Source organism: Frankia umida (genome assembly GCF_023242945.1).
GTDB classification, from domain to species: domain Bacteria; phylum Actinomycetota; class Actinomycetes; order Frankiales; family Frankiaceae; genus Frankia; species Frankia umida.
The window spans coordinates 65,315-180,657 of sequence record NZ_JALKFT010000004.1 but is presented as its reverse complement, the minus strand read 5'-3'; the positions used below and the strand labels follow the sequence as shown (position 1 = coordinate 180,657).

Genomic DNA, 115,343 nt, shown 5'->3' with positions numbered 1-115,343 from the left:
TAGTGCGTGGCCAGCCAGACCGCCCGGCGCACGGCCGTCGCCGCGGTGGCCGGGACATGGTCCAGATCGGCGCGGGGGCGGGGAGCGGCCGCGATCAGGCCGTGCATGGTGGTGATCAGGGCGCTGTGTCGGCGGACCTCGGCGGCCAGCGGGTCCACCGGGGCGGACGCACGCAGTTCCGCGTAGCGGATCAGGGAGCGGTAGCGGTCGACCGTCGGGGCGCGCAGCACCAGCCGGCCGTCGGCGGCGGTGTGCAGGTCCCCGTCGAGTGTCCGCAGGATGATCTCCACCGAGCGGCGGGGCAGCCCGGAGCCCTGCACCAGCCCACGCAGCGTCTGGGGCTGCTCGGTCAGCGCCGCCACCACCCGGCGCGGCGCCAGCGCGTGCACCCCGTAGCCGTGCAGCAACGTCGCCAGCGACTCACCCGCCGCCGCGGCCGCAGGCTGGTCGGAGGTCGCCCCGGCCACCGGCGAATCGGACGTCGCGGCCTCCAGCGGCGCGGCCTCCAGCGGCGCGGCCTCCAGCGGCGCGGCCTCCAGCGGCGCGGCGTCCGGCCGGGCGACCTGCGGTGGCATGGCGTGCGGTGGGGCGGTGTGCGCTGGGGCGGCGGAGGGCTGGGGATCGGTCACCGTCCCAGCGTGTCACCCCACGCCGGTACGTGATTTCACCGGTCGCGGGTTCGGCGGCTACCCTCGGGAGGTGCTCAGAAGGCTGGATCTGCGTGGCTCGACCCTCACCGGGGCGCAGGTGCGGCGTCTGCTGCCCCGCGCCGCCCTCGACGTGGACGTCGCCGTCGAGGCCGTGCGGCCGGTATGCGCGGACGTCCGTGACCGTGGTGACGCCGCTGTTCTCGACGCGGCCGAGCGGTTCGACGGGGTCCGTCCCCCCCAGTTGCGGGTGTCCGCCGCGCAGCTCGCGGCCGCCGCCGAACGCCTCGATCCGGAGGTGCGCGACGCGCTGGCCGAGGCGATCCGGCGCTGCCGGCTGGTCCATGGGGCGCAGCGGCGCGCACCGGTGACCGTGGACGTCGCCCCGGGCCTCGCGGTGACCGAGCGCTGGGTGCCGGTCGAACGGGTCGGGCTGTACGTGCCGGGCGGGCGGGTCGCCTACCCGAGCAGCGTCGTCATGAACGTCGTCCCCGCCCAGGAGGCCGGGGTGAGCTCGCTCGCGGTGTTCTCCCCGCCGCAGAAGGACAACGGCGGCCTGCCGCATCCGGTCGTCCTCGGCGCGTGCGCGCTGCTCGGCATCGACGAGGTGTACGCCGCCGGCGGCGCCCAGGCGATCGCGATGGCCGCCTACGGCACCGAGAGCTGCCCGCCGGTCGATGTGATCACCGGGCCGGGCAACGTCTACGTGACGGCGGCCAAACGGCTGGTGCGCGGCGTCGTCGGGGTGGACGCGGAGGCCGGTCCGACCGAGGTCGCGATCCTCGCCGACGACACGGCCGACCCGGCGCACGTCGCCGCCGACCTGATCGCCCAGGCCGAGCACGACCCGATGGCCGCCTGCCTGCTCGTCACCACGTCGGCGGAGCTCGCCGACGCCGTCGACGTCGAACTCGGCAAGCGGGTGCCCGCCACCCGCCACCGCGAGCGGGTCGAGCAGGCCCTCGCCGGCCAGGGGGCGATCGCACTCGTCGCCGACCTCGACGCCGGGCTCGCCGTCGCCGACGGCTGGGCCGCCGAGCACCTGCAGATCCAGACCGCGGACGCCGCCGCCGTGGCCGCCCGGGTCCGCCACGCCGGGGCGGTGTTCGTCGGGGCGTACGCCCCGGTGCCGCTCGGTGACTACCTGGCCGGCTCCAACCACGTCCTGCCCACCGGCGCGACCGCGCGCCACTCCGGGGGCCTGTCCGTCGCCACCTTCCAGCGGCAGGTCCACGTCGTCGAGAGCACCCGGGACGCGCTGCACGCCGTCTCCGGGCGTCTCGGCGCACTCGCCGGAGCCGAGGACCTCACCGCACACCGTGACGCCGTGGAGGTTCGATTCCGATGACCCCGTCGACGACCGGCCAGCCGTCGTTCGCCGGCTTCGCCGAGGCCGGTTCGGCCTCCGACGACCGGCCCTGGCAGCCCCTGGGGCTCGACGAGCTGCCCCTGCGCGACAGCCTGCGCGGGATGTCCCCGTACGGCGCCCCGCAGCTCGACGTCCCGGTGCGCCTGAACACCAACGAGAATCCGCATCCGCCGTCGATCGGCCTGGTGGACGCGCTCGGCAAGGCCGCGACCCTGGCCGCGACCGAGGCGAACCGCTACCCGGACCGCGACGCCGAGGCATTGCGCGCCGACCTCGCCTACTACCTGACCTCCGACGCCGGCTTCGGTGTGCACACCGCCCAGGTGTGGGCGGCCAACGGGTCCAACGAGATCCTGCAGCAGCTGTGCCAGGCGTTCGGCGGCCCGGGCCGGATCGCCATCGGGTTCGAACCGTCCTACTCGATGCACCGGCTGATCGCGCTGGCCACCGCCACCGAATGGGTCGCCGAGCAGCGCGCGGACGACTTCACACTGTCCGCCGAGCAGGTGACGGCCGCGATCGAACGGCACCGCCCGGCGCTGGTGTTCCTGTGCTCGCCGAACAACCCGACCGGCACCGCGCTGCCACCGGAGGTCATCACCGCCGCCGCCGCGGCGATGGCGGCCGTCGGCAGCGGGATCGTCGTCGTCGACGAGGCGTACGCGGAGTTCCGCCGCGCCGGGGTGCCCAGCGCCGTCACCCTGCTGCCGGCCAACCCGCGGCTGGTGGTCACCCGCACGATGAGCAAGGCGTTCGCGCTCGCCGGCGCGCGGGTCGGCTACCTCGCCGCCCATCCCGCCGTCGTCGACGCGCTGGCGCTGGTCCGGCTGCCCTACCACCTGTCGACCTTCACCCAGGCGGTGGCGCGCACCGCGCTCGCCCACGCCGACGAGCTGCTCAGCACGGTCGAGGCGGTCAAGGCGCAGCGGGACCGGATCGTGCGGGAACTGCCCGGCCTCGGCCTGGCGCTGGCCCCCAGCGACGCCAACTTCGTGTACTTCGGCCGGTTCGCCGACGAGCAGGACGTCTGGCGTCGCCTGCTGGAACGCGGAGTGCTCGTGCGCGACGTCGGCCCCGACGGCTGGCTGCGGGTCACCGCCGGCCTGCCCGGCGAGATCGACGCCTTCCTCGCCGCCCTCTCCCAGGTGCTCGTCGACGCGCGCACCGACGAGACCGGTCTGATCACGCTCACCTCCCGCTGAGAACCTTCGCGAAAGACACCGAGGACAGTCCCGATGGCCCGCACCGCTCGTATCGCCCGCAAGACCCTGGAGTCGGACGTCCTCGTCGAGCTCGACCTCGACGGCACGGGGGTGGCCACCGTCGACACCGGTGTGCCGTTCTATGACCACATGCTGTCCCAGATCGGCAAGCACGCCGGCTTCGACCTGAACGTGCGCACCCGCGGTGACCTGCACATCGACGCCCACCACACGGTCGAGGACACCTCGATCGCGTTCGGCACGGCGCTGCGCGAGGCCCTCGGCGACAAGGTCGGCATCCGCCGGTTCGGCGATGCCACCGTCCCGCTGGACGAGGCGCTCGCCCTGGCCGTCGTCGACCTGTCCGGCCGGCCGTACTGCGTGCACGTCGAACCGGACCTCGTCGGTCTGATCGGCACCTACGACACGACCCTCACCCGGCACATCTTCGAGTCGATCACCAGCTCGGCCCGGATCGCCCTGCACGTGCGGGTGCTGTCCGGGCGCAACGCCCACCATGTGGTCGAGGCCCAGTTCAAGGCGGTCGCCCGGGCCCTGCGCGACGCGGTCGCACTCGACGCCCGGGTCGCCGGCATCCCGTCCACCAAGGGCGTGCTGTGAGCCGGGTGGTCGTGCTCGACTACGGGTCGGGCAACCTGCGTTCGGCCGAGCGGGCCCTGGTCCGGGTCGGCGCGGACGTCACCGTGACCGCCGATCTCACCGCCGCCCGCGACGCCGACGGCCTGGTCGTCCCCGGGGTCGGCGCCTACGCGGCGTGCATGGCCGGGATCGACGCGCTCGGAGCCGGCGACGTCGTGCGCGCGCGGGTCGCCGCCGGACGCCCGGTGCTCGGCATCTGCGTCGGCATGCAGGTGCTGTACGAACTCGGCGAGGAGCACGGCGTGCGGACGCCGGGTATCGGAGTGCTGGCCGGCGAGGTGCGCCGCCTGGCCGCGCCGATCCTGCCGCACATGGGCTGGAACACGGTGCGCCCGCCGGCCGACTCGGTCCTGTTCGCGGGGCTTGCCGGTGACACCCGGTTCTACTTCGTCCACTCGTACGCGGCGAAGGCCGACCCGTCCGCCGGTGACACCGTCGGCGAGCACGGCGAACCGTTCGCCGCCGCCGTCGAACGCGGCGCGCTGGCCGCCACCCAGTTCCATCCGGAGAAGTCCGGCGACGCCGGCGCCCACCTGCTCACCAACTGGCTCGCCACCCTCTCCTGACGACCGGTCGGAGTTGCGCTCCCACCGGTCGGACAACCGTCGGCCCGCTGACCGATCCGTCCAGGTCGGGCAGCCCGTAGGGTGTCGGCATGGCTCTGACTCTGCTGCCCGCCGTCGATGTGGCCGACGGTCTCGCCGTGCGTCTCGTCCAGGGCGAGGCCGGTTCCGAGACGTCCTATGGTGACCCGCTGGAGGCGGCGCTCACCTGGCAGCGGGACGGCGCCGAGTGGATTCATCTGGTCGACCTGGACGCCGCGTTCGGCCGGGGTTCCAACCGTGAACTGATCGCCAAGGTCGTGCGTGCGGTGGACGTCGCCGTGGAGGTCTCCGGCGGTATCCGCGACGACGAGTCGCTCGACGCGGCGCTGGCGACCGGGGCGGCCCGGGTGAACATCGGCACCGCCGCGCTGGAGAACCCCGACTGGGTGCGCCGCGCGATCGCCCGGGTCGGCGACCGCATCGCCGTCGGCCTGGACGTGCGCGGCACCACCCTCGCCGCCCGCGGCTGGACACGCGAGGGCGGGGAGCTCTACGACGTCCTCGCCCGCCTCGACGCCGACGGCTGCGCCCGTTACGTGCTCACCGACGTCCGCCGGGACGGGACGCTGACCGGCCCGAACGTCGAACTGCTGCGCTCGGTGACCGCCGCGACGGACCGTCCGGTGGTGGCCAGCGGCGGCGTCTCCACGCTCGAGGACCTCACCGAGATCGCCGCGATCGCGGGTGTCGAGGGCGCCATCATCGGCAAGGCCCTCTACGCCGGCGCGTTCACCCTGCCGCAGGCGCTGGCCCTCACCGCGAGCCTCGCCGCCGGCAGCCCCACCCAGACCACCGGCGCACTAGGCCAGAACGCGGCCGGATCGGTCGGCGGCTCCGGCGGCGGGGCGGGGCAGTGAGCGTCGCCGTGCGGGTCATTCCCTGTCTGGACGTCGACGGCGGGCGGGTCGTCAAGGGCGTCAACTTCACGGACCTGCGTGACGCCGGCGACCCGGTGGAGATGGCCCGCCTCTACGACGCCGAAGGCGCCGACGAACTGACCTTCCTCGACATCACCGCGTCCTCCGGGGACCGCGAGACCACCTACGACATCGTGCGGCGCACCGCCGAGCAGGTCTTCATCCCGCTGACCGTCGGCGGCGGTGTGCGTGCCACCGAGGACGTCGACCGGCTGCTGCGCGCCGGCGCGGACAAGGTCGGCATCAACACCGCGGCCGTCGCCCGTCCGGAACTGGTCCGCGAGTGCGCGCACCGGTTCGGCAACCAGTGCATCGTGATCTCGATCGACGCCCGCCGCTGCCCCGACCCGGACGGCCCCCGCTTCGAGGTCACCACGCACGGCGGACGGCGCGGCACCGGCATCGACGCGGTCGCCTGGGCGGCACGGGTCACCGAACTCGGTTCCGGTGAGATCCTGCTGAACTCCATGGACGCCGACGGCACCCGCGACGGCTACGACCTCGAGATGCTCACCGCCGTGCGGGCCGAGGTCGACGTCCCGGTGATCGCCAGCGGCGGCGCCGGTGACCTGGCGCATTTCGCCCCGGCGGTGGCCGCGGGCGCCGACGCCGTGCTCGCCGCCAGCGTGTTCCACTTCGGGCAGCTACGCATCGGCGAGGTGAAGACCGCTCTGCGGGACGCCGCCGTCCCCGTCCGCTGATCGGCCGCCGATGACCGCATCCGACCCCGGGGACCGCGCCGACGACCGCGCCGACGACCGCGCCGACGACCGCGCCGGCGGCGGGCGGCGTTCGGGGATCATCGCGCGTGGCCTGGCGACGATGCGCCTCGGCGCGCGCCACGAACCACGGCAGTTCGCGTTGGCGACCCTCGGAGGCAGCCTGTTCACCCTCACCGGGGTGGCGAGCTCCCTCGTCCTCGGTGAGGCGACGGACCGGGTCGTGATCCCGGCGATCGACGATGGCCACGCGGACGCGTCCGCGCTCGCCGCCGTCGGCGTGGCGTTCGTGGCCGTCGGCTGCGTGCGGGCGTTCGGCATGTACCTGCGCCGGCTCGCCGGCGGCGCGGTGGTGTTCCGGCTCCAGGCCCGTTACCGCCATGAGGTCACCCGTCAGTACCTGCGGCTGCCGTTGTCCTGGCATCAGAGCCATTCGACCGGCGCCCTGCTGTCCAACGCCAACGCGGACGTCGAGGCGATGTGGTCGCCGCTGATGCCGTTGCCGTTCGCCCTCGGGGCCCTGATGATGCTGATGGCCGCGCTGGTGCTGCTCGTGCTCACCGATCCGGTGCTGGCGCTGATCGGACTCGCGGTCTTCCCGACCTTCGGTCTGCTCAACATCTGGTACGCCCGCCGGGCGTCGCCGTTGTACGCGCAGGCCCAGCAGCTGCGCGGCGAGGTGAGCGCGGTGGCCCACGAGTCGTTCGACGGCGCTCTCGTGGTGAAGGCCCTCGGCCGGGAGGAAGAGGAGACCGCCCGGTTCGCCGACCGGGCCGAACGGCTCCGGGACGCGATGATCAGCGCCGGTCGGCTACGTGGCATGTTCGACCCGCTGATGGAGGCACTGCCCAACCTCGGCATCCTGGTCGTGCTGCTCGTCGGCGCCGTGCGCATCCGCACCGGGGCGATCGACGTGGGGCAGCTCGTCCGGGTCGCCTACCTGTTCACGCTGCTGGCCTTCCCGCTGCGCGCGTTCGGCTGGGTGTTCGGCGAGCTCCCGCGTTCCGTCGTCGGCCGCCAGCGGGTGGACGCGGTCACCCAGGCCCGTTCGGACGAGCACCACGGCCCCCGCACGCTGAGCGCCACCGGCCCCGCGGCGCTGTCCCTGCACCAGGTCACCTACACCTACCCGCGCTCCGCACCCGACGGCGAGCCCGTACCGGTTGGCGCCCCCGACGCCGCCCCCGCCTCCGACGCCCCGGTCCCCGACGCCGTGGCCGCCCGGCCGACCCTGCTCGATGTGGGTGTCGAGGTGGCACCCGGCAGCGTCGTCGCGATCACCGGACGCACCGGCGCGGGCAAGTCGACCCTGGTGGGGCTGCTCGCCCGGCTCGTCGACCCGGATGACGGCGAGGTCCGAGTCGACGGGATCGACCTGCGGGACCTCGCCGTCGGCGAGGTGAGCCGGGCGGTGGCCGTCGTGGCGCAGCAGGCATTCCTGTTCGACGACAGCGTGCGCGCCAACATCACCCTGGGCCTGGCCGCCACCGACGACGCGGTGTGGACGGCGCTGCGTCGGGCGCAGGCCGACCGCTTCGTCGCCAGGCTCCCGGCCGGCCTCGACACCATGGTCGGCGAACGCGGCACCAGCCTGTCCGGTGGCCAACGCCAACGGATCTGCCTGGCCCGTGCCCTGCTGCGCGAGCCCCGCCTGCTCGTTCTCGACGACGCGACCGCCAGCGTCGACCCGCGGGTCGAGGCCGCGATCCTGGCCGATCTGCGGGCTCGCGCCGGCGCGGCCACGGTGGTGGTCGTCGCCCAACGCCGTTCCACGATCGCCCTGGCCGACGAGGTGGTGCACCTCGAGGGCGGCCAGGTGATCGGCCGTGGCAGCCACGAGCACCTGCTCGCGACCTCACCCCGCTACGCGGCTCTGCTCACCGCCTACGAGCAGGCCGCGCAGGCGGCGGCCCTCGACGCCGAGCCCACCGTCGACCTGGACCTGGACCTGGACGCGGAGCCGGAGTCGGAGTCGGAGCCAGCGCGATGACCACTCCCGCACGGAGCATCCCCGCCCAGACCCCGCCCGAGCGGCTCAGCCCGCCCAACCCCAACCCCAGCCCCGGTCCCAGCCCCGAGCCCGGTCCCGGGTCGGCTCGCGCGGACCTGCTGACGACGACGCTGCGGCGGCTGCGTGGCCTCGCCCCCGAGCTGACCCGGGGGCTGCTCGGCACCCTCGTCCTCGCGCTGGTCGCCACCGCGGGCAAGATCGCCATTCCGGTGACGGTCCAACAGATCCTTGACCGGGGACTGGCCGACGACCAGGTCGACCTGACGGTGATCGGCGTGGCCGTCGGGGTGGCGGCGGTGGTGATCCTGACGACCGCACTGGCCAACTACCGGATGAACCGGCGGCTGTACCGGCTGTCCGAGACGACGCTCGCCACGCTGCGGGTCAGGGCGTTTCGCCACATCCACGATCTGTCGGTGCTCAGCCAGTCCGCGCAGCGTCGTGGCTCGTTGACCTCCCGGGTCACCAGCGACATCGACCAGATGTCGCAGTTCCTGCAGTTCGGTGGCGTGATGCTGCTGGTCTCGACCGGCCAGATGCTGATCGCGACCGTGCTGATGGTCGTCTACTCGTGGCAGCTGACCCTGCTGGTCCACGGCTTCTACCTTCCGCTTTTCCTGATCACCCGGCGCACCCAGCGGCGCCTCGCCGGTCGCTACGCGCAGGTCCGTGAACGCATCGGTGAGCTGCTGGGTGCCGTCGCCGAGGCCGTTGTCGGCGCCTCGGTCGTGCGGGCCTACGGCGTGCAGGAACGCACCGCCCAGCGCATCGACACCTCGATCGACCGTCACCGCGGCGCCCAGTCCGCCGCCCAGAAGATGATCGCCGGCGTGTTCTCCCTGAGCGAGCTGGTCGCCGCCCTCGCCACGGCGGCGGCCGTCATCGTCGGGGTGCTGCTCGGCGTGGACGGCGCGCTCAGCACCGGTCGGCTGGTCGCCTTCCTGTTCCTGATGACCCTGTTCATCATGCCGATCCAGTCGATGACCGAGATCCTCAACGACGCGGCGAACGCCCTGGCCGGCCTGCGCCGGGTGCTTGACGTCCTCGACCTGCCCACCGACGTCCGCGACCCGGCGCTCACCGATGGCTCCGTTCCCCACCCCGCTGGTGCTCCCCACCCCGCGGAGGCGACCATCATGATCCCCGCCGGTTCGCCGCCGCCCTCGGCGCGCCCCGGCGGGCGGGAGCTTCCCGCGGGACCGCTGGGTGTGCGCTTCACCGGGGTCGGGTTCGCCTACCCGGACGGCCCGCCCGTGCTGCGCGACATCGACCTGGAGATCGCCGCGGGCAGCCGGATCGCCGTGGTCGGCGAGACCGGCTCCGGGAAGACCACCCTGGTCAAGCTGCTGACCCGGCTGATGGACCCGAGCTCGGGCGAGGTCCTGATCGGCGGGGTGCCCCTGGCCCAGGTGCGGTTCGCCTCGCTGCGCCGCCGGGTCCTGCTGGTGCCGCAGGAGGGGTTCCTGTTCGATCTGACGATCGCCGACAACGTGCGCTACGGCCGCCCGGGCGCCGACGACGCCGCGGTACACGCCGCCTTCGAGGCCCTTGGCCTCGGCGACTGGCTTGCCACCCACCCCGAGGGCCTCGCCACCCGGGTGGGTGAGAGCGGGTCGCGGCTGTCCGCGGGTGAACGTCAGCTGGTCGCGCTGGCTCGTGCCCGGCTGGCCGACCCCGACCTGCTCGTGCTCGACGAGGCCACCTCCGCGGTCGACCCCGAGACCGAGGTGCGCCTGGCCCAGGCCCTGGCCGAACTGATGCGGGAGCGGACCTCGGTGACCATCGCGCACCGGCTGTCCACCGCGGAGACCGCCGACGAGGTACTGGTCGTCGACGCCGGTCGGATCGCCCAGCGCGGCCGGCATCGTGATCTGGTCGCTGTGCCCGGGATCTACCAGCGCCTGCACCAGTCCTGGGTCGCCGGGGTCGGCTCGACCGGGCCCGCGCCCGCACGGCCACATCCACCGGCGCCGGCGTCGACCGCCCCCGACGAGCCGCGCCCCGCGTTCCTCGCCCCGCGGACGCCGGCCCCGCGCCCGGGTCGCGGGGGAGCAGAATGAAGCGGTGACCGATCGTCCCTCCGCTCTCGACCCTGACATCGCCCGGCGCCTGCGCCGTGACGGCGCCGGCCTCTTCCCGGCCATCGCCCAGCAGTACGACACCGGGGAGGTGCTGATGCTCGGGTGGATGGACGACGAGGCGCTGCATCGGACGCTGACCACCGGGCGGGCCACGTACTGGAGCCGCAGCCGCGGTGAGTACTGGGTGAAGGGCGACACCTCAGGCCACCAGCAGTGGGTCCGCTCGGTCGCGCTCGACTGCGACGGCGACGCGCTGCTCGTGCGGGTGGACCAGGTGGGTCCGGCCTGCCACACCGGCACCCACACCTGCTTCGAGGCCGGCGGCCCGCTGCCCGCCCGGGTGGGCGACCGGGACGCCGGCCCGGCGGCCGAGGCCAGCCGATGACCACCGGACGCATCGTTCCCGACCGCGCCGGCTTCCACGCGGCCGCGGCCCGCCACCAGGTGGTCGCGGTCACCCGCCGGCTGCTCGCCGACGGCGAGACCCCGGTCGGCATCTACCGCAAGCTCGCCGGCGGCCCGGGCACCTTCCTGCTGGAATCGGCCGAGCACGGCGGCGAATGGTCGCGCTACTCGTTCGTGGGAGTGCGGGCGGCGGCGACGCTCACCGAACGCGACGGCGAGGCGCTGTGGGTGGATGGCACGCCCCCGCCGGGGGTGCCCTCCGGTGGTGACCCGCTGGACATCCTGCGCGCGGTGGAACACGGCCTTCGTGCCGCCCACGAGGACGGCGCGCCGCCCCTGATGGGTGGGCTCGTCGGCTACCTCGGCTACGACATCGTCCGGCGGATCGAGCGGCTTCCCTCGCACGCCGTGGACGACCTGCGCCTGCCCGAACTGCGGATGCTGCTGGCCACCGATCTCGCCGTGCTCGACCACCGGGACGGCTCCTGCCTGCTCGTGGCCAACGCCTTCACCGCGCCCCCGGACCCCGATCCCGGCGAGGCCGGGGCCGCCCCGGCGCACCCGGCCGGCCGTGCCGCCGACGGCCGACGTGACCCCGCCGAACTCGACGCCCTCTACGACGAGGCGGTGGCCCGCCTGGACACGATGACCAGCGACCTGGCCAAGTGGAGCGAGCCGACGGTGGCCACCACGACCGGTGCGCTGACCGGCATCGACGACTTCGTCTCCGCCACGCCGCCCGGTGCCTACCAGAGCGCGGTCGAGCGGGCCATCGAGGAGATCCGCGCCGGGGAGTGCTTCCAGATCGTCGTCTCGCAGCGCTTCGAACGTGCCACGACCGCCGACCCGCTGGACGTCTACCGGGTGCTGCGCACCACGAACCCGAGCCCGTACATGTACCTGCTGCGTTTCGGTGACCACGACGTCGTCGGGTCGTCGCCGGAGGCACACGTGAAGGTCACCGGCCGGCGGGCCCTGCTGCATCCGATCGCCGGCTCCCGCCCGCGCGGGGCGACGCCCGAACAGGACGCCGAACTCGCCGCCGAGATGCTGGCCGATCCCAAGGAACGCGCCGAGCACGTGATGCTGGTCGACCTCGTGCGCAACGACCTCGGGCGGGTCTGCGTACCCGGCTCGGTGCGGGTCGTCGAGTTCGCGTCCGTCGAACGCTTCTCGCACATCATGCACATCGTCTCCACGGTGATCGGTGAGGTGGACGGGCAGCGCAGCGCCGTGGACGTGCTGAGGGCGACCTTCCCCGCCGGAACACTGTCCGGAGCGCCGAAGGTGCGCGCGATGGAGGTCATCGACGAGCTGGAACCGACCCGCCGCGGCGTCTACGGCGGAGTCGTCGGCTACCTGGACTTCGGCGGTGACCTGGATACCGCCATCGCCATCCGGACGGCGGTGATCCGCGACGGCGTCGCCTATGTGCAGGCCGGCGCCGGGATCGTCGCCGACTCCGATCCCGATGCCGAGGACCGCGAAAGCCGCACCAAGGCCGCGGCGGTCCTGCGGGCGATCGAGGTCGCCGAATCCCTGCGGCCGCCGGTATGACCTCCGCCCAGGGCCCCGCGCCCGCCGACGGCGCGCTTTCGGCCGACCCACCGCCCTCGGGGCCCGGTTCGTCGCCGGCCACGGCCGAGGCCGCCCGGGCCGGTCGGCGCGAACGCGGCCTGGCCGTGCTCGGCTGCCTGCTCGGCGCGGGCCTGGTGCTCGTGTGCGGGGCGGCCACCTGGGTGTCGGCCCGGGTCGGTGCGCCGCACGCCGAAAGCGACGGCGTCGCTGTGGCCGCGCCGCTGGCCACCCACTGGACCGGCTCGGCGCTCGCCCCGGCCGCGACCGCGCTCGCCCTGGTCGGGCTGGCCGCCGCCGTGGCCATCGTGGCGGCCCGCGGCATCGGGCGCACCATCGTCGGGCTGCTGGCCGTCGTGGCCGGGATCGGCGTCGTCTACGCGGCTCTGCGCGTCGGACTCGACCCGACGCCAGTCCTGCGCCGCACCGACAGCGTGCGTCAGCTCTCCATCGGCGGATCGGCGGAGATCACCGGCCTGCACCGCTCGGTGGCACCCTGGCTGGCCGTGTTCGGCGGCCTGCTGCTCACCGTCGCCGGCGCGCTCGCCGCCGTGCGCGGGCGCCGATGGCCGGCGATGTCGGGCCGCTACCAGACTCGCGACGCCCGGCCGGTCGACGCCTGGGATGCGATCGAGCGGGGCCACGACCCCACCTGATCACCGGAACTCGCCGCGGCCACCCGGAGGGCCACTCCACTCGCCGCGCCCGACCTGCGGGCCGCACCGGCGCGGGGGAGCGGTGAGCGAGGCAAGCAGATCCCGCTGCCGACGCAGATCGGCCTCCAGCAGGCAGACCAGCGCGTCCATCCGATCCAGGCAGCGGCGCAGCCGTTCGAGCGGTTCCTCCGGCTGACCACCGACGGCCTCGCCGTCGGCCGGCGAGCCGGCGGGCGCAGCCGCGGGCCGGCCCGGCACCCGTGAGCCCGAGGGCGCCCACCCCGACAGTGGCGGGATCAGAATCTGGTGAGTCTCCACGCGTCCTCCCTCGGCTCCGAACGTGTGTTCGACTATACGGGATCGAAGAGGTGTTCGGCCACTGTGGCGAGCCGCCGGCGTGGCGCGCGGTCGTCGTCACGTCGCCGGGGCGGCCCGGTCGGGTGACCTCCGCGTCCGGCGCGGACCGCCGGGAGGTGGGGGCGAGTGGTCGCGGCACGTAGCAAGGTGCGGGTGCCTCGGCCCTACCTCGGTGACCTGGCCTACCATCGGCGGCATGAGCGCGAAAGCCGCGAGCACGGGTCGATGAGCGTCCTCGACGACATCCTCGACGGGGTCCGGTCCGACCTTGCCGTGCGTGAGAAGCAGACCTCCCTCGACGACCTCAAACGGCGCGTCGAGCGCGTCCCCGACCCCCGGGACGCCCTGGCCGTCCTACGCGACTCACCGGTTTCGGTGATCGCCGAAGTCAAGCGCCGTTCGCCGTCCAAGGGCAGCCTGGCGGCGATCACCGACCCGGCTGCCCTCGCCGTCGACTACGAGGCGGGCGGTGCCGCGGCCATCAGCGTGCTCACCGAACAGCGCAGGTTCGGTGGCTCACTCGCGGATCTTGACGCCGTGCGCCGGGCGGTCGACGTCCCGTTGCTGCGCAAGGACTTCGTCGTCTCGCCCTACCAGGTGTTCGAGGCCCGTGCGCACGGGGCGGACATCGTCCTGCTCATCGTCGCCGCGCTCGACCAGCCCCGGCTGGTCGGCCTGCGCGAGCGCATCGAATCCCTCGGCATGACCGCCCTGGTCGAAGTGCATGACGAGGCCGAACTCGATCGCGCGCTGGAGGCCGATGCCCGCCTCCTCGGCGTCAACGCGCGCGATCTGCGTACCCTCGAGATCGACCGGGGCACCTTCGCCCGGCTGGCCCCGCGGATTCCGTCCGGGGTGCTGAAGGTCGCCGAGTCCGGTGTACGCGGGCCGCACGACCTGCTTGCCTACGCGGCGGCGGGGGCCGACGCGGTGCTGGTGGGCGAGGCCGCGGTCACCGGTGATCCCCGTCAGACGGTGGCCGACCTGGTCGCCGCCGGCGCGCATCCGGCCGCGCGCGTCGGGCGCTGACCCTCGCACGTCGCAGACCCGGTTCCCCGCGCCGAAGATCGAGACGCGAGTGCGGGGGAGTCGGGCTCCCCGGCGGGGGATGCCCAGGTCTGCCCCCTCGGGGCCGACGGGCACCCCCCGCGTCGGCGTCGGCCCCCGCGGCCGGTGGACGCGTTCTGTCGGAGCAGCCCGATACAGTCGGACCGTGTCCACGCGAACCGCTGTCCCAGCCGCCTCCGCCGATGCCGTGGGTGCGGCGCCGTCCCTTCTCACGGGTGTGCAGGCCGCGGCGGGCTGGCAGGCGTTTCCGGACGCCTCGGGTCACTTCGGCAGGTTCGGCGGGCGTTTCGTGCCCGAAGCGCTCATGGCGGCGCTTGACGGGCTGACCGAGGCCTACGCCCAGGCCCGGGTCGACGACACGTTCATCGCCGAACTCGACGACCTGCTCGCGAGCTACGCGGGCCGGCCCACCCCCCTGACCGACGCGCGCCGGCTCACCGAGCACGTCGGCGGCGCCCGCATCCTGCTCAAGCGTGAGGACCTGGCCCACACCGGCTCACACAAGATCAACAATGTGCTGGGGCAGGCCCTGCTGACCAGGCGGATGGGCAAGTCCAGGGTCATCGCCGAGACGGGCGCCGGTCAGCACGGGGTCGCCACCGCCACGGCCTGCGCCCTGCTCGGCCTGGACTGCGTTGTCTACATGGGCGAGGAGGACACCCGCCGCCAGGCCCTCAACGTCGCCCGGATGCGCATGCTCGGCGCCGAGGTCGTGCCGGTCACCTCCGGCAGCCGCACCCTCAAGGACGCCATCAACGAGGCGCTGCGCGACTGGGTCGCCACCGTGGAGGACACCCACTACTGCATCGGTTCGGTGATGGGTCCCCACCCGTTCCCGATGCTGGTGCGTGATTTCCAGCGGGTGATCGGCGTCGAGGCCCGGGCCCAGGTTCTCGAGCGCACCGGCCGGTTGCCGAACGCGGTGGTCGCCTGCGTCGGCGGCGGCTCCAACGCGATGGGCATCTTCCATCCGTTCATTCCCGACACCGAGGTCGCCCTGATCGGCTGCGAGGCCGGCGGCGACGGTGTGGCGACCGGTCGGCACGCGGCGGCGATCGCCGGCGGCGTCCCCGGCGTCCTGCACGGCATGCGCACCTACCTGCTGCAGGACGAGTGGGGCCAGACACAGGTCTCGCACTCGATCTCCGCGGGTCTGGACTATCCCGGTATCGGCCCCGAGCACGCCCTGCTGCACGAGACCGGCCGAGCGACCTACCGGGTGGTCGACGACACCGCCGCGATGGAGGCGCTCGCCCTCGTCGCCCGCACCGAGGGCATCCTGGTCGCGATCGAGAGCGCCCATGCCTTCGCGGCCGCGATCGAGGTGGCCCGTGAGCTGGGCCCGGAGGCGACCCTGCTGATCAACTGCTCCGGTCGGGGCGACAAGGACGTCGACACCGCCGCCCGCTGGTTCGGCCTGTTGGACGAGCCCGCCGACGCCGATCCCGCCGGCACCGCTGCCGCCGCGGGTATCGCGGAGGGTGGCGGGCAGCGATGACGACGACGAGCGGCGGCCTGGCCACACCGGATCAGCCATCGACGGCCCGCGGGCCCCAAGCGAACGGACGCACGATGCCCAGCCGGTTGGACGACTGCCTCGCCGCGGCGCGGGCCGAGGGCCGTGCCGCCCTCGTCGGCTACCTGCCCGCCGGCTATCCCACGGTGGACGGCGCCATCGCGGCGATGCGGGCCATGGTCGCCGCCGGGGTGGATGTCGTCGAGGTCGGCCTGCCCTACTCCGACCCGACGATGGACGGGCCGGTCATCCAGCAGGCCGCCGACGCGGCCCTGCGCGGTGGCCTCACCACCCGGGACGTGCTGCGCACCGTCGAGGCGGTCGCCGACACCGGTGCTCCGACGCTGGTGATGACCTACTGGAATCCGATCGAGCAGCATGGCGTCGCCGCCTTCGCCGCCGACCTCGCGGCGGCGGGCGGTGCCGGAACGATCACCCCGGACCTGCCGCCCGAGGAGGCCGCCCCCTGGCTCGAGGCCACCGCCGCGCACGGCCTGGACCCGGTGTTCGTGGTCGCCCCGAGCTCGTCGACCGAACGCCTGCGCCGCGTCGCGGACATCACCGGCGGTTTCGTCTACGCCGCCTCCCTGATGGGCGTCACCGGTGCACGGTCCCAGGTCGGCACCCAGGCCGAGGGCCTCGTCGCGCGGGTCCGCGCGGTCACGTCACTGCCGGTCGCCGTCGGTCTCGGGGTGGGCACCGCCGCCCAGGCCGCCCAGGTCGCGGCCTTCGCGGACGGCGTCATCGTCGGATCGGCGCTGGTCCGCGTGCTGCTCGACGCGCAGCGCCGTGGTGAGGGCGCCGAGGCCGCCCTCGCCGGCCTCGGCGCCCTCACCGCCGACCTCGCCCAGGGAGTGCGCGGCGCCCAGGCCAACGTCCCGGTCACCGCCTGATCCGCACACCCCGCACCACCGAACAGACAGCACCACCGAACAGACAGCACCAGCGAAGAGGGCAGCACCGCTGAAGAGGGCGGCACGTGGCCCGGCGGCGCCGGCATCGGACATCCTGGCATAGGGCGTGGCGATGATCGGGCTGCTGCCGGGCCGCGCGGCAGGTGAGGCGGGCGTGGCTGGCGTCGGGTTGGGCGCGGTGTCGGGATAGCCTGGCGACCGTGGTGTTCGCCGCTATTCCCAGTCCGTCCCGTGGTGTGGTGCATCTGGGGCCGGTGCCGCTGCGCGCCTACGCCCTGATGATCATTCTCGGGATCGTGGTCGCCGTCGTCGTCACTGGCCGTCGGTTGCGCGCCCGCGGCCTCGATCCCGAGATCGCGGGGGAGATCGCCTTCTGGGCGGTGCCCTTCGGGATCCTCGGCGCCCGGATCTACCATGTACTCAGCACGCCCGACCCGTACTTCGGCCACGACGGCAACCTCGGCGACGTGGTGAAGATCTGGAACGGTGGGCTTGGCATCTGGGGGGCGATCGCCGGCGGCGCGCTCGGCGCGTGGATCGCGGCGCGGCGCCTCGGGGTCAGTCTGGCCCTGTTCGCCGACGCCGCCGCGCCCGGGATCATCCTGGCGCAGGCCATCGGGCGCTGGGGTAACTGGTTCAACCAGGAGCTGTACGGCCGCGCCACCGACCTGCCCTGGGCGGTGCGCATCGACGCGGCCCACCGGATCGATCCGACCGTGGCCACCTACCAGCCGACGTTCCTGTACGAGTTCCTGTGGAACCTGGTGGTCGCCGGCATCCTGCTGTTCGTCGACCGTCGGCACCGGCTCGGTCGTGGCCGGCTGTTCGCCCTGTACGTGGCGCTGTACACGTTCGGCCGGCTGTGGATCGAGATGCTGCGCATCGATACCGCCGACAGGATTCTCGGGCTGCGGGTCAACATCTGGACGTCCGCCCTGGTCTGCGTCGCCGCCATCGTCGCGTTCGCGCTGACCCGTCGGCCGGTCGATCTGGACGTCTCACCCGAGGAACAGCGCGAGCTCGGCCTGGTGCGCGAACGCGGCCGTCGAGGGGTCGAGCCCGAGCGAGCCGCCTCCACCGACGGCACGGCCCCCCGCCCCGGCGGCGAGTCCGAGACCGGCGGCGAGTCCGAGACCGGCGGCGAATCCGGGCGCAGCAGCGGGACCGGCCTCAGGGGCGAGACCGAGACCGGCTCCGAGCCTGGCGGCGAGAGCGGCGGCGGGACCAGGGTCGAACGTGAGGCTGGCGTGGGCGCCGATGTCGGGGCGCAGACTGGCCGGGTAACGCCCGGCAGGGGAGAATCGGCGGGGCACGCGCCGGTCGAGGCGCCGCCGCGCTGAGCCGCACGGCCGCCGTCCACGGGCCTCGATCGAGGCCGGATCGCGCCGGAATTTCCCGAAAGGTGGTCGTCCACTACCGACTGGTGCGCCGTTCGTGTCAGGTTGTGTGACGTTATACGGCTGTGACCTGCCGGACATATATGATCAAGGCGTGTCGGCTCGGCGCATGGCACACTCGAGAGCAGGCACACGGGTCGCTGGGCCAGCGCCGTCGTGCCGCGGTTCACCTTCGGACAGCGTCGTCCGCCTCACCTTCAGCCCCTGAAGACGGACAGGACTTCGCCGGATGCCGAGCGCGCAAGGTCTTTACGACCCCACTTTCGAACACGACGCCTGCGGGGTCGGCTTCGTAGTCGACGTGCACGGTCGTCGTAGCCATGAACTGGTTGACCAGGGCCTCACCGTCCTGCGCAACCTGGATCACCGCGGCGCGTCGGGCAGCGACCCGGATACCGGCGACGGAGCCGGCATTCTCGTCCAGGTCCCCGATCAGTTCCTGCGTGATGTGGTGGACTTCGCCCTGCCAGCGCCCGGCCGGTACGCGGTCGGCATCGCCTTCCTGCCCCAGGTGGCGGGAGAGCGCGACGACGCGGTACGGGTGATCAGCCGGATCGTGCGCCAGGAGGGCCTGCGGGTACTGGGCTGGCGTGAGGTTCCCACGATCAGCCACATCGTCGGGCACGCGGCCCGCGAGGTGGAGCCCCGAATGCGCCAGCTGTTCGTGGCCCTGCCCGGCGATGCGCTGGGTGGCGTGGCGGGGGAGAAGGCCGAGGCGGCCTTCGACGTGGGTGAGCTGGAGCGCCGGGCGTTCTGCGCGCGCAAGCGCATCCGGCGCGAGACGGGCGTGTACGTCGCGTCGCTGTCGTCGCGCACGATCGTCTACAAGGGGATGCTGACCACCCACCAGCTTTCGGCGTACTTCCCGGATCTGGACGACCCGCGTTTCACCAGCGCCATCGCCCTGGTGCACAGCCGGTTCTCGACGAACACGTTCCCGAGCTGGCCGCTGGCCCATCCGTACCGGTTCGTCGCCCACAACGGCGAGATCAACACCGTTCGGGGCAACCGGAACTGGATGCGGGCCCGGGAGGCGCTGTTGGCCAGCGACCTGATCTCGGGGGACCTGGCGCGGCTGTTCCCGATCTGCGCGGACGGCGCGAGCGACTCGGCGAGTTTCGACGAGGTGCTCGAACTGCTCCACCTCGGCGGGCGCAGCCTGCCGCACGCGGTGCTGATGATGATCCCCGAGGCGTGGGAGAACCACGCCGAGATGGACCCGGCCCGCCGCGCGTTCTACGAGTTCCACTCGGCGCTGATGGAGCCATGGGACGGCCCGGCGGCGATCGCGTTCACCGACGGCACGGTGATCGGTGCGGTGCTCGACCGCAACGGGCTGCGTCCGGGGCGGTACTGGCAGACCGATGACGGGCTGGTCGTGATGGCCTCCGAGGTCGGTGTGCTCGACATCCCGCCGCACCGGGTGGTGCGCAAGGGGCGGCTCCAGCCGGGCCGGATGTTCCTCGTCGACACCGCGCAGGGGCGCATCATCGACGACGAGGAGATCAAGTCGGAGCTCGCCACCGCCGCGCCCTACGCGGAGTGGCTGCATGCCGGGCTCATCTCGCTCGACGATCTGCCCGAGCGTGAGATCGTCGTCTACGGGCACTCCTCGGTGCTGCGCCGCCAGCAGGTCTTCGGCTACACCGAGGAGGAGCTGCGCGTCCTGGTGGCGCCGATGGCCCGGGGCGGTGCCGAGCCGATCGGGTCGATGGGCACCGACACGCCGGTGGCCGTCCTGTCGTCGCGTCCCCGGTTGCTGTTCGACTACTTCACCCAGCTGTTCGCGCAGGTCACCAACCCGCCGTTGGATGCGATCCGGGAGGAGCTGGTCACCAGCCTCGGGCGGACCCTCGGCCCCGAGGGCAACCTGCTCGACCCGTCGCCGGCGTCCTGCCGGATGGTGCACCTGCCCTACCCGGTGATCAGCAGCGGCCAGCTCGCCAAGATCGTTGGTATCAACGACGATGGTGACATGCCGGGCTTCGCCTCGGTGACCGTCCGCGGGCTGTACGACGTCGACGGTGGTGGCGCGGCGCTCGCCGCCCGGCTGGACGAGATCTGCGCCGGGGTCAGCGAGGCCATCGCCGACGGGGCACGCATCGTCGTGCTCTCCGACCGTGACTCCGACGAGCGCAAGGCGCCGATCCCGTCGCTGCTGCTCACCGCGGCGGTGCATCACCACCTGATCCGCGAGCGCACCCGGACGAAGGTCGGCCTGATCGTCGAGTGCGGTGACGCCCGCGAGGTGCACCACATCGCCCTGCTCACCGGGTACGGCGCGGCCGCGGTCAACCCGTACCTGGCGTTCGAGTCGGCCGACACGCTGATCGACGAGGGCGAGATCACCGGTGTGAGCCGCGCCGAGGCCGAGAAGAACCTGATCAGGGCGCTGGGCAAGGGTGTGCTGAAGGTGATGTCCAAGATGGGCATCTCCACCGTCGCGAGCTACACCGGTGCGCAGGTCTTCGAGGCGATCGGGCTCGCCCAGGAGTTCGTCGACTCCTACTTCGTCGGCACCCCGTCCCGGTTGGACGGCGTGGGCCTGGAGATCATCGCCGCCGAGGTCGCCGCTCGGCACAGCCGCGCCCACCCGCGGGTCGCCTCCGAGTTGGCGCACCGCGGGCTGGAGGTCGGCGGGGAGTACCAGTGGCGCCGCGAGGGCGAACTGCACCTGTTCAACCCGGAGACCGTCTTCCTGCTCCAGCACGCCACCCGCACCCGCCAGTTCGACGTCTTCCAGGAGTACACCAGCAGGATCGACGGGCTGTCCCGGGAGAACGCGACGCTGCGCGGCCTGTTCGACCTGCGGGCCGGGGTGCGCCCACCGGTGCCGATCGAGGAGGTCGAACCGGTCTCCGAGATCGTCAAGCGGTTCGCGACCGGTGCGATGTCCTACGGCTCGATCAGCGCCGAGGCGCACGAGACGCTCGCGATCGCGATGAACCGGCTCGGCGGCAAGTCGAACACCGGTGAGGGCGGCGAGGACGCCGAGCGTTTCGTCCCCGACGCCAACGGCGACCTGCGCCGCAGCGCCGTCAAGCAGGTCGCGTCCGGCCGGTTCGGGGTGACCAGCGAGTACCTGGCCAACGCCGACGACATCCAGATCAAGATGGCCCAGGGCGCGAAGCCGGGGGAGGGCGGGCAGCTGCCCGGCCACAAGGTCTACCCGTGGATCGCGAAGACCCGCCACTCCACCCCGGGTGTCGGTCTGATCTCCCCGCCACCGCACCACGACATCTACTCGATCGAGGACCTCGCCCAGCTCATCCACGACCTGAAGAACGCGAACCCCAAGGCGCGGGTGCACGTGAAGCTGGTCGCCGAGGTCGGGGTCGGCACGGTCGCGGCCGGGGTGTCCAAGGCGCACGCCGACGTGGTGCTCGTCTCCGGGCACGACGGCGGCACCGGTGCCTCCCCGCTGACCTCGCTCAAGCACGCCGGGGCGCCGTGGGAGCTGGGGCTCGCCGAGACCCAGCAGACGCTGCTGCTCAACGGGCTGCGGGACCGGATCGTCGTGCAGGTCGACGGTCAGCTCAAGACCGGCCGCGACGTCATCGTCGGCGCGCTGCTGGGCGCCGAGGAGTTCGGTTTCGCCACCGCTCCGCTGGTCGTCGCCGGCTGCGTGATGATGCGCGTCTGTCACCTGGACACCTGCCCGGTCGGCGTGGCCACCCAGAACCCGCAGCTGCGGGCCCGGTTCACCGGCAAGCCCGAGTTCGTCGAGGCGTTCTTCACCTACATCGCCGAGGAGGTTCGCGCGCATCTGGCGGCGTTGGGCTTCCGCACGTTGCAGGAGGCCGTCGGCCGGGTCGACCTGTTGGACGCCCGCGCGGCGATCGAGCACTGGAAGGCCTCGGGGCTCGACATCACCCCGCTGCTGCACAGCCCCGAGCGGCCCTTCGGCGGTTCGCTGCACTGCACGTCCAGCCAGGACCACGGGTTGGACAAGGCGCTGGACAACTCGCTGATCCAGCTGTGCGAGGGCGCCCTCGACGAGGGCCGGCCGGTGTGGCTGGAGATGCCGATCCGCAACGTCAACCGCACGGTCGGCACGATGCTCGGCTACGAGGTGACGAAGCGCTACGGCGGCGCCGGTCTGCCGGACGACACCATCCAGCTGCGGTTCACCGGCTCCGCCGGGCAGAGCTTCGGCGCGTTCGCCCCGCGTGGGATGACCCTGACCCTCGAGGGCGACGCGAACGACTACACGGGCAAGGGCCTCTCCGGCGGCAAGATCTTCGTCTTCCCGCCGAAGGAGTCGCCGCTGCGCGCCGAGGAGAACATCGTCGCCGGTAACGTGCTGCTCTACGGCGCCACCGCCGGGGAGGCGTTTTTCCGCGGCATCGTCGGGGAGCGTTTCTGCGTGCGCAACTCCGGTGCCACCGCCGTCGTCGAGGGTGTCGGTGACCATGGCTGCGAGTACATGACCGGCGGCACCGTGCTCGTCCTCGGGCAGATCGGACGCAACTTCGCCGCCGGGATGAGCGGCGGCGTCGCCTACCTGCACGACCCGGTGGACGAGCGGATCAACCGGGAGATGGTCGACGTCGAGGACCTCGACGCCGGGGACGAGGCGACCGTACGTGACCTGCTGGTGCGTCACCGCCGGGAGACCGGTTCCACCGTGGCCGCCCGGCTGTACGCCGACTGGGAGAACGTCCGCGGATCGTTTCGCAAGGTGATGCCGCGCGACTACAAGCGGGTGCTCACCGCGATCCGTCGTGCGCAGGAGCAGGGCCTGGTCGCCGAAGAGGAGATCATGGCGGCCGGCCGTGGCTGAGCACCGCCACACCCCCCACACCCCCCAGAACACCCAGAACCGCCTACTGACCGGACAGGAGTGACATGGCCGACCCGACCGGCTTTCTCAAGCACAGCCGGGAGCTGCCGACACGCCGCCCGGTCGATGTGCGCATCCAGGACTGGCGCGAGGTCTACCAGGCGTTCCCGGAGGAGCACCTGCGCGAGCAGGCGGGCCGCTGCATGGACTGCGGCATCCCGTTCTGTCACAACGGCTGTCCGCTGGGGAACATCATCCCCGAGTGGAACGACCTGACCCGCCGGGGCGACTGGCCGGACGCGAGCGAGCGGCTGCACGCCACGAACAACTTCCCCGAGTTCACCGGACGGCTGTGCCCGGCGCCGTGCGAGGCGGCCTGCGTGCTCGGCATCGGCGACGACCCGGTGACGATCAAGCAGGTCGAGGTCAGCATCATCGACCGGGCCTGGGCGGACGGCACCGTCGTACCGGTGCCGCCGTCGGTGCGCACCGGGCGCCGGGTCGCCGTTGTCGGCTCGGGGCCCGCCGGACTCGCCGCCGCCCAGCAGCTCACCCGGGCCGGGCATGACGTCGTCGTCTACGAGCGGGCCGACCGCGTCGGCGGTCTGCTGCGCTACGGCATCCCCGAGTTCAAGATGGAGAAGGCGGTCCTGGACCGCCGGCTCGCCCAGATGGAAGCAGAGGGCACCTCGTTCGTCACCTCCTGCGATGTCGGCGTGGACATCACGGCCGACGAGCTGCGCTCGTCCTACGAGGCGGTGGTGCTCGCCGGCGGGTCGACGATCGGCCGGGATCTGCCCGTGCCCGGTCGGGAGTTCGCCGGCATCCACCTGGCGATGGAGTTCCTGGAGCCGGCGAACCGGGTCGTGCTCGGTGATCTGGCCGAGCCGCCGATCACCGCGGCGGGCAAGCGAGTGGTCATCATCGGCGGCGGTGACACCGGAGCCGACTGTCTGGGCACCTCGCACCGCCAGGGCGCGGCGTCCGTCCACCAGCTGGAGATCATGCCGCGGCCGCCGGAGCTGCGCGCACCGGCGAACCCGTGGCCGTCCTTCCCGATCCTCTACCGGGTCTCGAGCGCGCACGAGGAGGGCGGCGAGCGGGTGTTCGCCGTGTCCACCGAGTGCTTCCTCGGCGACGACACGGGCAACGTGCGGGCGCTGCGCATGCACGAGGTGCGTTTCACCGCGGGACGGTTCGAGAAGGTCGAGGGCACCGACGTCGAGCTGCCCTGCGAGCTGGTGCTGCTGGCGATGGGCTTCACCGGCCCGCAGCCCACCGGTCTGCTGGCCGACCTCGGCGTCGACCTCGACGCCCGGGGCAACGTGGCGCGCGACGCCGGTTGGGAGACGTCCGTGCCCGGGGTGTTCGTCGCCGGCGACATGGGCCGGGGCCAGTCCCTGATCGTCTGGGCGATCTCCGAGGGACGCTCCGCCGCCGCCGCGGTCGACCGTCGGCTGATGGGCCGCACCGACCTGCCGGACCCGATCACACCCACTCGCCGCTGAACCAGGTCGAACGGGTGGTCAGACACCAGCGGGGAGTGAGCCACGGTCGCGCGTCGCGTGACAAACGGGTGTGAGCTGGCTTGCTCCTCGCGGCGTCTGTCGTGCTTGACCAGGATTCACAGGAGTCGTCGGTAGGGGGTGTCAGCCCTGGTGGCGGTACCGTCCATGGGCATGAGGCTCGTGCTGCTGGGACCCCCCGGCTCCGGCAAGGGAACGCAGGGCGCGCGGATCAGCGCCCGCCATGGCATCCCGACGATCTCCACCGGCCAGCTGTTCGACCGGCAGATCTCCGCGGGCACTCCGCTGGGGCGCCGGGCCGAGCGGTATGTCCGCGCCGGTGAGCTCGTCCCCGACGAGATCGTGCTGGACATGGTCGCCGACCGCCTCGCCGTCAGCGTCGACTGCGCCGAGGGTTTCCTGTTCGACGGCTTTCCGCGCACCTACCCGCAGGCCGAGGCGCTGGACCGGATGCTCGCCGCCAGCTGCGGCCCGTTGGACGCGGTCATCGACCTCCAGGTGGACGTCGACGAGGTGCTGGCCCGCATCCGGCGCCGGGCCCACACCGAGGACCGGCTCGACGACACCGAGGACACCGCGCGGCGTCGGATGGCGGTCTTCGCCGCGGAGACCGCCCCGCTGCGCCGCTACTACGAGCAGGCCGGCGTGCTGCACACCATCGACGGCACGGGCGAGCCCGACGACGTGGCCACCCGCATCCACCAGACCCTGGCCGCCGTCGCCCACCCGCAGCTGCACCTGGGCTCGGGCGGCTGACCGGACCCCGGGCGCGGGGTACCCCCGGTGGGATCGGGCCCGGGTGTCAGCGCGATATCCTGACGGCGGTGGGCGGCGAGGCAGACGAGGGCGAGCCGGCGAAGCGCCGTCGCACGCGCCGAGGTCGCCTCGCCTACCTGGCGCTGGTGCTGGTGGTCGCGGTCGGCGCCGTGCCACTGGTGCTCATCCTCACCGCCAGCCGGACGGTGCTCAACCCGGCCTTCTACTCCCAGTCGCTGAACCGGGCGGACGCCTACGACCGGCTCTACACCGAGGTGCTGCCCGACCCGGCGGTGGGCGCCCTGCTCGCGGGCCTGCCGATCGACGGCTCGCTGATCACCGCGAACCTGCGCACCGTCCTGCCACCGGCCACCGTCGAGGCGATGACCGACGAGCAGATCACCCGGGTGGTCGACTACCTGCGCGGCCAGGCGAACGACGTGGAGCTCGCCGTCGACCTCGCGCCGATCTTCGACAACGTCTCGGGTCTGGCCAACCGCTACATCGCCGGTGAACTCGGGTCCGGCACCACCTACCCGGTGACGTCCGTGGCGGACTTCACCGAGGACGTGCTCAGCGCGATCAACGACATCGCCGCCGGACGTCCCCCGAGCTCGCTGCCCACGATCGAACTGACCGCCCAGGACACCGACCGGGTCCTGCCACTGGTGCTCGACCGGTTCGCCCCGGACGCCCGCGCCCGCCTCGAACCGCGGCTGCGCGCCCAGCTGCGCGCGGGTGACGTCGCCGGCGCCCTGGCCCTGCTCGGCCCGCAGCTGTTCCAGGGCGATGAGCTGGCCACCGCACGGCTGCGTGAGTCGCTGCACGGATCGACCCTCGACCTCGGGGTGCGCCTGTCCGACCTGCGCGACCAGCCGGCGATCAGCGCGATCGAGAAGCTGCATGACGTCACCGCGGCGCTGGGCTGGCTGTCGGTGGGCCTCGCGCTGCTGATCGCCGGGGCGCTGGTCGCCATCGTCGTGCTGGCCGGACGCCAGGGGGTCTCCCGGGTGCGCGCCGGCGCCGGCGCCGTGGTCGCCGCCGGGCTCGCCCTCGGTCTCGCCGGCCTCGCGCTGCGCCTGGCGCTGCCCAATCCGCTGCGACCGCTGGCCGGTCCGCACTCGCCGTTGCCGGCCGGCGCCAGCGCCGTGCTGGTGGACTTCTCCGAGCAGGCCTACCGGACGGTGGAGAGCGACTACCTGCGGGTTGTCGGCTGGTCGCTGGTGCTGGGCCTGGTCGTCGGCGCAGGGTCGCTGCTGGTGTCGCTGTCGGCCCGCTGGAGCGCGACCGGACGGCGCCGTCGCCTGGCCACCGCGCTGGTGCTCGCCGTCCCGGTGATGGTGAGTGTGACCTGGACGGCCTTCCCGGGCGCGGCGGCGGAGTCCCGCCGGCTGTGCGAATCCAGCCCGTCGCTGTGCGAGCGGCGCTACGACCAGGTCGCCTACCTCGCCACCCACAACGCGATGGCCAACAGCGAGGACCGCTTCCTCGGCCCGTCCCAGGACCCGACCCTCGTCCACCAGCTGGATCTGGGTGTGCGCACCCTGCTGCTCGACGTCCATCACTGGACGCCCGCCGAGCAGGTCGCCGCCTACCTCGCGACCCTGGCACCCACGACCCGGGCCGCGCTCGAACCGCTGACCCGGGGGGCCGTCTCGCGGCGTCCCGGCGTGTGGCTGTGCCACGACGTGTGCCAGCTTGGCGCGTTGGACCTCACCGCCACATTCGGTCAGCTCCGCGACTGGATGAACCGCAACCCCACCGAGGTGGTCACGCTGATCATCCAGGACAACGAGGTGCCGGCCAGCGAGATCGCCGGCGCGGTGGCCTCGGCGGGCCTCGCCGCGATGGTCGCGACGCCGCCGGAGGATCCCCATGGTCGCTGGCCCACGCTGGGCGCGATGGTCGACTCGGGTCGTCGCCTGGTGGTGTTCACCGAGCAGCAGGACCTGCCCGGCACGTTCCTGCGTGGCTTCTACCGCTATGCCACCGACACGCCGTTCGACGCGAAGAAGCCCGCTGACCTGGCCGGCTGCCCGCGTAACCGTGGCAGCGCCGGCGCGGACCTGCTTCTGATGAACAACTGGATCACCGCCGCGGCGCCGAGCCGGCACGCCGCGCTGGCCGCCAACGCCGCACCGGCCCTGACCCGGCGGGCCCAGCGCTGTCGCACCGAACAGGGCCGGACGCCGACCTACATCGCCGTCGACTTCTCGACGATCGGATCGGCCCAGGCCGCCGTCGACACACTCAACGGCGTGCCGACCGCCGCCGGCTCTCCCCCCGGTCGGTGACGGGGACCCGAACGTGGGCGGTCCGCGCACAGCGGTTCGGGGGCTCACGGGGATCGTGACCGGGGCACTGTGCGTTCACCCTGCTGAAGCCGCCTGTCGTCGGCGTCGTGCCGACGACTCCAGCCCTCCGGACGCCCGCCGCCCGGAGACACTCGTGCAAGGGAGCCGAGGTGCCCATCTGGAACCAGCTTCGCCAGTCGGCCCAGTCAATGCAGGGCCAGCTGAACGCGAAGAAGAACGACCTGAAAAGCGGCGCCTTCCGCGACGCCAGCATGGCGATCTGCGCGCTGGTCGCCGCCGCTGACGGCACGATCGATCCGGCCGAACGCCAGCGCGTCGCCTCCCTGATCATCTCCAACGACGTCCTGAACAACTTCCCGGCGGACGACCTGCAGCGCCGCTTCAACGACTACGTCGCCAAGCTGCAGGCCGACTTCGAGTTCGGCAAGGTGTCGGTGCTGCAGGACATCGGCAGGACCAAGAAGAAGCCGGCCGAGGCCCGGGCGGTCATCCAGATCGGCATCGTCATCGGCGGCGCCGACGGCACGTTCGACAAGACCGAGCAGGCCGTGGTGCGGGAGGCCTGCTTCGCTGTCGGGATCAACCCGGAGGAGTTCGACCTGTAACCGAACCGGCGTCGAGGGCGCCTGACAAGCGGGTCCGCCGGGTCGGGGCCCGCGCCGACCACGTCACATCCGCTTCCATGGTCGTCCGCCCGAGTTGGATGCTCGGCCCGTGCCTGCCCGTGGGCGGCGGGTGGACGAGGCGGCCGGGAGGCGGATCGGATGGGACCAGGTGATGCCCTGCTCGCCGCGGGAGCGGGGCTGCTCGCGGGTGCCGTCAACGCCATCGCCGGTGGCGGCACCCTCATCGCCTTCCCGGCGCTGCTGGCCACCGGGCTGCCGGCACTGACCGCGAACATCACCTGCTCGGTCGGTCTGGTCACCGGCTACGCCGGCGGGGCTGTGGGCTATCGGCGCGAACTCGCCGATCAGGTCGACCGGCTGCGGGCCCTCGGGCCGCCCGCGCTGCTCGGCGGCCTCACCGGGGCGGTGATCCTGCTGGCCACCCCGTCCTCGAGTTTCCGCGCCGTGGTGCCCTACCTGGTGCTGGCCTCCTGCCTGCTGCTGGCCGCGCAGACCCGACTGGCCGCCGTGGTGGCCCGCCGCCGCGCCCACACGGTCACCCCGGCTGCCAGCCCGGTCACCACCCCGGCTGTCCCCGCGGCCGGTGCGCAGCCGCCGACGGCGCGGACGGTCACCTGGCCGACCCGCTTCGGGGTGCTGATCGCCGGGGTCTACGGGTCGTACTTCGGGGCCGGGCTCGGCGTCCTGTTGCTCGGTGTGCTGGGCATCCTGCTGACCGACGATCTCCAACGCACCAACGGCCTCAAAACCCTGCTCGCATTCGGTGTGAACGCCGTCGGGGTAGTCGTGTTCCTCATCACAGCCAAGGTGGCCTGGGGTTACGCCGGGATTCTCGTGGTCGCCTCGCTGGCCGGCGGTCTGATCGGCGCCCGAATCGCACGCCGGATGCATCCGGCGCTGTTGCGTGCCGCGGTCATCACGCTTGGCGTGGTCGTCGCGATCGTTCTTCTCGTCCGCGGCTGATCGCCACGGTCAACCCTCACGTCGCTGTCAGGATCATGCGATGCGACCCACCCGGCCGAGGGCTAATCGGTGGCCACGCATAATCTGTACACGCAGTGTTCCTGAAGAACGCTGACGTAACGGCAGTTCTGTGGGCTCGGCGCAACATTATCGCCTCGTTGTGCGTCTGTCAGCACGTTGCTGTCCGGCGCAGGCCCACGGACGGATATCGGTTCTGTCGCGTCAGGGGTGACGCGGTATCGCGGCGCGGCAATGTGGATCGGCCTGGTGGTCGTACCCGCATGGCCGTACCGCCGGGAGGGGTTTCGTGGTCCACGAGGAGCCGGGCAACGGCGATCGGTCGGCCTTGGACGCTCTGAACTCCGCGGACGGCCACCGCGACGGCGAGGCCCTGGACGCTCGAGACGCTCTGGCCGACCGCGGCGCCGGGGCGGCTCCGAGCGGCGTTGGTCGCCGTAGGAACACCGTGAGAGCGGACACCGCCTGGGGCGATCGCCTGCTCACGCTGTGTGTTGCCGCTGGTCTGGTGGCGCTGTTCACCGTGCCGCGGACCTGGGCGCGCGCCACCCTGTCCGACCGGGGCGCGCATCTGTTGGTGGCGACCCGGTCCGGCTGGGATCTGGCGCCCACCGGGGCGCTGGTCGGGGCCGCCGCCGTGCTCGCGATCGTGCTCAGCCTGCTGGCGGGCTGGACAGGCCGGCGCGGGCTGGCCATCGCGGTGCTGGCCTGCGGGTTGGCGATCGTCGCGCTGGCCCTGGGTCGGTTGGATGCCGCGACACCGCTGGAGCACACGATCGGCCGGCTACGGATCGGCACCTTCCAGACCGACGAACCGGTCACCCACAGTGGTCCGGCAGTGTGGCTGTGGGTCGCGGTGACGTGCGGAGTCGTGATGGCCGCCGCCGCGGCGAGCAGCCTGGCGCTCGGTCGGCGGCGACCGCCCGTGAACCCCGCCGGGGGTCCAGGGGAAGGGAGTCAGCACCGTGGCGTATGACTACGCGTCGTTCTCGACGCTCGCCGGGCCCCTGCGGGAGCCGCCGGCTCAGGGCGTCTACCACGTCGCCTACCGCAAGATCATGGTGGGACGGCACCTCTACCAGGTCCTTCCGCAGCTGATCGCCACGGTGGGTCTGTCGTCGCTGTTCTTCGTGTGGTTGATCCAGCCTGAGCACTACCCGCAGGGCCGCTATCTGCCGACCGCGGTCCAGGTCGGCAACGCCGTGATGTTCTGGCTGATCGTGGTGACCGAGGGTATTCGCCTGGTCAATTCGATCACGTTGTGCTGGTCGGCGTTCATCATGCGTAATCCGGTTCCGGTGCGGCCTCCCACCGGGCTGCGGGTCGCCTTCACGACGACGATCGTGCCGTCCAAGGAGCCCATCGACGTCGTCCGCGACACCCTGATCGCGGCCCTGAACATCCGGCACGACTCGATGATCGACGTCTGGTTGCTGGACGAGGGCAATGACCCGGCGGTCCGCGCGATGTGCGCGGAACTGGGCGTCAACCACTTCTCCCGCAAAGGCGTGGAGCGCTACAACACCGGCCGTGGCCGCTTTCGAGCGAAGACGAAGCACGGCAACCACAACTCGTGGCTGGATGCCCACGGCGATGCCTACGACGTGGTTCTCTCGGTGGACCCGGACCACATTCCGCTGCCGAACTTCGGCGAACGCATGCTCGGGTACTTCCGCGATCCCAATGTCGCGTTCGTCGTCGGCCCCCAGGTGTACGGGAACTTCCGCCACTACCTGACCCGGGGCGCCGAGGCGCAGAACTACATGTTCCACTCGGTCGTCCAGCGGGCCGCCAACCGTTTCGCCTGTGGCATGTTCGTCGGTACGAACCACGCCTACCGGGTGGAGACCTGGCGGCAGATCGGCGGCTTCCAGGATTCGATCACCGAGGACCTGGCGACCTCCTTCGCCGTCCACGGTGCCCGCAACCCGGCCACGAAGCACCGCTGGACGTCGGTCTACACCCCGGACGTCATCGCCGTCGGCGAGGGCCCAGCGACCTGGACGGACTTCTTCAGCCAGCAGTTGCGCTGGGCCCGCGGGGCCAACGAGGTGCTGGTGACCGAGGCCGCCGGACGGATGCGCAAGCTGTCCTGGGGGCCGCGGCTGCACTACGCGACGCTGATGCTGCACTATCCGACGGTCGCGTTGACCTGGATTCTCGGCATGATCCTCACGACGACGTACATGGCGCTGGGTTCCACCGGCGTCGTCGTGCACGTCTCGGCCTGGTTCGCGCTCTATGTGGACGTGTTCGCCTCGCGACTGCTGCTGTACTTCTGGCTGCGCCGGTTCAACACCAGTCCGCATGAGGAACCCGGCACCGCGGGAATGTCCGGAATCTTCGTTTCCGTGCTGTGCACGCCGTTCTACTCGACCGCACTGGTCGGTGCGGTGTTCCGGCGCAAGCTGGGTTTCGTCGTCACTCCGAAGGGTGACCAGGCGAGCCCTGACGGACTGGCGACCTTCCGAAAACATCTTTTCTGGGCGGCCTGGTCGGCCGGATCGATCGCCGCCGCGGCGGCGCTCGGGCACCTGTATCCGGCGAACATGGTGTGGGTCTCGCTGTCGTTGGTGACCTGCCTGTTGCCCATCGGCCTGTGGCAACTGGAACCGATCCTCGCGCCGCGCCGGGCCAACGCCCCCAACCCGTTGCCAGCCGCGCATGTCCCGGCGCCGCGCCGGGCCGCCGAGGCGGCCTGGCCGATCGTCGCCCCCGTGCGTCTCCAGCCGGCGGACGATCCGGCGACCGAGGAGGTACCGGCGGTCGTGGCCGCCGCGTTCGCGGACCCGGTCACCGAGGAGGTGCCGGTCCCCGCGGCGTTCGACGCGCTGACCGGCGACACCGTCACCATCGTCGGCGCCCGTCCGCTGGGCCCGGTGCCCGCCGTACCCGGACGTGACCGGACCGCGCGGGACGACCGACGCCTGGCCGCGGCCAGTGCCAGCGCCGCCCCGGACACGCCCGGTGAGGCGAGGGCGAAGGACGGGGCCGCCGAGGCCGGCGCACCGGTCGGCGTCGGCATCGATGGGCCGACCATGCTCCTTTCGGCCGCCGGCGTCGCCGCCGCCCTCGCGCAGGCGTCGGCCATGGGGCCGGCCGCCGGTGACGGTGGCCGCGACGACACGGTCGTCACCCGCACGGTGCCTGATCCCAAGGACGTACCGGCCGCCGGGTCGGTCCCCGCGGTCTCGCGACCGGCGGCCAGCGGTGGATCCGGTGACGACGCCGGTGCCGATCGGCGCCGCCTCGACCCGTCCGTGCCGCCGGTCTACACCGAGCACGAGACGGTGATCACCGGTCGCCGGGAGGTGCTCGCCGGGGTTGGTGCCGGCGTCGGCGACCGACCCGCCTACGTCGAGGACGTCACGATGCGACTCGCCCCACGCCGACGTCGGGTCTCCCTCGACGGCCTGCTTGAGGAGATCGGCTGATGGCCGACCGTCCGCGTCGCCCCGAAGGACGGCCGGAACCCGACGATCCGACCGTCACCGACCTGCCGGCCATCGGCGGCTCGGCGTCCGGTCGCGACGGGCGTCCCGCGGACGCGCGTCGCTCCGAGCCGGGCCGTCGCTCCGAGCCGGGCCGTCGCTCCGAGCCGGGCCGTCGCTCCGAGCCGGGGCAGCGGTCTGACCTGGGCCGTCGGTCCGAGCCGGGACGTCGGTCCGCGTCGGGTCGTCGGTCCGAGCCGGCGCAGGCGCGGCCCAGCCTGGACGACCCGCGGATGGTGCCGGTCGTGTCGACGCCGACCAGGTCACGTCGTCGGCGCCGGATTCTGCAGGCCGGGATCATCGTGCTGGTGGTGCTGGCCGGTAACTTCCCCTACGTCAACTCGTGGGCGTCCGACCGGTACAACGACTGGCGCTCCCACCAGCCGGACTACATGCGCGACAACGGTCGGTGGGACATCGTCGCCGACAGTGGTTCGCGCTCGATCCACGCGGCGATGCTGCGGACCGGGAAGGTCCTGCTCATGGCGGGATCCGGTAACGACAAGAAGAGCTTCGACGCCAAGCGGTTCGAGACCATCCTGTGGGATCCGAGCGCCAACACCTTCCAGAAGATCGCCACGCCGTGGGACGTCTTCTGCGCCGGACATGCCTTCCTGCCCAACGGTGACCTGCTCATCGCCGGCGGCACCAAGGCCTACGAGGTGCTCGCCGCGGACGCGCCGGACGGCAAGAAGAAGGAGTACCAGGGCCTCAAGGACTCCTACCTGTTCGACCCGATCAGCGAGCGGTACGTCAAGACCGGTTTCCTCCAGCACGCCCGCTGGTACCCGACGCTGGTCACGCTGGCCAACGGCGCGGTCGTCGCGGTCTCGGGGCTCAACGACAAGGGCGACATCGACCCGGGTAACACCGAGTCGTTCGACGCCGGCAGCGCCAGTTGGATCGAGCATCCCGAACTGCGCAAGGAGTTCCCCACCTACCCGTCGCTGCTGCTCACCGCCGACGGCCGGCTGTTCTTCTCGGGGGCGAACGCGGGCTACGGCCCGGCGTCGCTGGAGGCCCGTCAGTCCGGGCTGTGGAACCTCGGCAACAACGCCTTCCAGGCCGTTCCCGGTCTGCCGCTGCCCGAGGTCAACGAGACCGCCGGCACGGTGATGCTGGCCCCGGCGCAGGAACAGAAGATCATGTTCATCGGCGGGGGTGGCGTCGGGGACACCCAGGTCGCCACCGATCGGACCGCCATCGTCGACCTGACCAAACCCCAGCCCACCTGGGAACGCGGCCCGGACCTGAGCTCACCGAAGCGCTATCCCGGTGCGGTCGTGCTGCCCGACGACACGGTGCTGGTCTCGGGCGGGTCGCGACGCTACCGCGCCCGCGACACCCTGACGGCCGAGCTCTACAACCCGGCGACCAACACCTTCCGTCCGGTCGCCGATCCGCATGTCGGCCGCGACTACCACTCCGAGTACCTGCTGCTGCCCGATGGTCGGGTGGCGGTGTTCGGCTCGAACCCGCTCTCCGACGACAACACCTTCGAGACCAGGGTCGAGGTCTACTCCCCGCCCTACCTGTATGCCGGTACCCGTCCGGTCATCCGCGCCGCGCCCAACGCCATCACAAGGGGTACCTCGATCTCGCTGTCCGTCTCGCAAAAGGTCGGAAAAGTCCGTTTGATCCGGCCGGGAGCCTACACTCACGTGACAGATACCGAGCAGCGTTCGGTGGCCCTGCCGATCACCTCCCAGGTGGACGGTACGGTCACGGTGAGCGTGCCGGAGAACGCGAACGTCCTGCCGGGCGACTGGTACATGCTCTTCGTCGACAACGGAGCGAACGTTCCGTCGGTCGCGACCTGGGTGCACGTGGCTCAGTAGCGCAGCCGGCTCGCCGGCTCCGGCGGCGCCGACGGGCGGCCCGTCCGGCGCCACCCGTCACGCGAGTCAACGCAGAGAGGACGCTGTCGTGCCGACAGTCAGGTTGCTGCCCGTGGCCGCCGAGCGTGCCGGCCGGATCGGCACCGTCCTGGCCCTCGCCGCCGTACTGGTGGCAGCCTGTGGCCTCGGCGGTGGGAAGGACGACAGCGACGGCGGTGACACGGGCCGTTCGGGTGGGGCCACGGCCGCCCCGGCAGTGGCGGCCCCGGACCGAACCCGCTGTCCCGCGGGTGCTGCCGACGTCAACCAGACGACGGTGGCGACACCTGATGGTGATGGTGCGTCCCTGCGCGCGCCGCAGGAGCCGTTCCTGGTGGATCCGAACAGCGAGGCCGCACAGCGCGCCGCCGCCCATCCTGGCGAGGCGAGCACCATCGCCCCGCTGGTCCAGACACCGACCGCCTTCCCGGTAGGCGACTGGCTCACCGACGTCACCGGCGAGGTGCACGCCCGGGCGGCCGCCGCGCAGACCGCCGGCGCCACCGCCGTTTTCATGATCTACGCCATCCCGTACCGCGATGTCGGTCTGTACTCGGCGGGGGGTCTGCCCGACGCCGCCGCCTACCGCACCTTCACGGCGCAGGTCGCGGCCGGTATCGGCAGCGCGCGGGCGGTCATCGTCCTAGAGCCGGACGCGCTCGGTCAGATCGACGAACTCGACGCCGGCAAAGCGGCGGAACGCTACGCCCTGCTGCGTGACGCGGTCGACGCCTACGCCGCGCTGCCCGCGACCAGCGTCTACCTCGACGGTGCGAACTGCGGCTGGACCGGCGCCGTCGACATGGCCCACCGGCTCGCGCAGGCCGGGGTGGCGCACGCCCGCGGGTTCGCGCTGAACGTCTCGAACTACTACGCCACCGCGGACGAGGCGGCCCGGGGCGAGGTGGTCTCCCGTCTGCTCGGCGGTGCCCACTACGTCATCGACACCTCCCGCAACGGCAAGGGCCCCGCGGGCGGCATCTCGGATCCCTGGTGCAACCCGCCCGGTCGTGGGCTTGGGGTGAAGCCCACCACCAACACCGGTTTCCCGCATGCCGACGCCCTGCTGTGGATCAAAACTCCCGGATCCAGCGACGGAGAATGCGGTCGCGGTAATCCCGAGGCGGGGCAGTGGTGGCCACAGGCCGCCGCCGAACTCGTTCACAACGCCGCCGGCTGAATCGTTCTTCGAACGGCCCGACAGCCCCCCGACGCTCGTACGCAATCGTGTCCCCGCTCGGTCGGCCAGACGTATCCGCCGGTGAATGTCCGGATGGCTCGACGACTCGATGTTTCGGCGTCCTGGTGGGTGTGGCGGTAGCGGGTGTTCCCGGAACTGCCCGGGTTTCTTCGGTCCTGACCGCGGTCTCCTGGCTCCTCGCCGTCCTGGTGGTCTGGCTTCCTGGCCGGTCGGAGTCCGGTCGACCGGCGTTCTGGCCTGCCAGCGGAGTGGGGGCCGGTTCTGGCCCGGGTTCGGTGCGAGCCCGGCCACCCGATGATGTCTCTTCGTGCTCTGACGACTCTTTTCTGTAGCGATGATGGGTGGGTGCTGCCGGTCCGACTGGTGAGGCTTCCGGCCTTCGGCCTTTCGATATCTGCGGAGGCATCCGTCCATAAGATCCGCAATTGTGGATGTATCGCTCGTGTTCTACCGTATATGCGGTCTTGACGTAGCGCATTCGTAATGTTTCAGACACAATGTGCCGCGACCTCGTGGCGCGGGTCAGGGGGTTCGGTCGGCTCCGGCGCGACGACCGGTTCCGTGGTCGTGCCGACGTGCGGGGTATTTTTTGTCCGAATTATTCGTCATCATGTTCCGCGTTCTCATCACGTCCGGAGACCCTGGGTAAATAGCCGAGTGGTCCGTGCTGACGGCGCCCCGCACTGCATCCGGGTCTTTTCGTCCCGAACGCGGCCGGCGTCGTCGAAACAGAACGTTTACCGGTTCGTCATGTGTCTCGATGGTCCGAGAATCCGCCTTGACGCCCTGATTTGACCGCTGCTAATTTTCGCCGATCAATCAGTTCGACATGAGCGATGGGAATCGCTCGGCTCAGGGGGGCCATCAGTGAGTTCGATACGCCGCCCACGGCACATTGCGCCGGGATGATCGCCCTGGCTGGCTGCTCCAGCTCGGGTGACGACACCGCCTCGGCCAGCCCGTCGGCCAGCCCCACGCCGGCCACGCACGTGGTCACGGACCTCTCCGGCGCGAAGGTGACCGTTCCGACCATCATCAACAGCATCGCCGAACAGTTCCCGGCGCACACGGTCACTGATGTCATGCTGGGCGTCGGAGACAAACTGGTCGCGATTCCGCAGAATGTCAGCACCATTCCGTTCATGCAGACCGTGCAGCCGAGCATCACCAAGGTTCCGCAGCTGTTCCGCAACGGCGGCATGGTGAACATGGAGCAGCTGCTCCAGCGCAAGCCCGACGTGGTCTCCCTGATCAGCGGCGGTGACACGGCCACCCCCTTCAAGAACGCGGGGATTCCGGCCGTCAGCATGTTCTTCACCAAGCTGGACGACATCACCAGGTCCATGACGGTCGCCGGCGAGACCTACGGCGGCGCGGCGGCGGCCAAGGCGAAGAGGCCTACAACGCCTACTACGAGAAGGTCTCCGCGGGCCTCACCTCGAAGCTGTCGAGCGTGACCGCGAAGCCGAAGGTGCTCTTCATCGAGGCCTACACCGGTGGCAGCGACATCACGGTCCAGGGCGGCCCTCCCTGATCGACCAGTGGATCGAGAAGGCCGGTGGCACGGACGCGGCCAAGGACATCAAGGGCAACCGGGTCAAGGTCACCATGGAGCAGGTGCTCCAGTGGAACCCGGACTATTTGATCGTCGCCATCCCCGGCGGTGACCAGGGCCTGGCCGCCAACACCGGCACCTCGGTCGTGGACGCGCTGTCGAAGCTGTCGGGCTGGAACGACCTGAACGCGGTCAGGAACAACAAGCTGTACATCCACCCGCGTGGTCTCTACCCGTGGGGTCAGTACACCCCGGAGCAGGCCGTCAACCTGCAGTGGGTGTCCAAGGTCCTCAACCCGTCGCTGTTCGCCGACGTCGACCTGCGTTCGGTCACCAGCAGCTTCCACAAGAGCTACTTCGGCCACGAGCCCACCGCGGCCGAACTGACCCAGATCCGGCAGACCACCTCGTCGGACGGCATCGCCACCCCGGCGAACGCCATCAAGTAGACAGCCGTGGCTGCCCGGCCCCGCGATCGGCCCTGCCGGGTCGACGCGGAGCCGGGTACGCGCACGGGCCCCGCGTCCGTGAGCCCCGCGTCCGTGAGCCCGCGTCCGGGGGCCCTCTCCTGGGGTTGCGCGTTCGGAGCGGCCCGAAGAAGCAGGGGTGTCGATACGGCGGCGGCAAGGGGCCCAGGGCAGCCGTTCGTTCGCTCCGCCGCCCCCACCGAAGCTACGCCGGCACTGCGTGAACACTCTCAGGCATCTATGGTTCGGCTGGTCGCGGTGGCCGCTGGGCGTCATCACCTCCACAGATGCCACGCTCGGTACCCTTTTGTCGGTTCCCGGGTCGTCGTCGGCCCGGGTACCCGTCCGGGATGGGCCTGTCGTTCGTCGTCCGTCCCGGTCCTCAGTCAGGGTCGTCGCGCGGCGCGCCCGTGTCCGCGGTAGCCGGAGGTCGAGTGTCGAACGCCCCGATCAGCCGTCACCGTCGTGCCAGCACGGGGACCGCCGCCCGTGGTCAGCGGCAGTTCCGGGCGGGCCTGTGCGTCAGCGCCGTCCTGCTGATGGGGGTCGGCTTCGGACTGCAGCAGACCGTCGGCACCTCGGCCGGTTCCACCGAGGGGACGAGCACGGTCGCGGCCCAGCCCGACCTCGCCGATCGTGCGCCCACCGCGTCCGCCTCGGCCGCCACCACCGGGGCCGCCGGCAGCAGGACCGGTGCCGGCGGGAAGGCCGGCCCGGCCCGGGTATCGGCCTCGGCCCCCAGCGGCCCCGCGACCGGGAAGCCGGCGTCCGGCCAGGGCGGCGCCGCCCCCGCGACGTCGGGCACCGCCCCCTCAGCCCTGCCCGTCGCCCCCGCCGTGCCCGCCGCCCCCGCCGCGGCGGGGGACCCGTTCGCCTCCGCGCGCCTCTACGTCGACCCGGACAGCACGGCGGCCCGTGCGGTCGCCTCCCTGCGGGCCAGCGATCCGACAGGGGCCCAGACGCTCGCCCGGCTCGCCGACCAGGCTCATGCCGACTGGTTCGGTGATCCGGACCCGAACACGGTACGGACCCGGGTCGCGGCGCGGGCGCAGGTCGTGCGGGCCGCGGGCGCCATGCCGCTGTTCGTCGCCTACGCGATCCCGCAACGTGACTGCGGCGGCGGGCAGTCCGCTGGCGGCGTGGGCGACGAGGCGGCCTACCGGGCCTGGATCACGGCCTTCGCCGCTGGACTCGGCCACGGCGCTGCGGCGGTGATCGTCGAGCCGGATGCGCTCGCCCAGATCGACTGCATGCCCGCGGCCGCGGCGGCCGCGCGCTACGCGATGCTGAACTACGCCGTCGACGTGCTCACCGCCACCGGCGCCAACGTCTACCTCGACGCCGGCCACGCCGACTGGCACTCGGCCGCGGAGATGGCCGGCCGGCTGCGGCTGGCCGGTGTGGACCGGGCCCGCGGCTTCGCGCTCAACGTGTCCAACTTCGACGAGACGGCGGATGAGACCGCCTACGGTGACGCCGTGGTCGCGGCCCTCGGCGGACGTGCCCACTACGTCATCGACACCTCCCGCAACGGCCGCGGACCGGCAGCCGGCGATGTCTGGTGCAACCCACCCGGACGTGGCCTGGGGGCGGCGCCGACCGCGGCCACCGGCAATCCACGGGCGGACGCCTACTTGTGGATCAAGGTGCCCGGGGAGTCCGACGGAGCCTGTAACGGCGGGCCGGGGGCCGGCCAGTGGTGGCTCGACTATGCCCTGGGACTCGCGAGCCGGGCCGCCTGACAGCGGGATCGAAAGCCGCCCCGCCCGCCCCGCCCACCCGCGGTGGTTGTGACCTCGCGCTCGGCGCGACCTTTTCGTCGAGTTTCCTGGCCGGTTACCGACAACGTGTCGCGTGCGCTCGGGAAATGCCCCCACCAGGTCGGATGGTCGGGTTGCCGGTTCTTCCACAGGGCGTCGCGGGTGGTTATCCACAGATTTTTTCGGCCTCTGGATCGACGGCTTCCGCTGTTGGATTCTGCAGTCATGACCTCCTTGTCCTCGGCCTTGACCTCGCCGACCCGACCTGTCACCTTCTCCTATCCTGGCCTTGAGCCAGCCCTGAGACTGGCTCGCAGCCAGGGCGGAATGATCACGTTTCGGCAGGCGATCGAAGCCGGCCTCACCCGTGGCCAACTGCGCCGGTTGGTGCTGTCCGGCCAGTGGGACCACCCGGTCCGTGGTGCCTTCGTCGTCCTGGCGGTGTCCGCCGTGCCCGTGCCGCGGCGAGCTCTGGCCTCGGCGCCGGGGCCGGTGGCATCGGCGGCCGATCTGGCCACGCTGCCCGGTTCGAACCCGCGGCCCGCCGCCGGCCCACGGTCCGACCTGGCTGGCCTGGCTGGTGGCGAGGGTGGCTCGGCCGCGGCCGAGGTCTGGCTGCTGGGTCTGCCGTCCACGGTCCAGGCACTGTCGGCGCGGGTGCGGGCGGCGTTGGTCGGTCGTCCGCAGGCGGTGGCCTGCGGTGTCACGGCAGCCCGGTTGCTGGGTTTTCCCGCTGCCGGCCTCACCGCCGCGGGTACCGTCCCGTCGGGTGTTTCCGCTTCGGTCGCGGGGTTTTTCGGTACCGCACCGTGTGATGCGGCAGAGTTCGGTTCGCCCGCGTTGGGCATGTCGCCGTTCGAGGCCGGTCCTGGTGCCAACGTCGATGATGCGCGGCAAGTCGATGATGCGCGGCAACCGGTGCATCTGATGCTGCCGGCTCGGCTCACCCGGGCCCAGCCACGCGGTGTCCGCCTGCATTTCACCGACCTTCCGCCCGCGGATCGAATCGTCCACAGCGGAATTCCGCTCACCTCCACGGCGCGCACGCTCGCCGATCTCGTACTCACGGCGCCGAACCGGGAGGTCGCCGTCGCGATCATGGATGGTGCCCTGCACAGCGGCGTCGTGACGGACCTGCGGGCGGCCCGCCTCTCGGCGGCGGGGCGCCGCGGGTACCGCCGGGCCCTGCCCTGGTGGTCGCTGGCTGATCGGCGGGCCCAGTCGCCGTTGGAGACGCGGTTGCGGCTGTTGTTCGCGGACGCGGGCCTGGCCCCGCCGCGTCCACAATGGCCGGTCTCGGATGCTGCCGGTCAGGTCGTCACCCAGCTTGATCTCGCCTGGCCGGCGCAGCGGGTCGCCGTCGAGGCCGAGGGCGCCATGGTGGGGCGCCCCGCCGGTGTGGTGCACGGCCAGCGGCAGCGGGCCAACCTGCTGGCCGCGATGAACTGGACGGTGCTGCGTTTCGGCGATCTCGAGGTGGCCTGGTACCCGCAGCGGGTCGTGGAGACCGTCGCGCAGTGCCTGGCCCGGGCCACGCAGGTCGGTCTGCGGGCCTCCTGAGGGCGCGTCCACCTGGTGAGGGGTGCCACCATCGAGCCAAACGGGTGCAAGAGCTTGTGACAGGAAGTACATTCCGAGCCTCCCGCAACCCGCCGGCCTACGATCCGGTGCATGAGCGTTCCCTCTGGCGGACTGTCGCTGGCCGCGGACTTTCCCGAGTCCACGCGAGGCGAGTGGCAGAAGCTGGTTCTCGGGGTCCTGCGCAAATCCGGGGTGGCGACCGAGGCGAACACCCCGGCTGATGTCGAGGACCTGCTCGCTACCGAGACCTACGACGGTCCACGCATCCAGCCGCTGTACACCAGCGAGGACGCACCCGCCGGCGGGGTCGGCCTGCCCGGTCTCGCGCCGTTCGTGCGCGGTGGGCGTCCCCAGGGCACCGGTGGCAGCGGCTGGGATGTGCGTGCCCTGCACGTCGGCCCGGATGCGAAGGCCGCCGGCGCCGACGTGCTGGCGGACCTGGAGAGCGGCGTCACCTCGCTCTGGCTGCGCCTGGGCGAGGGTGGCCTGCCCATCGAGGCACTCGGCACGGTGCTCGCCGAGGTGTACCTCGACCTCGCCCCGGTCGCACTCGACGCGGGCGGGCGGACATCGGCGGCCGCGGATGAGTTCCTGCGGGTCGCCGACGCCCGCGGCGTACCCGGTTCCCAGCTGTCGGGCAGCCTGGGGGCCGACCCGATCGGGCTGGCCGCGCGGGTCGGGGTCGGCACCTCCGAGCCGGCCGGGCTCGACGAGGCCGCGGCGCTCGCGCGGCGCTGCCTCCAGCAGTACCCGGGCCTGCGCGCGCTGGTCGTCGACGCCCAGCCCTACCACCGTGCCGGCGCCAGCGACGCCCAGGAACTCGCCGCGTCGCTGGCCACCGGCGTCGCCTACCTGCGCCTGCTGACCAGCGCCGGGCTGAGCCTCACCGAGGCGCTCGGCCAGCTGGAGTTCCGCTACGCGGTCACCGCCGACCAGTTCAGCTCGATCGCGAAGCTGCGCGCCGCCCGCCGGCTGTGGGCGCGGGTCGCCCAGGTGTGCGGGGCGAGCGGACCCGAGCGGGCCCAGCGCCAGCACGCCGTCACGTCGACGGCGATGATGACCCGCCGCGATCCCTGGGTGAACATGCTGCGCACGACGCTGGCCTGCTTCGCCGCCGGGGTCGCCGGTGCCGACGCGGTCACGGTGCTGCCCTTCGACGCGAGGCTCGGTCTGCCCGACGACTTCTCCCGACGGATCGCCCGCAACACCCAGATCCTGCTGCAGGAGGAGTCGAGCCTGGTTCGGGTGATCGACCCGGCCGGCGGTTCCTGGTTCGTCGAGTCCCTCACGGAAAGCCTCGCCGAGGCGGCCTGGTCCGCGTTCACCGAGATCGAGCGGGCCGGCGGGATCGTCGCGGCGCTGCGTGAGGGGCTTGTCGCCGAACGGATCGCGAGCAGTCGCGCGGCCCGCGCCGAGGCGATCGCCCATCGGCGTGATCCGATCACCGGCGTCAGCGAGTTCCCGAACGTCGCCGAGAAGCTTCCCGATCGGGTCCCGGCGCCACCTGTCGCGCCGTCCGCCCCCGCGGACGCGGTGACAACCGGACTGCCGGAGATCCATTATGACGCCGACTTCGAGGACCTGCGGGCCCGCGCGGACGCCGCGGCCCAGGCGGGCGACCGTCCGGTGATCCTGCTGGCGACACTGGGCAGCGCCGCCGCGTCGACGGCGCGGGGCTCCTTCGCCGCCAACCTGTTCCAGGCCGGCGGGTTCGACACCCCGACCTCCGGTACCGGCACCGACCCGGTCCAGATCGCCGCGGCGTTCACCGCGTCCGGCGCCACCGTGGCCTGCCTGTGCTCGGCTGACAAGGTGTACGCCGAGCATGCCGCCACGGTCGCCGCCGCGCTGCGGGCGGCCGGTGCCCGCCAGGTGTGGCTGGCCGGCCAGCCGGGTGCCCGCGCGCAGTCCGACGCCGAGGCGGGTATCGGCGGATACGTGTTCACAGGATGTAATGCGGTCGCCGTGCTCCAGACGGCACTGGCTGAGGCGGGAGTGGCCTGATGTCCCTCGAAGGCGCGAAGCAGTCCGGCGCTGACGAGTCCGACCCGACCGGGCCGGGCCTCACCGCCATCCCGGACTTCTCGACGATCGAACTCGGTGCCCCGCCGGACGGGGCCGACACCCCCGAGCAGCAGTGGCGCGACGCCGTCGAGGCCACGACCGGCAAGGATGTCGAGGCGCTGACCTGGGACACGCCTGAGGGCATCGCCGTCAAGCCGCTCTACACCGCGGCCGACACCGAGGGCCTGGACTTCCTGCGCACCTATCCAGGGGTCACGCCGTTCCTGCGCGGGCCGTACGCGCCGATGTACGTCACCCAGCCGTGGACGATCCGCCAGTACGCCGGCTTCTCCACCGCGGCGGCGTCCAACGCCTTCTACCGGCGTAACCTCGCCGCCGGCCAGAAGGGTCTGTCGGTCGCCTTCGACCTGCCGACCCACCGCGGCTACGACTCCGACCATCCGCGGGTCACCGGCGACGTCGGCATGGCTGGCGTCGCGATCGACTCGATTCTCGACATGCGCCAGCTCTTCGACGGCATCCCGCTGGACCGGATGAGCGTGTCGATGACCATGAACGGCGCCGTGCTCCCGGTGCTCGCGCTCTACATCGTCGCGGCCGAGGAGCAGGGCGTGGCTCCCGAGCAGCTCGCCGGGACCATCCAGAACGACATCCTCAAGGAGTTCATGGTCCGCAACACCTACATCTACCCGCCGCAGCCGTCGATGCAGATCATCTCGGACATCTTCTCGTTCACCTCGCAGAAGATGCCGAAGTTCAACTCGATCTCCATCTCCGGCTACCACATGCAGGAGGCCGGAGCGACGGCCGACCTGGAACTGGCCTACACCCTCGCCGACGGCGTGGAGTACATCCGGGCGGGCCTGGCGGCGGGTCTGGAGATCGACGCGTTCGCGCCGCGGCTGTCGTTCTTCTGGGCCATCGGCATGAACTTCTTCATGGAGGTCGCGAAGCTGCGCGCCGCCCGCCTGCTGTGGGCGAAGCTGGTGAAGCAGTTCGAGCCGAAGAGCTCCAAGTCGCTGTCGCTGCGCACCCATTCGCAGACGTCGGGCTGGTCGCTGACCGCCCAGGACGTGTTCAACAACGTGGTCCGCACCTGCGTGGAGGCGATGGCCGCCACCCAGGGCCACACCCAGTCGCTGCACACCAACGCGTTGGACGAGGCGCTGGCGCTGCCGACCGACTTCTCCGCCCGCATCGCCCGCAACACCCAGCTGCTGCTGCAGCAGGAGTCGCGCACCACCCGGGTGATCGACCCGTGGGGCGGCAGCTACTACGTCGAGCGCCTCACCCACGACCTGGCCGCCCGGGCCTGGAGCCACATCGCCGAGGTCGAGGCGTCCGGCGGCATGGCGCAGGCCATCGACGCCGGCATCCCGAAGATGCGCATCGAGGAGGCCGCCGCCCGCACCCAGGCGCGGATCGACTCCGGCCGTCAGCCGCTGATCGGCGTCAACAAGTACCGGGTGGACGCCGACGAGGCGATCGAGGTGCTCAAGGTCGACAACTCGGCCGTCCGCACCGAGCAGGTCGAGAAGCTGCGCCGGCTGCGCGAGGAGCGGGACAACGCGGTGACCGAGGCCGCCCTGCACGCGCTGACCGCCGCCGCCGACGCGGCCCGTGACGGGCGCCGGGCTTCGGGCCTCGACCAGAACCTGCTGGCCCTCGCGGTGGACGCGGCCCGTGCCAAGGCGACCGTGGGCGAGATCTCCGACGCGTTGGAGAAGATCTACGGGCGCCATTCCGGTCAGATCCGTACGATTTCCGGCGTGTACCGGGACGAGGCCGGCTCCGCCGGCAACATCGCCGCCGCCCGCGAGACGGCCGCCGAGTTCGAGCGGCAGGAGGGGCGCCGTCCGCGCATCCTGGTCGCCAAGATGGGACAGGACGGCCATGACCGCGGCCAGAAGGTGATCGCCAGCGCCTTCGCCGACATCGGCTTCGACGTCGACGTCGGCCCGCTGTTCCAGACGCCGGCCGAGGTCGCCCGCCAGGCGGTCGAGGCGGACGTCCAGATCGTCGGCGTCTCCTCGCTCGCCGCCGGCCACCTCACCCTGGTGCCGGCGCTGCGCGAGGAACTCGCCGCGCTGGAGCGCTCCGACATCCTCATCGTGGTCGGCGGCGTCATTCCACCCGGCGACTTCGATGAACTGCGAGCCGCCGGCGCCGCCGCGATCTTCCCGCCCGGCACGGTCATCGCCGATGCCGCGCAGGAACTGCTCGCGACCCTGTCCGCGCAGCTCGGCCACACCGCTGCCTGAGCGGCGGCGGCCAGTGGCATCGACAGCGGTGGTGAGTTCGACAGCGGTGGTGAAGCCGACGGCGGTGGTGAGTTCGACGGCGGTCACGGTGGTGGCGGCGGTCGCCCTGGAATCAGCGGCGTCCGCGCGGTCGACGTCGGCCGTGGCGTCGTGAGCCGGCGACCGATCGACCTCGCGCAGTACGCCGACGGGGTGCTCGCCTCGTCGCGTACCTGGATCGCGCGCGCGGTCACACTGGTCGAGTCGACCCGGCCCGACCATCGCGAGCTCGCCCAGCAGCTGCTCGTGACGCTGCTGCCGCATGCCGGTAAGGCACGCCGGGTGGGCATCACCGGCGTGCCTGGCGTCGGCAAGTCGACGTTCATCGACGCGCTCGGCACCATGCTCACCGGTAGCGGCCATCAGGTGGCGGTGCTCGCTGTCGACCCCTCGTCGACCCGCACCGGCGGCAGCATCCTCGGCGACAAGACCCGGATGTCGGCCCTGGCGGTCGATCCGGCGGCGTTCATCCGCCCGTCGCCGACCGCGGGCACACTCGGTGGAGTCGCCAAGGCCACCCGCGAGGCCATGGTCATCATGGAGGCAGCCGGCTACGACGTCGTCGTCATCGAGACGGTCGGCGTCGGCCAGTCGGAGACGACCGTCGCCGACATGGTCGACACCTTCCTGTTCCTCACCCTGGCCCGCACCGGCGACCAGCTGCAGGGCATCAAGAAGGGTGTGCTCGAGCTCGCGGACGTCATCGCGGTGAACAAGGCCGACGGCCCACACGAACTCGATGCCCGCCGTGCCGCCCGGGAACTCGCTGGCGCCCTGCGGATGCTGCAGGGTGCCTCCGGCCCGCGGGACTGGAACACACCGGTGCTGACCTGCAGCGCCGAGCAGCGCGTCGGCGTCGACACGGTCTGGGCGCAGATCATCAAGCATCAGGACACCCTGGACGCGTCTGGCGAACTCGCCGCCCGTCGCCGCCGCCAACAGGTCGACTGGACGTGGGCGATGGTGCGCGACCGGCTGCTCGCCGATCTGCACGCCCATCCGCAGGTCCGCGCCCTGACCCCAGACCTGGAACAGCGTGTCCGCGAGGGCAGCCTCACCCCGGCTCTGGCCGCCGATGCCATCCTCTCCGCCTTCGCGCAGTCGACGGGTGAGCCGACCAGGTCGTCGCAGTAGCAGGCCTTCCGAGCTCAGGAGCCCGCCGTTGGCACGGACGCTCGCTCCTGTTTCGTTGGTGTCCTGTCCGGCATGGAGTCGCATTGGACGTGTCCTGTCGTGCTGTTTGGAGGCCGCCGGGACGGCGACGCGAAAAAACTCGGCCGGCTATTTCTATGGAATCCGCTTATTCGTCGTGGTCCCGGGCTGGCGTGGCTTCATCGGGTATGTCAGACCTCGTTTCTTAAGCAAGCTCAGGATGGCAACGATCTGAGCTTGGCTCCCATTACAGCCTGACGGCGGGCGCCTGTCTTCTCTGCGGGATATGTGATTCCTGGCAAGGAAATAGTTTCGGGATCATGCGGTCGCCTTGCGTCAATATGTGAAGCTCGAGACTGCTGCCAGGTCGCGTTGCTTATTTCGGCGATCGGATGCTCGTGGATTGGCTTCTGTGTATCCTGATCATACCCTCTTCCTCTCTCCATGCAAGAGCTGACCGCGGGTCTTCCGGCGGCAGGAAGCTTGGTGTTGTGGTCGCAGCTATGCGCGACTCTCGGGCTCACTGAACCGCTGTTCCACTGCTTCCATCCTGCGTTGTCGCTGGTCGCTGGGGGTGTGGGTTGTCTCTGTACCCGAGTGCGTGCACGTGGGTTGTCAGCCGCTTGTCCATCGGCTATGATTCGAATGCACGTTCGATCGTCATGAGTGGAGGTGGCGTATAGCTTCAGTGATGTATAGATTCGCTGTCTTCTCCTGTCTGCGAGCGCGTGTCCATGCTTTCTTCTCATCTGCTTTTTTCGGCTGTCTTCTTTTGGGACGGGGGTGCTGGTGATGGTGTCGGTGGTGGGTGCCAACGAGGCGTCGTCGCAGGAACGGGAGGCGGTCGAGTGGCTGGCGTCGGTGGAGGTGGGGGGTCGGCGTGTGGCGGGGTTGGGGGATGAGGCGTGCGTGGCGTGGGATGCGGAGGTGGGGCGGCGAGTGGCACGGGCCGAGGCGGAGCGGTTGCTGGTGCGGGCTCGTCTGGCCGGCCTGCGTCCGCTGCCGAGAGTGCCTGTGAACGGGTGCGATCCCGAGGACGAGGGTGGCCCTGGTGTTGACGGGGAGGGGGACGACGGGCGGGGAGTGCCGGCTGAGGGCGGGGCGCGCAGCGGGGTGTGGGCGGAGGCGAAGCGCTGGGGCTACAGCGAGTTCGTGGGTGAGGAGGTAGCTCTCGGCGCGTGCCTGTCGTCCGCGGAAGGCGGTCGGCAGGTGGCTTTCGCGGTGCGGGTGGTGCGTCGGCTGCCAGGAGCGGTGAAGGCGCTGTATGACGGAGCGATCGATCTGGCGCGGCTGGTGGCCTTGGACCGGTTGACCGCTCAACTGGCCGACGAGCTGGTGGATGCGGTGGCGACTCCGGTTCTGGCGAAGGGCGGCCGGCCGAGCCTGGCCGCGTTCGAGCAGGCGGTCCGTCGGCGGATTCTGCGGGTGGATCCGCACGGGTCGCAGCAGCGAAGGGAAAAGGCCGAGGAGGGCAGGCGGGTGGAGATGCGGGCGGAGCCGGACGGCATGGCCCGCCTGGCCCTGCTGTTTCCAGCGGAACAGCTGTGGGCGGTGTGGGCGCGGATCAGCCACCTGGCCCGAGGGATGAGGGCAGGTGATGGGCGGAGTTTTGATCAGCGCCGGGCAGATGTGGCTTACGGTCTGTTGATGGGGGCGGATCTGGGTCGGGTCCCGGTCGAGATGCAGGTGATCGTGCCGGTGGAGACGCTGCTTGGGCTCGCCGAAAATCCGGGAGAGATCCCGGGTCTCGGTCCGATCCCAGCGGAAGTGGTGCGGCAGATGAGCGAGGAGCCGCTGTGCACGTGGCGGCAGATTCTCACCCGCCGAGACAGCGGTGAACTGGTGGATGTGTCAGATCGGCGTTTTCCGTCGGCGGCGCTGGCCCGCAAGGTTCGGGCGCGGAACACCACCTGCACGCTGCCTGGATGTGACCAGCCGGCGGTCAGCGCGGATATTGATCACAGCGTTTCCTGGGGTGACGGTGGTAAGACCCGGGAAGGCAATCTTGCGCCGGTCTGCCGACGTCATCATCGAATGATGGGTCGCCGCAAGCGCCATCCCAGCCCGATGAACGAGTCACCCCGGCCCGCCGGCTGGCAGATGCAACAGGGCGCGCCCGGCCACATCACCTGGACCACTCCCACCGGTGCTCAGCACCACACGCACCCTGATAACTACACAGCGGAATAGGTTCGCGTCGGCTCGGTGAAGATGCCCGGCCAATGGGTGGCGATCCAGCCCGTTGGCCGGGCACCGAGACGCTCGGTGCGTCGGGCTCTGCCGCATGTGTGCGGGCACCTGATCGGCTTCCGCCTCGGGAGGTCGGCTGATGCTGCGTGCAGGCGGATCGATGGGTGTTCACGCGGCCGAGTCAGCCCTCGGACCACCTTGACCGTGGGGGTCGCAGCTGAGTCATGCGGTTGCCGAGCGAGGCTGGTCGGGCATCCGGTTGATCGGGTGGTCGCTGGTCGCCCAGAGGTACTGGACGGCGTAGCTGCGCCAGGGGCGCCAGGCGGTCGAGTGGGCGCCGAGGCCGCCCGCGCTGGTGGGCAGACCGAGGTCCGCGGCAGCGCGCCGTACGCCGAGGTCGGTGGGGAGGAAGGCGTCGGGGTCGCCGAGGGCGCGCATGGCGATCGACTCGACCGTCCATGGGCCGAGGCCGGGCAGAGCAGTGAGTTGGACGCGGGCGTGGTGCCAGTCGGCTCCCGCGCCCAGATCGATGGTGCGCTCGGCGAGCGCTTCGACGAGAGCGGTGAGCGCGATGCGGCGGCTGCGGGGGAAAGCCAGCGCGGCCTCGTCAAGCCCGGGCAGCCCATCGGCGAGGTCACGCATCGTGGGGAACAGATGGGTCAACGCGCCGCCGAGGCCGTCGACGCGTGGGCCGAGGGCCTCGACCAGACGGCGAGCGTGGGTACGGGCCGCGGCGGTGGAGACCTGTTGGCCGAGGATCGCGCGCACGGCGAACTCGTCCGGGTCGGGGGTGCGCGGCACCCGTCGGCCGGGGGCGGCGTGCACCAGCCGGGCGAGTGTGGGGTCCTCGGCGAGGTGGGCATCGACGGCGACCGGGTCGGCGTCCAGGTCGAGCAGTCGGCGGCAGCGGCTGATCGCCGTCGACAGATCCCGCAGGTCGGTGAGGGTGAGCTGGCAGGCGACATGGTCAGGCCGCGGCCGCAGCGCCACCGCCGCGGGGCCGTGCGGCAGGCGCAGGGTGCGGTGAAAGGCACCGTCGCGCCACTGCTCCACCCCGGGGATCGCGGTGGCCGCCAGATGCCCGAACAGGTTGTCCGGGCACAGCGGTGCGCGAAACGGCAGGCGTAGGGACAGCGTTCCTACCGGCCGCATGGGTACGGCGAGCCCCGTGCTGTGCGCCGGGCCTGCCGGCTGGCTGGACTCCGCCGACCCGGGAACCGTCACGAGCGGGATGGGGGCGCGGGCGGCGCGGTGACGCAGGTCGGTGGGGGAGAGCGCGAAGATCTCCCGGACGGCGTCGTTGAACGCCCGGATGCTGGCGAAACCGGCGGCGAAGGCGACATCACCCATCGGCAGGTCGCTGGTTTCGATCAGCAGGCGCGCGGTCTGCGCGCGCTGCGCCCGAGCCAGCGCCAACGGGCCGGCGCCGAGCTCGGCGAGCAGCTGTCGTTGCACCTGGCGGGTGCTGTACCCGAGCTGGGCGGCGAGGCCGGGCACGCCGTCGCGGTCGACCACCCCGTCGGCGATCAGACGCATCGCTCTGGCCACGAGATCGGCGCGGACATCCCACAGGGGCGAACCGGGACTCGCGTCCGGTCGGCAGCGTTTGCAGGCTCGGTACCCGGCCTGCTGGGCGGCCGCGGCACTTGGGTAGAAGCGCAGGTTCTCGATGCGGGGGACGATGGCGGGGCAGCTCGGACGACAGTAGATCCGGGTGCTGCGCACGGCGGTGAAGAACCAGCCGTCGAAGCGGGAGTCCCGGGACCGCACGGCCCGCACACAGCGCTCGGCGTCGTCGTACATGTCCTCCAGCATCGTCGCAGGCACGGCTGGATCCGCGCGGAAAAACGACGTCTGCCTCGGTGGACCGGTACATCCGACGGGACCGGCGGGTGTGCGGGTCCGGTGAGCTCGAGGGGCGCGGCGGGGCGGTTCAGAATGATCGCGACATTTTGTGTCCGACACCGGACATGCCGGTTTGTCTTCCACGGTGTCTACGATGAGCGGACCAGCGGTCAGGGAGATCGTCGCTGGTCGGGCGCGTGTTTCCTGGGAGGGGGCGGGCCCCGCGAACACGTGGCTCAGGAGTCGCGGTGGGATATCAGCTCGGCATAGACGTCGGATCCGTGCACACGATCGTTGGTATCGCTGACGGCGGCTGGCCGCGGGTACTCGAACTCGGCGGGCAGCGGCGGTTGCCGTCCGTGGTGTACGCCGCGCCGGGCGGAGGCCTGCTGTTCGCCCGAGCGGCGGCGCGCCGGGCGCGGACCGATCCGGACCGTGCGGCCACCGACCTGCTGCGTCGCCTCGGTGACGAGGGCCAGGTCGTGCTCGGCGGCGCGGCCTACAGCAGGGAGTCATTGCTCGGCCGGCTGGTCGCCCATCTTGTCACCACCGCCGCGCAGCAGCTTGGCGGTCCACCCGACCAGGTGGTCGTCACCCATCCGGCGTTCTGGCCCGCCTCGCGGCGCGAGGCGTTCACCGAGGCGGTCACCCAGCTCTCCGGCCTGGAGATGCCGGTGACCGCCGTGGCGGCCGCCGACGCGATGGGCACGCTCCTGGCCCGCTCGTCGGTCACCCAGACCGTCGACCTGGTCGGCTGGTACGACCTGGGTGCCGGCTTCCTCGACACCGCGGTGCTGTCCTTCTCGCCGTTCGGCTTCCAGGTCGTCGGTACGGCGGCGGGCATGCGTCACGGCATCGGCATCGACCTGGACGGGCTGCTGGTCGACCAGGCGCTGACCCACGCCGGTATCGACCCCCAGCGGGTCGACCGGTCGGATCCGGCGACCAGGCTGGCCCTGGCCCAACTGCGTCGCGACGCCGCGCAGGCCAAGGAGGTGCTGGCGGAGGAGGCCGAGGTCGACCTCACCGTGGCGTTGCCCGGGGTGAGCACGGCGGTCACGCTCACCCGCGCGGAACTCGAGGCGCTCACCACTCCGACGATCGACGACACGGTGGGCGCGTTGCGCCGGGCGCTGCGGTCGGTCCCGGCCGAGCCGGCCGATCTGTCCCGGATTCTGCTCTCCGGCGGCGTCGCCTACCTGCCGTTGGTGTCGCGACGGCTACGTGAGGCTTTTCCCGCGCTGCACCGGATCGAGCACCGCTCCGACGCGGATCTGGCGATGGGCGCGGCGCTGCTGGCCGCCGACTTCTCCGATCGGGCGGCGCGGGCCGGCGGCGGCGTGTTCGGCGGCGAGCCGGTGCAGGATCCCTATGACGTGACGGCGGTGATTCGTCCACCGGACGCGGCGAGCCTGAGCTCACTGCCGCCGTTCATGTCCGGCGGCGGCACCACCCCGCTTGGCCGCACGGGTGGACGAGGCGACGCGCCGGGGACGGCGGCTGGCGTGGCTGCGGCCAGCGCCGCAATGGCCGCGGCCAGCGGGGGAGCACCCACGGACGCGGTGACGATGGCGGCGGCTGAATCCGCTGCTGGGTCCACGCCGACCGCGCCGGCGGAGGCCGCGGCCGCGGGTACCGCGGCGCAGGGTGGTGATGCCGGGGCTACCGCGATTGTGCCTGGCATCGATGCGGCAACCATGCGGTGGGCCGGTGGTCCCGGGACTGGCGGGCCATCGGAGCCGCAGCTGGCGAACCTGGCCGGTGCGGGGAGCGCCGCTGGTCATGGTGCTGCGCATCCTGGGTCCGTAGCCGGCGCCGCGGATCAGCCTTGGGCAGGGGCAGGGGCAGGGGCAGGGGCAGGGGCAGGGGCAGGGGCAGGGGCAGGCAGCGGCGGCGCCGGCAGCGGCGCGGCTGGCAGCGGCGGCGGGATCTTCGGTTCGCGCCGGACGATGGTCGCCGCCGCGGTGGCCGCGGTCCTGTTCGTCGTCGTGGGAACGACCGCGGGAGTGCTGCTTACCAACCGTGACTCCGGGTCCGAGCCGACGGCGGTGGCGTCCGCGGGTCCGTTCCCCACCACCGATCCGATTCCGAGGACGGTCAGCCCGTCGCCAGAGCCGCCGGCGGCCGCGAACCTGGTCCGAATCGCCGGGTCGTCCGAAGTCGGGCCGATCTCGGAGACCGCCTACAACGAGTTTCGCCAGACCCAGCGTAACGTGACCGTCAGTGTGGAGTCGAGCAGCACCGAGGATGGCTTCAACGCCCTGTGCAGCGGCGAAGTGGAGCTGGCGGACGCGTCCTTCGAACCGAACCCGGGATCGCTTGACGATCCGTCCTGCGCGAAGCGCCTGGTGGGGTTCGAGGTCGCTCACCACACGCTGCCGATCGTGGTGAATCCGCAGAACACCTGGCTGCGTTGCCTGACCCTGAAGCAGGTGCGACAGGTATGGGGCGCGAGCTCCACGGTGACCCGGTGGAGCCAGATCAATCCGTCCTACCCGGACGAGCCGATCACCTTTGTCGGGCCGTCGCGCAACTCGGTGCAGGCCCAGGTGTTCAACGCGACGATCAGCGACGCGAGCGACAGGTCCCGGTCCTATGCGCAGCAGTCCGACCTTGGCCGGGTGGCCAACGACGTGGCCGGTGAACGGCTGGCCATCGGATTCCTCGACTATCCGACTTTCGAGACGTTCGGCAACCGGCTGCGCGGAGTGGAGATCGACAACGGTGAGGGCTGTGTCGCACCCACCGCCGTCGCCGTCGGCACCGGACTTTACCTACCTCTGTGCAAGCCGCTCTACGTCTACGCCCTGCCCGAGTCGCTGCGTAAGCCGGCGACCGCCGCCTTCCTTTCGTACTTCCTGCAGAACGGACGGAAGATCGCGTTCGACGCGCACTATGTGCCGCGTACGGACGAGACGGTGAACGAGAACATCGCGCGGCTGAAGACCCTGACGCAGGGGGTGGCGCCGGTACCCGCCTGACACGGGACCGCCGCCGCCCGGCCCACCGACGGCCCGCTCATCACGGGGCCGTCGGTGGGCCGTCTTACGCCACGGAATGCATGATCGTGCAGGAATAGGTTCCGACGACGACGTTGGTCGGGACCGTGACGGTCAGGGTTGGGCTCCAGCTCACCGAACTCGCGGCGCCGCGGGCGGCGGTGGCGGAGAACGCCCGGCGACCGCCGGCGAGTGTGACGGTGTTCGCGCCCGCCGGCTGGCCGGGGGTGACGACGCTTACCGGACCCGTGGTGGCGGTCGCCGCACCGGAACGGTACTGCAGCAGCCCTGAGGAGATGCGCTCGTAGGGTCGCCCGGATCCGGTGGTGCAGGTCGTCGAGATGACGGTGACCGCCCAGGAGCCACCCGCCGAGTCGCTGGAGACTGTCACCGTGCCGAGCGAGCCGGCCAGGGTGCCACCGCCGACCCGCAGAGAGCCAAGGCTCGCCGTGGTCGGTACCGTGATGGAGTAGGCGGCGTGGGCTGGGCCGCAGGTCAGCGCGCCGGCGACGAGCGCCAACGCCGTGAGTACCGGTAGCCCACCGACAGCACGCTGCCGATGGGTGAAACACAATCGCATGGCCGCTCCTGACCCCGGGAAACTGGGTGGTGACGGATTGCTACCAGTGGTAGCGGTCGCAGAGCAAGGAAGGTGCCGTCCACGGTGACCGAGTCCGGGACCGAGCGGGCGGATAGGGCGGTCGACCCGGTCGGCTAGTCAGGCGGCCAGCCCGCCCGGACGGTGGGGCGGTATCAGGGTCGGGCCGAAGGTGGGTTGGGCCGAAGCTAGGCCACGGCTGGGGCTGGGGCTGGGGCTGGGCTATGGGCAGATCCGGGGTCGGGTTCGGGCTTGACCGGGGTCAGGGTCGGACCGCGGGCAGGTCTGGGTCAGGGGTGCGGCGGGGGCCAAGCCGGGCTGCGGCCGTGGACGGGTCGAGGCCAAGTCGGGTCGGGCCGTGGCTGGGTTGGGGAGCGGCGGGGGGCGGCCTGTGGCGTGGCTCCGACACGCAGGAATTCGCTTAGTACTTGTATTGATACTGAGAGTGATAGCGTCGCGCCGCGCATCCGGCGGTACCCGCACGTCGCCTCGGCGAGTCCGATTCCGCTGCTGGGGTGCGTTCGTGTAGTCACTCTTGGGGGTTCTTCAAGTGCGCAGGTCCACCACCCTTTTCATCGGCGCGGTCGTGTCGACCGCGGCAGCTTTCGCCGCAGCGCTTCCTGCTGACGCCGCCTCCACCTCCACCACGTCCACCACCTTCAGCCTGACCGGCGGTGCGCTCGACATCACGGCGCCGGCGACCGCTGACCTGAGCAGTTTCCCGGTCAGCGCCGGCTACGTCTCCGGCAACCTCGGCGACGTCGTCGTGACCGACAGCCGCGGTAACTCGGGTGCCAGCTGGACGGCGAGCGTCAGCGCGACCGCCGTCACGGGCAGCGGCACCGCCGAAGGTGTGAGCCTGCCGCCCGAGTCCGTCTCCTATGACCCAGGTGTGATCGGCGCCACCAACGTGACCGCGGCCGGTGTGCGACTCCAGTCGCTGTCCGAGACGCCACAGGCGACCGTCGCGGGCACCGCCGGTACCGGCGTCAACTTCGCCACCTGGAACCCGACGCTGGGCGTGAACATCCCGGCCGCTTCCGCGATTACCGGTACTTACACCGTTACGCTGAGCCACTCGGTCGCCTGACCGGTTCGACTCGACTCGTAGACAAGGATCCAGACGAGTGACGGTGGCGAGAACATGCGCGTAGGACCCCGCGTGGCCGTGCGATCCGGCCTGAGTCTCAGCACGCTGGGAACCCTCGTCACCGTGGCTGCACTGCTCCTGCCCGGCACCCTGGTCGGCACGTCCCCCGCCCTCGCGGCGGGTGGGCGTGCCGACCAGGCGGCAGCGGCACCCGCGCAAGGCGCATCACCCCAGAACGGTTCGACCCAGAACGGCCCAGCCAAGGGCGGACCGGCGGGTTCCCAGTCGGAGGCGGGACGCTTCGGTATCCGGCTGACCGAGGTGACCGACTCGCTGCGCGATGACCCGCGGGCCCGCGAGTACATCATCGATCATCTCAACCCGGAGTCGGTCCTGAGACGCCAGGTGGAGGTCTACAACGACGGCACCCAGCCGTTGCACCTGTCGCTGTATCCGGCGGCCGCCTCGATCGGCGACGGCGAGTTCCATTTCGGCGAGGGGCACGCGGCCAACGAACTGAGCACCTGGATCTCGGTCAACCCGGCCACCATCGATCTTGGCCCGCATGACCGCAGCAACGCCGAGGTCACCATCGACGTCCCGAAGGACGCCTCCCCGGGCGAGCACTACGCCGTTCTGTGGGCCGAGGCGGTCAGCGCGCCCACCCAGGGCAGCGGCGTGCGCATGGTCAACCGCGTCGGTATCCGCGTCTACCTGGATGTCGGCCCGGGAGGTCCGCCGGCGGCGGGGTTCGCCATCTCGGCCCTGACCGCGAGTCGGACGCCGGACGGCCGGGCCGCGCTGAGCACCGAGGTGCACAACACCGGTGGACGGGCCCTGGACATGTCCGGGGACCTGCGGTTGGAACGGGGACCCGGCGGCCTTCAGGCCGGCCCGTTCCCGGCGAACCTTGGCACCACGATCGGCCCGGGTGAGATCGTCCCCGTGAGCATCCCGTTGGACAGCGAGCTGCCCCTGGGACCCTGGCATGCGTCGGTGACGCTGCGCAGCGGTCTGGTCGAGCACACCGTCAACGCGACGATCACCTTCCCGAAGAAGCCCGGCGAGTCACATCGCTATCTGATCGGCGGCTATTCGGCCTGGCACTATGTCGCCGGCGCGGGCATCGCGGTGCTGCTGCTGATCATTGTGATGGGGCTCGTCCTGCTCAGCCGGCGTCGTGGCAACCGCCGCGGTGGCCGGCACCTGGCCACGGTCGGCAGCGTGCCGAGCCAGGGCAACGCCACTGAGCGGCAGGGCGGCGCCAGCGAGCGGCAGGACGGGGCCACCGAGCGGGACGCTGGCGCGGGACGAGCCGACTCCGGGCAGGGCGGCCCGGGTGATCAGGGAGCGCAGACGTCGGTGTAGGGGATGCCGGGCACCTCGTGGTTCCACTCGTCGCGGTCCGGGGCCGCCGACGGCGTCGCGCAGGCCAACCGGCGTAGCCGGGCGGGGTCCAGGGTGCCGACGAAGGTCTGGCCCTTCTGGGTGGTGACCGCGACGGCGCCCGTTCTGGCGGTGCTGATCGCCTGGATCGGGCCGTCCAGGTCGCCCAGCCGCGTGAACGGCGGGGACGTCCCGGCGGGGGCCTGGGCGAGGCCGTCGAGGTTCCAGTAGGCGACCGTGCCGGTGGTGTCGGCGCTCAGCAGCTGGTCAGCGCCGGTGTAGGCGACGGTCGCGACGGCGCTGCCGTGGCCGGTGAGGCGGTGCGGCACCCGCGGTCTGGCCGGGTCGCTGACGTCGGTCAGCTGCACCACCTGGTCGTCACCGCCGGTCGCGAGCCGGGTGCCGTCCGGGCTGAAGGCGACACTGTTCACCGCGCCGGTATGCCCGGTCACCAGACCGAGCTGGCTGGGGTCGGCCGGGTCGCGCACGTTCCACAGCTGCACGGAACCGCCAACCCCGGCGATCGCGAGCACCGCGCCGTCGGGTCGCAGCGCCACTCCCGTCACGGGCCCTCGTCCCACGAGCAGGAAGCGCGAGCGCGGCTGGTTCGGGTCGGTGACGTCCCACAGTCCCACGGACGAGTCGCCGCCGGCGGTGGCCAGCAGATGCGCGGCGGACGACAACGCCAACCGGTGCACCGCGGTCGCCTGGGTGCCGAGGGAGCCGTGTCTGATCGGCCGGCTCGGGTCGGTGACGTCCCAGAGGCGTCCCGCGTCGCTGGCCCCGCCGGTCGCGAGCGTCCGGCCGTCGTCGGCGAAGACGACCCCGTTGGCCTGGTCGTCATCATTGCCCCTGGTCGCGACGGTCGGCTGCTGACCGGCGGTGAGACGCCACAGGTGCAGCCGTCCGGCGTTGTCGGTGGCGGCCAGGGTCTGCCCGTCCGCGCTCAGCGCGAGATCGGAGTAGACGGTGCCGCTCGAGTCGACCTGAGCCGCGGTCGACTGGGCGAACGACAGGATGAGCGCGTCGCGCGCCGGGTCGGTCGGGGCGACAGCGTAGGCGGCGAGGCTCAGCTGGCCGGCGAGCTTCGGATCGTCGTGGCGCACGAGCGCTGCCCGCGCGGCCAGCCCGGTCGACGCCTTCGTCCGTTCGGCCGCGGTGGGCTGGTCACCCTTCCCGCCTCCCAGCACGACGATCGGGACGGCCACCGCCGCTGCCAGCAACACCGCGAATCCGGCGCCGACCAGCAGCGCGCGCCGCCGCCGACCGTGTGACCCGTCCTGCTCGTCCGCACTGGCCGCGGCCCGCGTGGACGTGGATGGTCCGCCAGCGGGCGGCGTCCCATAGGTGGACGGCCCCAGCGGACGAGGAGAGGGCGAGGCCTCTGCTGGTACCGCCGGTGCGGGTGATGGTGAGCCCGCCGGGCCCGCCGTAGGGCGTGCGGCGACCGGTGGTGGCGAGGTGACCGGTGGTGGCGAGGTGACCGGTGGTGGCGAGAGCTGGGTCTGCGGCATCTGCGCCGCCTGCGTGGGCCATGGCCGGGCGGCACCGGTACCACCACCCGCGGCGAAGCCCGCCGACTCCGAGGTGACGGGAACGGCTGGAGCAGCGGCGGCAGGTGTGACCGGGGTGCCAGGTGTGACCGGGGTGCCAGGTGTGGCCGCAGTGGCAGGCGTGACCGGGGTGGCGGTACCGGCGGTGATGGGGGGTGCGCTGGTGGGGGTGGAGTCGGTGCGTCCGCGTCGGCCCCAGCGGCGTCGTGGCGAGCCGGGTTCGGCGGCGGGCGGATCGACGTCCGCGGCGTCGGCGAGCGGCCCCACCAGGTGGACCGGCACGGGTCCGCCGGCCGTCAGCGCGCCACGCAGCTCCTCCGCGGTGGGTCGGGCCGCGGGTTCCTTGGCCATCGCCGCCTCGACGAGTGCGCGCAGCTCCGGGTTGAGGCTGTCGAGCCTGGGCGACTCGTTGACGATCCGGTAGAGGATCGCCTCCATCCGGCCGGTGCCGAACGGCGGCTGACCGGTGGCGGCGAAAATCATCACGGCGCCCCAGGAGAAGATGTCGACCGCCGAGGTGATCGGGGAGTCGAGGATCTGCTCCGGTGACATGTAGCCGGGGGTGCCGATGGCCTGGCGGACGTTGCGGGACAGCTCGGTGTCCGCGTTGAACTCACGGGCCAGGCCGAAGTCGATGACCTTCGGGCCGACCGGGGAGAGCAGCACGTTGCCGGGGGTCAGATCGCGGTGCACGATGCCGGCGGCGTGGATGGCGGTCAGCGCCGTGGTGGTGCTGACCGCGAGCTGCTCCAGGTCGGCGGGGCGCAGCGGCCCACGGATCGACACGTGACGTGACAGGGTGGGGCCTTCGACGAACTCGGTCACCAGGTAGGGCTGCTGGCCGTGCGGGTCGGCGTCGAGAACGGCGGCGGTGGTGAAGCGGCGCACCCGCCGGGCGCTTTCGGCCTCGCGGGCGAACCGGGCGCGGAACTCGGCTCGTTGGGCAAGCTCCGGGCGGATCACCTTGATCGCCACCGCGCTGCCGTCGGGCGCCCGGCCGAGGAAGACCGTGCCCATCCCGCCCTGCCCGAGCCGCCCGATGACCTGGTACGCCCCGAGGCTGCGCGGATCGCCGGGCTGCAACGGCCGTGCGGTGCTCCCGGTCAGCGGCGGTTGTGCCGACCCCGTCACCGTGCCCCACTCCCGCGGCGGCGCCGCGCGCCCCGCAAACCCCCTGCTTCGGCGACGTCCGCCCGCCCCGGCGGTATCGCTCTGACCTGTTCTTCATACCAGCAGGTGATAGGGCCCAGTAGCCCGGTGCTTTGTCTCCACCCCGACACCGCCGGCCAGGTCCGGACACCGCCTGCCAGTCCAGGGCGCGCACGGGTAAGGCGGTGTCGGGAGGGACACAGCCGCTCAGGCGGGTTGGGGCTCCTGGCGTAGCCGGCCACGTCCGGCGTCGTCGCGGATCTCGCCGACCAGTTCCTCGAGGATGTCCTCGAGGGCGACCAGGCCAAGCACCGCACCGGCGTCGTCGGTGACGCGGGCGAGGTGGGCGCCGGAGTGCTGCATGGTGGCCAACGCCGTGCGCAGGCTGTCGTCCGCGGCGACATGTGCCAGTGGACGGACCCACTTGGCGGCCACCGGACTCGTCCGCTTGGTCGAACGGGTCTCCAGCACGTCCTTGAGGTGCAGGTAGCCGGTCATCTCACCGCTGGTGTCGCAGACCGGGAAGCGGGTGTAGCCGGTGCGGGCGGCCAGCTGCTCGACCTCCCGGGGAGTGATCGTCGGTGGCACGGTGACGAGGCTGCCGGGTGCGAGCAGCACGCCACGGGCGGTGCGTTCCTCGAACGACAACGCGCCGGTGAGCAGTTCGTGCTCGTCCTGGGCGAGCAGGCCCTCGCGGTGGGACTCCTCGACGAGTCCGGCCACCTCGTCGCGGGTGAAGGTGCTGGCGACCTCGTCCTTCGGTTCGACGCCGACGGCGCGCAGTGACAGGTTCGCCACCTTGTTCAGCGCGATGATCAGCGGCTTGCCCAGTCGGACGAAGCCGACGAGCATCGGTGCGAGCAGCAGCACGGCCTTGTCCGGCATCGTCAGCGCGATGTTCTTCGGGACCATCTCGCCGATGACGACGTGCAGAAAGGTGACCAGCGCCAGGGCGACGGCGAACGACAGCGGATGCAGCAGCGCCGCAGGCAGGGAGATCGCCTCGAACGGGCCGTGCAGCAGATCCGCGACCGCCGGCTCACCGAGGGCACCAAGTCCCAGGGTGCAGACGGTGATGCCCAGCTGCGCGCCGGCGAGCATCAGTGAGACGTGCTCCATCGCCCCCAGTGTGATCTTCGCCAGCCGGTTGCCGGACTCGGCGAGCGGTTCGATGCTGGTCCGCCGAGCCGAGATCAACGCGAACTCGGCGCCGACGAACAGGGCGTTGAGCAGGAGCAACGCGACGGTCGCCGAGACCGCGAGCAGGGGGCTCATCGGGCCGTCGCCTCTGGCTCACGGGCGTCGCTGGCAGCACCGGGCCGGCCGGTTCCGTCGAGGCGGACGCGGTCGACCCGACGGCCGTCCATGCGTTCGACGGTGTAACGCACACCGTCCACGAGGGTGCTGTCGCCGCCGTGGGGGATGCGGCCGAGCGCACGGGCCATCAGCCCGCCGAGCGTCTGGTAGGTGTCGTCGGTGGGGATCTCGATCCCGGTGATGTTGCCAGCCTCCTCGGGGCGTAGCAGACCGGAGAGCAGCCAGGTGCCGTCGTGACGGCGCAGCGCGCGGGGGGAGACCCGGTCGTGTTCGTCGACGACGTCGCCGACGATCTCCTCGATCAGGTCCTCGGCGGTGACCAGACCGTCCGTCCCGCCGAACTCGTCGACGACGATGGCCATCTGGAGTCCACCGGCTCGCAGTGTCTCCAGCAGCGGTTCCAACAACAACGTGGACGGCACGGTCACCGGCGTGACCATGACCTCACGCACCGGCGTGTGGTCGCGGGCCTCCTCGGGGACGCCCACGGCGTTCTTGATGTGGATGACGCCGACGACGTCGTCGCTGTCCGCGCCGAGCACGGGGAAGCGGGAATGCCCGGTGCGTCGGGTGAGCGTGATGACCTCGCTGATCGGCTCGTCCGCGTGCACGGTGCGCATCCGCATCCGGGGGGTCATCACATCCTCGGCGGTGCGGTCACCGAACAGCAGCGACCGTTGGACCAGTGTCGCGGTCTCCTGCGACAGCGTGCCGTGCTCGGCCGAGCGTCCCACCAGGGAGAACAGCTCCTGCGCCGAGCGGGCGGAGGCGAGCTCCTCCTGCGGGGTGATACCGAGGGGGTGCAGCAGCGCGTTGGCGGAGGCGTTCAGCGACCGGATGGGCAGCCCGGCCAGCCGGGTGAACGCCCGCTGCGGCCCCTGCACCAGCTTGGCGGTGGGCAGCGGGCTGGACAGGGCCAGGTTCTTCGGGATCAGCTCACCGAAGATCATGGTGACGGCGGTCGCCAGCACCATCGCGATCGTCACCGACAGTGCGTCGACCGCACCGCCACTGACTCCGATGCCGCGCAGCGGACCCCGCAACAGGTCGGCGATGGCGGGTTCGGTGAGGAAACCGATGGCCAGGTTCGTCACGGTGATGCCCAACTGGGCACCCGAGAGCTGGGTGGACAGGGTGCGCAGGGCGGCCAGCACCCCGCGGGCCCCGCGTTCGCCGCGTTCGGCGGCCCGCTCGATGGAGGGCCGGTCCGCCGTGACGAGGGCGAATTCCGCGGCGACGAAGATTCCACAGGCGGCGACAAGCGCCAACCCGGCTATCAGCAAGAGCGCCTCGATCAACGGTCGACCCCCGTCGGCGCGTACGTGGGTCGGCCGGAACTACATCCGGCGTCGGCGGAGTCTGTCATGATCCCTTCCGGTCGGTGCGGGACGACCTGGCGCAGGCCATACCCCGTATCCGGGGTATCAACGCGCCGGCTGGCCCGTTCGTTTCACGATGACCCGTCGTTGCCGGGCGGTCCATACCCGTGCCGCCCATCGGTAAAAGATCACGGTGTGGACACGTCGTCCAGCAGCACGGTCCGCCGCCACGCCGACGACCGCGGCACCGGCCGGCCACGAAGGTGGATCACTCGATCGGGCCAGCCCCATCCCGCGGCGCGGGCCAGCCCACCGATCGGGTGTCACGCATCGTGACTTTGGGCAGGGGATAGAGGACAGCGGCCGTAGGACGAGAACGGAAAGACGTTGACAGCGGTGGCGTCGCAGCATCGACGCGGCGCCGTCCGAGTAGCCCGGCATCGCCCGCTTGCCGGTGCCGGACTGGGGAGGTCGCCATGTACGCGCACCAGCCGCACAGCTCTGGCCAGCAGGGTCCGCCGGATCAGCACCCCCGACCTGACCGGCGCGACCGTGCCGGGGAGCGCGACCGTGCCGGGGAGGAGGGGTCGCGGTCAGGACGACCGTCCCGGCGGCACCGTCGTGCGTGGGGGGGACGGGCGATCGAGCGGCCGGCCCGGGCGATGATGCTGGCGGTGGTCGGCGCGTTGGTGGTCGGCGCGGTCGCGGGATGCGGCTCGGACGCCGGACCCGCCGCGACGACGGTCGCGCCGGCCGGCGGCCCACCCGCCGTGAGCACCTCACCGCCGCCCGCGACGGCCACCGTGTCGGCCTCGACCGCTCCGGCTACGAACCCGCCTGCGGTCACGAACCCGACTGCGCCGGTCACGAACCCGACTGCGCCGGTCTCGAACGCGACGGTGCCGGCCCCGGGCGCCGGATCGTCCGGGATCTGCCCGGCCTCGGCACTGTCACTGCGGGTCGCCGACCCGGAGGGTGCGGCCGGCAGTACCTACGAGCGGCTCGTGCTGACCAACACCGGCACCGTGACCTGTGCGCTGCGGGGCTTCCCCGGCGTGTCGTACCTGGACGCCGCGGGGGCGCAGGTCGGCGCCGCCGCGACCCGCACCGGCGCCGCCGCGACGACGGTGAGCCTGGCCCCGGGCGGGTCCGCGTCCGCCGTCCTGCGCATCGTCCACCCGGGCATCCAGGAAGGATGTCTGGACGCCGGGCAGATCACCGCGGTGACGGCGCTGCGGGTCTACCCGCCCGGATCGCACACGGCGCTGCGCCAGCCGCTGTCGGACACGTCGGCGTGCGCCTCGGCATCCGTCCAGCAGCTGTCCGTCACCGCGGTCACCGGCTGACCGCGGGTGGGGATGCGGTCAGAGGCGCTCGATGATGGTGGCGTTGGCCATGCCCCCGCCCTCGCACATCGTCTGTAGTCCGTAGCGTCCGCCGGTGGCCTCCAGGTGGTTCACCAGGGTGGCGAGCAGGCGGGTGCCCGAGCCGCCCAGGGCGTGGCCGAGCGCGATGGCGCCGCCGCGGGGGTTGAGCCGGGCCGGGTCGGCGCCCAGCTCACGGGCCCAGGCCAGTGGGACCGGCGCGAAGGCCTCGTTCACCTCGTAGGCGTCGATGTCGTCCAGGGACAGTCCGGTGCGCGCGAGGATTCTGCGGGTGGCGGGGATGGGCGCGGTGAGCATGAGCAGCGGGTCATCCCCGGCGAGGGCGAACGCGTGGAAGCGGGCGCGGGGGCGCAGGCCGAGTTCCGCCGCCTTCGACGCACTCATGATCAGGACGGCGGACGCCCCGTCGGTCAGCGGGGAGGCGTTGCCCGGGGTGATGTTCCAGCCGATCTCGGGGAACCGTCGCGCCCAGGCCTCGGTGTGGAACGACGGCCGCAGCGACCCCAGCCTGGCCACGGTGGTCCCGGCCCGCACGGTCTCGTCGACCAGGTGGGAGTGGACGCTCCCGTCGGCCTGCGGCAGCGGGACGGGGATGATCTCACGTGTGAAGTCGCCGGCGGCCGTCGCGGCGGCGGCGAGTTCGTGCGAGCGCGCGGCGAAGGTGTCCAGCTCGTCGCGGTCGAGCTTCCAGCGGGCAGCGATCAGTTCCGCGCCGATCCCCTGGGAGGCGAGCCCCTCGGGGTAGCGGGCTCGCAGCCCGGGACCTTCGGCGTCCTGGCCGGCGACCGACGAACCCATCGGCACCCGGCTCATCGACTCCACACCGCAGGCGATGACCACGTCGTAGGCCCCGGCGATCACGCCCTGCGCGGCGAAGTGGGCGGCCTGTTGGCTCGAACCGCACTGCCGGTCGACGGTCGTGGCGGGCACCGTCTCGGGGAAGCCGGCGGACAGCACCGCGGTGCGGGCGATGTTCGACGACTGCTCGCCGATCTGACCCACACAGCCGGCGATGACGTCATCGACCAGCGCCGGGTCGAGATCGTTGCGGCTGACCAGGGAGCTGAGCACGGTGGCCAGCAGCTGCGCCGGATGCAGCGCGTAGAGCGCTCCGCCCGGCTTGCCCCGCCCCGATGCCGTGCGGACCGCGTCGACGATGACTGCGTCTTCCATCGGATCTCCTCGGATCGCCCAGGCCGCCGGGGGCCGGTCGCCCACTTACCTCCGGCGCTCTTGACTGACCAACGAGTGTCAGTGCGTGAGAATTCCGGTGGGTACGTTCACAGGACTGATCCGGTCGCAGCGCCTTTGTGGACTCACCCCACCAGTCGAGGTGGACGCAGCGCAACCGTTACCGGGCGAGAGTCAGCCGCCGAAGCCGAAGCCGAAGCCGTGGTCGTGGTCGTGGTCGCCGCGCGGCTCTGGACGGCGGCGCGGGCGGTCTGCTCGCACCAGTCGATGAGCGCGGCGGCATCCACCCCGTGCGGGTGCCGCCCGACGTAGGGGGTGAGGCCCTCGGCGGCGCGGGCGAGCACCGCGACGCCGCCCGGGACGTTGCCCCGGGCCAGCTGGGTCAGCCCCACGGCCAGCTGGGTGAGCGCCCGCCACAGTCCCCGGTCGTCGTCCTCGGCGGCCTTCCAGGACGCCTCGAGCACCTCGTGCGCCTGGAACGGCAGACCGGTGTCGAGCAGATGCTGGGCAGCGGCGAGCGCGGCTGGCGCCGGCAGCGTGTCGGGCAGCTCCAACGGCGCGACACCGACGACGCCCGGCGGCAACGGCCGGCCCAGCGCGTCGCGGGATCGCGCGACTGGTCGCCGGGGAGGCGGTGATGTGGTCATCAGGTCCAGTCTGACCAGCTACCCCGATCGTTGTCACCCCCAGTGATCCAGATCCCGATCGGACGGGTGTCCCCGCCCGCCCACGGTGGACGACAGAAGACGCACCTGGTCGACGGCCGGTGCGTCGACGGCTTTGCGTCGCTGCCGGGCATTGGTTACCGTGAGGTCGGGCGAGTGTCGCCCCTGGGTCGCCGGCGGGAGGCATGGGGATCATGGGCAGGTCGCTGGCCACGGTGATGCCGCGGTCGCGGGTGGACCTGGCTCGTGCGCTCACCCACCGCCGTCATATCGACACCTGCCGGGTGTGCACGGCGGCCTGTCCCCGCTGACCCCCGCGGTTCCGTACGCCTGCTGACCATCGCGGTCGCGGGCCGTCCCGCCTGCGGATCGTCCCGCCTTTCGGTGGGCAGTCCTGGCTTTCGGTTCTCCCGGTCGTGGAGAGCACCGTCGGTCCGCGGCACACCGTCGCCACGGGTTCCTCCGGTCGGCGACCACGGTCGTCCATTCCACCCAGCAGGAACGGCGCTGCCTTGTCCGAATCTCGTGCGTCCTCATCCTCGACCCCGCCGTCGACTCCCGCATCCGCGACGCCTCCGCGTTCCTCGGTGTCCCGTGACCTCGGCGGCGAGACCGCCCCCGGCGCGAACACCGCCCCCGGCACTGACTCCGCCCCCGGCACTGACTCCGCCTCCGGCACTGACTCCGCCTCCGGCACTGACTCCGCCTCCGGCACTGACTCCGCCTCCGGCACTGACTCCGCCCCTGGCACTGACTCCGCCCCTGGCACTGACTCCGCCTCCGGTACGGAGACCGCCCCCGGTGCGGACGTCGTTCCGCGGCGCGAAGGGCGCGGCGGGCGGGCGTTCACCCTGCGTGAGTGCCATGTGCTGGACCGGACGGGACGCTTCAGCGAGCCCTGCGACCTCGCGGTGCGCGACGGGATCGTGCGGGCCGTCGGCCGTGCCCTGCCGATCGACCCCGAGGCGATCGACGTCGACGCGCGCGGGCTGTTCGTCATGCCCGGCGTGGTCGACTGCCACGCGCACCTCACCCAGTCCACCTATGATCCGTTCGAACTGGTCACGGCGCCGCTGTCCACCAGGTTCCTGCAGACCGCCGAGGCCCTGCGGGCAACGTTGCGGGCCGGGGTGACCTGGGTGCGCGATGCCGGTGGGGCCGACGCCGGGGTGCGTGACGCGCTCGCCACGGGCACCGTCCCCGGGCCGAGACTCGGCGTGTCGGTGGTGGCGCTGAGCCGCAACGGGCGTCACGGCGACGGCGCCATCCTCGGGCCGGGCCTCGAGTCCACCCAGGATGTGCTCGGTCCTGTCTACCCGGACCGTCCGGCGCACAGCGCGAGCGTCGCCGGTGACCTGCCCACCGCCGTGCGCGGGGTGCTACGTGCCGGCGCCGACTGGGTGATGATCTACGCCAGTGGCGGGGTGATGTCCACCCGACCCGGCTTCACCGAGTTGCCGTTCGCCCCGGCCGAGCTGGCAGCCGCGGTCGCCGAGGCCGGCCGTTACGGTCGGCCGGTGATGATGCACGCTCTGGGCGCGCGGGCGGTCGAGGCCGCGGTCGCCGCGGGGGCGCGTTCCATCGAGCACGGGATCGGTCTGGGTGAACGGGCCGCCGCCGCGATGGCCGCCCGTGGGGTGACGCTGGTCCCGACCCTGTCCTCCTATCTGGACCTCGCAGCCCTTGCCCGCACAGGTGTGCTTCCTGGCTGGGCCGTGGAACGCGCCGAGTCGACCGCCGCCGCACTCACCGAGACCATCGCGGTGGCCCGTGCGGCCGGGGTGCGCATCGCCCTCGGCAGCGACGCCCGCCACCGCAGCCGGCACGGCGGCAACCTCGCCGAGATCAGCCATCTACGCCGGGCCGGCCTGACCCCGCCGGAAGCCCTGCTCGCCGCCACCAGCAACGGCGCCACACTGTGCTCCCCGGGTCATGGCTGGCCGTATGCCGAGTCGCCGGCGCCGGCGCCGGACGCACCGGATCACGGCGTGGTCGGGTCCGGCCAGGGTGGGACGGGCGGGCGGCGCGGCCGGCTCGCCCCCGGCAACGTGTTCGACGCGATCGTTCTGGACACGGATCCGGGTGACCTGAGCCTGTTCGAACGCCGGGACTTCGTGCGCGGCGTCTTCACCGCCGGACAGCCCGTGCTCGCGCATCCTCGACTGCCACCGGCGCTGGCCCGAGCCTGCTGACCTCCGCAGTCAGATCATCGTTTTCCACCACTTTTCAGCCCCGATTCCATCGGGCCGGAAATGTCGCCGGCCCGGGATGCGGTTTCGTTGACCAGAGCTATCGTCAGGGATGCCCGAACACCCGCCAGCGGCGGGTTTCCGAGGCGGCGCCAGTGTTGCCGCCCGCATATCGGAGGTGTCCCATGCAGCACGCCGAAAAAATCAGCGAGACCATGCGCAAGGCCATTGATGAGTGCATGTCGTGCTCGACGCTATGCGAGGAGACAATCTCGTACTGTATGGACATGCCCGGCTCGATGATGGACGCCGCGGACCTGCGCCTGATGATGGACTGCGCCGCCATCACCCGGACCTGCGCCGACATGATGTGCCGTATGTCGCCGATGCGTGCTGACATGTGCGCGATGTGCGCACGCATCTGCGGCGCCACCGCCGACATGTGCGAGAAGATGCCGCGCGACGCGCAGCTCACCCGGCTTGCCCGGGCCTGCCGGTCGTGCATGGACAGCTGCACCGCCATGGCCGGTGCCGCGGCCTGACCGCGCCTCGCGGCTCTGCCGCGAACCCGATCCGTGCCACCCGCGATCCATGGCTGGCACTGATCCACTGCACGTGCTGAACCAGTACAGGCATGACTGCTGCTTTCGCACACCGACGGCGGCCCACGGACGGACAGTTGTCCGCCGCGGGCCGCCGTTCGCCGTTCGGTGTGCCTTGATCTGATCTTCTGGGGTGTGGTGAAGGGCCGAGGTCCGATGTCAAGATCTGGTGTCGTGTCATGATCGGGCGTTGTGGCCCGCTTCGGTGACCTGCCGCGGAGTGTGGCGAACCCTCGGGTCCTGGGCGCTGGGGGCGGGCCCGTCTGTCGCGTCTGGGGCGTGGCCGGCTGTCACTCGGGCGAGTATTTCTGGTGCGGTGGGCGAAGAGCCGCCCGAATCGATGTCTGATTGTTGCTGTGTCGCAGCTCTCTGCACGGAACGTCACGACTGGGTGGCCAGTTTCGGGCCGAACTGGTACTTGTCACTACCCTGAGTAGTTCGCTACGGTGGCGGAGCACCACGCAAGCTTCGAGCCGACGCCGAGTTCTGCCCACGGTTCGAAGCTCCCTCCAGACCATTCAGGGCAGAAGCGGGGGAACCAGGTTCCACCGGGTGACCAGAGTCGCTGGTCGCCCTCGGGGTTAAGTCATCCGTGCGCGGATGACCGGGCTTCCCGGCCCGCACCCGACAGCTAACTCCGTAGGCGTACGGGAAGGATCAGGCATGCCCGGATACCGGGATTCTCCACCATCCATACGCCTGGGTCGACGCGTGCGGGGCCGGCCATGATGCCGCTGTGCGCATTGGCCTGACGCGCCGCGCCTGACGTCGGTCCGTTATCCCGGACGAGTGATCCACGCTCCGGTGCGCCGCGACACTGTCGGTGTCGCAGCATTCCTGGTGGCACGGCCAGCGGCGAGTGCGTAGCCGCGTGCGCTGGCCTTCAGTCGTCCGGTCGGTCGCGTTTCGGGTTCCTGGCCGCCATGTGTGTCCTCGGCCGGATGCCGGTCGGGCTGGTTGGCGGCCGGGCCGGGAGGAACGGGGCTGGCCCTTTCGCCGCGTCGCTGTGACCTCGAACCGACCTCGAACCGGGGTCGAACCGGAGTCCTGACCGCTCCGTCGTCGTCGTTGGCGGTCTCCGTATCCGGCGCGGGATTTCCTTTGCGAGTGCGATGCGGGCTGGAACCTGTCGCGACAGCACTCGTCAACGGCCTTTTCTGTTTCCATTACGGGCTCATAAAAGCCCAATGTTCAGTGCTGCCCATTAATGGGCGGTGAAGCCGTCCGAATGGCTTCCGATGGAAGTCGGACTCTATTTCCACCACCGTGCTCCACGACACCGAAACGAGATGTCAGAGAATGGCCAAGGGAAAGCATCGGAAGGCTTCGAACCGGCGTCGCGGCGCCACCGTCGCGGCGATCGGGGTGCTCGGCGCGGGCGCGAGCATGCTCGCCACGGCGAACCCGGCCAGCGCGGCGACGACCAGCACGGTCTCGGATGTGCAGATCGCCCGGCTGGCGGCGAACGCGGGCCTGGCGGGCTGCGGCGGAGCGTCGCTGGGGACCTGGGTCGCGGTGGCCCTGGCCGAGTCCGGCGGCAACCCCTACGCGCACGCCACCGTCGGTGAGGACTCCCGCGGTCTGTGGCAGATCAACATGCGGGCACACGGCGGCTGGGTCGGTGGGCGCAACCTGTACGACCCGAGCACCAACGCCTGGGCGGCGCGCACGGTCTGCGTCAACCAGGGGGTTCGGGCCTGGAGCACGTACACCAATGGCATGTACGCCCGGTTCCAGTCCCGCGGCGCCTCGGCCGCGGCGGCGGTGTCCGGCGGGCTGAGCGTCCGCACCATTGCCTACACGCCGTCACCGAAGGCGTCGACGGCCACGTCGGTGGCCGCGACGACGAGCGGTTACCCGTCGCTGGCCAGCGGACGGGGCTTCCGCCTGGACGTCCGGCAGATCCAGCAGCGGCTGGCGAACCTCGGCTACCCGATCGCCGTGGACGGCCAGTTCGGCTACCAGACCAACCACATGGTCAAGGACTACCAGCTCAAGCATGGCCTGATCGCCGACGGCGTGGTCGGTCCGCAGACCCGGGCCCGACTCGGACTCTAGATCCGGACGCCGCGTCCGGACCTCCCGCTCGGGCCTGGGCTCGGACCTGGGCTGATCCGGTGTCGGTGATGGACTACCCCACGTCCAGGCTGGGTATTCCTGCACCGGCCCAGCGGGGCCGCCGGTCCCCGGGCGATGGCGCGACAGCGGGGTCCGTCCGGTGCGGATCGTCCGTTTACGGAGGGTCTCCGACCGACGAGGATCATCATGGTCGACGGTGGCAGGTGGGCGTCGGGCAGTAGCTCGGCGCCCACGAGCAGCCCGGCGCTGCGCGGAAGTCCGGCGTCGGGGAACGGTCCGGTGCCCAGGAACGGTTGGGCCCTCGGGTCCGCGGCCCGGCCAGCGGGTCGGGCGGGCGACCGTGGTGACACCCGTGCCGGTGGACGGGCGGAGCCGGGGGCCGGGATGCTGTTCGCCGCGCTCGGGCCGTTGGAGGTGTGGCGGGCCTCCGGCGAGCGGATACGCATCGACCAGCAGAAGAAACGGGTGCTGCTGCTGGCCATGCTGGTGCACCCGGGGCGCTGGACGTCCGTCGAACAGTTGCGGCTGGCCCTGTGGCAGGACGCGCCGCCTCGCTCGGCGATGGGCAACATCAAGACCTATCTCTCGGAGCTGCGGCACACTCTGCCGCCGCCGGGCGGTGCCGCCGAGGAACGGGAGGCGGTCACGGTGGTCGGGCCGCGGGCGTCGGTGCTGCGTCGTCCGGTCGGGCCGGGGCGGATCGAAAGCCGGCCGGGGGAGTACCGGCTGCTCGTCGACGCGGACGAGTTCGACGTGCTGCGCTTCGAGCGGGTCGTCGCCGCGGGCCGCCAGGCGGCGCGTGAGGGCCGGTGGCGTCCGGCCGCGGAACTGTTCGAGCAGGCCCTGGGCTGGTGGCGCGGCAACGCGTTCGACGAGCTGCCGGCGGAGGTGGGCGGCGCGGAGAGCCTGCGTCTGGACGAGGCGCGCTGGGCGGCCCGCGAGGAGCTCATCGACGCGCGCCTGGCCCTCGGCGAGACGGATGCGGTCCTGCCGGCGCTGCGGGCGCTGACCGTCGAGTTTCCCACCCGGGAACGGTTGTGGGCGCAGCTGCTGACCGCCCTGGAACGCACCGGACGGCGGGCCGAGGCGCTGCACGAGTACCGGGAGGTGTACCGCCGGCTGGTCACCGAACTGGGCATCGAGCCTGGTGCGGAGCTGCGCCGCGTCCACCGGCAGGTGCTGGAGTCCGGGTCGCCCACCGACACGGCTCCGGTCGCCACGGTGAACCGGCGCTGAACCCGTCCGGGGCATCCCTTCGCGTGGGACATCGGGGGAAACGCGCATCGGAAGGGGTAACGGACATGACTGTCACCCATGAGCGAACATACGAGCCGAACTATGATCAGGCCTACGAGCACCCGCGGCTGTCAACCGCCGGTCGGTTCACGGAGGTCACCCGGGGCCGTTGGGGCTGGGGGCATGACTACTTCTACCGCCGTTTCGGCTACTCCTACGGCTGCGGTGGCGGCTGTGACGGTGGAGGTGGTTTCGGCGGGGCGGGATTCGGCGGTGGCGGGGGATTCGTCGCCGGCGGATTCTTCTTCTGAGCGCGGCGGACAGCGAGGTGACGACATCCGCATCGCTGCGCCGTCCGGCCTGCTGGTTCGTCGTCCTGCCCGACCGTGAGCAGGTGGCGATGCCGGCGGGGGCGCATCAGATGGTGCGACACCGCTCAGGTCGACCCTGGATCGTCGGGGACTGGCCGGCGGCGGCCATGGTCAGTGTCACGGCCGGCCGCCGCCAGGTCGCGCTGGTCGGCTGCGCGGCGGTGCGGCCCGCCCGGTTGCTGGGACTGCTGGTCGCCGCGCGCGACGTGCACAGTCTCGACCTTGGCCGCGAGATCGCCGGTGACTACCATCTGATCGCCGAGATCGACGGGCAGCAGCGCCTCCAGGGAACGGCGAGCGGCACCCGGCGGATCTTCACCGCGCGGGTCGGTGCCGACCTGCTGGCCGCGGACCGCGCCGATGTGCTGGCCGGGCTGTGCGGGGCCGGACTCGATCGCATGGCGCTGGCGTTGGCGCTGCTCGACCCGTCCCCGCCGCATCCGCTCGACGACCTGGTGCCGTTCACCGGTGTGACAGCGGTGGCGCCACAGGAGTATCTCTGCATCGACCGCGACGGCCGGTCGCGTACGGCTCGCTGGTGGCGGGCGCCGGCCGCGGTGCGTTCCCGCGCGGAGGGCGCGGCGGTGCTGCGTACGGCGCTGGCCGAGGCGGTGGCGGTACGGGTCGCGGGGGGCCGGACCGTCAGCGCCGACCTTTCCGGTGGCCTGGACTCGAGTGCGGTGTGCGCGCTGGCGGCCCGCGGACCGGCCGACATCGTCGCCCTGACCGGCCTCGCCCGCGATCCCGGCGATGATGATCCGGTGTGGGCCGCGCGTCTGGCCGCGTCCCTGCCGAACCTGACCCGGGAGACCCTGCCCGCGGCCGACCTGCCGCTGGTCTACGACCGCATCGGCGAACCCGGTCCCGCCACCGACCGACCGTTCGTCGGCCTCGTCGACCGGGCGAAGCTGCTGGCCGGGCTTGATCGGCTCGCGCTGTACGCGCCCCGGCTGCACCTGACCGGTTTCGGCGGCGACGAACTGGTGGGCGGGACACCGAACCATCTGCCGGCCCTGCTGCGGCGTCGCCCGACGCTGGCGCTGCGTCAGCTGCGGGGCTACCGGGCCCAGGAGGGTTGGCCGTGGGCGGCGAGCCTGCGGATGATGCGCGGCCGCGGCTACCGCGACTGCCTGCGCGACATGTCCCGTGTGCTGAACGCCGCCCGGGCGGGCTACCCGACCCCGCCGGTTGGACGACGGACCTGGCCGTACGTCACGGCGCTGGACTGGACGTCGCCGCCCGTGGTGCCAGGCTGGCTCACCGCGGACGCCCTCGAACTCGTCGCGCGGGCCTTCGCGACAGCGGCCGAGCAGGCCCTGCCCCTGGCCGAGACGCGGGCCGGGCACCTCGACCTGTTCACGCTGCGGGCCGGCGCCGCGGTGTTCCGCGGCTTCGACCAGATCGCGGACGCCACGGGACCGCCGTTGGCCGCGCCGTTCTACGACGAGCGGGTCGTGCGCGCGGCGCTGGCGGTGCGGCCCGAGCTGCGCGCCTCGCCCTGGGAGTACAAGCCGCTGCTCAAGGAGGCGATGCGCCCGGTGGTGCCGGCCGAATGCCTGCGCCGGCGGACCAAGGCGGACGCCTCCACCGAGGAGGACCAGGGACTGCGCGCCAACCGTGGCGCGCTGGTGAAGCTGTGCGACGAGTCGCCGCTGGCCGAACTCGGGCTGATCGAGGTGGACCTGCTGCGCCAGGCGTGCCGAGCCGGGGCCGTCCCCGACCATCGGGCCGAGGCGTTGCAGCCGACCATCGCCACCGACGCCTGGCTACGTGCCCAGGCCGCCAGCCGCCAGCTGACCGACCGGGAGGAGCCGACATGGTGAGGTTGCGTTCCGACGTCGTACGGGCGCCGACCGAGTACGGCGCGGTGTTGCTGCACACCAACAACGGGCAGTACTGGACGCTCAACCCGTCCGGCGATCTCGTCCTGGGGGTGTTACTGGCCGGTGGGGACGTGACGGCCGCGACCCGGCGGTTGTGCGCCACGGGCGACGTCGACCCGGACATCGCCCGCCGGGACGTGGAGGGCCTGCTGGCGCAGCTCACCGACGTCGGCCTGATCGACGACGCCGCCGACCACCGCGACGTCGAGCTGCCTGGTCCCGCGGCGGGGGAACGTCCGGTCGGCGACGGCATGGCCGGGGGACGGCTGCCGCGTCCCGCGACCAGCCGAACGGCCTGGCCCGCGACGGTCCGGCCCGCCACGGCCCGGCCGTCGCGTCCCAGCAGCGACCACGCGCGTCCGAGCGGGGACCGGCCTCGTTCCGCCACAGGTCCCGGGGCGAGGCTGCGCTCGAGGCTACGGCGGCACCGATGAGTACGCCGATGACCCTGGAACGTCCGGAGGTCACCCTCGGTCCGCTGCGGTGGGTCGGTGCGAGGGCGGCCGTCGGCGCGGCACGGGTGCTCGCCACCCAGCAGCCCGCGCGCATCCGCCGGGTACTGGCCCGGCTGGCCCGCGGCGCCCGGCCCGCCGACTACGACCAGGCCCTCGCGGCCCGCCAGGCGGTGATGGCGGTGAGCCTGACCTGCCGCGGTGCCCGCGGCTGCGTGCCCCGTTCGATCGCGACGATGCTGATGTGCCGGCTGTCCGGAACCGTGCCGACCTGGTGTGTGGGGGTGCGTTCGCTCGCCCCGTTCGCCGCGCACGCCTGGGTCGAGGTGGACGGCGTCATGGTCGGCGAGTCCGTCCCGCCGGGGTATCTGCGCACCCTGCTGAGCGTCGGCCGGGCCGCCGATCACAGCGAGGTGAGCTGATGCGCGGCGGGCTGGGGGAGCTGTGGGTGCTGCTGCGCGGGCATGGCCGTCCGATCGGGGTGGCCACGGGGCTGACGATCATCGGCACCGGGATCGGTGTGCTCCAGCCGCTGCTGGTGATGCGGGTGATCGACGACGCCCAGGCCGGCGGCATACCGCTGTGGGTCATCGGTGCGCTGCTCGGCCTGTTCGTCGGGCAGGCGATCGCCGACACCGCCGGGCACTACCTGCTGGAACGCACCGGCCAGTCGATTCTGCTCAGCCTGCGGCAACGCCTGATCGACCAGGTGCTACGGCTGCGGATCAGGGTGCTCGACACCCGCCGGATGGGTGACCTGATCTCTCGGGCGAACACCGACACGACCGTGGTGCGTGAGGCGGTCGCCTTCAGCTTCACCGCGCTCGTCACGAGCACCATCGGCGTCGTCGGCGCGATCGCGCTGATGGTCTGGCTCAACGCCTGGCTGTTCCTGCTGGTCCTCGCGGTCGTCCTGGTCGCCGGGACGGTCGTGCTGGCCGCCTTGTCACGCATCCGGTCGGTGTCCGAACGCGGCCAGGCCAGCGTCGGCGCGATGACGGCCGACCTCGAACGCGCCCTGACCGCGGTGCGTACCGTCCGGGCGAACCAGGCGGAAAGCCGCGAGGCCGCCCGCATCGGCGCGCATGCCGACTCCGCCTACCAGGCCGGTCTGCGGATGGCGACGCTGGACTCGATCATCGCGCCGGCGATGCAGCTCGCGGTGCAGGGCAGCGTGCTCGTCGTCCTGCTCGTCGGCGGGGTGCTGGTGGCCCGCGGGTCGGCGACGCTGGGCAGCCTGGTCGCGTTCCTGCTGTACGCCACCTACCTGGTGATGCCGCTGGGCCAGCTGGTCGAGTCCGCCGCGACCATCCAACGCGGACTCGGCGCGCTGAGCCGGGTCAACGCGGTGTTCACCCTGCCGCGGGAGACCGACGAGCCCACCGAGATCGGCCCCCTGAGTACCGTCGCGGTGCGCGCGCCGAAGCGGGCCGCGCCAGCCACAGCACTGTCGGGCTGGACCACGGTGCCCAGGCCGCCCGCCCGCCCGAACCGTCCCACGACCGTGGGCCGTCCCACCAGGGTGGACGCGAGTTCGTCCGCGCTGGCGTTGGAGCTGCGGGACGTCTGGTTCGGCTACGGAATACAACCGGTTCTGCGCGGAGTGTCGTTCGAGGTGCCGCGGTGCGGACAGGTGGCCCTCGTCGGGCCGTCCGGGGCGGGCAAGTCCACCATCCTTGAACTGGTCGAACGGTTCTACGAGCCGGATGCCGGTCAGCTGCTGGTGGACGGGCACGACATCCGCTCGATCCCGCGCCACCGCGCCCGCGCCCGGGTCAACCTCGTCGAACAGAGCACACCGGTGTTGCACGGCACCCTGCGGGACAACATCACCTACGCCGCGCCGGAGGCCACCGAGGCGGATGTCGACGAGGTCGTCGCCGCGGCCGGCCTGCGCGACCTGGTCGCCCGGCTACCCGACGGGCTCGCCACACCCGTCGGTGACCACGGTGTCCTGCTCTCCGGCGGCGAACGTCAGCGCGTCGCGATCGCCCGCGCGCTGCTCCCGCGCCCCGCCGTGCTCCTGCTCGACGAACCGACCTCGCAGCTCGACAGCGTCAACGAACACGCTCTGACGCGGGTGATGCGCCGGATCGCCGCCGAACGAGCCCTGCTGGTCATCGCGCACCGTATCTCCACCGTCCGGGCCGCCGACCACATCGTCGTCCTGGACGCCGGACGGGTCCGCGCCCAGGGCTCGCACGACGCACTGATGGCGACCAGCCCGTTCTACCGGCGTCTCGCCGCGTCCAGCAGCGGGTCGGCCGCCAGCCGGCCGACCGACCGCCGGCCGACGGTGGCTCAGGTGGTGGACGGCGGGGTCAGCGCCGACTTGCGGACCTTGCCGATCGCGTTACGGGGCAGCTCCGCGACGAAGTAGATCTCCCGCGGCCGCTTGTGCACCGACAGCTCCCGGGCGACGAAGTCGACGAGTTCGGCGCGTTCGGGGGTGGCCTCGCCACCCGCCTCGCCGCCGGCCGCCACGACGAACGCGGCGATGCGCTGGCCGAGATCGGCATCCGGTAGTCCGACCACCGCCACCTCCCGGACCGCCGGATGCGCCAGCAACACCGCTTCGACCTCACCGGCGCCGATCCGGTAACCACCGGACTTGATCAGGTCGGTGGAGCGTCGTCCGACGATGCGATGGTTACCGTCGGCGTCGATCACGGCGGCGTCCCCGGTGCGGAACCAGCCGTCCGCGGTGAAGGAGCCGGCGGTGGCCTCCGGACGGTTGAGGTAGCCGTCGAACAGGGTCGAGCCCTGGATCTGCAGTTCGCCGATGCTGTGCGCGTCGTGCGGCAGCGGCTCGCCCGTCTCGTCGTCGACGAGCCGGGTGCGCACACCGGGCACTGGTGGTGATCAGCGTCTCGGTCATGCCGTACCGCTCGACCGGCGCGACGCCGGTGAGTTCCCGCATCCGCTCGATCACCGGCACGGGCAGGGGAGCGCTCCCCGAGACGAGCAGCCTCGCCGCCCGCAGCGCCCGCGCGCTGCTCGGATCCTCGCAGACCCTCGACCACACCGTCGGCACACCGAAGTACAGGCTGCCCCCCGCCGCCGCATATGCCGTCGGTGTCGGGCGCACCGTGTGGATGAGCCGGCTCCCGACCCGCAGCGGCCCGAACACCCCGAGCACCAGCCCATGGACATGGAAGATCGGCAGACCGTGGACGAGGGTGTCCTGCGGCGTCCACGCCCAGGCATCGGCGAGCGCGTCGAGATCGGCGGCGATCGCGGCCGCGGGCACCATGACCCCCTTGGGCGCGCCTGTCGTCCCCGACGTGTAGAGAACCAGCGCTGGCGGGGCCGCCGAAGACCCGCCCGCCGGCTGGTCCACGGTCGGGTTCGGCGCGGCGAAGTCGGCGCGGGCACGCACGTCGACGGGGATCACCGGCACCGGCAGGTCCGCCCAGGGCGGGTCGCCCAGCATCAGCACCGCGCCGCTGTCGCGAAGGAAGTGCTCCCGCTCCCGCGGCCCCGAATCCGGTGGGACGGGAACCGCCGGCACCCCGGCCAGCAGACAGCCGAGGATCGCCACGATCGTGGCCGCCGACGCCTCCCCGTACACCGCCGCCGCGGACGCACCGGCGACCCGGCGGGCGACGGCTCCGGCCGCGCCGAACAGCTCGGCACGTGACAGCACGACATCACCCACCTGCACCGACGGAGCGTCATGATCGATGTCCAGCGGGGGAAACAGGCTCAGGCTCACCCGAGCATCCTCCCGGAAGACACCGCCCGCGGCCTGCGGTTGCGCCATCACACCCACCGCCGCTCACCGCCGACCTTCCGTCCACCTCCGCCCGTCCGCGTCGATGGATCGTGGCTGCCCGCCGGCCCGGCTACTGTGACGTGTTGTGTCCACACCTGCGCGTGCGGAGCCGCGACGTTCGGATCCACGCGAGTCCGTTCCGCACGAGTCCGTTCCGCACGGGGCTGTTCCGCGAGGGGCTGTTCCGCGAGGGACCGTGACCGTCGTCGGTATCGGGGCGGACGGCTGGGCCGGCCTGTCGCCTGAGGCGCGCGGGGTGCTACGGGTGGCGCCGGTCGTGTTCGGATCCCGCCGCCAGCTCGCCGACCTGCCCGTGCGGACGTCCACCTCGGTGACCGATGACGGCTTGCCGCCCGGTGCTCGGCGGATCGAGTGGCCATCGCCGTTGCTGCCGGCACTGCCGGGGCTGCTGGCGGAACACGTCGAGGGGGCCGCGCCCGGCGGGGTGTGCGTACTGGCCAGCGGCGATCCGATGTACTACGGCATCGGGGTGACACTGGTACGGCTGCTGGGGGCGGCGCGGGTGCGGGTGGTGGCGCATCCGTCGTCGGTCAGTCTGGCGTGCGCGCGGCTGGGCTGGGCGTCGCAGGACGTCGACGTGGTCAGCGTCGTCGGCCGCGCCCTGGATCAGATCCGACTCGTCCTCGCACCGGGGCGGCGGATGCTGGTCCTCAGCGCCGATCGATCGACACCGGCGGCGGTGGCGGCGCTGCTGGTCGACAGCGGATACGGCGCCAGCGCGCTGACGGTGCTGTCCCGGCTTGGCGCGTCCGACGAGGACCGTCAGGTGGCCGGCGCGCGTCACTGGGCCAGCGCCGACTCCGCCGCGGTGGCGGATCTCAACATCATCGCGGTCGAGGCCGTGCTGGAACCGGACGGTAGGTACCTTCCCCGGGTGCCGGGGCTCCCGGATGACGCGTTCGAGCATGACGGGCAGATCACCAAGCGGGAGATCCGTGCGCTGACCCTCGCCCGGCTCGCCCCCGCGCCGGGCGAACTGCTGTGGGATGTGGGTGCGGGCAGCGGCAGCGTCGCGATCGAGTGGCTGCGCACACACGCCCACGCGCGAGCGATCGCGATCGAGCCGCGACCGGAGCGAGCCGAGCGGATTCGGCGCAACGCGGCCCGGCTCGGCGTCCCGCACCTGCGTGTCGTGGACGGACGTGCCCCGCGGGACCTGGCCGCCCTGCCCCGCCCGGACGCGATCTTCGTGGGTGGCGGAGTGAGCGCCCCCGGAGTGCTCGAGGCCTGTTGGACCGCTCTGCACGCCGACAGCAACGAGGACCATGACCGCGACGACGGCGGTGGCCGGGGTCGCTGGGACCGTCGCCGGCTCGTCGTCAACGCGGTGACTCTCGAGTCGGAGACCGTGCTCGCCGAGTGGTACGCGCGTTGTGGTGGGGAACTGGTCCGGCTCGCGGTGAGCCGCGCCTCGCCGGTGGGTGGGTTCACCGGTTGGCGGCCAGCGATGCCCGTCACCCAGTGGACGGTCTGGCCCGCCGCCCACCGTCCCGTGAGCTGATCGCCCGCGGGGGCCGCGATCAGCCGAGGAGGTCGAGCAGGCAGCTGTCGGCGGGACCGCCGGGGATGGCGTGCTCCGGCGCGGCCAGATGGGAGCGCCAGTGGTCGGCCGCCGCCGCGGCGTCTCCGGTCTCGATCAGCTCGATGAGCCGGGCGTGCGTCACACGGGTGGCGTCGGCGTGCGGTTCGGTGTTGACGGGATGGGTGGCCTGCTGCGCGTTGGCGATCTCGACCAGGTGCTGCAGCATGTCCGTGACGAGGGCCAGCGAGTGGTTGCCGGTGAGCCGGACCAGCGTGAGGTGGAACTCGGCCTGGGCCGCGGCGAGGGCATCGCAGTCGACGGTGGTGTCGGCCTGGGCCAGGCAGCGGCGCAGTTCCGCCGCGTCCGCGGGGTCGCGGCGTTCGGCGAGCTGGGCGGCGCACGGCGGCTCGAGAACACTGCTGGCCTGGTGGACGTCACCCAGGGTCGCACCTCGATGTTCGAGGACGAGCCCGGCGTAACGGGCGGCCACCGCCGGACTCGGCGCATGCACCCGCGCCCCACCGTGTGCTCCCCGGCGCACGGAGATCAGCGCCTCCGCCTCGAGGACCCGGAACGCCTCGCGCAACGTGGGCCGCGACACCCCGAACTGCGTCATCAACGTCGGCTCGGGGGGCAGCGCGTCGCCTTCGGCGAGTTCGCCCCGGATGATCCGGCGCCGCAGCTGGCCGGCCACGAGCTCGGCGGTCTTCGGCACCCGGACCTGCCGCCCGATCGGTGACGCCCCCACTGGCAGCGGCGCTCTCGCCGGCAGCGGTGCTTCCACCTGCGCGGAGGGGGGCGAAACCAGCTTGCCCCCGCGGGCGGTGGCGACGGGCGGCCGCGCGGCAATCGAGCGGACATCGACCATGAGCGGTCCTCCAGCGGCAGCGCGCGACGATCGTTCCGGTGAAGATCACTATAACGGTGGACCCTGCGGGCTGTTTATGCTAACAGGCGTAGTTCACCCCGGAATGATCGGGTGGCTACGGTGGCGAAACCCGCACGCGACGTGCAGCGATGGTCATCCGGTCATTAGGTTCGATTATTCGTGTGATATCTATCACTCAAATGTGGTCCGTGGTGTGTGGCCGTCGGCTGCCGCGAATGGTTCGCATCATCCGTCCATGATCGTCGTCCGGGTTCGTCGCCCGCCGCCACATCGTCTCTGACCTGCTGGTTTGGTGCGTTCCCGCGGGGCACCCTGCTGATATGGCCTGGCGTCACAGCCACCGCCACCACCAGCGCAGGGAGGGAGCGGGTTATGGCCGCACCGGTCACCGACACAGGTAGCCGAGGGCTGGGCAGATGGCGCATCCCGCGTAGCCGTGGGGCGCTCAGCGGAGTGCTGCTGATGCTGCTTGGGATCTGGGGGGCGCTGATCCCGTTCATCGGCCCGGCCTTCGACTTCGGCTTCACCCAGGATTCCGCCTGGACGTGGAGCTCGGCACGCTTCTGGCTGGAGTTGCTGCCTGGCCTCGCGGCCTTCGCCGGCGGACTCCTGCTGCTGCTGAGCGCCAACCGCGCCACCGCGGCACTGGGCGCCTGGCTCGCCATCGCGGCCGGCACCTGGTTCATCGTCGGTCCGACCCTCGCCGGCCCCCTGCATCTGGGTGCGCTGGGCTTCCCGCGCGGCGGTTCGGTGCGCCAGGCCTTCGAGTGGCTGACCTTCTTCTACGGTCTCGGCGCGATGATCGTGTTCCTCGGTGCGACCGCCTGGGGACGGCTCAGCGTGCGCGGCGTGCGCGATGTCGCCGCCGCCCGCCAGCACCGTGAACGCCGCCTGCAACGCACCCAGAGTGAAGCCGCGAACCGCGACGCCCAGAGCTACGACCCCAACCAGGCCTACGGCGCCCAGGGCTACGGCGCCTCCCAGGGCTATACCGGCCAGGGCGCGCAGCCATACGCCGACCAGAGCGCGCAGCAGTATGGCACCCAGGGCTACACCGATCAGGGCGCGCAGCAGTATGGCACCCAGGGCTACACCGATCAGGGCGCGCAGCCGTATGGCACCCAGGGCTACACCGACCAGAGCGCGCAGCAGTACGGCACCCAGGGCCACACCGGTCAGGGGGCGCAGCCGTATGGCACCCAGGGCTACGCGGATCAGGGGGCGCAGCCGTATGGCGCGCGGGGTGCGCAGGGGCCCACCGGGGATGTCCCGGCGGCCATCGCGGAGTCAGAGGTCTACCCGAGCGATCGTCCAGGGGTGACGCCCGACGGTCAGGCCGCGGATCAGGACGGCGCCGTTGCGGAGGGCGAGAACACGGGTGCTTTTGGTCACCGTCGTCATCGGCATCGCGCTCCTCACTGAGCGCGGGTGAAGCGCAGGTGCTGACCGGGGCGGCACTGGGCGGCCAGGGGAAGATCGTCCGGTGGGAGAACGCCGATCACCGGGTAGCCGCCGGTGACCGGATGGTCGGCGAGGAACACGACCGGCTGGCCGTCCGGGGGGATCTGGATGCCGCCGACGACCATGCCTTCCGACGGTAGTTCGCCGGTGACATGCCGAGCCAGGGCGGGTCCCCGCAGACGGATGCCGATGCGGTCGCTGTCCGCGCTGACCTCGTAGGTGGACGCCCACAGGGTGGCCAGAGCATCAGGGGTGAACCAGTCGTCACGCGGACCGGGGATGACGCGAAGTGTCGGAGTGGCCCGGTAGCGGGCCTGCGGCGCCAGGTCGACCACCGGTGGCGCGGCGTGCGCGGGACCGAGGGGGAGTACGTCGCCGGCCGCCAGAGGAGCTGGTCCGAGTCCGGCGAGGGTATCCCGGGAGCGGGAGCCGAGCACGGGTGGTACGTCCAGACCGCCGCGGATCGCCAGGTACGTCCGCACGCCGGCCGCCCGCGGATCCTCGAGGCCGCCCGTCCGCGCGTCCCGCCCGGGCGGGCCGATGCGCAGCTGGGCGCCGGCTGGCACCTCGACGGGGCTGTTCATGCCGATCGCTCGTCCGGCGAGGGTCATGGGGCAGGGCGCACCGGTGATGGCGATCAGCCTGGGCGTGTCGAAGGTGACCACCAGACCGCCGTAGGTGCACTCGATTCCGGCGGCGGACGCCCGGTTACCGACCAGCCGGTTGGCCAGGCGCAGGCTGTGACGATCGAGCGCGCCCGCCGCGGTGATGCCCAGATGCGCGAGGCCGGTCCGGCCGAGATCCTGGATGGTGGCGAGCGGACCGGGCGAGACCACGGTGATCGTCGCCGACCTCGCCCGCGCGATCCCCACCCCGGTGGACCCCGTACTCGCGGCCCCCGAGTCATCCACGGGGACGGCGGTGGTGGGGGGGACGGGGGTGGCGAGGGTGGTGGCTGGGAGTTTCACGGCGACGAAGCGGACGGGGGTGCCCGGGGGGAGCAGCGCGGGCTGCTCGCGGTCAAGGTCGAAGACGGCCAGGTCGGTTCGTCCGATCAGATGCCAGCCGCCCGGTGACGTCCGAGGGTAGATGCCGGTGAACTGGTCGGCGATCGCGACCGCACCGGCGGGGACGCGGGTGCGTGGTGAGTCGCGCCGTGGCAGGTGCAGGTCGGGGTCGAGCCCCGAGACATAGGCGAAACCGGGGGCGAAACCGCAGAACGCCACCCGATGCGTGCCGCGGATGTGCCGGTCGATCACCTGCGCGGGGGTCAGCCCGGTCAGGCGCGCGACCTCGGCGAGGTCCGGCCCGTCATAGCGGACGGGAACCGTGACCGTCGGCAGGTCCCCCGCCTCGCCCGCCGCCCCGTCCAGGCGCACCGCACCGGACGGCCCAGTGCCAACGCGGGCGGCGGCGGCGATGGGCGGCGGCGGGTCGGCGAGCAGGCGGCGTAGGCGGGGGAGATCGGTGCGGGCCGGGTCGAAGCGGACCAGGACGGTGCGGGCGGCCGGGACGAGCGCGACGACGCCCGGTGGGGGTGCCGTCCGAAGATGTGCGTAGAGCTGGCCGGCCGCGTCCAGATCGGCGACCTCCACGAGCAGCGCGTCCGCGCCGCAGGTCAGTACCCGCATGGGGCCCCCAGACGACATCGGCGATGTGGTTCGGGCAGGCGCGGCGTGGTCAGCAGAACGGCACCACGGTGACTCCGGCCTCATGGAGCGCGGTGCGCAGGCCTCGGATGAGGTCGACGGCGCCGGGGGTGTCGCCGTGCACGCAGATCGACCTGGCCGCCACCCGTACCGGGACGCCGTGCGCGGAGTCCAGGGTGCCGGTCGTCGCGAGTCGCACCGTGCGGTGGATCACGGCTTCGGGGTCGTGCAGGACAGCACCGGGTTCGCGCCGGGAGACCAGGGTGCCGGCGTCGGTGTAGGCCCGGTCGGCGAACGCCTCGCCGACACAGGTCAGTCCGGCCGCCGCGGCCCGGCGTAGCAGCGCCGATCCGGGCAGGCCGAGCACGGGCAGACCCGGGTCGTATCCGTGGACCGCCTCGACGACCGCCGCGGCCTGCTCCTCGTCCGCCACCACCCGGTTGTAGAGCGCACCGTGTGGTTTGACGTAGCGCACCCGGTCGCCGGCGATGCGGGCGAACGCGTCCAGTGCGCCGAGCTGGTAGGTGAGGTCGTCGCGCAGTTCGGTGGGGTCCATGTCGATGGCGCGGCGACCGAAACCGGCCAGGTCGCGGTAGCTGACCTGCGCACCGATGCGCACCCCGTGTTCGACGGCCCGCTCGCACACCCGCCGCATCGTCGAAGGGTCCCCGGCATGGAAGCCGCAGGCCACGTTCGCGCTGGTGACCAGCGGGAGCAGCGCGTCGTCCTCGGTGAGTCGCCACACCCCGAACCCCTCGCCGAGATCGGCGTTGAGATCCCACACCGGCGTCGCGGCGTCCGAGGCGCCCGTGGTCGTGGCGGGGTCGCCGTCCTGGGAACTCATAGCACCGATTCTCCCTCACCCCGAGGGCCCGACGGCGGCCCGAGCCCGGAGGGTCCGCCACTGAGAGTCACAGATGGCCGGTATCGGTGGTCACGGGAGGTGGTCGTGGCAGGGGCCGGGACGCGGGCGGGCGGCATAATCGCTGGTGTGAAGCTGGTTCCTGGACGTTCATCCGGTACAGCCAGTGCATCCGGTAGAGCCGGGACGAACGGCGCAGGCGGTACGAACGGCCCGGCAGGGGGCGCCGCCGGTGCGGGCGGGTCGGGTGCGGTGGTCGTCGCGGTGGACACCGCGCCGTGTCGGCACGCGTACGGGCCGGCGGACGCGCCGATCCTGGTGGTGGAGTACGGGGACTTCGAGTGTCCGTACTGTGCGCAGGCGGCGCCGGTGCTGCGGGAGCTGGTGGACACCTCCGACGGGCAGGTTCGGCTGGTGTTCCGCCATTTTCCGGTGTACGACGTCCATCCGTACGCGCTGACGGCGGCGCTCGCGGCGGAGGCCGCCGGCGCCCAGGGGCAGTTCTGGGAGATGCACGACCGGCTGTTCGCCGGGCAGGACCGGCTGGCCGACAAGTTCCTGCGGGCCTACGCGGGTGCGCTCGGTGTGGACGGCGATCTGGTGATCGGCGACGCGGCCCAGCCCTACGGCGACGCGGTCGAGGCCGACTACGGCCTCGCCATCGAGCAGGGGGTGCGGGGAACGCCGAGCATCTTCCTGGGCGGCACGCCGTACCGGGGTCGGGCGGAGATCGCCCCGCTGCGTAAGGCGATGGCCCTGTCGCTGCGTCGCGCACCGTCAGGTCAGCGTCGGCGGCGTCGCGGGTAGGGCCGGCGGCCAGGACACGATGCGTCGAAGCCGCGGGCTACGTCGAACCCGAGGCGATGTCCGAAGGCTGCGGCTATGTCGATTACCTGCGGCTATGTCGATGCCGGGGGCTGCGTCGAAGCCGGGGGCGGCAGCGGTGGGAGAAAAGGTGTCGGTGGGCGCCAGGGGCGTGGGGGCAGCGTCGGCACCGGCTCGTCGGTCAGCGGTGAGCACAGCGGCATCCGTTCGCCGAGTGTGCGCAACAGGATGGTGCCGAGCACGGCGGCGCCGAACGAACCGGCCAGGATGCCGATCTTCGCCTGGTCGCGCAGCTCGGTGTCGGTGAACGCGAGCTCGGTGATGAACAGCGAGATCGTGAAGCCGATCCCGGCCAGGGTGGCCGCGCCGACCAGATGGCCGTAGCGGACCTGCCCGGGCAGCTGGCCGAGGCCGGTGCGCATCGCCGCCAGGCTCGCCACGGTGATGCCGACCGCGTTGCCGAGCACCAGCGCGAGCGTCACCCCCCAGGTCACCGGGGACGCCGCCGCCGCCCGCAGGGTGTGCTCGTCCAGGTGCACCCCGGCGTTGGCCAGACCGAACAGGGGAACGACGACGAACGCGCTGAACGGATGCAGCACCCGTTGCAGCCGTTCGTTCGCCGACACGGTGGCCTTCGCCGCGATCACGGCGAGGCTCGCCCGGGCGGCGTTCGACTCCTCGGCCAGCGCCCGCACGTACACCGGCACCTGCGCCGCCTGGTCGGGTCGGGGCGGGACAGCGGGAATCAGCAGCCCGGTGATCACCCCGGCGAGGGTGGCGTGCACCCCGGAGGCGTGGATCGCGCCCCAGAGCACGACGGCGACCAGCGCGTACGGCAGCAGCCGCCACACGCCGAGCCAGCGCAGCACCAGCATGACCAGCACCAGCCCACCGGCGAGGGCGAGCGCCCCGAACCGGACGTGCTCGGTGTAGAAGATCCCGACGACGGTGATGGCGCCGATGTCGTCCACGATGGCGAGGGTGAGCAGGAACAGTCGCAGCCGGTCCGGGCAGGCGGGTCCGAACAGCGCCAGGATGCCGATGACGAACGCGGTGTCGGTGGACATCGGGATGCCCCACCCGTGCGCCGCCGGCCCGGAGGAGTTGAACAGCAGGTAGATGACGGCGGGCAGGGTCAGCCCGCCGATCGCACCGAGGGCGGGGACGGCGGCGATGCGCCGGTCGCGCAGCTCACCGGCGGTGAACTCGCGGCTGATCTCCAGACCGACGACGGTGAAGAACAGCGCCATCGCCCCGTCGTTGACCCAGTGGTGCAGGCTCAGGGTGAGGTCGGCGTCGCCGAGACGCACCTGGGCGGTCGCCGTCCACAGTGCTTCGTACCCGTGTGACCAGGGCGAGTTCGCCCAGATCAGCGCGATGACGGCGGCGACCAGCAGCAGCACCGCACCACCGGCCTCGGTGGCGAGGAACTCCCGCATGGACGGCGCGACCTGCGGCAGTCGGATGCGCAGTGCCGGCCCGGGCCGAGGCGGCGCGGTCGGCGCGGTCACCGGGACGCGGCGGGACGGTCCAGAGCGGGGCGGTCCACGGCGAGGCGGTCCACGGCGGGACGGTTCGCGGCGTACGGCGCGACCTCGGGCGCGGCGGCCATGGCCACCGGGGCGGGCTCGAGGCGCTGGCGCTCGCGGTAACGGCTGGCCCGGTAGACGCCGAGGATGCGGTGGTCGGCGTAGAACGACAGTTCCTCGAAGGCCTGCGCGACCGCGGGGTCCTCCGGGCTGCCCTCGATGTCGGCGAGGAACTGGGTGGCGACGAAGTGGCCGCCCACCATGTAGCTCTCCAGCTTCGTCATGTTGACGCCACCGGTGGCGAACCCGCCGAGCGCCTTGTAGAGCGCGGACGGCCGGTTGTGCACCTTGAACACGAACGTCGTGACCAGCGGGCCGATACCGGCGGCGGCGCGCAGGTTCTCGGTCGACAGGATGAGGAAGCGGGTGGTGTTGTGCGCCTCGTCCTCGAGGTCGGCGCGCAGGACCTCGAGGCCGTACGCCTCGGCGGCCAGCCGGGAGGCGATCGCGGCCCGGCTCGGGTCGCCCGCCTCGGCGATCTCGCGGGCGGCACCGGCGGTGTCACCGGCGGTGACAGCGACCAGCCCCAGCGCGCGCAGCCCCGCCCGGCACTGCGCGAGGGCCTGCGGGTGACTGTGCACGGTCTTGATGTCGTCCAGGGTGGCGCCGACGAGACCGAGCAGCTGGTGGCGGATCGGCAGGAAGTACTCGCCGATGATGTGCACGGTGGGGCGCGGCAGCAGCAGGTGGATGTCGGCGACCCGGCCGGCGGTGGAGTTCTCCACCGGGATCATCGCGAGGTCCACCGCCTGCTCCTCGAGCGCGGAGAAGCACTCGTCGAAGGTCGGGTAGGGAACCGCGTCGAAGTCGGGGTACACGTCCCGGCAGGCGATGTGGGAGTTCGCGCCCCGCTCACCCTGGAACGCGATCCGCTGGCGTGCCGTCATGGCTACGAACGTACCGGGCTAGCCGGCCGCGCTGTCACCCGCCGCCGCTGTCGCCGGTGCTGCTGTCGCTGTCGCTGTCGCTGGTGTCGATGGCGGTGGCGGTGGCGGTGGCGCGTCCACTGGTGGGGCGAGGCGGATGCCGGCGTGGAGCAGCACCACGCCACGTCGGCCCACGAGCACCGGGTCGAGCAGGATCTCGGTGATCCGCGGGACGTCGTCGGCGAGCCGGGCGACCCGGTGCAGCAGGTCGGCGAGGGCGTCGGTGTCGGCGGCGGGCGCGCCGGAACCGCCGAGCAGCAGCACGCTGCCGCGCACGGCGGCGATGAGCTCGGCGGCATCGGCGTCGGTCAGCGGCAGGGTGCGGGCGACGGGGTCGGCGAGCAGGTCGGCCACGGCGCCACCGAGGCGCAGCGACACCAGCGGGCCGACGTTGGGATCGTGGTGCATCCGCACGACGGTGGACACGCCGCCCGGTGCCATCGGTTGGACGAGCATGTCGCCGGAGCCGACCGCGGCGCGCACGGCCTGCCAGGCGGCGGTGAGTTCTGCGGGGTCACCCACCCCGAGCTGCACGGCGCCGACGTCCAGGCGGCTGCGGAACCGCTCCTCGGCGATCTTGATGGCGACCGGCCAGCCGACCCGGTGCGCGGCGGCGAGCGCCGAATCGGCGTCGGCGACCCGGGTGCTGGGCCAGAGCCGCAGGCCGACGTCGGCGAGCAGGCTGTGCACCACCGGCTCCGGGAGCCACGCGTCGTCGACCACGGCGTGCCCGGTCACGGCGCGGGCGGTCACGGCGCGGGCGTGCGCGGTGTCGATGCCGGACAGCGACGGGACCTGGCCCTGCGCCCGGGCCCGCCAGGCGGCGTGATCGGCGGCGCGGGAGAGTGCCAGCGCCGCGGACTCCGGCGACGAGTAGGACGGCACCGAGCCGCGTCCGGGTGAACCCACCGCGTCGGGAACGGCCAGTGGTGCCGGCATGCCGTCCTGACCCAGGTAGGAGGCCAGCACCGGCAGTCCATGATCGCGGGAGGCGGCCAGTACGGCCGCACCGAGCCGGTCGACCTGGGCATGCGGGGTGACCAGGGTGAGCAGCGCGTCGACCTCGCCGCTGCCGGCCACCAGGCGCAGCGCCGCGTCGAACCGGTCGGGGTCGGCGAGCGGGCCGAGGTCGACGGGATTGTCGGCGCCGTCATGGCCGACGATCCGCGCGAGCGCCGCGCGGGTCGTCGCGGACAGGCCGGGCACCGCCAGCGAGTAGCTGTGGCAGGCGTCGGTGGCCAGCGCCGCCAACGCACTGGACGTACCCACCACGCCGACGCGGCGCCCGGCCGGCAGAGGCTGATGGGCCAGCAGCGCCGCGGTGTCGAACAGCTGGTTGAGGGTGTCGACCCGGATCACCCCGGTGCCGGCGAACAGCGCGTCGGCGGCACCGCCCGAGGAGTCCTGGCCGCTTTTGAGCGCCACCACCGGCTTGGTCCGCCCGAGCCGGCGGGTGATCCGGGCGAACCGGCGCGGGTTACCGAAGTTCTGCAGGTGCAGCAGGACGAGCTCGGTACGTGGGTCGGTCTGCCAGTACTCGAGCAGGTCGTTGGTCGAGACGTCCGACCGGTCGCCGGCGGAGACGAAGGTGGAGAACCCGATCGCCCGGCGTGCCGCGTCGGTGAGGAAGGTGCCGGCCAGCGCGCCGGACTGGGTGAAGGCGCCGACCCGCCCCGGCGGGGGGTTACCCACGGCGAAGGTCGCGTGCAGACGCGAGGTGGACGCGGTGTTGATGACACCCATCGCGTTCGGGCCGAGCAGACGGATGCCGGCGTCACGGGCGATCTGACACACCTCGGCCAGCAGTACCTGCCCCGCGGGGCCGCCGTCGGCGAAACCGGAGGAGACCACGATCACCGACCGCACCCCCCGTGCGGCGCAGGTGCGCAGGACCGCCGCGACCCGCGGCGCCGGCACCGCGATCACGACCAGATCGACCCGTTCGGGTACATCGGCGAGATCCTGGTAGGCGTACACGGACGCGACGTGACTCGCCGCGGCGTTGACCGGATAGACGGTGCCGGTGAAGCCGCTGGCCACCAGGCGGCGGAACACTTCGTGACCAACCGTGCCCGGCTCGCGGCTCGCCCCGACGACGGCGACGACCCGCGGATGCAGCAGGCGATCGATGCTGCGCACGCCGTGCCTCCCGTAGACCTTTGCGTTCATCGTAATACCGAACGGTCTCTGCGCGTTACGCACCGATTCGGGCACGCCTGGTCGCAATGTCACATCAAGTCGCAATGTCATGTCGCGCGCGGGGGCTCGGAAGTGGGTTGTGGCGAGAGCCACACACAATTCTTTCTGCCGCCCGCGCGGTTCGCCCGGTCAGGAACACCCGATAGAAGTGGCCCGATGGGAGGATGTCGCCGTGTCACATCATGACCGCCGATCCTGGCCCGAAGGTGCCGGTCGCTCCGGCCGTCTCGCTGGGCCCTGGCCCGGACGGACCCCCGGCGTGGCCGATGGCTGACCGGTGACAGTCTCTAGCCCGGGCCGCGCCTGGCGGCCCGCGCAGGAGCGGACGGGGATGGTGCGGTGTACAGGCTCGACGGCCGTTGGATCATCTCCGCGGGTGACCTCGTGGACGTCGTCGAATGCGGACACCGCACGGAGCTCACCCAGGCGATGGCGGACGGCCGCCTGGCCGCCGAGGCCGACCAGGCCACCCCGGGGGGCTCCGGGGTGGCCCCGGACGGCGGGACCAGTCCGGACGCCGGGGTGGTGCGGCTGAGCCCACCCGATCGCACCGCGGTGCGCCACGGGGAGGCGCACGAACGGCGATGGCTTGGTCATCTGCGCCGGACGTTCGGCGTGGACGCGGTGGTGGAGATCCCCCGGCCGGTACCGACGGCGGAGGGCCTGGCCACCGCCCTCACCCGGACCCGTGCGGCGCTTGCCCGCGGCGTCCCGGTCGTCTATCAGGGGGTTCTGTTCGACGGGAGCTTCCAGGGCCGGCCCGACTTCCTGATCGCCGCGCATCTGGACCCGTCCACCGGGGCGAGTCGTGGTCCGGCCGAGCCCGGCCGCTACGAGCCGGTCGACGCCAAGCTCGCCCGCGCGGCCACGCCCGCCGCGGTGCTGCAGCTCGCCGCGTACGCGCTCGCGCTGCCCTCGGTCGGCGTCCCCGTCCCGCACCTGATGCACCTCGTCCATCCAGGCAGCCGAGTCCATCCGGGTAGCCGACCGGACGCGCGATCCGGTGCGCGACCGGGCACCGCGGCCGACCCGCGGCCGGCGGGACAGCCGGACGTGGCGGCGGGGCTGGTGCGATCGTTGCGGGTGGATGACTTCGCGCCGTTGGTGACGCACGCGCGGGCCCGGCTGACGGCGCGGCTGGACCGGCCGGCGCGGGTGCCCGCGCCGAGCTGGGCGCAGGCCCGGCCGCAGTGCGCGAGCTGCGCCTTCAACGGGCACTGCGCCACCGGCCGGGCACAGGCCCGGGATCTGTCCCTGGTCGCGGGTCTGCGCGGGCAGCAGCGGCAGGCGTTGCGCGGCGTGGGGATCACCACCGTCGAGGAGCTCGCGGTCGCCGCCGACGAGCGGCGTCCCGCGGAGATCTCCACGACCACGTTCGCCGGGCTGCGGCTGCAGGCGGAGTTGCAGTCCGCCCAGGACGCGTCGCGCAGCACGGAGGATCCACTCGGCACGGTGAGCGTGCGGATGGTCGACGTCGCGGGTCTCGCGATGCTGCCGGCGCCGGACCCGGGCGACATCTACTTCGATATGGAAGGTGATCCGTACGCGTTGGAGGCATCCGGCCTGGAGTACCTCTTCGGAGCCGTGACCCTCACCCATCCCCCGAACGAGTCCGCCCACCCGGACGGCGTGCGAAGGCCGGACGGGACGCGGCAGCCGCACGAGTCCGCCCACCCGGACGGGACGGACCAGGTGGGGGAGGAGTTCCGGACGTTCTGGGCGCATGACCGCGCCGGCGAACGGCGCGCGCTGGAGGAGTTCGTCGACTGGACGACGGCCCGGTTGCGGGATCATCCGCGCGCCCACATCTACCACTACGCGCCGTACGAACCGAACGCGCTGCGCCGCCTGGCCGCCCGCCACGGCACCCGGGAACACCAGGTCGACGAGCTGCTGCGGGCCCATCGCCTGGTCGACCTGCACACGGTGGTCCGGCGCAGCCTGCGGGTGTCGCAACCGTCCTACTCGATCAAGTACCTGGAGCCGCTGTTCTACCCGGGGGCGCGCACGGCGGCGGTCACCACCGCGGCGGACAGCATCGTCGCGTACGAGTCGGTCCTGGCGCACCGGGCCGCGGGCGAGAACGCGCAGGCCGAGCGGCTGCTCGCCGAGATCGCGGACTACAACCGGGTGGACTGTGTCTCCACCCACCGGCTGCACCGCTGGCTGTTGGCGCGGCGACAGGCCGCGGGGGTGCCCGCCCACCAGGACGAGTCCGCCGCCGAACGCGCCGCGACCGCTCCCGCGGCGGTGGACGACGCCGACACGCAGCTGCCGGGGCAGGCCACCCTCGACGGTGAGGCCGAAGCCGAGGCCGTGGTGAACGCCCTGCTCGCGGGCCTACCGGTGGACCAGGCGAGCTGGTCGGACGACGAACGGGCCCGGGCCCTGCTGGCCGCCGCCGTCGGCTACCACCGGCGGGAGAACAAGCCGGCCTGGTGGACGTACTTCGCCGCGTTGGCGGCCGACCGGGAGTCCCTGGAGTCCGCCGACGACTGCAGTGTGCCGACCGGCTGGCAGGCCGACGCGGACTGGGACGCGCCGTCCGGGCGGCGCAGCAAGGCCCGCCGCGAGCTGCGCGCCCGGATCGACCCGCGCCGCCCGCACCCGTTCGAGCGGGGGGACAAGGTCCGTCTGCTCTACCCGGGGCCACCCGGTGCGCTGGGCGTGACCAGCGGTGCGACCGTGGAACTGGCCGCGCCGAACGAACTGGTCCTGCTCGAGAGCGCACCCCCCGATCGGACCACCCGGGCGATGCCGCTGGCGGTGCTACCCGGTGATCCGGTGTCACCCAGGCCCAAACCCGCGGCCATCCGTCTGCTGGCCGAGCGGGTCGCGGCGACCCTGCCCGCGCTGCCCGCCGAGGCCGGCCTCGACCTGCTGCGCCGGGTGCCGCCCCGCCGCCGTGGACGCAGCGGACCGCTGCCGGACGCCGCCGCCCACGGCGACGACCAGGTGGCGGCGGTGCTCGCCGCGGTCAGCACCCTCGACCGGTCCTATCTGGCCGTCCAGGGCCCGCCTGGGGCCGGCAAGACCTACCTGGCCGGGCGTCTCATCCGTGATCTCGTCGCGCGGGGCGCGTCGGTGGGCATCTGCTCGACCAGCCACAAGGCCATCGAGAACGCCATGCTCGCCGCCCTCGAGGACGCCGGGCCGGTGCCCGGCGCCCGGCTGCCGGCGGCCAAGAAGGCGAAACGATCCGCCCCGCAGCGCCCGGACGTGCCGCCGTGGGACGTGCCGCGGGACCTCAAGGCCCTGGTGGCCTGGCGGCGGGAGCACCCGCAGGGCCATCTCGTCGGCGACACGGCCTGGGCGTTCGCCAATCCGCAGCTGGCGGCCGAGCCGTTCGACGTGCTGATCATCGACGAGGCCGGCCAGTTCGCGCTGGCCGACACCCTCGCGGTCGCCGGCGCGGCACGCAACCTGGTGCTGCTCGGCGACCCGCAGCAGTTGCCGCAGGTGGTGGCGGGTATCCACCCCGACGGGGCGGACGCCTCCGCGCTGTCGCATCTGCTTGGCCGCGACGACGGCGGGCTTGGCCAGCTCGGGGAGAACGAGATCCTGCCCCCGGAGTTCGGCTACTTCCTCGACCGTACCCGGCGGCTGCACCCCGCGGTCTGCGCGCCGGTGTCGGCGTTGGCCTACAACGGACGGTTGCACGCCCATCCGGTGGCTGCCGGACGGGCGGTGGAGGGGGTCGCCCCCGGTCTGCACCTGGTCGACGTCGCCCATGAGGGGGCCACCACACGCTGCGACGCCGAGGCCGACGCGGTCTGCGCACGGGTGGCTGACCTGGTCGGACGCACCTTCGTCGACGGTGCGCGCCGGCGCCCACTGGCACCGGCGGACGTGCTGGTCGTCGCCCCGTACAACCGGCAGGTCCGGGCGATCGGACAGGCCCTGCGCGCCGCCGGGCTCACCGGGGTGCGGGTCGGAACCGTCGACCGTTTCCAGGGCCAGGAGGCCCCGGTCGTGATCACCTCCCTGACCACGTCCAGCGCCGCCGAGGCACCACGTGGGCTGGACTTCCTGCTCTCCCGCAACCGGCTCAACGTGGCGCTGTCGCGGGCCCAGGTGCTCGCGGTGCTGGTGATGTCGCCGGCGCTGCTGGACAGCGCGCCGCGCAGCATCGCTGAGCTGCGGCTGCTCGCGGGGCTCGCCCGTCTGCGCGCGATGGCGATCAGCGACGCGTCCCCGTCCGTCCCACCGGTCGAACGCCGCGCTGATCCGGGGATCGAACCCCCGGCTGTGCCTGCGCCCCAGGCGCTGTGCGAGCCTGACCCCGAACAGCGACCGCAACCGCTCGCGTCCCCACCGCTCGCGTCCCCACCGCTCGCGTCACCGCGGCGGCGGACGTCGCCGGTGTCGGGGGCGCGGCCGAAGCAGGAGACGCTGCCGGGGCTGGAGCTGGAGCTGGAGTCGGAATCGGGGCCGGAGCCCTCGGGTCACTCCGCAGGGGTCCGATGATGATCCCGATGCCTGGTTGAGTACCCTGTTACGCGCTCGATGGCAACCCCCCTCGCACGAATTTTGCCGGCATGCCGTTTGTGCACTTATCTGTGCTTAACGTAAAACGGGTGCTACGATTCGCTCGATCTAACCAAGTCGGGGAAGGGGACGCTCGTGACAGTGGACGTGTCGGCCCCAAGTCGCGTGCAGACGGTACTGCCGCGGGCACTCGCCCGGCTGCGCGCTTCATCGGGAGCCCATCTCACATTCGGTGGAATAGTTGCACCGCATTCCGGCCGATTGACCGTCACCAACGTGGACGGGCCAGCACCGAGCGGTCTGCTCGGTGTCTCCGTCCCACCGGGTACGGGAATCGGCGGTCAGGTGGTGCGACACAGTCGCCCGGTCGTCATCAACGACCCGGCGGCGACGAGAAGGGTTCTTCGCTCGACTGCCGTTCCGTTCGAGGGCAGTGAGTTCGGAGCAATTCTCGCGGTTCCGGTCAGCATGGGGGGTGCGGTTGTGGCCGTGCTCTATGGAGCCATGCGGACAGAGGTTCCGTTCACCGAGGCCGCCGTTCGTGCGGCCATTGCGACGGCTCGTCTGATGGAACGTGAGCTGGGTGTAGCTGCCACACACGGGGATGCGATGGCGCAGGCGATGCCACCAGGGCGTCGTCCGCTCACCGCCGCACGCCCGGTGGGCGCGGTACCGCTGCCGCGCTCACCCGGTCAGCCGCAGGAAAGTCTGCGCCTGGCCTATCGGGAGCTACAGGAGGTCACCGAGCACGTGGCCGACCCGCTGCTTCGGGGTCGGATCGGCGGCGTCTCGGAGCTGCTGCGTGGCCTGCTCGATCAGGACACGAAGGTCGGCGGTCGACTCGCACTCACTCCGCGTGAGCTCGAGGTGTTGTCACAGGTGGCACTTGGCCTGTCCAACGTCGAGACCGCCCGGCGGCTGACGGTCTCACCGGAGACGGTGAAGGCCTATCTCCGCAGCATCATGCGCAAGCTGGGCGTTCGCAACCGCACGGCCGCCGTGCACGCCGCGCGCCAGCTGGGCATGCTGCCCTGACAGCGGCTCGGCCGCTGCTGGGCGGGCCAGCCGTGACAGGCTGATCTGCCAGACCGGCCATCACCAGCCGTGATCGATGGGTTGATCAACGGACTGGTGGAGAGCGGACACAACGGTGTGGAGCCGGCGGGGCGCGCCCCGCGCATTCGGGTGCCGGACCAAAGCTGTTCCGACATCCGAACGCGCGGGTTCGAGTCACGCCGGCCACCCGCCTCCGTACGACTCCCAGTCCGGTACGTGACCCAACCCGGTACCTGACCCAGGACGTACGTGACCCAGCCCGGTTCCGTGCCCGCTGTTACGCACGGTGTCCGTTCCAGGCTGGCGTCCCTCTCGCTACCAGGCCCGCCGCTCGGATGACCTCGGTGTCCGTGCCGCCGCGGGCCGACCGGCCCGCCGTGGTGCCCGCCGTCCGGCTCAGCTGGCCCGGTCGCAACGATGACTGTGGCCCGTCGATGGCGGCGTCGGGCGGCACACGGTGACCCGCGGACGCGCGGGAGATCAGTGAAGTGCCGGGGGTACCGCACGGCCAGGGCCGTTACGCCCCCGGCGTGGACAAGCACGGGGCCGGTGCGACCCGCTCCGCCGCACCGACCCCGCTGTCCTCCCCACGCCGCGGCGCGCATTCGCCGGCGGCGCGGGGACGTCCCGTTCGTCGGCGGGAACCGATGAAGTTCCTGCGCCGACGCTGTTCCGGAAGTTCCCGCGGGATTTCCGGAAGGGTTCGACCGGGCCCTTCGCCGGATTACAGTCGAGACTTTCGACATCTGGCCCGGGTGGGAACCGGTCCGACCAGGACCGTGCTTTTCGCCTGGCGGTCAACCTGTCAGGTGAACCACCGTTCGAAGGTCGGTGGTACCGTAACGCCGGCCACATCCCGGGCGGAACGCGCGTCAGTGTCGCCGATCATGTGCGACCGGACCGCGCGGTGCACGGCTACCGAGCATTGCCGTACCACCTTCGAGATTGCCCCGCCGGTATTACCTCCCGCCAGTGATACGCCGGTCGGCCTGAGCTCCCTCGGCCGTCCTCCCTGTTGCCGGGGGATTTCCGGACACTGATTGCCCCGGGTCGGCGGACCCCACCTGTTACCTCCCTCGAACGGGGGTATTTCAGGTTCGGGCTGGTCGTGCGGGTCTAGCGTCGAAACGCGACCCGGGATGTTTCACGTCGCGCCGCGCTGCTCGTCGGCGCAGCGATCGGCGACGGTGTCTGAACCGCACCGCCCACGAGGACATCCACGGAGGCGGGGCCGCTCGAAGGGAGCGTCATGCCGTTGTTCGCCGATTCCGCGTCGCAACGCGAACCCCGAGCCGATCGGGAGACCACCGATCGGGAGGCATCCGCGCCGGTGACGCGTTCGCCTGTCGCGGACGGCATGGCGCCGGACCACGCGTCCATCCACACCGAGCCCCTCGTCATCCCCGAACCGTCCGGGCAGGCACAGCCGTCCGGCCAGGCACAGCCGTCCGGCCAGGCACAGCCGTCCGGCCAGGCACATCAGGCGGGGCAGGCACAGCCGTCCGGACGGGCACAGCGGCCGGGGCGGATCGAGGCGTCCGGGGTGACGGGACGGACCGTGCCGGTCAGGCGACTGGGCCAGACCGGGCGCGGCGGGCGGATGGGACGGGCGGCCCGAGGCGGCCACACCTCCCCGGAACGGGTCATGGCGACCATGGCCACGATGGCGGGTGTGCCGGTCCGGCGGCGCTCCATGTTCACGATGGCGGCGGACATCGCGGTCCTGCACCGTGGTCGGCTGCTGGCCGCCGCCTGCCTGCTGGTCGTGGTGCTGCTGCCGTGGAACGCCGGCGTCTACCACCAGTTGGCCACCGGCGGTTTCTACGCGAAGTCCGACCCGTCCACCCGCGCCGAGCAGTTGCTGGACGAGGAGTTCCCGGACGCGCCGCCGAACATCGGCGTCCTGGTCACCGCTGAGGAGGGCATCGACGGGCCGACCCCGAACCATCTCGGCCGGGAGCTCACCGGGCAGATCGCCGCCGAGCAGGACGTCACCTCGGTCGCCTCCTACTGGCCGGGCAACGGGATCTCCGGTAATCCACTGCTGCGCTCCAGGGCCGGCCGGTCGGCGCTGATCGTGTTCCGCCTCACCGGCACCGAGGACCACATCCAGGACCGCCTCGAGGCGCTGCACAAGCGGTACGCGCACACCGGTCCCGGTGTCCAGGTGCGGTTCGGGGGTGCCCCCGCCGTCATGCGTGATGTCACCGAGCACAGCCGGGCCGACCTTGAGCGGGGCGAACTGTCGGCGGCGCCGCTGGTGTTCCTGGTGTTGCTCTACGCGTTCGGGACGGTCGCGGCGGCGCTGCTGCCGGTGCTCGTCGGTGTGGTCGCGGTGGTGTCCAGTCTTGCCCTGCTGCGGCTGGCGGGGACGGTCACCGACATCTCGGTGTTCTCGGTGAACCTGACGACGGCGCTGGGCTTCGGGCTCGCCGTCGACTACAGCCTGTTCATCCTGAGACGGTTTCGAGAGGAACAGGCCAGAGGTCTGTTTCCCGGCGCGGCGCTGCGGCGCACCCTGGAGACCGCCGGACGCACGGTGTTCTTCTCCGGGATGACGGTGGCGCTGTCGCTGACCGCCGCGCTCGCCTTCCCGCTGGACTACCTGCGTTCGTTCGCCTTCGCCGGTGGCATCGTCGTCATCACCTCCGAGGTCGCGGCGCTGCTGGTGCTGCCGGCCGCGTTGATGGTGCTCGGCGACCGGCTCGACCGCGGCGACATCCGCGCGATGATCGCCCGCTCCGGCTTCGCCCGGCGGCGCCGGGCCCGCCGCCTGGCCCGAGCGCAGGCCCAGGTCCAGGGCCGGCACGCCAGCGGGTCGGCGGAGCTGTCCGGGGCCGGCCGTGGCTGGACGGCGCTGGCCCGGCGGGTGCTGGCCCGACCGGTGGTCTTCGGTGGGGCGGCGGTGCTGATCCTGTTGCTGTGCGCGCTGCCGTTGCGCGGTCTGAACCTGTCCCTCGCCGACGACACGGTGTTGCCCGCGGCCTCCGAATCCCATGTCGTCAACGACGCGATGCGCACCGAGTTCGTGGCCTGCCTGCCCTGTCAGATCCCGGTCGTCGTGCCCGGGCTGGACGCCCGCGACCCGGCCAACGCGGCGAAGCTCTCCGACTACGCCCGGCGGCTGTCCGCCCTGCCCGGTGTCGCCCGGATCGACACCGTCACCGGCGCGTTCATGCAGGGCAAGATGGTCACGGCCGCGGCGCCCACCGCCCAGGTGGGCTATGTCGGCATCCACGGTGGCGCGTGGCTGTCGGTGTGGCAGACCGACACGTCCCCGGTCTCCGACGGGGCCCGGGCGCTCGTGCGCGCGATCCAGGCGACACCCGCCCCCTTCGCGACCCTGATGGGTGGCCTCGCGCCGCACTTCCTCGACACCTCGCGCACGATCCTGCGCAGCCTGCCCGCCGCGTTCGCCATCGTGATGGTCGCGACGTTCGTCCTGTTGTTCCTGTTCACCGGCAGCCTGCTGCTCCCGATCAAGGCGATGCTGCTCAACACGCTGAACCTGGCGGCCACCATCGGACTGCTGACGTTCATCTTCCAGGACGGCCATCTGCGCTGGCTGGTCGGTGACTTCCAGGTGTCCGGGTCGTTGGAGATGACCAGTCCGGTACTCATGTTCTTCATCGCGTTCGGGCTGAGCATGGATTACGAGATCTTCCTGCTCGCCCGCATCCGGGAGGAGTACCAGCGCACCGACGACAACACCGAGGCCGTCGCCGTCGGCCTCGGTGCCACCGGCCCACTGATCACCAGCGTCGCGCTGGCCCTGGTCGTGGTGATGGTGGCCCTGTCCACCTCGCACATCAGCATGATCAAACTGGTCGGGGTGGGCCTCACCATCGCCATCACCCTGGACGTGACCGTCGTGCGCGCGATCCTGGTCCCGGCGTTCATGGCCCTGGCCGGCAAGTACAACTGGTGGGCCCCCGCCCCCCTGCGCCGCCTGCACGACCGCTTCGGCCTGCGTGAGGACGCCGACGAGCCCCGCGGACGCCCCTACGACACCCCCGCGCCGACGTCCGGCCCCCACGGAGCCTCCCTCGCCTTCGGGATGCCCGGCGCCTCCGTACCCGCAGGCCCGCCCGGCTTCGCCGCCCCGCGCCCCGTTGGCGGCCGCGTCCGCGGCGAGGCGCGCCGCCGGGCCCCCTACGGCCTGCCCGCGGACACCGTCCGCAGCCGCAACCACACCGAGGACGGGCCCACCCACCCGGCCGAGGCGGCATCCTCGGCCGGGCCGGTCGCTCTTCCCGCGCTGTCCGCCCTTCCCGCGCTGTCCGCTGGTCGAGTGACGTCCGCCCTTCCCGTGGCGTCCGCTGGTCTTGCGATCTCGGCCGGTCCCACGACCGCGGCGGGTATCACGATCTCAGCGGGTATCACTGTCGGTGATGGGTCTCAGGGTGGTGCGCCCGGTGTCGGGTCAGCCACCGGAATCGGTCGGGCTCCCGGCGGAGCCCGTGGCCAGAACGAGGTCGGGACGACCGACGCCGGACGTTGGCCGCGCGGCGATTCCGCCGTTGGCCGCTATGTGGCGGTGGGCGATCCCAGAGCGGGTGGTCGCCGGGAGCGCGGCGGTACCCGACCGACGATGGAGATCAGCTACCGGCGACGTCGCCGGCAGCCACCGATGGGCGGTCCGTCCACCCGGGACGGCTCCCCGACCTGGCATTTTCACCCGCGTCCCGACGGCGACGGCGAAGCCACGCCACCTCCGGCGATCACCGGTGCCCGAGGCTTCATCTTCGAGCAGTCCGGCGCCCCCGGCCACCCTGGTGCCCCCGCGTTGCCCGGTACCGACCCCCGCCTGATCATCGAGGCGGACTCGTACAGCTAGCCCGTCGTCCACGAAGGTCTCCGGCCGCGGTGCGGCGGCCGTGAGCACACGACTGTCGCTCAGGCCGCGTGTGGAGAGGACATCCGCCGCGGGCCCGGACATGGCCCGGCAAGAGGATGCCCGGACAGAGACGTCACGGAAAGTGACCATGGTCGACGGGCGGCGCCGCGCAAAGGTGTGACGTCCGAAGGCCTGGCTGCCGAGTGTCGTCGCCAAAAGCGAGCGACTCGGTGACGTAGCGTGCCCACTTTCCATCCTGTGGTTCGGAGGATGCATCGTGGCTGATCTGTCCATCAGTTCGAACCGGTCTGGGTTGAGTCGTCGGGCCGCACTACGTCTCGCCGGTGCCGGAACCGGTGGGATGCTCGCCGCCACGTTCGGCCTGGTGCCCACTCGGGCCGAGGCGGCCGGGGCCGGGGCAGTGGTGGGTGGAGCGGCGGTGGTGCCCTCCGGGGTGGGAGGGGTGCACTACGTCCCACGGGCCGGCTGGGGCGCCGATGAATCGTGGCGGATCAACCGGCGCACGGGCCAGCCGTGGCCGGTGGAGTTCGCACCCGGGCAGGTGATCACCGTTCATCACACGGCTATTCCGGTGAACGACGCCGACCCGGCCGCGTCGGTGCGGGCCATCTACCGTGGGCACACGAAGGACCGAGGCTGGGCCGACATCGGGTACCACCTGCTCATCGACAACGCCGGTGCCGTCTACGAGGGGCGAAGGTCGGGAGCCGACACCGTCCCGGTCTACGAAGCCGATGGTCGGGCGGTCACCGGCGCGCATGTGCAGGGGAACAACGCCGGGAACATCGGGGTGGCGTTGATGGGTGACCTGCGTACGCGTCCGCCGACGCCGCAGGCGCGGCGGACGCTCGCGCTGGTGCTGCTCGCGCTCGCCGGCAGACATCAGCTTGACCCGACCGGTATGGCCACCTACACCAACCCGAGCAGCGGCGCGCGTCGGCAGATCCCGACGATCAGTGGGCATCGGGACTGGATGGGGACAGCCTGTCCAGGTGACGCCCTGTTCGCCCTGCTCCCCGGCCTGCGCCGGGATGTCGCCGTCGCTCTCGGCCGTCCGCTGCCACCGCAACCTCTGGTGCCACCGCGGTCGCCGGTGGCACCTGGAGCGCAGAGCCTCCTTGCCGCGGCACCCTGATCACTTCCCGCACCTGAGTCCCGCAGCGGACGTCCCCCGCGGTGGCGGACGTCCGCTGCGGGTCGGGCGTCCTGGCACGGGGGGCGTCCTCGCGGCGGGACGGGGCGCGGTGGGGTGCGCGGCTCAGGCGCGCCAGCCCGCGTAGACGGCGAACCGGCCGTCGCGTACCACGCAGTCGACCGGGGCGAAGCCGGCGTCGGCGAGCCAGGTGAGCTGGTCGGCCAGCGGCGCGCACCGGTCGAAGGCCATCCGGCCCAGGGCCGCCTGCCATTCGGCGTCGTCCGAGCCGGCGGCCCGGGCGAACCGCTCATGGCGGCCTTCGTACAACCGGGTGAGCGCCGGCACCGGGCCGTCGACCTGCTCGAGGTTGACGAACAGCCCGCCCGGACGCAGCACCTGGGCGATCCGCCGGAACAGGTCGACTTTGCCGTCGTCGTCGAGGTGGTGGATGGCCAGGGCTGACACGACCGCGTCGAACGGACCGGCCGGCAGGGCGCCGGTGAGGTCGCCCACCGTCACTCCCACGACGCGGTCGGCCGTCAACCGCGCCTTCGCCTTGGCCAGCATCGGCGCGGCACCGTCGAACAGGTGTAGCCGGGCGGTGGGTGCGGCCTCGAGGACAGCGGCGGCCAGCAGCCCGGTGCCGCAGCCGAGATCGAGCACCACGGGGCCGGACGCCTCGCGTTCCGCGCCATCGGCCTGGTCCGGGACCTGGCCGTCGGCGGTGGCCCGGACCTCGTCGGCGCGGGCGACCAGCTCGCCGACTGTGCCGTAGAGCAGGTCGAAGGACGGGACGAGCCGACGGCGCTGCGCGTCGTAGGTCGAAGGGTCCCAGATTTGTGTCTCAGAATATGAGATAAACGTCTCACCCATTGGATAAGTATAGGCCGCGCGACACCGCGCCTCGATCGAATGACCGACGAGGACGGATGCCGCGCGGCCCTGCCCGCGGTGCTGACACATGCGTCGGCGGCGCGGGGTGGGTCAGTGGACCTCGGTCAGGGTGCCCTTCTCGACCGAGTAGACGAAGCCGCGGACCTTGTCCCGGTGCGGGATGAAGGGGCTGGCCGTGATGCGCGCGATCGACTGGCGGACGTCGTCCTCGAGGTTGGTGAAGGTCTCGACGGACCAGGCCGGGCGGATGCCGGTGTCCTCGGCGATCTGCGCCTTGAACTGCTCGTCGGTGAAGGTCAGCATGCCGCAGCCGGTGTGGTGGATCAGGATGATCTCGCGGGTGCCGAGCAGGCGCTGGCTGATCGCCAGGGAGCGGATCTCGTCGTCGGTGACCGCGCCGCCGGCGTTGCGGAGGACGTGCGCGTCCCCCTCCTGGAGGCCGAGCAGGCCGTAGACGTTGAGCCGGGCGTCCATGCAGGCCACGACGGCGACGCCGAGCTTCGGGGGCAGCGGCAGTTCGCCGGCGCTGAAGGCGCGCGCGTAGTGGGTGGCGTTGTCGAGCAGGGTGTCGGTGCTGGTGGTCATCTCGCCTCCAGGCGGGTCCACGCCGCGGACACGCCGGGACACGGCACGACGCGGCGTTCGAGTGGACGTGCTGCTGCGGCGCCCGAACCAGACGCGTCCTGGCGGCCACGCCGCTTCGGGTGACGACGTACCGGGTGGACGACGTACCGGGTGGACGACGTACCGGGTGGACGACGTACCGGGTGGACGACGTGCGCGGGGAAGCCGCGGGCCTCAGTGGCCGGCGTGGCCGGGGTGAGCACCGGGACACAGCGAGGCCGCGACCAGGAGCAGGTCGATGTGGCGTCGCTGGACGAGCGGCGGCAGAGCCGGCATGCACGAACCGAAACACGGCGGCACCCGCCCCGCCAACCGGCAGTCCAAGTGGCACATCTCATATCCTGATGTGGCCTGGGTGAATTACCCGCAGGTCAGGTGGGATGCGGAGCGACGTTCGTCCGGGTTATCCCCGTGGCGCAGCTCACGGGGGGAGGGGTTGACCGTATCCGGACGGCCTCGCAGAGTCGAATGTGTGGGCGCCTCCGCCGTTCTGACGTGCCGCCGTTGCATCGACTACTGCCGAACCTCCACCAGCCGCTGTCGCCGCCACTGATCGCAGGGGCGCGGGTCCACGCCGTCCACGATGGTGTCTCGCCGTCCGGGGTGGGCCGGGTCGTTCCGGGCTGGTGCGCCACCCCGCATCCGCCCGCCTGGCCGGGGCTGACCGGCCGTCCGGTAGTCACCCACGACCGACCGCGGAGGACCCTCATGAGCCGGCCGACCAAGCAGATCCATCTGGCGGCGCACTTCCCCGGGGTGAACAACACGACGGTGTGGGCCGATCCCGCCGCCGGCAGCCAGATCGAGTTCGACTCGTTCGTGCACCTGGCCCGTACCGCGGAGCGGGCCCGCTTCGACTTCTTCTTCCTCGCCGAGGGGCTGCGGCTGCGGGAGCAGAACGGCCGCATCCACGACCTTGATGTCATGGGTCGGCCGGACACCTTCACCGTGCTCGCCGCGCTCGCCGCCGTCACCGAGCATCTCGGGCTCGCCGGCACCATCAACTCGACGTTCAACGAGCCGTACGAGGTGGCCCGCCAGTTCGCGAGCCTGGACCATCTGTCGGCCGGACGGGCGGCGTGGAACGTCGTCACCTCCTGGGACGCGTTCACCGGCGAGAACTTCCGCCGCGGCGGCTACCTGGCGGAGTCCGACCGCTACGAGCGGGCCCGCAGCTTCCTGAGCACGGCGCTGGAGCTGTTCGACTCCTGGCGGCGCGACGAGGTGCTCGCCGACGCCACGGCGGGACGGTTCCTGCGCGCGCCCGGGCCGGGTGCCTTCGCGCGCCACGACGCGTTCTTCGACATCGAGGGCCACTTCAACGTCCCGCGCAGCCCCCAGGGCCGCCCGGTGATCTTCCAGGCGGGTGACTCCGACGCCGGACGGGAGTTCGCCGCCGCGAGCGCCGACGCGATCTTCAGCCGGCACAGCGCGTTCGAGGCGGGCCAGGAGTTCTACGCCGACATCAAGGGTCGGCTGGCCAGGTACGGCCGTTCGCCGCGGGATCTGGTCGTCCTGCCGGCGGCCACGTTCGTCCTGGCCGACACCGACGCCGAGGCACGCGAGCGGGCCGCGCTGATCCGCCGCCAGCAGGTCAGCGGCGCCACCGCGATCATGTACGCCGAGCAGCTCTGGAACCGGGACCTGACCAGCTTCGACCCGGACGGACCGCTCCCGTCGGTCGACCCGCTGCCCGGGGAGAACACCGTCTCCAAGGGGCGGGCGAGCGTGCGGATGTTCGATGACCGGGTCGCGACGGTGCGGGCCTGGCGGGAACTCGCCGAGGCCAAGAAGCTCTCGCTGCGGGAGGTGGTGATCGAGGTCAGCGGCCGCCAGCAGTTCGTCGGCTCACCGCACACGGTCGCGCAGACGATCAACCACTTCGTCCAGTCGGACGCCAGCGACGGCTTCATCCTCGTCCCGCACATCACCCCCGGCGGGTTGGACGAGTTCGCCGACACGGTCGTGCCGCTGCTACAGGAGTGGGGGGTGTTCCGCACCGAGTACACCGGCTCGACCCTGCGCGAGCACCTCGGCCTCACCTCCCTGGACTAGACCGGGTTCCGTCCGGTCCAGACGGCTCCGCCTGGACCGGGAGGCCGTCTCACGCGGCCGGGGTGGCTCGGGTGCGCGGGAGAGGGCTCGCATGTGCCGCGCCGGAGCGCCCGCGCCTGGCTGGGGTGGTGAGTGCGCGGGCGGTCCGGGTGCGAGGGTGCGTGGTGGTGGGCGATCCGGCATGGAGGGTGTGCCGGAGCGTGCGCGCGGCCGAGACCCAGCCGTGGTTCAGGGACCCAGCCGTGGTTCAGGGACCCAGCCGCGGTTCAGTCGAGGAGGCCGATCTGGCGGGCGGTGTGCACGGCCGCGGTTCGGTTGCGCACGCCCATTTTGCGCATGATGCTGCGCATGTAGGTTTTCACGGTCTCGGCCTGGATGGTGAGCTGCTCGGCGGCTTCGCCGTTGGAACAGCCCGTCGCCACCAGCGTGAGCACTTCCATCTCCCGCAGGGTGAGTCGGAAGGGCGGTGGCTTGGCGGGGGTCGGCGCGGTCGGCTCGGTGCGCAGCAGCGAGTAGATGCGCAGGATCCGCCGTCGTAGGTGCGGTGTGGTGAGCTGGGCGCTGAGCTCGAGCAGTTCGAGCTGGGCCAGCCGGACCCGCTCCTTCTGGGATCGTGCGTCGGTCGGCAGCTCGTCAGCGGTCAGTGGACCCGACGCTCGGTCGAAGCCGGCGGCGCTCATCGCCCGCGGCGGGCGGGCATGAATCGCTGCTGGATCCGATACCACTGGGGCCATCGTGCTCCTCTCCCTGTCCACTCCGGAGTACCCGGCCCCTTTGGCCGCCTGCCGCCGGCAGACCGTCGTAGCCCTGCCGGCGGATTCGTCCGGGGACCGGACTTAAGATCAGCCGTACACCACCTTTGTGGGTGACCGCGGCTGGCCCGGCCCGCCGCAGAAGTGGGCGTCCTGGCACTCCCACTCCTTCCGGTTGAGCGTGCATCGCCGGTCCACCGCGGTCGGCTACATCGAAAAGGTTATCCCGCGCTCCGGTCGTTTCGTCAATGGCCGAACCGGCGATGTGCGAGAACAGACGCCGACCGCCGATGAACCGTGGGATGGTCCCCCCAACGGCGACTCCCGCTCGACCTGCCCGGATGTGCGGGCCGGACGCCGCCACCATCGGCTGGCGGATTGCCGGTGACCTGGAACTGGATTGTAATTCGTTGCCCGGGAGTATCGGCGGACGGCGGATGCGCATTCATTCGGCAGTCGGCATACGCCCGGTCGTCTGCACGGGAATCCGGCGTGCGTCCACGGTGCGCGCGGCCCGCGCCCGCCGGTCGGGGCTCACCTGGGACCGAGGCCCGTCCGGTGGATGCCCAGTGGTGGACGGCGTAGCCCGAGCAGGGCCCCTGGCTGTACCGTCACGGCCTCCATGCCTGGTGGGCATGGACGTCCTGACCATCGGGTCCAGTCGGCGCGCTCTGGCGCTTCTGGGCCGCCTGGCTGGCGTCCGGCTGTTCGGGAGCGGTGCCAGTCAGGCACGAAGCGGTGCCACGTGGGACGGGTGGCGGTGCGGATCCTGGCCAGGTCCGAGTATGGCCACGGCTGTGGACGGCCCGTTTTCGACGGCGGTATACCGAACTCGCGAAGGCCCGTCAGCGGGTTATCCGGCGACGATGGGGTGCGGCCGGCCAACACGGCGCCGAACCGTCAGCGCCGGCAATGCGGACAGCATGGTGCGAGAAGCACCGTGAATGGCCGAACAAAATTTCGCACAAGGTGTCGGGAGGTGTGCGGAGAAAGTGTCGCGTGGTGCGCGGTCAAGGGGCGCGTTCTGGTCGCTGGCCGTCGTTCGATGATGTCGGTTCGCGGCCGGTGATTCGCGCGGAAGGCCCTTTGCATTGTTATGTTTCTGTGGGCGTTCCGTGCTCCGAGCTCCGGTTCGCGCATGCTCGTCGAAGCGGCCTGAGCGGGCGGCTGACCTGGTGGTGTTGGCACGGGTGACGACCGCGGGCCAGGAAACCTGGTCGGGGCCCACCTCGGCACGGTGGGTGATCCGTGGGTCCACGCCGGGTGGACGGTGGGTGGGTGGCGTTGGGTGGGTGTTCCATGGTGTTCGATGGGTGGTCCGTCGCGCGTGGGTGGTGGCGGACGAGTCGCGGCGCGCGGATGTCGCGCGGGTGTGAGACGCGGGCCGTGGTGCGTCCCGCGGGTGACCCGCGCCGCCCGGGCGGGCACGGGGGAGCCGTCGGGCGAGGTGCGCGCATCGCGGAGCGCGGTGCCGGGACACGCGCACCGCGGGCGGCGCCGCGGCGGGCGGCTCGGACATCGGCGGATACCCGCCGAGTGATCGGAGCGGTCGGGCGCTATCGTCGTCCGTCGCGGAAGTGGTGCGGGCGGTCAGCGGATTCTGATGGGTGAATCCGGCCGTCCATCCGGAACCGGATCGGGCGGATGGGAGCGAACGGGGTGCGGGTACGTCCCCGTTCTGACAAACCACCGAAAGTGCCCGCGATCGTCCGCTTTCTGTGGTTTTACCCAGGAGGCTAGGAGTGCGCGACGACGCGTCCGGTCATCGTCTCGGGGTGGATTCGCACCCAGTGCGGATGATCGATCCGGTCCGCCCAGGGGGTGAGTCCGGTGGCCTCGAGCCGGGCCAGGGTGTCGGGGTCCTTGACCTGCACCGCACGCCCGTTGATCAGGACGCTCCAGCCGGCGCGGGCCGCCGCGTCATGCCCGTCGACCTCGAAGCCGACCGCGTCCTCGTCGAGGGCCGCGGCGAGCTTCGACCCGGTCGCCGTGCGGAACGCGATCGCGTCGCCGTCGAGCACGTAGTTGACCGGCAGCACGAGGATCTCGCCGTTCGCGCGGAACGCCACCCGCCCCACCTGCTCCCCGGAGAGCAGCCACAGGCAGGTCGAGGTCGGCAGGACCCCACCGCCGGCATGGTCGAGGGTGACGGCCGTACTGTCCCGACCACTCGTGATGATCTCACCGTTGCTCGCGGTGGTACCGCGTCCGCCCACGTTCGCCGATGTCATCGCGTGTTCCCCTCGTCCGCTGGATGGGCATCCGCACCACCCCCGACGCCGACCGGCGCCACGCCGCCTCGCGCCAGGACGGCGGGGCGGTGGGGCGGTGGGGCCGTTCGACGACGTCCGGTTCGACCGTAAGGCGGGACCGGCCCACCGGTCAGGGGCCGATGGTCGTCCACCACCCGGGCTGTCCGGCACGGTTGGACCCGTCCGTGGGCCACCACCGCGTCACCCGCGTGGCAGCGTTACCCGGGTGGCAGCGCTGGCCGGCCCGTCCGGGCGTGGCCGGGCTCAGGCGACCGGCTCGTCCGCCTCGCTGGGACGTGGCGCCGGTGCGCTGACGGGGATGCGGACGGCGCGGAAGGCGACGGTGCGGCGGATCTCGAAACCGAGCCGCTCGTACAGCCGGATCGCGTTGGTGTTGTCGGCCAGGGTGTGCAGGAACGGGCGTTCACCGCGGGCCCGGATGCCGGCGGCGACCGCGCGGACCAGCCGGCCCGCGAGCCCCTGGCCCCGCTGGGCGGGATCGGTGCACACGGCGCTGATCTCCGTCCACCCCGGTGGATGCATCCGCTCACCGGCCATCGCCACCAGCGTGCCGCCCTGGCGAACACCCAGATAGGTGCCCATCTCGATGGTGCGGGGCAGGAACGGGCCGGGTTTGGCGCGGGCCACCAGGTCGAGCATCTCGGGAACGTCGGCCGCGGTGAGCCGGACGGCCTCGGGATCGGGCGCCGCCCGCATCGAGACGTCGATCATCTGCACCCCGGTGCCGATGCCGTTGACCTCCCAGCCCGGGGGTGGCGTCGCGTCCAGGGTGTAGAGGATCAGGGCGCCGGGGCCGAGCAGGTGCGCGGCGTCATGCCAGGCGGCGAGGTCCGGTTCGTCCGGCAGGCCGAGGAAGGGGCAGACGTCGGGCGGGAAGCGCAGGACCGCGCCGTGACGCTCGGCGAGATGCGCCTGCGGCCCGAGCAGGGCGGCCCGAACAGGATTCTCCAACGGATGCGACACCTACCCATCCTCGCCGATTCCGCCGCGCGCCCGCTGCCCCTCCCCGGATCCGATGGACGAGGCGGGCTCGGGGACGCGGGTGACCTGGGCGGCCTGCGCGCTCCGGGCGGCCTGGGTGGTCGCGATGCCGTCGGTGGTCTGGGTGGTCTGGGTGGTCTGGGGGGTCGCGGCGGTGGTGAGCAGGTCCCGGATCTCGGCGAGCAGCCGGGCCTCGTCACTGATCACCGGCGTCGCCTCGGGCTCGGACCTGCCGCGCCTGCGCAGCTTGGCCGCCCTGGTCATCGGCAGGACCACGACGAAGTACACCGTCGAGGCCACGAACAGGAAGGTCACCAGACTGTTGAGGAACAGTCCGTAGCGGAACCTGCTGTGATGGATCGTGAACGACAGGTTGGCGAAGTCCGGCTTCCCGCCGACCGCGGCGATCAGCGGCGTGAGCAGATCGTCGACCATCGCCCTGACCACCGCGGTGAACGCCGTACCGATGATCACCGCGACGGCCAGGTCGATGACGTTCCCGCGCATCAGGAACTTCCGGAAGCCCGCGAGCCCCGGCCGGATCACCCGGACCGACGGCTGTACGACCTCCCGACCGCGATCGACAACCTTGCGCACCTTGCGGACACCCACCAGATCATCTCCTCGACCCTGAGGCTTCTCGGACGTCCGTCCGTTATGACCGTCAAGGGAGGGTTCAATCGGATATGAGAGGTAGTTGCCAGCCCAGTGGTGCCCCCTGCGTCGGCGGAAGCTGGTGGGAGCGGGCGGAGACAGGGGCCGGCGTGTCCTGGCCGCCGGTCCGTGTCTGTTGACCTGAAGTGGACATCAACTGCCACGCTGGCACGTGCGGGCGTCACGTCGCGCGCCGCCCCGCGGACGGAGAAAGCCGCGGCCGGAGAAAACTGTCAGAGGTCGATGGAAGGCTGCATGCCATGACGATTCTGGTAACGGGTGGGCGCGGCGGAGTGGCCCGGGCACTGGTGCGTGAACTGATCGCCGCGGGTGAGGCGCCGCGCATCGCCAGTCGTGAGCCGGGGCGGGTGGCCGGGGTCGGCGAGGTGCCGGTCGTCCCGCTCGATCTGGCTCGGCCCGAGACGGTGCCGGCCGCGCTCGAGGGTGTGCGCGCGGTGTTCCTGTACGCGGAGCCCGCCGGTATCGACGGGTTCCTGGCGGCGGCGCTGGCGTCGAAGGTGGAGCGGATCGTGCTGCTGTCGTCGTTGTCGGCGCAGCGGGCGGCCGGGCCGGGCGGTGAGCAGAACGTGCTGACCCGGCGGCACACCGCGGTGGAGGAGGCGATCGCCGCCAGCGGTCTTTCCTGGACGTTCGTGCGCCCCGGCACGTTCGCGACCAACGCGCTCGGCTGGGCGGCGGCGATCCGGGCCAGCCAGCCGGTGTGGGAGGCGTATCCCGAGTCGCACTCGGCGCCGGTCCACGAGCGTGACATCGCCGCGGTGTCCGCCGCCGCGCTGCTCACGCCCGGGCATGACGGCGCCATCCACGCGATGACCGGTCCCGCGTCGTTGACCCGGCGGCATCAGCTCGAGCTGATCGCCGTGGCCATCGGTCGTCCCGTGCAGCTCGCGGTCGAGTCGCCGGCGCAGGCGAAGGAGCGGATGCTCGCCGCGATGGGCGCGGGCGCCTGGCCCGGTCTCGCCGACACGTTGCTCGGTTACCAGGCCGCGACCGACGGCATCCCGGCTCCCGTGCACGATGTCGTGCCGGCCATCCTCGGCCGCCCGTCCCTGACCTTCGCCGACTGGGCCGCCGAGCACGCCACCGCCTTCACCACCGGCTGAGGCGCACGGGCCGAGGCGCCGCACGCCGAGGCACGGTAGGCCGAGGTCGGTATCGGCGTCGGCGTCGGCTGGTCGGTGGTGTGGCCGCCGGGTGGGCGCTCAGCCGGCGAGCATGGCGGTGATGCGGCGGCTGGCGGGATGGTGCAGGTCGGAGACGGGAATCCAGCGGTGGTCGATGACCTCGTCGAGGCGCAGGTCCACCGTTCCCGGCCCGGTTGACCGCTGTATCTGGAAAACGAACTGGAAGTCATAATGGGTGTGTTCCGGTTCGGCGCGGGTCGCGTTCTCGGGAATTGTGTGCACGTCGATGTCCATGGGCAGACCGCGTAGTGGCCGGACGGCGCTGGGCTGCACACCGGTCTCCTCGGAGAGCTCCCGCAGCGCCGCGGCCTCGAGGGTTTCGTCCTCGGCCTCGACGTGCCCGCCGGGGAACAGCCAGCGGTCCAGCACCCGGTGGTGGATCTGCAGCACCCGGTAGGTCATGTCCACCGCGATCGCCCCGCAGGTCACGTGGCCAGGCAGGGTGCCGCGGGAGGTGACGGGCACATCGGTGGCCGCGAGCTCGAGCAGCGGGGCCAGCGTCTCGGCCTCCCTGGGATAGGCGACCAGATAGTCCCGGACCAGGGAGATCACCTGATCGTTCAATCTGTCTTCCTTATTCGTCGGTGGTCGGCTGTCAACGGTTTTTCGCCGGCCCGTACAGCAAGAGCGGCGACCGTCTCATGATGGCATGGCCGCAGCCCTTTTCCGGGTGTACCGGCGCGCCGTCCGAGCCGTTCCCAGGTCAGCCGCCGGTGCCCACAATGCCGTTGCCGCTGCTGGCGGCACTGGTGGCGGTGGCGCCGAGGGTGCGCAGGGCGAGTTCCGCGTACAGCGCGGCGCCGTCGGGCAGGACAGCCTCGTCGAACTGTGCGCGGGGGCTGTGGTTCATCGGCGCCGTGCGCGGATCGACACCGGGCGGGGTGGCGCCCAGGGCGATCAGACTGCCCGGCACGTGCGCGAGAACCCGGGAGAAGTCCTCCGAGCAGGCCAGCGGATGGGCCAGCTCCACGTAACGCTGGGCGCCGAACGTCTCCGTGACCGCCCGCGCGGCCAGGGCCGCCCGCACCGGATCGTTGACCGTCGCCGGCCGTTCGGGCACGAACGCCACGTCCACCTCGACGCCGTGCGCCGCGGCGATCCCGGCCAGCAGCCGCCGCGCGCAGACCTCCACCCGGTCGGCGGTCGCCGGGGTGAACGTCCGCACCGTCGCCTCGAACATCGCCTCGTCCGGGATGACCGTGCGCCGCGTTCCCGCCCGCAGCACCCCCACGGTGATCACCACCGGGTCGAACACGTCGAACTGCCGGGTCACCATCGTCTGCAGCCCGAGCACCATCTCGGCCGCCGCCGTCACCGGATCGGCGGCCAGATGCGGCATCGACCCGTGCCCGCCCCGCCCCCGCACCTGCACCCGCAGCATCGCCGACGCGGACGTGATCGCCCCCGCCCGCGCCCCGAAGCTGCCAGCCGGCAGCACCCCGGAGAACACGTGCAGCGCGTACGCCGCCGTCACCGGCCGTCCCGCCGCCACCAGCACACCCTCGTCGATCATGTGCTGCGCGCCCTCCCAGCCCTCCTCGCCCGGCTGGAACATGAGCACCACATCGCCGGCGAGCCGCTCCCGGTGAGCACACAGCAACCGGGCCGCCCCCACCAGCATCGCCGTGTGCAGATCATGCCCGCAGGCATGCATCACCCCCGCCACACCGGACGCCCCCGCGAGCCCCGTCCCCTCCTGCACCGGCAGCGCATCCATGTCGCCACGCAGCAACACCACCGGCGCCTCGTCCGGTGCGAGCGCGCCGCCGCGCAGGACGGCGGTCACCGAGGTCAGATCCCGACCGAGGGTGATCTCCAGCGGCAGTCCGTCGAGCGCGGCGAGCACCTTCTCCTGCGTGCGGGGCAGCGCCAGCCCGATCTCCGGCTCCCGGTGCAGCCGTCGACGCAGCCCCACGAGGTCGTCCGCCATCGCCTGCGCGTCCCCGACCAGCCGATCGTCGAGTGCCAGGCCGTCGGATGAGCTCCTGTCCTCCACCGCGGCCATGCCCGTCCTCCCCCTGTGCGCGCCAGCCAGCGGGCCGGCCCTCACCTCCAGTGTGCGCGGCGCCCATCCGGTCGCGGACAGCCACCATCCACGGGTCGGATCGGCCGGGCGTGGGCTCTGGCGGGTGGGATGGCGCAGACCGCGCTGGTCTGGGTGGCGGGCTACTGGTCGGGTTGCTCTCGGTCGCCGGTGTGGTGGGAGGTGCCCGCGGCGGAAGGCGGGGTGCTGGCGGGGTGGATGACGGTCGTGGGCTGGCCGGGCCGGGTGGTGGGAATGGCGGCCGGGAGCGGGGCGACGTTCCGCGGCGAAGCCTGGGCGCCCACCAGGGTGCCGGGGCGCGTGGGATGGTCGTCCACGGTGGGGGTGGGGGCCAAGGTGAGGTCCTGGCCGTTGGGGACGCGCAGGGCGCGGAGCAGCAGGGTGCCGGCGACGGCGATGGCCAGGTTGAGGGTGAAGGCGGTCAGGGCGATGTAGCCGGTGCGGCCCAGGCCCGGGACCACGGCCAGCGCGCCGCCGAAGTGCTTCGCGACCAGGCTGTGCTGGTGGTAGGCCTGCACCGTGCCGTAGAGCATGCCGACCGCCCAGCCGGTGAGCAGCGCGTAGCGGTGCAGGCGGGGGCGCCACAGGCCGAGGACGACGGCGGGGAAGGTCTGCAGCATCCACACGCCGCCGAGCAGCTGCAGGTTGATCGAGTTCTGGGTGTCGAGGCCGAGGACGAACACCAGGGCGCCGAACTTCACCAGCAGCGAGGCGACCTTCGACACCCGGGTCTGTTCGGCGGCGGACGCGTCCCGGCGCAGATACCCGACGTAGATGGTGCGGGTGAACAGGTTCGCCGCGGCGATCGACATGATGGCCGCCGGTACGAGCGCGCCGACGGCGATCGCCGCGAACGCCACCCCCGCGAACCAGGCGGGGAACTCGTGGTCGAACAGCAGCGGAATCGCGAGCCTCGGGTTCGTGGTGTGCACCCCGGCGGCGATCGCGACATATCCGAGCAGGGCGATGAACGCCAGCAGCACCGCGTACAGCGGCAGGACGACGGCGTTGCGCCGAATCACGTTCCGGGAGCGGGTCGACAGCACCCCGGTGATCGAATGTGGGTAGAGGAACAGTGCCATCGCCGAACCGAGGGCGAGGGTGGCGTAGGCGAGCAGGTCCTTCGAACCCGGGATGAGGGTGGCGCTCGGCTTGCGTCCGGCGGCGACGGCGGCCGCGTTCGCCGTGTCGAACTTGTGCTGGGCCGCGTCGAAGATGTGCCCGAATCCGCCGAAGCGGTGGGGGAGCACCACGATGGCCACCGCCACCACCAGATAGATCAGGAAATCCTTGACGAACGCGAGCAGCGCCGGTGCCCGCAGCCCCGCCGTGTAGGTGCACACGGCCAGCACACCGAACGCGACGATCACCGGCAGGTCCCGGACGAACCCGCTGGTCGCCCCCGCCCCGACCCCCATCACCTCGAGTACCGCCTGCATCCCGACCAGCTGCAACGCGATGTACGGCATGGTCGCGACCACCCCGGTGACGGCGACCGCGAGCGCCAGGGTCTGCGAGCCGTACCGGCCACGGACGAGATCCGCCGGCGTCACATAGCCATGGCGGCGCGAGACGTCCCACAGGCGTGGCATGACCACGAAGAAGATCGGCCAGATCATCGTGGTAAAGGCGACGGCATACCACCCGGACACCGCCCCCGACGCGTACATCGCCCCTGGCACCGCCACGAACGTGTACGCGGTGAACACGTCCCCGCCGATCAGGAACCACGCGACGAACCCGCCGAACCGTCGTCCGCCCAGCCCCCACTCGTCCAGGCTGTTGAGTTCCTTCCCGCCGCGCCGCCACCGTGACGCCCAGAAGCCGAGCACCACGACCACGGCGAACAACACCGCGAACACGGCGAACTGCTCCCCGTGAAACGTCGCCCCCGGCTGCGCGTCCGCCGCGGCCACGGCCGCTGCCGTCACCTTCGTCGCCGTGGCCACGGCCGGCGCCGATCCCGCTTCGAGGGCGCTCACCGGTCCTGTCCGTCCGCGGCGTCCCGCCCGCGCTGCTCGGCGAGCACGGCCCGGTCGTGGTGGGGATGTTCGCCCAGCCGACGGGCCGGCCCGGGACGGCCGGGCCTGGTGGCCTGGGCCGCCCCCTGGTCGGGGTGGGCGGGGAAGCGGCTCAGCAGCCAGACGCAGGCCGCCATGGTGATCGCGCCCACGGGCAGCCACAGCAGCGTGTACCAGTAGAAGAACGGCAGCCCCCACAGCTGCGGATCGCGGCGGGCATACGTTCCGACCAGCAGGAACGCGACGATCTGGGCGCCGAGGACGGCGGCGACGACGATCCGGGCGGCCAGCGCCCCACCTCGGACACCGGCCTGCGGCTCCCGCACCCGACCATCGGGATCGCGCTTCGTGGCCATTGAATCGCGTGCGGACATCATCCGGCGTCTCCCCGTCGAGGGCTGTTTCGTGCAGTACTCAGCCCGTCACCCTAGGGGATCATCGTGGTGTGTCGCCGACGACCTGCGCGCCTCGATGTAGCACGACCGTGGTCTCGGGTCGTGGTCTCAGCCGGAGGTGGCTCCGGGGGGGGGCGCCGGGGGGGGGGGGGGGGGCGGCCCCCCCCCGCGGGGGGGGGGGGGGGGGGGTGGGGGG

General features: G+C 72.0%; 81 protein-coding genes, 2 pseudogenes and 1 riboswitch (1 of these 84 cut by a window edge). Of the genes and pseudogenes, 56 read left to right on the top strand and 27 right to left on the bottom strand.

Annotation, left to right across the window (positions count from 1 at the left end; translation table 11 throughout):
• A protein-coding gene (locus MXD59_RS05940; RefSeq protein WP_248823769.1) for a bis-aminopropyl spermidine synthase family protein crosses the window boundary here: on the bottom strand, positions 1-629 show its start. It extends 1,429 nt beyond the left edge of the window; 629 of the gene's 2,058 nt are visible here — the first part of the coding sequence; it begins with the start codon at positions 627-629; its stop codon lies off the left edge, out of view.
• A 70-nt stretch (positions 630-699) separates the two neighbouring features.
• On the opposite strand from MXD59_RS05940, the gene hisD reads away from it, so the two are divergent.
• The 11 genes from hisD (at position 700) to MXD59_RS05885 (ending at position 12,847) form a co-directional block, all read left to right on the top strand.
• The gene (gene hisD, locus MXD59_RS05935; RefSeq protein ID WP_248823768.1) at positions 700-1,995 is read left to right on the top strand and encodes a histidinol dehydrogenase; all 1,296 of its coding nucleotides are present in this window, start codon (positions 700-702) and stop codon (positions 1,993-1,995) included.
• Complete coding sequence (locus tag MXD59_RS05930) at positions 1,992-3,218, top strand: histidinol-phosphate transaminase (RefSeq protein ID WP_248823767.1); 1,227 nt, start codon at positions 1,992-1,994, stop codon at positions 3,216-3,218. Before hisD ends, MXD59_RS05930 begins: the two co-directional genes overlap by 4 nt.
• 33 nt (positions 3,219-3,251) lie before the next feature.
• A complete protein-coding gene (gene hisB, locus MXD59_RS05925; RefSeq protein WP_248823766.1) occupies positions 3,252-3,839 on the top strand; it encodes an imidazoleglycerol-phosphate dehydratase HisB in 588 nt (195 codons plus the stop codon).
• Between the two features lie 5 nt (positions 3,840-3,844).
• Positions 3,845-4,444 carry an imidazole glycerol phosphate synthase subunit HisH gene (gene hisH, locus MXD59_RS05920; RefSeq protein WP_248823858.1) on the top strand — a complete coding sequence of 200 codons (600 nt, stop codon included), beginning with the start codon at positions 3,845-3,847 and terminating at the stop codon, positions 4,442-4,444.
• An 89-nt stretch (positions 4,445-4,533) separates the two neighbouring features.
• On the top strand, positions 4,534-5,340 hold the full coding sequence (gene priA, locus MXD59_RS05915) for a bifunctional 1-(5-phosphoribosyl)-5-((5-phosphoribosylamino)methylideneamino)imidazole-4-carboxamide isomerase/phosphoribosylanthranilate isomerase PriA (protein ID WP_248823765.1): 807 nt from the start codon (positions 4,534-4,536) through the stop codon (positions 5,338-5,340).
• Positions 5,337-6,101 (top strand): imidazole glycerol phosphate synthase subunit HisF, encoded by a 765-nt coding sequence (gene hisF / locus MXD59_RS05910; protein ID WP_248814681.1) that lies wholly within the window; start codon positions 5,337-5,339, stop codon positions 6,099-6,101. The genes priA and hisF overlap by 4 nt, the downstream gene beginning before the upstream one ends.
• 10 nt (positions 6,102-6,111) lie before the next feature.
• A complete protein-coding gene (locus MXD59_RS05905; RefSeq protein ID WP_248823764.1) occupies positions 6,112-8,109 on the top strand; it encodes an ABC transporter ATP-binding protein in 1,998 nt (665 codons plus the stop codon).
• Positions 8,106-10,190 carry an ABC transporter ATP-binding protein gene (locus tag MXD59_RS05900; RefSeq protein ID WP_248823763.1) on the top strand — a complete coding sequence of 695 codons (2,085 nt, stop codon included), beginning with the start codon at positions 8,106-8,108 and terminating at the stop codon, positions 10,188-10,190. Before MXD59_RS05905 ends, MXD59_RS05900 begins: the two co-directional genes overlap by 4 nt.
• 4 nt (positions 10,191-10,194) lie before the next feature.
• Complete coding sequence (hisI, locus tag MXD59_RS05895; RefSeq protein WP_163548446.1) at positions 10,195-10,596, top strand: phosphoribosyl-AMP cyclohydrolase; 402 nt, start codon at positions 10,195-10,197, stop codon at positions 10,594-10,596.
• The gene (locus MXD59_RS05890; RefSeq protein WP_248823762.1) at positions 10,593-12,173 is read left to right on the top strand and encodes an anthranilate synthase component I; all 1,581 of its coding nucleotides are present in this window, start codon (positions 10,593-10,595) and stop codon (positions 12,171-12,173) included. The genes hisI and MXD59_RS05890 overlap by 4 nt, the downstream gene beginning before the upstream one ends.
• The gene (locus MXD59_RS05885; protein WP_248823761.1) at positions 12,170-12,847 is read left to right on the top strand and encodes a Trp biosynthesis-associated membrane protein; all 678 of its coding nucleotides are present in this window, start codon (positions 12,170-12,172) and stop codon (positions 12,845-12,847) included. The genes MXD59_RS05890 and MXD59_RS05885 overlap by 4 nt, the downstream gene beginning before the upstream one ends.
• Here MXD59_RS05885 and MXD59_RS05880 read toward each other — a convergent pair whose 3' ends face one another.
• Positions 12,848-13,165, bottom strand: coding sequence for a hypothetical protein (locus MXD59_RS05880; protein ID WP_248823760.1), 318 nt, complete (start codon positions 13,163-13,165; stop codon positions 12,848-12,850).
• A 264-nt stretch (positions 13,166-13,429) separates the two neighbouring features.
• Here MXD59_RS05880 and trpC point away from each other — a divergent pair, with 264 nt between their 5' ends.
• The 22 genes and pseudogenes from trpC to MXD59_RS05775 all read left to right on the top strand — a co-directional run bounded on the left by trpC (position 13,430) and on the right by MXD59_RS05775 (position 48,685).
• The gene (gene trpC / locus MXD59_RS05875; RefSeq protein ID WP_248814703.1) at positions 13,430-14,233 is read left to right on the top strand and encodes an indole-3-glycerol phosphate synthase TrpC; all 804 of its coding nucleotides are present in this window, start codon (positions 13,430-13,432) and stop codon (positions 14,231-14,233) included.
• 184 nt (positions 14,234-14,417) lie between these two features.
• Entirely contained in the window at positions 14,418-15,770 is a 1,353-nt protein-coding gene (gene trpB / locus MXD59_RS05870) for a tryptophan synthase subunit beta (RefSeq protein ID WP_372511931.1), read from the top strand.
• Positions 15,771-15,844: 74 nt separating this feature from the next.
• Positions 15,845-16,681 carry a tryptophan synthase subunit alpha gene (gene trpA, locus MXD59_RS05865; protein WP_248823759.1) on the top strand — a complete coding sequence of 279 codons (837 nt, stop codon included), beginning with the start codon at positions 15,845-15,847 and terminating at the stop codon, positions 16,679-16,681.
• Positions 16,682-16,902: 221 nt separating this feature from the next.
• Positions 16,903-18,042, top strand: a complete 1,140-nt coding sequence (gene lgt / locus MXD59_RS05860) for a prolipoprotein diacylglyceryl transferase (protein ID WP_248823758.1) — start codon at positions 16,903-16,905, stop codon at positions 18,040-18,042.
• Between the two features lie 286 nt (positions 18,043-18,328).
• Positions 18,329-22,882 (top strand): glutamate synthase large subunit, encoded by a 4,554-nt coding sequence (gltB, locus tag MXD59_RS05855; protein WP_248823757.1) that lies wholly within the window; start codon positions 18,329-18,331, stop codon positions 22,880-22,882.
• A gap of 65 nt (positions 22,883-22,947) precedes the next feature.
• Positions 22,948-24,390, top strand: coding sequence for a glutamate synthase subunit beta (locus MXD59_RS05850; RefSeq protein ID WP_248815633.1), 1,443 nt, complete (start codon positions 22,948-22,950; stop codon positions 24,388-24,390).
• A gap of 171 nt (positions 24,391-24,561) precedes the next feature.
• The gene (locus MXD59_RS05845) at positions 24,562-25,164 is read left to right on the top strand and encodes an adenylate kinase (protein ID WP_248815641.1); all 603 of its coding nucleotides are present in this window, start codon (positions 24,562-24,564) and stop codon (positions 25,162-25,164) included.
• Positions 25,165-25,232: 68 nt separating this feature from the next.
• Complete coding sequence (locus MXD59_RS05840) at positions 25,233-27,458, top strand: phosphoinositide-specific phospholipase C-related protein (protein ID WP_248823756.1); 2,226 nt, start codon at positions 25,233-25,235, stop codon at positions 27,456-27,458.
• 170 nt (positions 27,459-27,628) lie between these two features.
• Positions 27,629-28,084, top strand: coding sequence for a tellurite resistance TerB family protein (locus MXD59_RS05835; RefSeq protein WP_163548455.1), 456 nt, complete (start codon positions 27,629-27,631; stop codon positions 28,082-28,084).
• Positions 28,085-28,243: 159 nt separating this feature from the next.
• Complete coding sequence (locus tag MXD59_RS05830) at positions 28,244-29,068, top strand: sulfite exporter TauE/SafE family protein (protein ID WP_248823755.1); 825 nt, start codon at positions 28,244-28,246, stop codon at positions 29,066-29,068.
• A gap of 466 nt (positions 29,069-29,534) precedes the next feature.
• Entirely contained in the window at positions 29,535-30,062 is a 528-nt protein-coding gene (locus MXD59_RS05825) for a Trp biosynthesis-associated membrane protein (protein WP_248823754.1), read from the top strand.
• On the top strand, positions 30,052-32,520 hold the full coding sequence (locus MXD59_RS05820; protein WP_248823753.1) for a glycosyltransferase family 2 protein: 2,469 nt from the start codon (positions 30,052-30,054) through the stop codon (positions 32,518-32,520). Before MXD59_RS05825 ends, MXD59_RS05820 begins: the two co-directional genes overlap by 11 nt.
• Positions 32,520-34,415, top strand: a complete 1,896-nt coding sequence (locus MXD59_RS05815) for a kelch motif-containing protein (RefSeq protein WP_248823752.1) — start codon at positions 32,520-32,522, stop codon at positions 34,413-34,415. The genes MXD59_RS05820 and MXD59_RS05815 overlap by 1 nt, the downstream gene beginning before the upstream one ends.
• A gap of 88 nt (positions 34,416-34,503) precedes the next feature.
• A complete protein-coding gene (locus MXD59_RS05810) occupies positions 34,504-35,634 on the top strand; it encodes a glycoside hydrolase family 6 protein (protein ID WP_248823751.1) in 1,131 nt (376 codons plus the stop codon).
• 1,010 nt (positions 35,635-36,644) lie between these two features.
• Complete coding sequence (locus tag MXD59_RS26280) at positions 36,645-37,112, top strand: ABC transporter substrate-binding protein (protein WP_308301652.1); 468 nt, start codon at positions 36,645-36,647, stop codon at positions 37,110-37,112.
• 70 nt (positions 37,113-37,182) lie between these two features.
• Positions 37,183-37,659: pseudogene (locus MXD59_RS26275) on the top strand (TroA family protein); the annotation flags it as partial.
• Positions 37,660-38,111: 452 nt separating this feature from the next.
• Positions 38,112-39,419 carry a glycoside hydrolase family 6 protein gene (locus MXD59_RS05800; protein ID WP_248823750.1) on the top strand — a complete coding sequence of 436 codons (1,308 nt, stop codon included), beginning with the start codon at positions 38,112-38,114 and terminating at the stop codon, positions 39,417-39,419.
• A 243-nt stretch (positions 39,420-39,662) separates the two neighbouring features.
• Positions 39,663-40,997: a type IV toxin-antitoxin system AbiEi family antitoxin domain-containing protein gene (locus MXD59_RS05795; RefSeq protein ID WP_283096418.1), complete on the top strand. Its 1,335-nt coding sequence runs from the start codon at positions 39,663-39,665 to the stop codon at positions 40,995-40,997.
• Between the two features lie 111 nt (positions 40,998-41,108).
• On the top strand, positions 41,109-43,022 hold the full coding sequence (locus MXD59_RS05790; protein WP_248823748.1) for a methylmalonyl-CoA mutase subunit beta: 1,914 nt from the start codon (positions 41,109-41,111) through the stop codon (positions 43,020-43,022).
• On the top strand, positions 43,022-45,304 hold the full coding sequence (gene scpA / locus MXD59_RS05785) for a methylmalonyl-CoA mutase (RefSeq protein WP_248823747.1): 2,283 nt from the start codon (positions 43,022-43,024) through the stop codon (positions 45,302-45,304). The genes MXD59_RS05790 and scpA overlap by 1 nt, the downstream gene beginning before the upstream one ends.
• 150 nt (positions 45,305-45,454) lie before the next feature.
• A complete protein-coding gene (gene meaB, locus MXD59_RS05780; protein WP_248815622.1) occupies positions 45,455-46,477 on the top strand; it encodes a methylmalonyl Co-A mutase-associated GTPase MeaB in 1,023 nt (340 codons plus the stop codon).
• An 810-nt stretch (positions 46,478-47,287) separates the two neighbouring features.
• The gene (locus tag MXD59_RS05775) at positions 47,288-48,685 is read left to right on the top strand and encodes an HNH endonuclease signature motif containing protein (RefSeq protein ID WP_283096417.1); all 1,398 of its coding nucleotides are present in this window, start codon (positions 47,288-47,290) and stop codon (positions 48,683-48,685) included.
• A gap of 222 nt (positions 48,686-48,907) precedes the next feature.
• Here the strand turns inward: MXD59_RS05775 and MXD59_RS05770 are convergent, their stop codons facing one another.
• On the bottom strand, positions 48,908-50,488 hold the full coding sequence (locus tag MXD59_RS05770; RefSeq protein WP_248823856.1) for an AlkA N-terminal domain-containing protein: 1,581 nt from the start codon (positions 50,486-50,488) through the stop codon (positions 48,908-48,910).
• A 323-nt stretch (positions 50,489-50,811) separates the two neighbouring features.
• Here MXD59_RS05770 and MXD59_RS05765 point away from each other — a divergent pair, with 323 nt between their 5' ends.
• Positions 50,812-53,511, top strand: coding sequence for an Hsp70 family protein (locus tag MXD59_RS05765; protein ID WP_248823745.1), 2,700 nt, complete (start codon positions 50,812-50,814; stop codon positions 53,509-53,511).
• A 64-nt stretch (positions 53,512-53,575) separates the two neighbouring features.
• On the opposite strand, the gene MXD59_RS05760 is transcribed toward MXD59_RS05765, so the two are convergent.
• Positions 53,576-54,109: a hypothetical protein gene (locus MXD59_RS05760; protein WP_248823744.1), complete on the bottom strand. Its 534-nt coding sequence runs from the start codon at positions 54,107-54,109 to the stop codon at positions 53,576-53,578.
• A gap of 568 nt (positions 54,110-54,677) precedes the next feature.
• On the opposite strand from MXD59_RS05760, the gene MXD59_RS05755 reads away from it, so the two are divergent.
• Together MXD59_RS05755 and MXD59_RS05750 are read left to right on the top strand one after the other, a co-directional pair.
• Positions 54,678-55,217, top strand: a complete 540-nt coding sequence (locus MXD59_RS05755) for a hypothetical protein (RefSeq protein WP_248823743.1) — start codon at positions 54,678-54,680, stop codon at positions 55,215-55,217.
• A 72-nt stretch (positions 55,218-55,289) separates the two neighbouring features.
• Positions 55,290-56,585: a COG1361 family protein gene (locus MXD59_RS05750; protein ID WP_248823742.1), complete on the top strand. Its 1,296-nt coding sequence runs from the start codon at positions 55,290-55,292 to the stop codon at positions 56,583-56,585.
• Here MXD59_RS05750 and MXD59_RS05745 read toward each other — a convergent pair.
• From MXD59_RS05745 to MXD59_RS05735, 3 genes are all read right to left on the bottom strand, one after another.
• The gene (locus MXD59_RS05745; RefSeq protein ID WP_248823741.1) at positions 56,561-59,287 is read right to left on the bottom strand and encodes a WD40 repeat domain-containing serine/threonine protein kinase; all 2,727 of its coding nucleotides are present in this window, start codon (positions 59,285-59,287) and stop codon (positions 56,561-56,563) included. The genes MXD59_RS05750 and MXD59_RS05745 overlap by 25 nt on opposite strands.
• Before the next feature lie 225 nt (positions 59,288-59,512).
• Complete coding sequence (locus tag MXD59_RS05740) at positions 59,513-60,580, bottom strand: hemolysin family protein (RefSeq protein ID WP_248823740.1); 1,068 nt, start codon at positions 60,578-60,580, stop codon at positions 59,513-59,515.
• Positions 60,577-61,920, bottom strand: coding sequence for a hemolysin family protein (locus MXD59_RS05735; protein WP_163548038.1), 1,344 nt, complete (start codon positions 61,918-61,920; stop codon positions 60,577-60,579). The genes MXD59_RS05740 and MXD59_RS05735 overlap by 4 nt, the downstream gene beginning before the upstream one ends.
• Positions 61,921-62,615: 695 nt before the next feature.
• Between MXD59_RS05735 and MXD59_RS05730 the strand changes: the two genes are divergently transcribed.
• Complete coding sequence (locus tag MXD59_RS05730; RefSeq protein WP_248823739.1) at positions 62,616-63,287, top strand: DUF4232 domain-containing protein; 672 nt, start codon at positions 62,616-62,618, stop codon at positions 63,285-63,287.
• Positions 63,288-63,305: 18 nt separating this feature from the next.
• Here the strand turns inward: MXD59_RS05730 and MXD59_RS05725 are convergent, their stop codons facing one another.
• Both MXD59_RS05725 and MXD59_RS05720 read right to left on the bottom strand, forming a co-directional pair.
• Positions 63,306-64,499: a thiolase family protein gene (locus MXD59_RS05725; RefSeq protein ID WP_248823738.1), complete on the bottom strand. Its 1,194-nt coding sequence runs from the start codon at positions 64,497-64,499 to the stop codon at positions 63,306-63,308.
• 143 nt (positions 64,500-64,642) lie between these two features.
• Positions 64,643-65,164, bottom strand: a complete 522-nt coding sequence (locus MXD59_RS05720) for a DUF309 domain-containing protein (protein WP_248823737.1) — start codon at positions 65,162-65,164, stop codon at positions 64,643-64,645.
• Positions 65,165-65,694: 530 nt separating this feature from the next.
• On the opposite strand from MXD59_RS05720, the gene MXD59_RS05715 reads away from it, so the two are divergent.
• The 9 genes from MXD59_RS05715 to MXD59_RS05675 all read left to right on the top strand — a co-directional run bounded on the left by MXD59_RS05715 (position 65,695) and on the right by MXD59_RS05675 (position 76,374).
• Entirely contained in the window at positions 65,695-67,374 is a 1,680-nt protein-coding gene (locus tag MXD59_RS05715; RefSeq protein ID WP_248823736.1) for an amidohydrolase family protein, read from the top strand.
• 182 nt (positions 67,375-67,556) lie between these two features.
• Entirely contained in the window at positions 67,557-67,913 is a 357-nt protein-coding gene (locus tag MXD59_RS05710) for a four-helix bundle copper-binding protein (RefSeq protein ID WP_163548035.1), read from the top strand.
• 562 nt (positions 67,914-68,475) lie between these two features.
• Positions 68,476-68,633: riboswitch (cyclic di-AMP (ydaO/yuaA leader) on the top strand.
• Positions 68,634-69,272: 639 nt separating this feature from the next.
• Positions 69,273-70,031: a peptidoglycan-binding protein gene (locus MXD59_RS05705; protein ID WP_248815610.1), complete on the top strand. Its 759-nt coding sequence runs from the start codon at positions 69,273-69,275 to the stop codon at positions 70,029-70,031.
• A 300-nt stretch (positions 70,032-70,331) separates the two neighbouring features.
• On the top strand, positions 70,332-71,288 hold the full coding sequence (locus MXD59_RS05700) for an AfsR/SARP family transcriptional regulator (protein WP_248823735.1): 957 nt from the start codon (positions 70,332-70,334) through the stop codon (positions 71,286-71,288).
• 65 nt (positions 71,289-71,353) lie between these two features.
• Positions 71,354-71,599: a lasso RiPP family leader peptide-containing protein gene (locus tag MXD59_RS05695; RefSeq protein ID WP_248823734.1), complete on the top strand. Its 246-nt coding sequence runs from the start codon at positions 71,354-71,356 to the stop codon at positions 71,597-71,599.
• Between the two features lie 17 nt (positions 71,600-71,616).
• Complete coding sequence (locus MXD59_RS05690; protein ID WP_248823733.1) at positions 71,617-73,482, top strand: asparagine synthase-related protein; 1,866 nt, start codon at positions 71,617-71,619, stop codon at positions 73,480-73,482.
• Positions 73,476-73,976: a lasso peptide biosynthesis PqqD family chaperone gene (locus tag MXD59_RS05685; RefSeq protein WP_248823732.1), complete on the top strand. Its 501-nt coding sequence runs from the start codon at positions 73,476-73,478 to the stop codon at positions 73,974-73,976. The genes MXD59_RS05690 and MXD59_RS05685 overlap by 7 nt, the downstream gene beginning before the upstream one ends.
• A gap of 8 nt (positions 73,977-73,984) precedes the next feature.
• On the top strand, positions 73,985-74,416 hold the full coding sequence (locus tag MXD59_RS05680) for a lasso peptide biosynthesis B2 protein (RefSeq protein ID WP_248823731.1): 432 nt from the start codon (positions 73,985-73,987) through the stop codon (positions 74,414-74,416).
• Positions 74,416-76,374 carry an ABC transporter ATP-binding protein gene (locus tag MXD59_RS05675; RefSeq protein ID WP_248823730.1) on the top strand — a complete coding sequence of 653 codons (1,959 nt, stop codon included), beginning with the start codon at positions 74,416-74,418 and terminating at the stop codon, positions 76,372-76,374. The genes MXD59_RS05680 and MXD59_RS05675 overlap by 1 nt, the downstream gene beginning before the upstream one ends.
• Here the strand turns inward: MXD59_RS05675 and MXD59_RS27735 are convergent.
• Both MXD59_RS27735 and MXD59_RS05665 read right to left on the bottom strand, forming a co-directional pair.
• Positions 76,296-76,664 (bottom strand): AMP-binding enzyme, encoded by a 369-nt coding sequence (locus MXD59_RS27735; RefSeq protein ID WP_248823855.1) that lies wholly within the window; start codon positions 76,662-76,664, stop codon positions 76,296-76,298. The genes MXD59_RS05675 and MXD59_RS27735 overlap by 79 nt on opposite strands.
• The gene (locus tag MXD59_RS05665; protein WP_504858339.1) at positions 76,645-77,709 is read right to left on the bottom strand and encodes an AMP-binding protein; all 1,065 of its coding nucleotides are present in this window, start codon (positions 77,707-77,709) and stop codon (positions 76,645-76,647) included. Before MXD59_RS05665 ends, MXD59_RS27735 begins: the two co-directional genes overlap by 20 nt.
• Positions 77,710-77,965: 256 nt before the next feature.
• Between MXD59_RS05665 and cbiE the strand changes: the two genes are divergently transcribed.
• Complete coding sequence (gene cbiE / locus MXD59_RS05660; protein ID WP_248823729.1) at positions 77,966-79,291, top strand: precorrin-6y C5,15-methyltransferase (decarboxylating) subunit CbiE; 1,326 nt, start codon at positions 77,966-77,968, stop codon at positions 79,289-79,291.
• A 19-nt stretch (positions 79,292-79,310) separates the two neighbouring features.
• Here cbiE and MXD59_RS05655 read toward each other — a convergent pair whose 3' ends face one another.
• Positions 79,311-80,027 (bottom strand): FadR/GntR family transcriptional regulator, encoded by a 717-nt coding sequence (locus MXD59_RS05655; RefSeq protein ID WP_248823728.1) that lies wholly within the window; start codon positions 80,025-80,027, stop codon positions 79,311-79,313.
• Positions 80,028-80,573: 546 nt separating this feature from the next.
• On the opposite strand from MXD59_RS05655, the gene MXD59_RS05650 reads away from it, so the two are divergent.
• Positions 80,574-81,623: a polyadenylate binding domain-containing protein gene (locus MXD59_RS05650; protein ID WP_248823727.1), complete on the top strand. Its 1,050-nt coding sequence runs from the start codon at positions 80,574-80,576 to the stop codon at positions 81,621-81,623.
• On the opposite strand, the gene MXD59_RS05645 is transcribed toward MXD59_RS05650, so the two are convergent.
• Complete coding sequence (locus MXD59_RS05645) at positions 81,617-83,293, bottom strand: 5-oxoprolinase subunit B/C family protein (protein ID WP_248823726.1); 1,677 nt, start codon at positions 83,291-83,293, stop codon at positions 81,617-81,619. The two genes, MXD59_RS05650 and MXD59_RS05645, sit on opposite strands and share 7 nt — an antisense overlap.
• A 49-nt stretch (positions 83,294-83,342) precedes the next feature.
• On the bottom strand, positions 83,343-84,155 hold the full coding sequence (locus MXD59_RS05640; protein ID WP_248823725.1) for a LamB/YcsF family protein: 813 nt from the start codon (positions 84,153-84,155) through the stop codon (positions 83,343-83,345).
• Between the two features lie 270 nt (positions 84,156-84,425).
• Between MXD59_RS05640 and MXD59_RS05635 the strand changes: the two genes are divergently transcribed.
• Entirely contained in the window at positions 84,426-84,980 is a 555-nt protein-coding gene (locus MXD59_RS05635; RefSeq protein WP_163549560.1) for a DsbA family protein, read from the top strand.
• A 92-nt stretch (positions 84,981-85,072) separates the two neighbouring features.
• Here MXD59_RS05635 and nhaA read toward each other — a convergent pair whose 3' ends face one another.
• Genes nhaA through MXD59_RS05620 form a run of 3 tightly spaced genes read right to left on the bottom strand, consistent with a single transcriptional unit; the run spans position 85,073 to position 89,682 of the window.
• Complete coding sequence (gene nhaA, locus MXD59_RS05630; protein WP_248823724.1) at positions 85,073-86,509, bottom strand: Na+/H+ antiporter NhaA; 1,437 nt, start codon at positions 86,507-86,509, stop codon at positions 85,073-85,075.
• Complete coding sequence (locus MXD59_RS05625) at positions 86,506-87,474, bottom strand: prephenate dehydratase (RefSeq protein ID WP_248815597.1); 969 nt, start codon at positions 87,472-87,474, stop codon at positions 86,506-86,508. Before MXD59_RS05625 ends, nhaA begins: the two co-directional genes overlap by 4 nt.
• An 18-nt stretch (positions 87,475-87,492) precedes the next feature.
• Positions 87,493-89,682 carry an acetate--CoA ligase family protein gene (locus MXD59_RS05620; RefSeq protein WP_372511929.1) on the bottom strand — a complete coding sequence of 730 codons (2,190 nt, stop codon included), beginning with the start codon at positions 89,680-89,682 and terminating at the stop codon, positions 87,493-87,495.
• Between the two features lie 369 nt (positions 89,683-90,051).
• On the opposite strand from MXD59_RS05620, the gene MXD59_RS05615 reads away from it, so the two are divergent.
• The 5 genes and pseudogenes from MXD59_RS05615 (at position 90,052) to MXD59_RS05595 (ending at position 101,249) form a co-directional block, all read left to right on the top strand.
• The gene (locus MXD59_RS05615) at positions 90,052-94,179 is read left to right on the top strand and encodes a TM0106 family RecB-like putative nuclease (protein ID WP_248823722.1); all 4,128 of its coding nucleotides are present in this window, start codon (positions 90,052-90,054) and stop codon (positions 94,177-94,179) included.
• Between the two features lie 156 nt (positions 94,180-94,335).
• Positions 94,336-94,719, top strand: a pseudogene (locus MXD59_RS05610) (GAF domain-containing protein); the annotation flags it as partial.
• A gap of 90 nt (positions 94,720-94,809) precedes the next feature.
• On the top strand, positions 94,810-95,235 hold the full coding sequence (locus MXD59_RS05605) for a LuxR C-terminal-related transcriptional regulator (RefSeq protein WP_248823854.1): 426 nt from the start codon (positions 94,810-94,812) through the stop codon (positions 95,233-95,235).
• Between the two features lie 1,351 nt (positions 95,236-96,586).
• Complete coding sequence (locus MXD59_RS05600) at positions 96,587-100,093, top strand: MMPL family transporter (protein ID WP_248823721.1); 3,507 nt, start codon at positions 96,587-96,589, stop codon at positions 100,091-100,093.
• A gap of 277 nt (positions 100,094-100,370) precedes the next feature.
• A complete protein-coding gene (locus MXD59_RS05595; RefSeq protein WP_248823720.1) occupies positions 100,371-101,249 on the top strand; it encodes an N-acetylmuramoyl-L-alanine amidase in 879 nt (292 codons plus the stop codon).
• Between the two features lie 123 nt (positions 101,250-101,372).
• Here MXD59_RS05595 and MXD59_RS05590 read toward each other — a convergent pair whose 3' ends face one another.
• Positions 101,373-102,122, bottom strand: coding sequence for a class I SAM-dependent methyltransferase (locus MXD59_RS05590; protein ID WP_248823719.1), 750 nt, complete (start codon positions 102,120-102,122; stop codon positions 101,373-101,375).
• A 111-nt stretch (positions 102,123-102,233) separates the two neighbouring features.
• A complete protein-coding gene (locus MXD59_RS05585) occupies positions 102,234-102,728 on the bottom strand; it encodes a beta-class carbonic anhydrase (RefSeq protein ID WP_248823718.1) in 495 nt (164 codons plus the stop codon).
• A gap of 747 nt (positions 102,729-103,475) precedes the next feature.
• On the opposite strand from MXD59_RS05585, the gene MXD59_RS05580 reads away from it, so the two are divergent.
• A complete protein-coding gene (locus tag MXD59_RS05580) occupies positions 103,476-104,822 on the top strand; it encodes an NtaA/DmoA family FMN-dependent monooxygenase (RefSeq protein ID WP_248823717.1) in 1,347 nt (448 codons plus the stop codon).
• 266 nt (positions 104,823-105,088) lie between these two features.
• On the opposite strand, the gene MXD59_RS05575 is transcribed toward MXD59_RS05580, so the two are convergent.
• From MXD59_RS05575 to mscL, 4 genes are all read right to left on the bottom strand, one after another.
• Complete coding sequence (locus MXD59_RS05575) at positions 105,089-105,556, bottom strand: helix-turn-helix transcriptional regulator (protein WP_248815588.1); 468 nt, start codon at positions 105,554-105,556, stop codon at positions 105,089-105,091.
• 1,754 nt (positions 105,557-107,310) lie between these two features.
• Complete coding sequence (locus tag MXD59_RS05570) at positions 107,311-107,805, bottom strand: pyridoxamine 5'-phosphate oxidase family protein (RefSeq protein WP_163549412.1); 495 nt, start codon at positions 107,803-107,805, stop codon at positions 107,311-107,313.
• Positions 107,806-108,090: 285 nt separating this feature from the next.
• Positions 108,091-108,810, bottom strand: coding sequence for a GNAT family N-acetyltransferase (locus tag MXD59_RS05565; RefSeq protein WP_248823716.1), 720 nt, complete (start codon positions 108,808-108,810; stop codon positions 108,091-108,093).
• Positions 108,811-109,440, bottom strand: a complete 630-nt coding sequence (gene mscL / locus MXD59_RS05560) for a large conductance mechanosensitive channel protein MscL (protein ID WP_308301651.1) — start codon at positions 109,438-109,440, stop codon at positions 108,811-108,813.
• 302 nt (positions 109,441-109,742) lie between these two features.
• Between mscL and MXD59_RS05555 the strand changes: the two genes are divergently transcribed.
• Positions 109,743-110,606 carry an NAD(P)H-binding protein gene (locus MXD59_RS05555; RefSeq protein WP_248823715.1) on the top strand — a complete coding sequence of 288 codons (864 nt, stop codon included), beginning with the start codon at positions 109,743-109,745 and terminating at the stop codon, positions 110,604-110,606.
• 99 nt (positions 110,607-110,705) lie between these two features.
• Here MXD59_RS05555 and MXD59_RS05550 read toward each other — a convergent pair whose 3' ends face one another.
• The 4 genes from MXD59_RS05550 to MXD59_RS05535 all read right to left on the bottom strand — a co-directional run bounded on the left by MXD59_RS05550 (position 110,706) and on the right by MXD59_RS05535 (position 115,078).
• Positions 110,706-111,251, bottom strand: a complete 546-nt coding sequence (locus MXD59_RS05550; protein WP_248815584.1) for an NUDIX hydrolase — start codon at positions 111,249-111,251, stop codon at positions 110,706-110,708.
• Between the two features lie 139 nt (positions 111,252-111,390).
• A complete protein-coding gene (locus tag MXD59_RS05545) occupies positions 111,391-112,692 on the bottom strand; it encodes a M20 metallopeptidase family protein (protein WP_248823714.1) in 1,302 nt (433 codons plus the stop codon).
• A 161-nt stretch (positions 112,693-112,853) separates the two neighbouring features.
• On the bottom strand, positions 112,854-114,713 hold the full coding sequence (mctP, locus tag MXD59_RS05540) for a monocarboxylate uptake permease MctP (RefSeq protein ID WP_248823713.1): 1,860 nt from the start codon (positions 114,711-114,713) through the stop codon (positions 112,854-112,856).
• Entirely contained in the window at positions 114,710-115,078 is a 369-nt protein-coding gene (locus tag MXD59_RS05535; protein ID WP_248823712.1) for a DUF3311 domain-containing protein, read from the bottom strand. The genes mctP and MXD59_RS05535 overlap by 4 nt, the downstream gene beginning before the upstream one ends.
• Between the last annotated feature and the right edge of the window lie 265 nt (positions 115,079-115,343).

Excerpts from the sequence above, each read along its gene's own strand:
- MXD59_RS05930 (WP_248823767.1), top strand. The coding sequence starts at position 1,992 with ATGACCCCGTCGACGACCGGCCAGCCGTCGTTCGCCGGCTTCGCCGAG.
- hisB (WP_248823766.1), top strand. The coding sequence starts at position 3,252 with ATGGCCCGCACCGCTCGTATCGCCCGCAAGACCCTGGAGTCGGACGTC.
- priA (WP_248823765.1), top strand. The coding sequence starts at position 4,534 with ATGGCTCTGACTCTGCTGCCCGCCGTCGATGTGGCCGACGGTCTCGCC.
- MXD59_RS05905 (WP_248823764.1), top strand. The coding sequence starts at position 6,112 with ATGACCGCATCCGACCCCGGGGACCGCGCCGACGACCGCGCCGACGAC.
- MXD59_RS05900 (WP_248823763.1), top strand. The coding sequence starts at position 8,106 with ATGACCACTCCCGCACGGAGCATCCCCGCCCAGACCCCGCCCGAGCGG.
- MXD59_RS05890 (WP_248823762.1), top strand. The coding sequence starts at position 10,593 with ATGACCACCGGACGCATCGTTCCCGACCGCGCCGGCTTCCACGCGGCC.
- MXD59_RS05885 (WP_248823761.1), top strand. The coding sequence starts at position 12,170 with ATGACCTCCGCCCAGGGCCCCGCGCCCGCCGACGGCGCGCTTTCGGCC.
- trpC (WP_248814703.1), top strand. The coding sequence starts at position 13,430 with ATGAGCGTCCTCGACGACATCCTCGACGGGGTCCGGTCCGACCTTGCC.
- trpA (WP_248823759.1), top strand. The coding sequence starts at position 15,845 with ATGCCCAGCCGGTTGGACGACTGCCTCGCCGCGGCGCGGGCCGAGGGC.
- gltB (WP_248823757.1), top strand. The coding sequence starts at position 18,329 with ATGCCGAGCGCGCAAGGTCTTTACGACCCCACTTTCGAACACGACGCC.
- MXD59_RS05850 (WP_248815633.1), top strand. The coding sequence starts at position 22,948 with ATGGCCGACCCGACCGGCTTTCTCAAGCACAGCCGGGAGCTGCCGACA.
- MXD59_RS05845 (WP_248815641.1), top strand. The coding sequence starts at position 24,562 with ATGAGGCTCGTGCTGCTGGGACCCCCCGGCTCCGGCAAGGGAACGCAG.
- MXD59_RS05830 (WP_248823755.1), top strand. The coding sequence starts at position 28,244 with ATGGGACCAGGTGATGCCCTGCTCGCCGCGGGAGCGGGGCTGCTCGCG.
- MXD59_RS05815 (WP_248823752.1), top strand. The coding sequence starts at position 32,520 with ATGGCCGACCGTCCGCGTCGCCCCGAAGGACGGCCGGAACCCGACGAT.
- MXD59_RS05795 (WP_283096418.1), top strand. The coding sequence starts at position 39,663 with ATGACCTCCTTGTCCTCGGCCTTGACCTCGCCGACCCGACCTGTCACC.
- MXD59_RS05790 (WP_248823748.1), top strand. The coding sequence starts at position 41,109 with ATGAGCGTTCCCTCTGGCGGACTGTCGCTGGCCGCGGACTTTCCCGAG.
- scpA (WP_248823747.1), top strand. The coding sequence starts at position 43,022 with ATGTCCCTCGAAGGCGCGAAGCAGTCCGGCGCTGACGAGTCCGACCCG.
- MXD59_RS05775 (WP_283096417.1), top strand. The coding sequence starts at position 47,288 with ATGGTGTCGGTGGTGGGTGCCAACGAGGCGTCGTCGCAGGAACGGGAG.
- MXD59_RS05770 (WP_248823856.1), bottom strand. The coding sequence starts at position 50,488 with ATGTACGACGACGCCGAGCGCTGTGTGCGGGCCGTGCGGTCCCGGGAC.
- MXD59_RS05760 (WP_248823744.1), bottom strand. The coding sequence starts at position 54,109 with ATGCGATTGTGTTTCACCCATCGGCAGCGTGCTGTCGGTGGGCTACCG.
- MXD59_RS05740 (WP_248823740.1), bottom strand. The coding sequence starts at position 60,580 with ATGAGCCCCCTGCTCGCGGTCTCGGCGACCGTCGCGTTGCTCCTGCTC.
- MXD59_RS05725 (WP_248823738.1), bottom strand. The coding sequence starts at position 64,499 with ATGGAAGACGCAGTCATCGTCGACGCGGTCCGCACGGCATCGGGGCGG.
- MXD59_RS05720 (WP_248823737.1), bottom strand. The coding sequence starts at position 65,164 with ATGACCACATCACCGCCTCCCCGGCGACCAGTCGCGCGATCCCGCGAC.
- MXD59_RS05710 (WP_163548035.1), top strand. The coding sequence starts at position 67,557 with ATGCAGCACGCCGAAAAAATCAGCGAGACCATGCGCAAGGCCATTGAT.
- MXD59_RS05705 (WP_248815610.1), top strand. The coding sequence starts at position 69,273 with ATGGCCAAGGGAAAGCATCGGAAGGCTTCGAACCGGCGTCGCGGCGCC.
- MXD59_RS05695 (WP_248823734.1), top strand. The coding sequence starts at position 71,354 with ATGACTGTCACCCATGAGCGAACATACGAGCCGAACTATGATCAGGCC.
- MXD59_RS05685 (WP_248823732.1), top strand. The coding sequence starts at position 73,476 with ATGGTGAGGTTGCGTTCCGACGTCGTACGGGCGCCGACCGAGTACGGC.
- MXD59_RS05680 (WP_248823731.1), top strand. The coding sequence starts at position 73,985 with ATGACCCTGGAACGTCCGGAGGTCACCCTCGGTCCGCTGCGGTGGGTC.
- MXD59_RS05675 (WP_248823730.1), top strand. The coding sequence starts at position 74,416 with ATGCGCGGCGGGCTGGGGGAGCTGTGGGTGCTGCTGCGCGGGCATGGC.
- MXD59_RS05650 (WP_248823727.1), top strand. The coding sequence starts at position 80,574 with ATGGCCGCACCGGTCACCGACACAGGTAGCCGAGGGCTGGGCAGATGG.
- MXD59_RS05645 (WP_248823726.1), bottom strand. The coding sequence starts at position 83,293 with ATGCGGGTACTGACCTGCGGCGCGGACGCGCTGCTCGTGGAGGTCGCC.
- MXD59_RS05640 (WP_248823725.1), bottom strand. The coding sequence starts at position 84,155 with ATGAGTTCCCAGGACGGCGACCCCGCCACGACCACGGGCGCCTCGGAC.
- MXD59_RS05625 (WP_248815597.1), bottom strand. The coding sequence starts at position 87,474 with ATGACGGCACGCCAGCGGATCGCGTTCCAGGGTGAGCGGGGCGCGAAC.
- MXD59_RS05620 (WP_372511929.1), bottom strand. The coding sequence starts at position 89,682 with ATGAACGCAAAGGTCTACGGGAGGCACGGCGTGCGCAGCATCGATCGC.
- MXD59_RS05605 (WP_248823854.1), top strand. The coding sequence starts at position 94,810 with ATGGCGCAGGCGATGCCACCAGGGCGTCGTCCGCTCACCGCCGCACGC.
- MXD59_RS05590 (WP_248823719.1), bottom strand. The coding sequence starts at position 102,122 with ATGGGTGAGACGTTTATCTCATATTCTGAGACACAAATCTGGGACCCT.
- MXD59_RS05585 (WP_248823718.1), bottom strand. The coding sequence starts at position 102,728 with ATGACCACCAGCACCGACACCCTGCTCGACAACGCCACCCACTACGCG.
- MXD59_RS05580 (WP_248823717.1), top strand. The coding sequence starts at position 103,476 with ATGAGCCGGCCGACCAAGCAGATCCATCTGGCGGCGCACTTCCCCGGG.
- MXD59_RS05575 (WP_248815588.1), bottom strand. The coding sequence starts at position 105,556 with ATGGCCCCAGTGGTATCGGATCCAGCAGCGATTCATGCCCGCCCGCCG.
- MXD59_RS05570 (WP_163549412.1), bottom strand. The coding sequence starts at position 107,805 with ATGACATCGGCGAACGTGGGCGGACGCGGTACCACCGCGAGCAACGGT.
- MXD59_RS05555 (WP_248823715.1), top strand. The coding sequence starts at position 109,743 with ATGACGATTCTGGTAACGGGTGGGCGCGGCGGAGTGGCCCGGGCACTG.
- MXD59_RS05545 (WP_248823714.1), bottom strand. The coding sequence starts at position 112,692 with ATGGCCGCGGTGGAGGACAGGAGCTCATCCGACGGCCTGGCACTCGAC.